This is a genomic window from Blastopirellula sp. SH421, assembly GCF_057808535.1.
This window is the reverse complement of record NZ_CM173712.1, coordinates 2651414-2766756: the sequence shown is the minus strand read 5'-3', so window position 1 is coordinate 2766756 and position 115343 is coordinate 2651414. Positions and strand designations below refer to the sequence as shown.

Annotated in this window: 68 protein-coding genes (2 of these 68 running past the window's edge); 44 read left to right on the top strand and 24 right to left on the bottom strand. The window is 55.3% G+C overall.

All coding sequences use genetic code 11. The annotated features are described in order from the left end of the window. Nucleotides 1–12 carry the start of a hypothetical protein gene (locus SH421x_RS11440; RefSeq protein ID WP_488855726.1) on the bottom strand. It extends 174 nt beyond the left edge of the window, so the window shows 12 of its 186 coding nt (coding positions 1–12); its start codon is at nucleotides 10–12; its stop codon lies beyond the left edge, outside the window. 210 nt (nucleotides 13–222) lie between these two features. Continuing rightward, the gene (locus tag SH421x_RS11435; protein ID WP_488855725.1) at nucleotides 223–450 is read right to left on the bottom strand and encodes a hypothetical protein; all 228 of its coding nucleotides are present in this window, start codon (nucleotides 448–450) and stop codon (nucleotides 223–225) included. Between the two features lie 263 nt (nucleotides 451–713). Here SH421x_RS11435 and SH421x_RS11430 point away from each other — a divergent pair, with 263 nt between their 5' ends. The 7 genes from SH421x_RS11430 (at nucleotide 714) to SH421x_RS11400 (ending at nucleotide 7600) form a co-directional block, all read left to right on the top strand. Next, nucleotides 714–1607 (top strand): methyltransferase domain-containing protein, encoded by an 894-nt coding sequence (locus SH421x_RS11430; protein WP_488855724.1) that lies wholly within the window; start codon nucleotides 714–716, stop codon nucleotides 1605–1607. 242 nt (nucleotides 1608–1849) lie between these two features. Continuing rightward, entirely contained in the window at nucleotides 1850–3337 is a 1488-nt protein-coding gene (locus tag SH421x_RS11425; protein WP_488855722.1) for a sensor histidine kinase, read from the top strand. 80 nt (nucleotides 3338–3417) lie between these two features. Beyond that, complete coding sequence (locus tag SH421x_RS11420; RefSeq protein ID WP_488855721.1) at nucleotides 3418–3852, top strand: response regulator; 435 nt, start codon at nucleotides 3418–3420, stop codon at nucleotides 3850–3852. A 23-nt stretch (nucleotides 3853–3875) separates the two neighbouring features. Then, nucleotides 3876–4202 (top strand): STAS domain-containing protein, encoded by a 327-nt coding sequence (locus SH421x_RS11415; protein ID WP_488855719.1) that lies wholly within the window; start codon nucleotides 3876–3878, stop codon nucleotides 4200–4202. 22 nt (nucleotides 4203–4224) lie between these two features. Further along, a complete protein-coding gene (locus tag SH421x_RS11410) occupies nucleotides 4225–5961 on the top strand; it encodes a GspE/PulE family protein (RefSeq protein WP_488855717.1) in 1737 nt (578 codons plus the stop codon). 52 nt (nucleotides 5962–6013) lie between these two features. Next, a complete protein-coding gene (locus SH421x_RS11405) occupies nucleotides 6014–7207 on the top strand; it encodes a type II secretion system F family protein (RefSeq protein ID WP_488855716.1) in 1194 nt (397 codons plus the stop codon). 192 nt (nucleotides 7208–7399) lie between these two features. Further along, nucleotides 7400–7600: a hypothetical protein gene (locus tag SH421x_RS11400; RefSeq protein ID WP_488855714.1), complete on the top strand. Its 201-nt coding sequence runs from the start codon at nucleotides 7400–7402 to the stop codon at nucleotides 7598–7600. A 23-nt stretch (nucleotides 7601–7623) separates the two neighbouring features. On the opposite strand, the gene SH421x_RS11395 is transcribed toward SH421x_RS11400, so the two are convergent. Further along, entirely contained in the window at nucleotides 7624–9387 is a 1764-nt protein-coding gene (locus tag SH421x_RS11395; RefSeq protein ID WP_488855713.1) for an ABC1 kinase family protein, read from the bottom strand. 140 nt (nucleotides 9388–9527) lie between these two features. Between SH421x_RS11395 and SH421x_RS11390 the strand changes: the two genes are divergently transcribed. The 5 genes from SH421x_RS11390 (at nucleotide 9528) to SH421x_RS11370 (ending at nucleotide 17585) form a co-directional block, all read left to right on the top strand. Next, nucleotides 9528–10805: an outer membrane protein assembly factor BamB family protein gene (locus SH421x_RS11390; RefSeq protein ID WP_488855712.1), complete on the top strand. Its 1278-nt coding sequence runs from the start codon at nucleotides 9528–9530 to the stop codon at nucleotides 10803–10805. 130 nt (nucleotides 10806–10935) lie between these two features. After that, nucleotides 10936–11865, top strand: a complete 930-nt coding sequence (locus SH421x_RS11385) for a hypothetical protein (protein WP_488855711.1) — start codon at nucleotides 10936–10938, stop codon at nucleotides 11863–11865. Between the two features lie 91 nt (nucleotides 11866–11956). Beyond that, nucleotides 11957–12460, top strand: coding sequence for a MarR family winged helix-turn-helix transcriptional regulator (locus tag SH421x_RS11380; protein ID WP_488855709.1), 504 nt, complete (start codon nucleotides 11957–11959; stop codon nucleotides 12458–12460). Beyond that, the gene (locus tag SH421x_RS11375) at nucleotides 12457–13737 is read left to right on the top strand and encodes an efflux RND transporter periplasmic adaptor subunit (RefSeq protein WP_488855708.1); all 1281 of its coding nucleotides are present in this window, start codon (nucleotides 12457–12459) and stop codon (nucleotides 13735–13737) included. The genes SH421x_RS11380 and SH421x_RS11375 overlap by 4 nt, the downstream gene beginning before the upstream one ends. Before the next feature lie 32 nt (nucleotides 13738–13769). Further along, the gene (locus SH421x_RS11370; protein WP_488855706.1) at nucleotides 13770–17585 is read left to right on the top strand and encodes an efflux RND transporter permease subunit; all 3816 of its coding nucleotides are present in this window, start codon (nucleotides 13770–13772) and stop codon (nucleotides 17583–17585) included. A 248-nt stretch (nucleotides 17586–17833) separates the two neighbouring features. Here SH421x_RS11370 and SH421x_RS11365 read toward each other — a convergent pair whose 3' ends face one another. Together SH421x_RS11365 and SH421x_RS11360 are read right to left on the bottom strand one after the other, a co-directional pair. Then, nucleotides 17834–18661, bottom strand: a complete 828-nt coding sequence (locus tag SH421x_RS11365) for a hypothetical protein (protein ID WP_488855705.1) — start codon at nucleotides 18659–18661, stop codon at nucleotides 17834–17836. A 369-nt stretch (nucleotides 18662–19030) separates the two neighbouring features. Beyond that, nucleotides 19031–19942 (bottom strand): metallophosphoesterase family protein, encoded by a 912-nt coding sequence (locus SH421x_RS11360; protein WP_488855703.1) that lies wholly within the window; start codon nucleotides 19940–19942, stop codon nucleotides 19031–19033. Nucleotides 19943–20681: 739 nt separating this feature from the next. Between SH421x_RS11360 and SH421x_RS11355 the strand changes: the two genes are divergently transcribed. From SH421x_RS11355 to SH421x_RS11340, 4 genes are all read left to right on the top strand, one after another. Next, nucleotides 20682–22205 carry a hypothetical protein gene (locus SH421x_RS11355; protein WP_488855701.1) on the top strand — a complete coding sequence of 508 codons (1524 nt, stop codon included), beginning with the start codon at nucleotides 20682–20684 and terminating at the stop codon, nucleotides 22203–22205. A 389-nt stretch (nucleotides 22206–22594) separates the two neighbouring features. Beyond that, the gene (locus SH421x_RS11350) at nucleotides 22595–27037 is read left to right on the top strand and encodes a GEVED domain-containing protein (protein ID WP_488855700.1); all 4443 of its coding nucleotides are present in this window, start codon (nucleotides 22595–22597) and stop codon (nucleotides 27035–27037) included. 81 nt (nucleotides 27038–27118) lie between these two features. After that, a complete protein-coding gene (locus SH421x_RS11345) occupies nucleotides 27119–27874 on the top strand; it encodes a class I SAM-dependent methyltransferase (RefSeq protein WP_488855699.1) in 756 nt (251 codons plus the stop codon). 395 nt (nucleotides 27875–28269) lie between these two features. Beyond that, nucleotides 28270–42348: a GEVED domain-containing protein gene (locus SH421x_RS11340; protein WP_488855698.1), complete on the top strand. Its 14079-nt coding sequence runs from the start codon at nucleotides 28270–28272 to the stop codon at nucleotides 42346–42348. 254 nt (nucleotides 42349–42602) lie between these two features. On the opposite strand, the gene SH421x_RS11335 is transcribed toward SH421x_RS11340, so the two are convergent. Both SH421x_RS11335 and SH421x_RS11330 read right to left on the bottom strand, forming a co-directional pair. Beyond that, nucleotides 42603–45293, bottom strand: coding sequence for a hypothetical protein (locus SH421x_RS11335; protein ID WP_488855696.1), 2691 nt, complete (start codon nucleotides 45291–45293; stop codon nucleotides 42603–42605). 58 nt (nucleotides 45294–45351) lie between these two features. Then, nucleotides 45352–47172 (bottom strand): dockerin type I domain-containing protein, encoded by a 1821-nt coding sequence (locus SH421x_RS11330; protein ID WP_488855694.1) that lies wholly within the window; start codon nucleotides 47170–47172, stop codon nucleotides 45352–45354. A gap of 564 nt (nucleotides 47173–47736) precedes the next feature. Between SH421x_RS11330 and SH421x_RS11325 the strand changes: the two genes are divergently transcribed. Continuing rightward, a complete protein-coding gene (locus tag SH421x_RS11325; protein WP_488855692.1) occupies nucleotides 47737–50115 on the top strand; it encodes an Ig-like domain-containing protein in 2379 nt (792 codons plus the stop codon). Between the two features lie 89 nt (nucleotides 50116–50204). Here SH421x_RS11325 and SH421x_RS11320 read toward each other — a convergent pair whose 3' ends face one another. After that, nucleotides 50205–51716, bottom strand: a complete 1512-nt coding sequence (locus SH421x_RS11320) for a BBP7 family outer membrane beta-barrel protein (RefSeq protein WP_488855691.1) — start codon at nucleotides 51714–51716, stop codon at nucleotides 50205–50207. 366 nt (nucleotides 51717–52082) lie between these two features. Here SH421x_RS11320 and SH421x_RS11315 point away from each other — a divergent pair, with 366 nt between their 5' ends. The 6 genes from SH421x_RS11315 to SH421x_RS11290 all read left to right on the top strand — a co-directional run bounded on the left by SH421x_RS11315 (nucleotide 52083) and on the right by SH421x_RS11290 (nucleotide 63966). Continuing rightward, on the top strand, nucleotides 52083–54047 hold the full coding sequence (locus SH421x_RS11315) for a preprotein translocase subunit SecA (protein WP_488855690.1): 1965 nt from the start codon (nucleotides 52083–52085) through the stop codon (nucleotides 54045–54047). A 313-nt stretch (nucleotides 54048–54360) separates the two neighbouring features. Beyond that, nucleotides 54361–56412, top strand: a complete 2052-nt coding sequence (locus SH421x_RS11310) for a GAF domain-containing protein (protein ID WP_488855689.1) — start codon at nucleotides 54361–54363, stop codon at nucleotides 56410–56412. A 77-nt stretch (nucleotides 56413–56489) separates the two neighbouring features. Next, on the top strand, nucleotides 56490–57449 hold the full coding sequence (locus tag SH421x_RS11305; protein ID WP_488855688.1) for an efflux RND transporter periplasmic adaptor subunit: 960 nt from the start codon (nucleotides 56490–56492) through the stop codon (nucleotides 57447–57449). 12 nt (nucleotides 57450–57461) lie between these two features. Beyond that, nucleotides 57462–59714 (top strand): hemolysin D, encoded by a 2253-nt coding sequence (locus tag SH421x_RS11300; RefSeq protein ID WP_488855686.1) that lies wholly within the window; start codon nucleotides 57462–57464, stop codon nucleotides 59712–59714. Nucleotides 59715–59883: 169 nt separating this feature from the next. Continuing rightward, entirely contained in the window at nucleotides 59884–60240 is a 357-nt protein-coding gene (locus SH421x_RS11295; protein WP_488855685.1) for a DUF3467 domain-containing protein, read from the top strand. A 297-nt stretch (nucleotides 60241–60537) separates the two neighbouring features. Beyond that, nucleotides 60538–63966: a peptidylprolyl isomerase gene (locus tag SH421x_RS11290; RefSeq protein ID WP_488855683.1), complete on the top strand. Its 3429-nt coding sequence runs from the start codon at nucleotides 60538–60540 to the stop codon at nucleotides 63964–63966. A gap of 30 nt (nucleotides 63967–63996) precedes the next feature. On the opposite strand, the gene SH421x_RS11285 is transcribed toward SH421x_RS11290, so the two are convergent. Both SH421x_RS11285 and SH421x_RS11280 read right to left on the bottom strand, forming a co-directional pair. Continuing rightward, nucleotides 63997–65442 carry a porin gene (locus tag SH421x_RS11285; RefSeq protein WP_488855682.1) on the bottom strand — a complete coding sequence of 482 codons (1446 nt, stop codon included), beginning with the start codon at nucleotides 65440–65442 and terminating at the stop codon, nucleotides 63997–63999. A gap of 179 nt (nucleotides 65443–65621) precedes the next feature. Further along, on the bottom strand, nucleotides 65622–67013 hold the full coding sequence (locus SH421x_RS11280) for a porin (RefSeq protein ID WP_488855681.1): 1392 nt from the start codon (nucleotides 67011–67013) through the stop codon (nucleotides 65622–65624). A 538-nt stretch (nucleotides 67014–67551) separates the two neighbouring features. On the opposite strand from SH421x_RS11280, the gene SH421x_RS11275 reads away from it, so the two are divergent. After that, the gene (locus SH421x_RS11275; RefSeq protein ID WP_488855680.1) at nucleotides 67552–76242 is read left to right on the top strand and encodes a beta strand repeat-containing protein; all 8691 of its coding nucleotides are present in this window, start codon (nucleotides 67552–67554) and stop codon (nucleotides 76240–76242) included. 88 nt (nucleotides 76243–76330) lie between these two features. Here SH421x_RS11275 and SH421x_RS11270 read toward each other — a convergent pair whose 3' ends face one another. Next, the gene (locus tag SH421x_RS11270) at nucleotides 76331–76999 is read right to left on the bottom strand and encodes a metallophosphoesterase family protein (RefSeq protein ID WP_488855679.1); all 669 of its coding nucleotides are present in this window, start codon (nucleotides 76997–76999) and stop codon (nucleotides 76331–76333) included. 226 nt (nucleotides 77000–77225) lie between these two features. On the opposite strand from SH421x_RS11270, the gene SH421x_RS11265 reads away from it, so the two are divergent. Next, nucleotides 77226–78335, top strand: coding sequence for a M24 family metallopeptidase (locus SH421x_RS11265; RefSeq protein ID WP_488855677.1), 1110 nt, complete (start codon nucleotides 77226–77228; stop codon nucleotides 78333–78335). A gap of 90 nt (nucleotides 78336–78425) precedes the next feature. Here the strand turns inward: SH421x_RS11265 and SH421x_RS11260 are convergent, their stop codons facing one another. Both SH421x_RS11260 and SH421x_RS11255 read right to left on the bottom strand, forming a co-directional pair. After that, nucleotides 78426–78980 (bottom strand): YqgE/AlgH family protein, encoded by a 555-nt coding sequence (locus tag SH421x_RS11260; protein ID WP_488855675.1) that lies wholly within the window; start codon nucleotides 78978–78980, stop codon nucleotides 78426–78428. Nucleotides 78981–79117: 137 nt separating this feature from the next. Further along, nucleotides 79118–80122, bottom strand: a complete 1005-nt coding sequence (locus SH421x_RS11255) for a ketoacyl-ACP synthase III (RefSeq protein WP_488855674.1) — start codon at nucleotides 80120–80122, stop codon at nucleotides 79118–79120. Between the two features lie 220 nt (nucleotides 80123–80342). Here SH421x_RS11255 and SH421x_RS11250 point away from each other — a divergent pair, with 220 nt between their 5' ends. The 12 genes from SH421x_RS11250 (at nucleotide 80343) to SH421x_RS11195 (ending at nucleotide 95596) form a co-directional block, all read left to right on the top strand. Next, nucleotides 80343–81137 carry a DUF1570 domain-containing protein gene (locus tag SH421x_RS11250; RefSeq protein WP_488855673.1) on the top strand — a complete coding sequence of 265 codons (795 nt, stop codon included), beginning with the start codon at nucleotides 80343–80345 and terminating at the stop codon, nucleotides 81135–81137. 278 nt (nucleotides 81138–81415) lie between these two features. Next, a complete protein-coding gene (locus tag SH421x_RS11245; protein WP_488855672.1) occupies nucleotides 81416–81970 on the top strand; it encodes a hypothetical protein in 555 nt (184 codons plus the stop codon). Between the two features lie 216 nt (nucleotides 81971–82186). Continuing rightward, on the top strand, nucleotides 82187–83842 hold the full coding sequence (locus tag SH421x_RS11240; RefSeq protein ID WP_488855671.1) for a serine/threonine protein kinase: 1656 nt from the start codon (nucleotides 82187–82189) through the stop codon (nucleotides 83840–83842). 186 nt (nucleotides 83843–84028) lie between these two features. After that, nucleotides 84029–84424: a GntR family transcriptional regulator gene (locus SH421x_RS11235; protein WP_488855669.1), complete on the top strand. Its 396-nt coding sequence runs from the start codon at nucleotides 84029–84031 to the stop codon at nucleotides 84422–84424. Next, on the top strand, nucleotides 84421–85341 hold the full coding sequence (locus tag SH421x_RS11230) for an ABC transporter ATP-binding protein (RefSeq protein WP_488855668.1): 921 nt from the start codon (nucleotides 84421–84423) through the stop codon (nucleotides 85339–85341). The genes SH421x_RS11235 and SH421x_RS11230 overlap by 4 nt, the downstream gene beginning before the upstream one ends. Next, complete coding sequence (locus SH421x_RS11225; RefSeq protein WP_488855667.1) at nucleotides 85338–87428, top strand: hypothetical protein; 2091 nt, start codon at nucleotides 85338–85340, stop codon at nucleotides 87426–87428. Before SH421x_RS11230 ends, SH421x_RS11225 begins: the two co-directional genes overlap by 4 nt. Before the next feature lie 261 nt (nucleotides 87429–87689). Continuing rightward, nucleotides 87690–89099 carry a 3-isopropylmalate dehydratase large subunit gene (gene leuC, locus SH421x_RS11220; protein ID WP_488855666.1) on the top strand — a complete coding sequence of 470 codons (1410 nt, stop codon included), beginning with the start codon at nucleotides 87690–87692 and terminating at the stop codon, nucleotides 89097–89099. A 50-nt stretch (nucleotides 89100–89149) separates the two neighbouring features. Then, nucleotides 89150–89743: a 3-isopropylmalate dehydratase small subunit gene (leuD, locus tag SH421x_RS11215; protein WP_488855665.1), complete on the top strand. Its 594-nt coding sequence runs from the start codon at nucleotides 89150–89152 to the stop codon at nucleotides 89741–89743. Nucleotides 89744–89916: 173 nt separating this feature from the next. Continuing rightward, nucleotides 89917–90912: a hypothetical protein gene (locus SH421x_RS11210; RefSeq protein ID WP_488855664.1), complete on the top strand. Its 996-nt coding sequence runs from the start codon at nucleotides 89917–89919 to the stop codon at nucleotides 90910–90912. Nucleotides 90913–91237: 325 nt separating this feature from the next. After that, the gene (locus SH421x_RS11205; protein ID WP_488855663.1) at nucleotides 91238–92932 is read left to right on the top strand and encodes a putative sensor domain DACNV-containing protein; all 1695 of its coding nucleotides are present in this window, start codon (nucleotides 91238–91240) and stop codon (nucleotides 92930–92932) included. Nucleotides 92933–93214: 282 nt separating this feature from the next. Next, the gene (locus SH421x_RS11200) at nucleotides 93215–93652 is read left to right on the top strand and encodes a nucleoside deaminase (RefSeq protein ID WP_488855662.1); all 438 of its coding nucleotides are present in this window, start codon (nucleotides 93215–93217) and stop codon (nucleotides 93650–93652) included. A gap of 435 nt (nucleotides 93653–94087) precedes the next feature. Next, a complete protein-coding gene (locus SH421x_RS11195; RefSeq protein ID WP_488855660.1) occupies nucleotides 94088–95596 on the top strand; it encodes a hypothetical protein in 1509 nt (502 codons plus the stop codon). Between the two features lie 128 nt (nucleotides 95597–95724). Here SH421x_RS11195 and bioB read toward each other — a convergent pair whose 3' ends face one another. After that, complete coding sequence (gene bioB / locus SH421x_RS11190) at nucleotides 95725–96768, bottom strand: biotin synthase BioB (protein WP_488855659.1); 1044 nt, start codon at nucleotides 96766–96768, stop codon at nucleotides 95725–95727. 238 nt (nucleotides 96769–97006) lie between these two features. On the opposite strand from bioB, the gene SH421x_RS11185 reads away from it, so the two are divergent. Then, the gene (locus tag SH421x_RS11185; protein ID WP_488855658.1) at nucleotides 97007–97846 is read left to right on the top strand and encodes a hypothetical protein; all 840 of its coding nucleotides are present in this window, start codon (nucleotides 97007–97009) and stop codon (nucleotides 97844–97846) included. A gap of 98 nt (nucleotides 97847–97944) precedes the next feature. Continuing rightward, complete coding sequence (locus SH421x_RS11180; protein ID WP_488855657.1) at nucleotides 97945–98508, top strand: PSP1 C-terminal domain-containing protein; 564 nt, start codon at nucleotides 97945–97947, stop codon at nucleotides 98506–98508. Nucleotides 98509–98647: 139 nt separating this feature from the next. Here SH421x_RS11180 and SH421x_RS11175 read toward each other — a convergent pair whose 3' ends face one another. Together SH421x_RS11175 and SH421x_RS11170 are read right to left on the bottom strand one after the other, a co-directional pair. Continuing rightward, a complete protein-coding gene (locus tag SH421x_RS11175) occupies nucleotides 98648–99169 on the bottom strand; it encodes a gamma carbonic anhydrase family protein (RefSeq protein WP_488855656.1) in 522 nt (173 codons plus the stop codon). 4 nt (nucleotides 99170–99173) lie between these two features. Further along, nucleotides 99174–99494 carry a tetratricopeptide repeat protein gene (locus tag SH421x_RS11170; RefSeq protein WP_488855655.1) on the bottom strand — a complete coding sequence of 107 codons (321 nt, stop codon included), beginning with the start codon at nucleotides 99492–99494 and terminating at the stop codon, nucleotides 99174–99176. 146 nt (nucleotides 99495–99640) lie between these two features. Here SH421x_RS11170 and SH421x_RS11165 point away from each other — a divergent pair, with 146 nt between their 5' ends. Continuing rightward, entirely contained in the window at nucleotides 99641–101929 is a 2289-nt protein-coding gene (locus tag SH421x_RS11165; RefSeq protein ID WP_488855654.1) for a COG1361 family protein, read from the top strand. A gap of 428 nt (nucleotides 101930–102357) precedes the next feature. Here SH421x_RS11165 and SH421x_RS11160 read toward each other — a convergent pair whose 3' ends face one another. Beyond that, complete coding sequence (locus SH421x_RS11160) at nucleotides 102358–103536, bottom strand: ribonuclease D (RefSeq protein ID WP_488855653.1); 1179 nt, start codon at nucleotides 103534–103536, stop codon at nucleotides 102358–102360. Nucleotides 103537–103656: 120 nt separating this feature from the next. Continuing rightward, nucleotides 103657–105219, bottom strand: a complete 1563-nt coding sequence (locus SH421x_RS11155; protein ID WP_488855652.1) for a sodium:proton antiporter — start codon at nucleotides 105217–105219, stop codon at nucleotides 103657–103659. Between the two features lie 458 nt (nucleotides 105220–105677). On the opposite strand from SH421x_RS11155, the gene SH421x_RS11150 reads away from it, so the two are divergent. From SH421x_RS11150 to SH421x_RS11135, 4 genes are all read left to right on the top strand, one after another. After that, nucleotides 105678–106112, top strand: a complete 435-nt coding sequence (locus SH421x_RS11150; protein ID WP_488855651.1) for a hypothetical protein — start codon at nucleotides 105678–105680, stop codon at nucleotides 106110–106112. After that, a complete protein-coding gene (locus SH421x_RS11145; protein WP_488855650.1) occupies nucleotides 106109–106834 on the top strand; it encodes a (5-formylfuran-3-yl)methyl phosphate synthase in 726 nt (241 codons plus the stop codon). The genes SH421x_RS11150 and SH421x_RS11145 overlap by 4 nt, the downstream gene beginning before the upstream one ends. Nucleotides 106835–107010: 176 nt before the next feature. Beyond that, on the top strand, nucleotides 107011–107229 hold the full coding sequence (locus tag SH421x_RS11140; protein WP_488855648.1) for a hypothetical protein: 219 nt from the start codon (nucleotides 107011–107013) through the stop codon (nucleotides 107227–107229). Nucleotides 107230–107307: 78 nt separating this feature from the next. Continuing rightward, nucleotides 107308–107640: a polyhydroxyalkanoic acid system family protein gene (locus tag SH421x_RS11135; RefSeq protein WP_488855647.1), complete on the top strand. Its 333-nt coding sequence runs from the start codon at nucleotides 107308–107310 to the stop codon at nucleotides 107638–107640. A gap of 109 nt (nucleotides 107641–107749) precedes the next feature. Here SH421x_RS11135 and SH421x_RS11130 read toward each other — a convergent pair whose 3' ends face one another. The 6 genes from SH421x_RS11130 to SH421x_RS11105 all read right to left on the bottom strand — a co-directional run. After that, nucleotides 107750–108271, bottom strand: a complete 522-nt coding sequence (locus tag SH421x_RS11130; protein ID WP_488855646.1) for a response regulator — start codon at nucleotides 108269–108271, stop codon at nucleotides 107750–107752. A gap of 32 nt (nucleotides 108272–108303) precedes the next feature. Next, nucleotides 108304–108774 carry a chemotaxis protein CheD gene (locus tag SH421x_RS11125; protein WP_488855645.1) on the bottom strand — a complete coding sequence of 157 codons (471 nt, stop codon included), beginning with the start codon at nucleotides 108772–108774 and terminating at the stop codon, nucleotides 108304–108306. Between the two features lie 47 nt (nucleotides 108775–108821). Next, the gene (locus SH421x_RS11120; protein WP_488855644.1) at nucleotides 108822–109436 is read right to left on the bottom strand and encodes a chemotaxis protein; all 615 of its coding nucleotides are present in this window, start codon (nucleotides 109434–109436) and stop codon (nucleotides 108822–108824) included. Nucleotides 109437–109445: 9 nt separating this feature from the next. Continuing rightward, nucleotides 109446–112448 carry a chemotaxis protein CheA gene (locus SH421x_RS11115; protein ID WP_488855642.1) on the bottom strand — a complete coding sequence of 1001 codons (3003 nt, stop codon included), beginning with the start codon at nucleotides 112446–112448 and terminating at the stop codon, nucleotides 109446–109448. Further along, nucleotides 112448–113326 carry a CheR family methyltransferase gene (locus SH421x_RS11110; RefSeq protein WP_488855641.1) on the bottom strand — a complete coding sequence of 293 codons (879 nt, stop codon included), beginning with the start codon at nucleotides 113324–113326 and terminating at the stop codon, nucleotides 112448–112450. The genes SH421x_RS11115 and SH421x_RS11110 overlap by 1 nt, the downstream gene beginning before the upstream one ends. Before the next feature lie 109 nt (nucleotides 113327–113435). Then, nucleotides 113436–115343 carry the 3' portion of a methyl-accepting chemotaxis protein gene (locus SH421x_RS11105; RefSeq protein ID WP_488855639.1) on the bottom strand. The gene runs 192 nt beyond the window's last position, so 1908 of the gene's 2100 nt are visible here — the last part of the coding sequence; its start codon lies off the right edge, out of view; it ends in the stop codon at nucleotides 113436–113438.

Below are 115343 nucleotides of genomic sequence, written 5' to 3'. Positions count from 1 at the left end.
TTCCTTCAGCATGAGCAATCCTGAACAGTAAGAAACCAATCGGGGCGAAACTATCCCGAAGTATCGGCGTGGCAATGCGTCGGATTGAGATTGCCTTCGATTGGATTTCCACGTTCTGCCAGATCGCGACGCGTCGCGAAATTTTTATCGGAGCGATCGGCACATCCAGCGCGTGTTGATAGCATGCGATGTTAAAACTGCATGGTTATTCGGTCGCAGCCGTCACCCAGCCGCAGACTTCGACGACTCGCCAGCAGCGCTAGAAGTCGGCAAGCCGGCGCTGGCAGATACGCCAGAGAGACGTTCGCCCAACCAGCAGTGCAGCCCCCAAAGACTGGTCGCCACCAAAGCCCAGGCCAACGGATAAACGATCAAACCGGGGCCCAGCGCGATCGAACCCAGTACGATCCAACCGGCGCCGATCAACAACAGCAAGCTTTTTAGCGGCATGACGAGAACCTCATTTCGCGTGATCAGCCTCTACGAGCCAACAGGGGATCCGCTCGCATCCTATCCCTTGTTATTTTATTCCACATGGCAGGAAAAATACGAGCCGATTTCCCGGAAATCAGGCTTTCTCTAATCGATGCCGCCTGAATCTCCCGTTTCACTCACCAAATCAACGACGATTCTCGCTTGCGTCGAATGCTGGCGCCTGTTACTTTCTCGCTCCGCGGACGCAGAATCCTTAGCCAGCAAGCCGAAGAAATCGAATGCCCAAAGCCGCTGAAGTTCTCGGACAATACATTCCACTGCACTACCACTTTGAAATGCTGCGCGACCGCTATCGGATGCAAAGCTTTCGTGAAGCGATCGAAGCGACGGTTCGCCCCGGTGACAAAGTCGTTGACCTGGGCGGTGGCACAGGCGTGCTCTCGTTCTTTGCAGCTCGAGCAGGCGCCGAGGTCTGGTACTGCGAGCGGAATCCCGAACTGGTCGATGCCGCCCATAGAATCGTGCGCGCCAACCATGTAGCGGACCAGGTTCATATCGTCCACGCAGATGCAGCCAAGTTCACCCCACCAGTTCCGGTTGACATCGTGATGTGCGAGATGCTGCACGTCGGTCTGTTGCGAGAAAAGCAGATCGAAGTCATCTCTGCGTTTCAAAGCAACTATCAACAAGCGCATGGACCGAAGCTCCCCCGCTTTATTCCAGAGGGGACCATGCTGGCTTGCCAGCCGGTGGAGCAAGATTTTGAGTTTGAAGGCTTCCTGGCGACTGGTCCGTTGTTTCAAACGCCAGCAGAGGACCATGCTGACACCAGCGTGCTGGCAGATGCGATCGTGCATCATATGGTGTGGTACGACAAACCGCTGCACGGCAAGATCGCGTGGAAAGGAAAGATTGCAATCACCCATGACGGTCAGTTAAATGCCGTCCGCTTCATCACCAAGAACGCGTTGACGGTACTGATTGAAGACCAGCGCGTCATCCCTTGGCACAACCAATTTTTGGTGATGCCCATCGAACAGCCGTTGCAAGTTTCTGCTGGCGACGTGATCGAGATCTCATTCCGATACGATGCCGGCGCCGAACTAGCACAGCTTGGCGACAGCCTAAAAGTAAGCCGCGCCGGCGAACAAAATCGGACTCAAGTCGCCTAACTGGCTTCTCTGCGGCATCTAGTCCTCTTGGCGCCAAACGCATAACCGGCATCTTCGGCGCCAGAAGCCTTGAAAAGGGCTCCTTCTCACAAGGTTCGATTGCGCCGATTGTTGGACAAATGCGTTCTCCGACCTAATTTTGCGTAGACGTCAATCCACGACTGGCAGATCGCAATGCGCTGCTGCCTACCGCTGGAATTGCGCTCCAGGCGCCAACTCGCATATAAAGCAGAGCCAACACAATGAGCAAGAAGTCGCAGATAACTACCGAACTATTAGCCGCGATCGCCTGCGCGCTGTTGTTCACGGTAGCGACCGTAACCTGTCTGATGACTGGAGACCTGGGGGTCGGCAGTCTGATCGCCTGCGGAGCTGCCGGATTGGCTGCAATCAGTTGCTTCGTGCTCTACAGAAGCGTTCAATCCGCCGAGGATCGTGCGATCCGTCAATTTCAACTGCTCGCTGGCGCTGATCTAGAACAACTCGAACAAGATGATTTCCAAGCCGCGTGTCCCCAGGCCCGCGATCTGCGGAAATGGCGGATGCCGCTGGAACAGTGCTACCTACGGATGAAAACGCTGGCCAATGATGCTCGGGAGCTACAACAATCGCGCGTCCGCAGCGAAGTCAAAGCACATCTGACCGGTTTGCGGCACGAACAGATGCGAGAAATCATCGACAATCTTTCTGAGCCGGTCATGATGACCAATCAATACGACGAAATCATTTTCGTGAATGAAGTAGCACGCGAATTATTCGGCATTCACGATTTGAGCGAAAAAACAACCGCGGCGGAAGCGATCGCATCGGAAGGGATCGTGCAGTTACTGCAAGAGACGCGGCTCCGCACGACTCCCACGCAACGCGTTAGCGAAGTCGAGATGCTTGACCCTTCCGGCGACAAGCATTGGTATCGCATCACCGTCAGTACGATCGCTCAGCATCTCGATAGCGAGATGGGCGCCGACGAGCCAAACTATGGCGCCGTCGCGGTTCTGCGGGACATTAGTGGTTACAAAGCGATTCAACGCCGCAATGCCGAGTTCGTCTCAGCCGTCAGCCACGAGATGAAAACTCCCTTGGCCGGCATCAAGGCCTACGTCGAACTGCTCGCCGATGGCGAAGCGGAAGACGAACAGACGCGTGACGAGTTTCTGCAAGTCATTAACAGTCAGGCCGATCGTTTGCAGCGTCTGATCGACAATCTGCTGAACTTGGCTCGCATCGAAGCCGGGGTCGTCAACGTCAACAAAAAGCCTCGCTCGCTCAACGAACTGCTCGAAGAAGCGTTCCGCATCGTTCAGCCAACCGCCGACCAAAAAAACATCACGCTCATTTCTGATCTTAGCCCCATGTACCTGGGCGTTCTGGTCGATCGCGACATGATCATGCAAGCGGCGATCAACTTGTTGTCAAACGCGCTCAAATACACTCCTGACAATGGCAAAGTGACGCTTCGTAGTCGGCTGCAAGATCGTGAAGTGGTGTTTGAAGTAGAAGACACTGGGGTCGGCTTGAGCCCGGAAGATTGCGATCGGGTTTTTGAGAAATTCTATCGCGTGAAAAAAGATCAAAAGATGGCCTCAGGCACCGGACTCGGTTTACCACTGGCCAAGCATATTGTCGAAGACGTCCACGGCGGTGAATTGAATGTCACCAGCGAACCTGGCGTCGGCTCGAAATTCCGAATTCGTCTCCCCACGGTCCAAGTAGCCGAAACCGTGAACTAACACATGCTTCGACTTGAAGGCAATCCAAGATGAACGCGCCCCAAAACTACCTCGATGCGTACCCTCAGATGATAAACAACATGAGTGAGCCAACCCTGCCGACAACAGCCGGCAAACGCATCTTGCTGGTCGATGACGAAATGCACATTCTTCGCGCCGCCGAATTCAAACTGAAGCGCAGCGGATACGAGATCGAATGCGTCGAAGATGGCGAACAAGCTTGGGAAGCGATCCAAGAGCAGATGCCAGACCTATTGATTACAGATTTCCACATGCCGCGACTCGACGGTCTCGGGCTTTGCCGTCGCGTACGTGAAACCGAATCAATGCGTCAACTGCCAATCATCATGCTGACCGCCAAGGGATTCGAGATGACGTCTGACGACAATCTCGAATCGCTCGACATCGCTGTGATCCTGGCCAAGCCGTTCAGTCCGCGCGGCCTAGTCAATTGCGTCGAAGCAGTCCTGACGACCGGTTCATTTGAACAGCCGCCGATCAGTTTCCTGCGTTAAACCATTCAACCCCACAGATTCCCATGAGCTTGCCGACCGAAATTTTTGGAGAAGTCGTCGTGGTCCATACGCCCGAAGAACTGGGCGAGGATCAGGCCGATGCGGTCGAAGCGTTCCTGCTGTCGCGTGAACGCAATCGAGTGATTGTCGATCTCGACGGGACCGAAACGCTTGATAGCGCCGGCTTGACTTGCCTGCTGACAGCTCAGCGACGTTTGCGTGAAGCGGGGGGCGAATTGAAAATTACCACAGCCAATCATGTCAATCGTAAGATTCTCGAGATCACGCGGTTAGACAAGCGATTGGAAGTATTTGAAAACATGATTGAAGCCGTCAAAAGCTTCGTCTAATCGTCCCTGGAATATCCTTGATATGAACTCGCCTATCACGAGCGCCCCGTTACGATTGGGTAACGTCCTCACCAAGCGAGGTTTCGTTACGATCGAGCAGTTGGAAGGTGCGCTCGACTACCAAAAGAACAAAGGCAAGAGCAAATTGCTCGGCGAGATTCTCGTCGAACTTGGCTATTGTTCTGAAGATCAGATCATCGAGTGTCTGGCGGTTGAGTACGGAATTCCATACGCCAAGCTTGAAGCGCGGTTGTACGATCCCAAGGTGATCGGCATTCTGCAGCGTGAGTACATCGAAAAGAATCTTGTGCTCCCGCTCTTTTTGATCGATGACGTTCTGACGATTGCGGTCACCGAGATTTCCAATCTCTTTTTGATCGACGAAATCCAAACGCTCACTAACAAGCAAGTGCAGATCGTCGCTTCGTCTCCGCGCGACGTTCGCCGCATGATCCAAAACTTGCCTGACTCGAAGGTGTTCGTTATCGACGACATCATCGAGGATACCGATCAGTCCGAAGTGACGCTGATCGAAGATGCAATTGAAGATATTGGGGATGTCGAAGAAATCGCCGGCCAATCGCCGGTGATCCGCCTGGTCAACTACATCATCTACAACGCCGTCAAAGAGGGCGCTAGCGATATTCATATCGAACCGGCGGAGCGTTGCATGCGTATTCGCTATCGTATTGATGGGAAGCTGCACAAATCGCTCGAAGTGCCGCAACATCTGCTGAATGCGGTCAACAGTCGTATCAAGATCATGGCCGGTCTCGATATTAGCGAACGCCGCCTGCCGCAGGATGGTCGCGTCCACGTGATGCTCGACTCACGCAAGATCGACTTGCGCGTCAGCACGTTCCCCGGCAATCGGGGCGAAAAAACTGTGATTCGCGTGTTGGATACCAAAAAAGTGACGCTGGTGCTCAAGCACCTTGGCTTCGCCGAGGATATTCTCGATCGGTTCATGGCCAATATCCATGCGCCCAACGGCATCGTCCTGGTCACCGGTCCAACCGGTAGCGGCAAGTCGACGACGCTTTACGCGGCGCTGAACGAGATCGCAACCATGGAAAACAATATTTGCACGGTTGAGGACCCGATCGAGTATCACATCCCCCTGATCAATCAATTCCAGGTGCAAGAGCGCGTCGGTTTGACCTTCTCCAAAGCGCTGCGGACTTTGCTGCGTCAAGATCCGGACGTCATCATGGTCGGTGAAGTTCGTGATGAGGAAACAGGGCGCACCGCAATTCAAGCGGCTCTTACGGGGCACTTGGTTTTTAGCACGCTCCATACCAACGATGCGGTCTCGGCCGTTACGCGATTGGTCAACATGGGCGTCGAGCCTTATCTGATTGGCGCGGCCCTCAACATGGTTTTGGCTCAGCGGCTTGTCCGCAGCATCTGCCCCAAGTGCAGCGAAGCTTATGAGCCGCCACGCAACTTGCGGAAAACGCTGGAGCGAATGGGGTATGAAATCCCTGTGTTCCGCAAAGGCATCGGCTGTCGCTACTGCCGTAACTCTGGCTATAGCGGTCGGCTCGGCGTGCACGAAATCTTGACAATCGACGACGAACTTCGCGATGCGATCGTCGCCGGCGTTCCGATCGGCGAATTGAGGCGAATTGCGATTCGCAGCAAAAATTTGATCACGATGCAGCACGATGGGTTCCGGAAAGTTCGTGAAGGAATCACCACGATTGAAGAAGTGCTGCATGCTACCGGCGATGTTTCCATGACTTCTGTGACCACCTGACGCCTATTTTCCCCCGCAGTCCCCAGCACGCCGCCGTCCCCAAGTTGACGCCATGTTAAGTTACGCCTACCAAGCTCGCGATTCGCTCGGACAAGTCCACGAAGGCGCCGTCGACGCCGGCTCGCCTGAAGAAGCTCAGATGATGCTGCAGCGTGATGGGATGCACATCTTGTCACTGGAGCAAGAAGCGGAAGCTGGCTCGCTTTTTCCGTCTCGAATCAGCAAGTCGGACATCATCTACTTCACCAACCAACTCGCGGTGATGGTGGATACCGGCATTAATCTGGCGACGGCAATTGAATCGGTCTCGTCCCAAGAGAAAAACGAAGCGCTCAAGACGCTGCTGGTCGACATTCGCCGCAGCGTCGAGTCTGGCGAAGATTTTTCGGCGGCGCTGGGACGTTATCCCAAGCATTTTAACAAGACCTATATCTCGCTGGTCAAAGCCAGCGAACAGACCGGCATGCTAGGTGAAATGCTCGAACGAATCGCCGCTTACATGCGCGGCGAGCTAGAGATTCGTAATAAAGTTCGCGCGGCTTTGGCCTACCCGGCCGTGATGGTGGTGCTAGCCACGTCGGTCACCGTTTTTCTGCTGACCTATGTGCTTCCCAAGTTCACTCCGTTGTTTGAACGCAAAGGAGCAAAGCTGCCGACGCCAACCATTATTATGATGGCTGCTTCCGACATCTTGCTCGACTATTGGTGGGCTTGGCTGACGGCGATCATTGCCGCCGGCGTTGGCTTTTACTTCTTCCGCCGAACCGAGCAAGGGCGCAAAACCATTGACGGCATCAAGATTAGCCTGCCGATCATCGGCCCACTGCTACGGAAAATCACGATTGCCCGTAGTCTTAGCACGTTGGGAACGCTGGTTCGTAGTGACGTGCCGGTGCTGATGTCGCTCGAACTGACAGCCGACATCAGTCAAAACTACTATTACGACAAGCTCTGGCGGAACGTGATCGACTCGGTAACCTCAGGGCACCAAATTCATGAAGTGCTCGCCAAAAGCAAGCTGATTCCGCCAACCGTCGTCCAGATGATCTCGGCCGGTGAAGAAACAGGGCGTCTCGAAGAAGTGCTGACCAAGATTAGTCGTCACTATGACCAAGAGGTCGACTTGTCGATCAAGACCGCCACCAGTCTGATCGAGCCGTTAATGATCACCGTCATGGGGGCCGTGGTGGGAGGTATCGCGATGGCGTTATTGTTACCCATCTTCTCGCTATCACGTAACGTCTAGCGCAGGCAGATGGCGCCGACTCGCTAGCAAAATCGACTCCAGCCGCTAGACATGGTTTGCGCAGGCGTCAAAGTTTCTCACAACCACGGCTTGATCTTGTTTCATGGCGCTTCCGCGCGTGCATTCCAACAACCGCACTGGCCGATCTTCGGTAGACAGCTTTGAGCCAACCACCGACGAGGAGCCATCCCTTTGCTAAAGTTACCGCTCGGCAACAATATCGTCGAAGAGATTAACGCTCGCCAAGACTATGTACTTGAAGAATTAGACGTGCTAAATCGCCGTCTCGAAGAATTGCTCGCCTCGCTCACCGCACGCCCAGCCGCAGAACCTGCCGTTGTGCCGATCCCGGTCGCAAGCCCGGTCGAAGAAGGCCGCCGACGCGCTGCTTAATTTGCGAGTAGCCCAAGAAATCACTACTCGGGTCGATCCAAATGTCCCGATTTGTTGATTGCCAATAGCAGCCTTAACGAGATACCAAAGCTGATAATGAGGCCGGAGATGCCCATCATCGAGATATCTCGCATGCCCATGTAGGATGTATCCTCCAAGATTTGCGCTGATGGAGACGTTGCCCCCTCTTTCGTTTCATCTAGGGGGCGAACAATCTGGGTCCGCTGATGAAAGAAGAGCGGCGGGACTTTCATGCTAAGCATCAGCGCCGAGCCCAAAAAGAGCGAACTTGCCACAATCCCGGTCACCAACCGATTGACGGTTGGCCCTAGCATCCGGTGATCTAGATGCACATCGAATCGCCCGGTCCGAACTTGCTCTAGCATCTCTGACATGCGGCGCGGCGCCACCTCGGCCAAGCGTTCCATCTCACGATAAAACCTGGTCCACTTCCGCCAGCGCCGCTGGGGTGAAAACCGCTTCATCATGATCCGACGGCGATGCTTTTGTAACAGTTCGACCAGATTAAACTCAGGATCCAGCAGTCTCCCAGTGCCGTCTAGCATCACCATCGTTTTCAACAGCATGGCGACCTGCGGCGGCAGCGCGATCTGGTAACTGCGGATGATCTTAAACATGTCATTGATCACTTCGCCAAAGTTCATTTTCTCGAGCGGACGATGCGCGTAGTCACCGATAAAGTCGGCGATTTCGCGACGCAAGCTGTTATCGTCCAACTCTTTCGGCAAAGTTCCCCAACGCATGATGACGCTGCTCAGCATATCGGCGTCGCCGCTGGTCAGCCCGACCAGCAAGTCTTCCATCTCTTCACGTAGACGATCATCGATCCTGCCGACCATGCCAAAATCAAGCAAACCGATGACATCGCCCGGCAGAACCAGAATGTTGCCGGGATGGGGATCGGCGTGATAAAAGCCATGGTCGAAGATCATCCGCACATAAAGTTCGGCGCCGCGACGAGCTACCTCGGAAAAATCAATTCCCATCTCCTGCAGCGCTTCACGCTTTGACAGCTTGACCCCTTCGACGTACTCCATGGTCAGCACTCGAGAGGTGCAATACTCTGAGTAGACGGCTGGAATCAGTACGGTTTCGTCGTCGCTAAACTGTACTGCAAACTGCAGCATGTTCCGTTCTTCGCGGCCATAGTCCAACTCGCGCCGTAAAGCGCGCTGAAACTCGGCCACCGTGGTGCTTGGTCGATAGGGAGCAAACTCTGGCAAGCGTTCGGCCAGCGATGCGAAACCGGCCATAATATCCAGATCTTCATTGACCTTCCGCTCGATGTCGGCGTGCTGCACTTTGACGACAACCGTCTTGCCGGTTAACAATTCGGCCAGATGGACCTGACCAATCGAAGCCGATGCGATCGGTTCGACATCAAACCGAGCGAAGATCGATTCGATCGGCTGGCAAAGTTCGGTCTCTAGCGTTTTTTTGACCGCATCAAAAGGATCAGCCGGAACGTCGGCTTGCAGCTTTTTTAGCTCGTCGGCAAGTTCTACGCCTACGATGTCGGGACGCGTGCTGAGAATCTGCCCCAGCTTGATGAAGGTCGGCCCCAAATCGGAAATCGCCATCCGAATCCGAGCTTCACGCGAGTACTTGGAAAGTAACTCGCCATCCTTTGCTTTGAGGATTCCCTTGGCGAAATCGAGATTCAATTGATGAATCCAATCAGCCAATCCATACCGGCTGAGCACCGTGAATATCTCGGTGCCGCGGTTCATGTTGCGGTAAAGCTGGGGGATACTGGACAATCGCATGCAATTTTCGCCTAGGAAAGTTCTCCACTATTCTAGCTTACTTCACCCCCAGAGCAGACCCTGCTTTGCTTGACCTGCCGCCCCAAATGCCGGAAACTAGACCCCCTTGGTCGTTTTTTCCGCCTACCGAGACCGAAATCATGCCTACTCTCAACCTATTCCACTCTCGGCTCACCGCCGCCTGTCTGACGATTCTGTTGACGCCCGCCCTGTTGCATGCTGAAAACTGGCCAGACTGGCGCGGTCCAAACAACGCCGGCATCAGTCACGAAAAAAACTTACCTACCCAATGGTCTACCGATCAAAACGTCGCATGGCGTGTTGATTTGCCGGGCGCGGCTGGCTCGACTCCTGTGATTTGGGGTGACCATATCTTCCTGACTTCGGTCGATGGAGACGAGCTGGTGCTGATCTGCCTAGACACTGCCGGCAAACAGCTCTGGAAAAAGTCGATCGGCAGCGGCAATCGGGTGGTCCGCGGAGACGAAGGTAATTCGGCTTCTCCTTCTCCGTTGACTGATGGCAAGCATGTGTGGTGCTTCTTTACGACGGGCGATCTGGCTTGCTTTGATTTTGACGGTAATGAAATCTGGAAAATCAACGTCCAAGAACGCTTCGGCAAGTTTGACATTCAGTTTGGCCTGACGTCGACGCCGGTGCTGCATGACGGCAAGCTTTACTTGCAACTGATCCATAGCGGCGGCGCAAAAGTTATCGCGCTCAACGCCGAAACCGGCGCCGAAGCCTGGCAAGTCAAACGAGTAAGCGACGCCTATGCCGAGTGCGAGCACTCTTACGCTTCGCCGATGATCTATGATGACGGACAACTGAAATTTCTGCTGACGCACGGCGCCGATTATTCGATCGCCTATGACCTAAAAAGCGGTAAAGAACTGTGGCGCGTCGGAGGTCTGCATCCAAAGGCCGGCTACGACGAGACGCTGCGTTTTGTCGCTTCGCCGTTGGCTGCGCCGGGGCTCATTGTGGTTCCCTCGGCCAAGCAAGGAATCTTGGTGGCGGTCAAGCCTGACTCGCAAGGCAATATCACCGATAAAGCCGACAGCTACCTCTGGAAGTTCGACACCACTCCGGATGTTCCCTCGCCGCTAGCAGTAGGCGACTATGTTTATCTCTGCCGCGAAAATGGGAATCTAATCTGTCTCGATCGCGAAACCGGCGAGCAACTGTATGAAGAACGAACCCATCGCGACCGACATCGCGCCTCGCCGGTTTTTGGCGACGACAAGATTTATCTCACCAGCCGTGACGGTCAAGTAACGGTCGTCAAACCGGGCCCGAAGTTTGAGATTTTGGCCGAGAACAAACTGGATGAAGAAATTTCGGCTTCGCCTGCGATCTCGGGCGGTCGGATTTATCTCCGCACTTTCAAAGCTCTGTGGGCGATAGGTCCCCAGTAGGCCGCGAAAAAACCACCGCAATCCGACTGGTTTGCTGAAATCTCAACGCTTCCTACGCCGATAGGTCGGCTAGAGTGCAGCTTGTTTTTTATCCATATCCGCTATCACTAGCGTCACTTGAGAAGTTGCTATGCCACGCATTTTGGTTTTATCTTTGGTTCTGAGCCTTGCTTGCTTTACCCAATTTGTCGCGGCCCAAGCGCCGGTGATCCCCGGGTCTGGCACGCGAATTTGGTACGACGATTTCGAGAATGAAGAATGGGAATACGTCCCTAACAATCCCAAAGCAAGTCACGAGCAAGACAATCAAACTCGCTTGCCGGGCGGAATGTCCAAAAACAAGATGTGGGGCGAAAGCTCAAAACGGGGCCACCCCGATCACATCGAACGCTTCCATACTCCGCAAGATGGCCTTCCTGACAGCGAAGGCTCATTGCTGATGATGACGCTCCAATCGAACGTGCCTGGTCGCCCTAATGGCAAATTGGGCCAAGACGATTTGATCTGCCGCATCCCAGGCTCTTATTCGGTCAGCCAATATCCCAGCTGCCTCGTCCGCGTCTATCTGCAACCGTTTGAAAAATGGGAGCAATACACGGCCGCCGCTTCGTTTGGCTTTCGCGCGACGGTGACTGGCAGTCGACGCAAAACCACCGGCGGCGGACTGTTCAGTTCGACCAAGAACGAACGCGAACAAAGCTGGCCCGGCATCTTTATTGAGCATCAGCTGACCAAGGATGGCCCCCGAGCATTCTGGGTCATTCGGGGATCGGAACGAGGCGATTATCGTGGCGCCGAGATCACCGAGACCGGCTGGTACACCATCGGGATGTCGTTTACGCCGGATGGCCGCTGCCACTACTACATCTCAGAGGGGGTGGATGATCTGACCGCGCAGGATCTGGTTGGCTCGCACAAGCCGTATAATTTCACGCTTGAATCGGTCCAGGGGATGTTTTTCAATATCTTCAACCATGATGACGGCAAAAGCTGGTCGACTCCTTGGATTATCGACGACCCGTCGTTCTACACCGGCCGGGGGGGTGGGCGAAGTCGCTAATAATCGGCAACTCTTCCCAGATTGCTCTTGCGATCCATCGTTGCTAGCGAATAATTATGTTAGCTAGGCTAACTAATTATTTGCGGTGAACATGGAACCTTTACATTACGATTTTCAAGCGAGCATCGGTTATTGGATCGGGCTCACCGCGCATACGATGAACCAAACGCTCGATGAGCGTTTGGCGCCGTTTGGTATTACTTTTCGTCAGTTCCAGGTCTTAGGCTGGTTAATTCACGATCGTGAAATGACCCAAGCCGATCTGGCCAAACGGTTGATGATCGAACCGCCAACGCTTGCCGGCATCTTGTGCCGGATGGAAGCGATGGGCTGGATCGTGCGGAAAACGGCCGCCAACGATCGCCGTCGCAAGCTGATCACGGTCTCTCCCGGCGCCGCGCCCGTCTGGCGTCAGGTAGTCGATTGCCTGATGGAGTCGCGACGAGAAGCGACCGCCGGCATGTCGCCAGAAGAGATCGCCCTCCTACAATCGCTGCTCAAGCGAGTTTTGAACAACCTATCCCCACCAGCGTCCAGCCCTATGCTCTTGTTGGACGCCGCTCTCACCCCCCAGCAACAGGAATCGCCACGATGAAACGTCCCATGTTCTTAGGCGCCATGCTGGCGATGGCGAGCGTCACCACGGCGCTAGCGCAACCAGCCGCTCCAGTCGTGATTCAATCGCTGGAAGAAGCGGAGGTCTCGTCGAGTCAGGCGTTTGTCGCCACCGTGATGCCGAGACGTGAAGCGACCATCGGCAGCGCCGTCGCCGGCCGAGTTTCAGAGTTTTACTTTGATGAAGGGGACGCCGTCAAAACGGGTGAACCCATCGCACAGATATTGACCGAAACGATCAATCTGCAAATCGCCGCCGCTCAAGCCGAACTAGAGCTTCGCCAAGCTGAATTGCAAGAGCTGAAAAACGGCAATCAAGAGGAAGAAATCGCCCAATCAAAAGCTGAAATGATGTCGGCCAAAGCGCGGATGAGTTATCTAGTCGCTCGGCGTAATCGAACGGCTGAACTGTACGAAACCCGCCGCGTTAGCTCGAAAGAAGAGTATGACGAAGCAGTCTCGGCCGCCGAAGCGGCAAGTGAAACGTTTAATGCATCCCAAGCGGCGTACGACTTGATGGTCAAAGGTCCGCGGATCGAAAAGATCGCTCAAGCCCAAGCCCGCGTACAAGTCCAAGAAGCAGTCGTCGGTGAGCTGCAAGACAAGCTGAAAAAGTATACGATTCGCTCCCGCTTCAACGGCTATATTAGTCTCAAGCATACCGACGTTGGATCCTGGGCAGAGCAGGGCGCCGACATGGTCGATGTCGTTGAATTGGACGAAGTGGATATCACTGCCTATGTCGCCGAGCACCATGTGCCGTTCGTCCAGCTAAACGCCGAAGTTCGAGTCGAAGTTTCTGCGATCCCTGATCGCATCTTCATCGGAACCGTCGTCGCAATTGTACCGCAAGCGGACCTTCGGACTCGTACTTTTCCGGTCAAAGTCCGCCTGACCAATGAGATTGAAAACGGCGTGCCGCTACTGAAAGCCGGCATGTTGGCCCGCGTTCAACTGCCGATCGGCGGAACCAAGCAAGCGCTGCTCTGTCCGAAAGATGCGTTGGTGCTGGGCGCCGGTAAAGCGGCCGTCTATATCACCGCCCCCGGTCCTAACAACACCACCATCGTGCAACTGGTCCCGGTTCAGTTGGGCGTCACTAGCGGCGACCGAATCGAAATCCTCGGACCGATTCCGCCTGACAGCCAAGTTGTCACGCGCGGCAACGAACGCCTGCGTCCGGGTCAGTCGATCAATGTACTTTCGCAAACGCAGTCTCCCGCCAATCCCTCCTCCGCCAGCGTCACTCCGCGTTAAAGCGCTCCCCCCGACTTGAAGGTTCTCTCCTCATGATTGACGCACTCCTCACCAATCCAGTCAAAGTCGCGGTCGGCGTTTTGTTGGTCTCGCTGTTTGGCGTAGTAGCACTGCTGCGAATGCCGATGCAGCTGACTCCCGAAGTCGAAACGCCTACGTTGACCGTCGAAACCACATGGACCGGCGCTAGCCCCCAAGAGGTCGAACAAGAGATTATCGTTGAGCAGGAAGAGCAGCTGAAAAGCGTCGAAGGCATCAGCAAGATGACCTCCGAGAGTGCGGACTCCAAAGGAACGATCACGCTCGAGTTCCTGATCGGCACCAACATGAGCGAAGCCTTGTTGCTGGTCAACAGCCGGCTCGCCCAGGTTCCCGAATACCCTGAGGACGCCGACCAGCCGGTCATCACCACCAGCAACGCGTCCGACAAGCCGATCGCTTGGTTCATGCTGAGCGCGCGCATGCCGACCGAGCAGCGCTACAAAAAGTTCCTGCAGGAACATCCCGATCAGGCGTCCGCACTAAAAGCAGCTCGTGAGACCGAGAATCCCGCCGTTTTGATGGTTCGCTTGCGCCGTCTTGTCGCCGAACACCCTGAATATGTCAAACTGCTTCCGCCGCCGATTTTTGACCAGCAGAAGCTAGACACGTTCGCCTACACACATCCTCAGCTTGCGCCCCAGTTGGCGAAAGCCCGCGAAGAAGCTGAGAATAACTCGGAGCTGCTATACAGCTTGCAACAGCTAGCCAAGGATCAGCCAGAATACATCGAGCTTTGTTCGCCAACAGAGTTCGACGTGATGAACTACCGCCGTTTCGCCGAGGATGAGATTGAAGCCCGCTTCGAGCGTGTCAGCGGCGTCTCGCAGTCCAACGTCAACGGCGGCTTGGAAGACGAACTGCAAGTGATCGTCGATCCAGAGTTGCTGGCCGCTCGGCAAATCACCATCGCCGATGTGCGCCGCGTCTTGCTGACGCAAAATCAAGACACTTCGGCCGGCGACTTCTGGGAAGGGAAACGCCGTTACGTCGTGCGTGCTCTCGGCCAGTTTAAATCGCCGGAGCAAGTCGAGTACCAACTGCTCGCCGTCCGAGATGGCGCTCCGGTCTTTATTCGCGACGTCGCCCGAGTTGAGTTGGGTCATAAAAAGCCCGATAGCGTCGTGCGTCGGTTCGGCGAATCAAGCATCGCGATCAACTGCATGCGCGAAACCGGCGCCAACGTGCTGGACGTCATGGACGGTCTGCAAGCGACCATGAACACGCTGAATGAAGGCATCCTGAAAGACAATAATCTGGAACTGACCCAGGTCTATGACGAGACCGACTACATCAAATCGTCGATCAAACTGGTGCAGGAGAATATCTTTGTCGGCGGTGCGTTGACGATGTGCGTGCTGATGTTGTTTTTGCATCTTAGCGCTCGCACACTGATTTTGATTCCGTTCGCGATGGCGTCGGCGATTGCTTCGGTCTATCTCAGCCCATGGTGGTTTGTCCTCTGCATGGCGATCTTAATCGGCTCAGGCTTTTGGTTCGCCCGCGGGGCGCTAGTCGTGGCGTTAGCAATTCCGATTAGTATCGTCGGCACCTTTTTGATCTTGGGCGCCCTCGGGCGATCGCTCAATGTGATCAGTCTCGCCGGGATGGCGTTCGCCGTCGGCATGTTGGTCGACAACGCAGTCGTCGTTCTCGAAAATATTTATACCTACTACTCCAAGGGGTACTCGCCGCTGGCGGCGGCCGCTCGGGGAACCTCCGAAGTCTGGGGCGCCGTGTTTGCTTCAACCGCAACCACCATCGCCGTGTTTCTGCCGGTCGTCTTTGTGCAGGAAGAAGCAGGCCAGTTGTTTGCCGATATCGCGCTGGCGATCAGTGCGGCGGTCGCGCTGTCGCTGGTCGTTTCGATCACCGTCATACCGGTCGCAGCGTCTCGACTCTTCAACAAAGAAGAAACCGATGAGGACGACAATCTTGATTCTCACAAATTGGGTCGAAGTCATTCTTTCCCGGAATCGATCGCTGCCGATGGGCACCGAATGGGGACCGTCGAACGTGTGATTTCTGGCGGTGGCCAAAGCATGGTCAACGGCATCGTCGCGATCAATCGCTGGTTCCAACTCGGCGTGCTTCGCCGGCTAGTTCTGATCACTGCGATCACCGCCGGAGCGATCTTGCTTTGTTGGGCGTTTTGGCCGAAGGTCGAATATTTGCCGAGCGGCAACCGCAACCTCGTCTTTGGCGTCTTGCTGCCGCCGCCAGGCTACAACCTGGATCAGTTGATGGATCTGGGCGAAGTGGTCGAAACTGACTTGAAGCCCTACTGGGACGTCAATCCATCGGATCCCGGCTTTAACCAAGGCGAATTCCCCGCGATTCGCGACTTCTTCTTTGTCGCACGAGGGCGCCAAGTCTTCATGGGCTTGCGATCCTACGACGAGCAACGCGTCGCCGACTTGATCCCGCTAATTCAAAAAGTAAGCGGCAAGTTGCCCGGAACCTTTGCTGTCGCTTCGCAGTCCAGCTTATTTGAGCGCGGACTAACGGGCGGGCGAAAAATTGAGATCGAAATCACTGGTCCCGAATTACCCAAACTGGTCAATCTAGGCGGAAACATTCTGCGGCAATCGGTCCAACTAATCCCTAATTCGCAGATTCGCCCGGTCCCGAGTCTCGACCTTTCCAGTCCCGAAGTCCATGTGACGCCGCGCTGGGTGCAAGCAGCCGACATCGGCCTTTCTAGCACCGACATGGGCTATGCGGTCAACGCGTTGGTCGATGGCGCCTATGCCGGTGACTACTTCCTGGATGGGAAGAAGATTGACGTCACCATCACCGGCGAAACCCGCTTCGCTGACGCGACGCAAAAGATCGAAGCCCTGCCGGTCGCGACTCCGCTTGGCTCAATCGTGCCGTTGGGAGCGATCGCCAATATCGAGATCAACAGCGGTCCCGAGCAGGTCAACCATCGCGAGCGTCTCCGGTCGATCATCATCGAAGTCACGCCGCCGCCGACAGTACCGCTGGAAGAAGCCATGGATCTCATCACTTCTGACATTATTAAACCTTTGGAAGCTAGCGGCGAGCTTGGCCAAGAATATCGCATCAACCTAGCCGGCACCGCCGATAAGTTGGGAAAAACCTGGACATCGCTCCGATTTAACCTCATGCTGGCGCTACTGATCACTTACTTGCTGATGGCGGCATTGTTTGAGTCTTGGCTTTATCCGTTTGTGATCATCTTCAGCGTTCCGCTAGGCGCCGCCGGTGGGATCTTGGGGCTGAGTCTGCTGAACCTGTTCGTGCTGCAATCGCTCGACGTATTGACGATGCTCGGCTTCGTGATCTTGATCGGCACCGTAGTGAACAACCCCATTTTGATCGTTCACCAAGCGCTCAACCACATGCGCGAAGATGGCATGTCGCTGGATGATGCGGTGTTGGAAAGCGTCGGTTCGCGTATTCGGCCGATTTTTATGACCACAACGACCACAGTGCTCGGCTTGATGCCGCTGGTGATGTTCCCCGGCTCAGGCAGCGAACTTTATCGCGGCCTCGGCAGCGTCGTCCTCGGCGGCTTGATCCTTTCGACCATCTTTACCCTGGTGCTAGTCCCCAGCCTGTTCAGCTTGACCGTCGAAATTTATGAATCGCTGGCCGGAAAAATCTGGGGCAAAAAAGCCAAACGCGAATCGCCACGCGCTGCGCCCGCCTTGTCGGCCACTTCCCACGAATCATTACCAGAGCCGGCCCATGAGTTTGCCCAAGCCGCAAACGGCTCAAACGGGAAAAACGGGACCCACAGCACCAGTAAAACCGAGTCCGAAAAGACCAAGCACGGCAGCTAGGTTACGGTCAGCCATCCCGAACGCAATCCAAAGCGAGCCGGGCGCTCAGACCAATCAGGTAGCGACTCCCTAGAACGCCAAGCACCAGTGCTTGGCGTTTCTGTTTGGGCCAATATCAGCCGCCCGGCGTTAGCCGCGGTTTCTTACGCGAACTGATTGGCTTGGAACAACCGGCGATAAAAACCGCCGGGGCGCCTGTGCACTTATCGCGTCTTCGCGAGAAGAGCATCGCGCGGCCCCTTCGCTGTCTAGGGGGCAAGCACTGTCGGTCCGCCAAAACCGAGACGCGGAATTTCATATTTACCGACGGGGACTACGCGTCGAAACACGTACATAACTGTCCTCGTTTGATCGGAGTAGGCAAATTTCTCATTGGTTGGCAGCCATTCGCCTTCACGAATAAATTGGGTTTGGAGCCCCTTCTTTTCGTTTACTAGCCCAAGATAAACGTAGCCAGGTTTAGTAACGTTGATCACGATCACTCCCTTCCCATCTCCAGCAACACGTGCAAACCGTTTTAGCGAAAAGTCTTTCGGAATGTTGATCCAAACGTACTTTCGATCGGAGAACGCCTTGCCGCCGCTTGAAAGCGCTTGAAATCCCTCTGCGCCAGAGATGATTTCGATTTCGGCAGCCGGCAATTCGGGATGAAACGCTTTCGATGATTTCAACTTCTCAATTTCTTCCAGAGCGGCACGAGCCTCTTCCAGCTTTTCGTCGCGCACCAACACTTTGATGGTACGTTCGTATGCGTTTTCCAAACCGAGCACCGCACGTTTTAGCGCACCAACATATCGATCCGTAGCAACCGTCGTAGGGAGGACACCAGTTTCTTTGAAAGCGGCCATCTCTTTCGACACGATAACGACAAGCGATAGATCCCCGCGGAGCACTGCTGTTTCCATTTTCGATTTCAACTGTTCTTGGAGCGTCTTCTTCGCACTCTCGGTTTCCGAAAGACAAGTTTTCCAAGCGGATTGAATCTCTGGATCCTTGAGCCTCGGCTCTTGAGCCAACGACTGACTCACTGCGAGAGTGGAGAGAAATACGATTAATGCAATCAATTGAAATGGCATTACTAATATCTTTCCGAAGTTGGCGGACGAAACTCGCCAGCAGCACATAATTGGTTCGAGTTGCGGAACCGATTACTTGGGCCCGTTATATTCCGACGCATCACGCATGGCAAGCAAAGCCCAAAAAGGTGAGCAAGAAGTGACGTAATCGGTGGGTTGAGCAAACGGCGATATCACCGGGGCTCCTCGGCCTTTTTATAGCAATATCAGCCGCAGGGCGTTAGCGCCGGATTCTTCAACGGTTGTTCCGCGCCAATGCGTTCGCTAAGAAACCGCGGCTAACGCCGTGCGGCTGATTTGATGGGTAGAAGTTCAAATCGTGCGGATCGCATCGGCGTTGAAATCGCCGATGCGAATACATCACCTGTCTTAAAAAGCGACGGCGAACTTCTGCAGATGATTCGGATGGTTCTTGTCGTGCGCTTGCAGCTCGAATTCGATCCCATCTTGATTGACCCGGGCCAGCGTCCAGCCGTTGGGTTGGGCCGGACTAAATACATAGGCGCAGGCCGGCAGGTTGATCAAGTTTAAGTCGCCATCTTTGGTATGCGACCAGACGTGCGAATGACCAAAGACGTACGCTTTGACCTGTTTTTTGGCGTGCAATAACTTCAGAAAATCGGCCGTATCGACGATGCCGCCCCAGACCTGTCCTTCGGGCGGAGCCACTGGCTGCAGCGTATGATGCGCCATCACGATCGCCGGCTTGTCGGCTCGCGCATCAAGTGCATCAGAAAGCCACTTTCGCTGGGCGGCGCCAAGTTCGCCGGTCACCACATTGGTCTTCATCAGCGAATCGAGCAAAAAGAAATTTGCGTAGGGAGTTTCTAAAATGCTGACATGTTTGGAATCTACCAGCGGTTGCTCAGGCTGTTGAGCTTCCAACGCAGCATAAAACGCGGGGATGTTGTCATGATTACCCATCGTCATGTGCAAGTCTTGGCCAGCGTCGAGCAGCGGCTGAAGGCAGTTGGCGAAGTTGGCGTAATCGGCCGGTAGCCCTTTCAGGTAGGCGCAGTCGCCGTTAAACAAAACCGCAGTCGGCTTGCTCGCTAGCTGATTGATCTCCTGGATCGCGTTCTGCAGGTTAGTCGTCATGTTGACTCCCCGCGCGGTGATCTCGGCATTTTCGGGAATGTGAGTATCCGACAACAGCGCCAACGTCAACGGCATAGCGGATGGCGCCGCGTAGCCAACTCGCAAAATCGACAGACTGGCCAGAGCAGCGGCCGACTGAGTTAAGAATTGACGACGAGTAGCGGCAGGCAGGTGAATCGGCATGGAAGAGTCCTGGTGAAGCGGGTGTGAGATCGGGAAGGGTGCGGCGAGTTGGGGTGGCGATGCAAGCTTTGCCACCACCCAGCGAAGCATCCCTTGATGATAGTTGATCGCTGGACCCGTTTCAGCCGTGGCTGCCAGAGTCTGGGTCCCAAGCTCATGGTTTGTCTGGCAATCGATCGAGCAGGCAGGAGAGAGCGGAATGTTAAAGCCGCGTTCTGACTCTGCTGTAAAGCTAGCAAGGTCGTCCTCTATGCGGCTCGATCCAGCATGTTCGCTGATTCAACACGCTGCACGCATTGAATCGGCTGGCGTCTCGGGCCGGTGCGCTGCAATGTTGTCCAAATGCTGACTTGATCGAATCACGTTGACGAACGTTTGTTCGCGAGATTGCGTAGTCGAGTTGTGGCCTTGTCGCGTTCTATTCTCTCAAAACAGGCCTCCCACCTGCTAGCAGTCAATTTAGGTAGTCCTGGGAAACCTTTCTGCCCAATCACGATGGCGCCAAATGTCCGGTCGCGCGAATTTGGCAAAAATGTACGGCTCGTCCTGAAAGTGCTGGTTAATGCGAGCGTTTCGTGTCGATGGGTGGTGGTGAAGGTATCGAAAATACGTCTCGCAGTCATCGTATCGATTGCCCGCACCCTTACGCGGTCAATCAGCGGAGCGCGTGGACCTGGCAGTTGGCCCACCTTCGTCTCCACAACGATAAGACAGCCTTTCGTCTGCGAAAGAGGAACCCATGAGAGCCCATAGTTTGTGGATCGTTTCCTTAATGGCGATGCTCGCAGCATCGGCGGATGCGGTCGCGCAGAAAGCCACTTATGCGACCGGCTCCGACCAGCAGCAGGATTCCGCAGGCCAATCCTCTGGCATCGCCTATTTGGCGAGTGGTCAGTGGCGTGAGCCGGTAATTGGTGACGCTCCGTCGCAAGCCCAGTCACGCGGATATGCCGCTCAGGGCCAATATCCGCAGCCTGGCCAATACCAACAACCAATGATGCCGCAACCCGGCATGGGACACCCAGGCATGATGCCGCAGCCCGGCATGGGGCATCCCGGTATGATGCCGCAGGGAGTTGCTCCGGCTGGTTACAATCAGTCGATGGGGGGCGCTCCGATGCAAGACCCCAACTTCCAACAAGCGTCTTATAGCAACGGCAGCTGTGCCGAATGCGGCGGACACGGCTGCGATAGCTGCCGTGGATCTGGCTGCGGATGCGGCGGCGCCGGCTGCACGGGTTGCAGCGGCTTGCTTGGCTGCGGGCAATACTGCGGATTTAGCCGCGGCATCGGCAATGCTTGGGACCTGTCCGAATACGGGGGCCGCTGCTCTCCTCGTTTCTTTGACGCCAGCGCCGAGTTCACGTACTTCAAGTATGAAGGAAACACGCCGAGCCGTGCGTTCGCTTCGCAAAACATCTTAGGGCCGACGGTTCTAGATAGTAATCAACTTGACTTTAGCCAACCCCAAGCCGGTGTTCGCTTTACGATGAACTGGCTTTGCTTCGCTGGTTCGACCATCGAAGTCAGCTATATGGGCATCGGCAACTGGGCCAGCTCGGCCAGCGCTATCGGGGCAGGGAACCTGTACTCGCCGCTGTCGGGCTTTGGTTCGAGCCCATTCGGTGGCTATGCCGAGTCGGATCAAGCCGATTTCGCGGGACTATCGATGTCGAACCGCTTTGACACGGTTGAAATCAACCTGAAGCGGGGCTGGACCGGAGCTGGCTGTTGGTTCCAAGGATCTTGGTGGGGCGGTTTCCGCTACTTCCGCTTGAGCGAAGACTCGAACTATGTCACCAGCGGGCCGAATGGTTCGATGAACTATGCGACCAACACCGACAACGACATGTACGGCGTCCAATTGGGCGGCGACTTGACCACGCGACTGACCACGCGGTTGAGTCTGAGCGGGTCTTTGGAATGCGGTATTTATGGCAACCGCGGCGTCCAAGAGACCACCATTTTGCTGAACAGTGCCGGCTCGTCAGCGACAGTGTACGAAACGGCCGCCGCCAATCGGGCGGCGATGGTCACCGAAGGGGGGGTGAGCGGCGTTTACAAAGTGACGCCTAACATGTCCCTCAAGATGGGCTACTCCGTCGTTTACGTCAACGGCGTCGCTCTGGCGATCGACAACTACAACTTTACGACTGGTCTGGGAGCGGCTCCGGCTGCTTTGGCCGGACGAGCTATCTCGGTCGACGACAACGGTTCGGCTCTGTATCACGGTCTCACCGGTGGTTTTGAGCTGGTCTGGTAGTTGCTAACTGCTGATATCAAAGAAGTTACGAACAGGCCGGCGAAATTCGCCGGCCTGTTTTTTTGCGTTTCTTGCCGCAAAAATTGAGGGGAACTCTTGCCAGGGGTCCGCCGTCTAATTCGCGTTGCAACCTCTCTCGTTGGTTAACTAATGACTAAATGTCTAGGTAATTCGTTGAGAGGGGCTTTGATCCGTTGTAATCGGAGCCTCCGGCAACTATTTTCGTTATAGCGGGCCCATTCCCCTCTTCAGACTTATCGTCGCCAGGAGATCGGGTCCAACCCTAATAACTCACTCGCTCCTCACCATCGCCAGACCCGACAGCCATTACACGCTCTTTTTTGCCGTTGCGTTCTACGCGGCAAATGCAGCGTTCGGAGATTTGCAACATGACACGGCCTGCTCGTAAACCCAAAAACCGTCGCCGATTTCGTGGTTCACAGACAAAACTTGAAGCGTTGGAAGCGCGGATGGTGATGGACGCAGCCGCGATCTTTGAAGCGGCCCAGATCAGCTTTATGGGGGATGATCTCGAAGGGAAAGACGGCGATTTTGGTAAAGCCGGCTTCGACCTGGCGATGCTTTACCAGAAATACATCTCCGGCGAAAATCAGATTACGGATCCGGATGGCGGCGTTGGAGAATTTGTTCCTGGCCCCGCCTATGACAGCTATGTGATCGCAGGTAACTCGATCCATTTGCGATTAATCGGGACTTCCCACGCGTCTCAAGACGTGGCTGATTTGCGTGCCAATTTAGAGCAATTGGGAATGCAGATCGTCGCATCGCAGGGAGTGTTGTTTACCGGCTGGGTGCCGCTCAACAAGCTTGAAGACCTCGTTAAACTGACCGATGTCGGCTCAGTTCGCGCCTCTCTCCAACCGATCACCTCGTCAGTCGGCGTCGCCGACAATCAGGGTGACGCAGGGATGGGTACCGACGACGGCCGTACCCAGTTCAATGTCGACGGGACTGGACAGATGATCGGCGTGCTTTCTGATTCCTATAACGCATTGGGCGGCGCAGCTGCCGATGTCGCCACGGGTGACTTACCCGGTGCGGGCAATCCACTTGGCAACTCCACACCGGTCCTAGTCCTGGCCGACCTTCCCGGCGCTTCCGATGAAGGCCGCGCGATGCTGCAGTTGGTGCATGACATCGCGCCGGGCGCTTCGTTAGCGTTTCATACGGCTGGCAACGATACGCTGGAATTCGCTAACGGAATTCGAGCATTAGCAGCTGCCGGGTCGACCGTCATCACCGACGATATCTCTTTTCTGTATGAACCGTTCTTCCTTGACGGCTTGGTCGCTCAAGCAGCCGAAGAAGCCGTCGCGAACAACATTGTCTACACATCTTCGGCGGCCAATCTTGCGCGACAGTCCTTCGAAGGGGACGTGGCCTCCAGCGGCAACGTCTTAGCCGCTGGCTCGATTGCTGTTGATACCACCTCGCCGTTTGCTCCGCCTCCGTTCATGGGGGGGACATCCATCGATTTTGATTCCGGCGCAGGTGTGGATGATCGCCAAGGGTTCGAGCTCGAGTCCGGCAGGACCATTCGATTAATTTTCCAGTGGGACGATCTGTTCGCTTGGGATTCAAACGACGCGGTTAGTGCGTCGACCGATGTTGACCTCTACCTGCTCAATGCGGCAGGGCAAATTGTCGCTGGCAGCGCTTATGACAATATCGGCTCCGACCCCTTTGAGTACATTGGTTATCAAAATCTGACTGGCGCGACCCAATCTCTGGAATTGATGGCAGTCGTCAGAAGCGGTCCGATCCCGACCTTTATGAAGTACATCAACTTCCAAAACGGCGGCGGGGAGACGATGGTGAACTTAGAATACGCTACGTTTAGCAGCACCGCCGTCGGCCACCACAACACCGAAAACACACTGTCAGTCGGCGCCGCTTGGTATCTCGACACTCCGGCCTTCGGCACCAATCCGACCGTGCTTGAGGACTTTTCGTCCTATGGCGGTTCGCGGATCCTATTTGACGCCGGCGGGAATCGACTTTCGGCGCCCGAATTCCGTGAGACCGTTGGACTTGTCGCCGTCGACGGTGTCGATACGACATTCTTTGGCGGATCCGATCCGGACGGCACCGGCTTCCCCAACTTCTTTGGCACATCGGCCGCCGCCCCCAATGCAGCAGCTCTCGCGGCGTTGATTCGACAAGTGAATCCCGAATTAATATCGACGCAAGTCCAACAGATTATGAAGGACACCGCGATCGACATGGATGACCCGGTCACCCCCAACTTTGATACTGGATTTGACTTCGCTACCGGCTACGGACTGGTCGACGCTGTGGCCGCTATGCAGTTGGCGGCCAGCACCGTTGGCCAGAATCCCGGCGGTGGCGATGGTGGCGGAGGAGAAGAAACGCCTCCTTCCTGCGGCGTCTACTTTGGTCCGGACGCTGTCGAAGTGCAGGGGGCATTGGGCGCCAATCTGTTTGTCACTGGGCATTCGCTGCTGGACAACGGCATTGCCAACGGTCAGCTGGGATACGACTACGAAGTTCTCGACTTCCTCCGCGGTCAAGGGACCTTTCAGGAAATCGCCGCGGCGAATTACAGCATCGCCGTGATCGGCAATGATAATGCTGATTGGGGATTCTCGACCGGAACCCAGTTTGCTGCTGGCTATGAATCCACCACGTTCTATGACATCGACAACATCACATCCGCGATGTGGACCGGCATTCTTGCACACGACGGTTTGATCATCCTGTCGGATATCACCGCCGTCGCGACTGGCGGCTTGACCACCGTGCAGTTGGCCACGCTTGCTGCCGCCAAGTCTCAAATCGCGGATGCCGTCAATGGGCGCGGGCTCGACATTTGGGCTAGTTCTGGCAGTGATGCGACGAACTACTATGACTTCTTGCCGACAGGTGCAGTCGACGTTTCGCCGCTAACCGCCGCGGCGACTCTCTTTACACCGACCGTCGAGGGTCAGGCGCTGGGCATTAGCAGCGATATGACCAACGCCGGCCCGGCCAACTCGCAATTCACGTCGTTCAATGAAAACCTCTTCGTCATCGAAAATCGCACCTCTGACGAACACATTTCGCTAGTTGCGTCCAACATTGCGTTCATCGACGATGGGCTTGTGGCCGCCAGCACGACCTCTGAAGCCTTCTCGCATGGCGTGGTCGGCTACAAGTTTAATGATCTGAACTTAGACGGAGCTCGTCAGTCTGACGAAGCAGGCTTGGCCGGTTTCATCTTCTTCATTGACGAAAATGGGGATGGACAGATCGGGCTTTGTGAACCGTCAGCGGTTACTGACGCATCCGGTAAGTTCACGCTCTATCCGAGCAAAAGCGGCACTTTCAACATTCAGCAAGTGATTCGACCCGGTTATATCAATACCGATGACATCCAACGCGTGATCACGGTAAACGGCACAAGCATTCACCTGAATGCGTCGCTGGATTCTGGGGCCATCGCGGCGGTTGATTATGGCGATCCCGGCAATCCTGGCGCCTCGCACCCTGTGATCGATGGCATGCATCTGGGTGATTCGCCGTTTATCGATGACGGCGTCGTCTTTGGCTCTGGCTTGCGAATCGGCACCAACGTGGTCACGATCGATGCTTCGTCGGTCTTATCGCCAGGCACCCTGCAGGCCTGGATGGACTTCAATAAGGACGGCGATTTCAACGACCCCGGCGAGCAGATCTTCAAAAATCTGACGCTGCTGGATGGGAGACACAACTATACGTTTGTGATTCCGAATAGCGTGGTTGACGACTCGTCTTTGCCAGAAGCCTATCGGATTCCGATTGATGTTCGCTTCCGTGTGGACTACACGCAGAACCTAGGCCCGACGGGTAACGCATTCGCCGGCGAAGTAGAAGACTATCAAGTCAATATCTCGCAAGGTGCTGATAGCGGAATCTTCCTAAGGGACGACGCATTCACTTATCTGGAAGATACGGCTGACCAGATTTACAATGTTTTGGCGAATGACAAGAGCTTCTTCGGTCGCGCTCTGACGATTACCGGTTTCAGCGACGCAACGCCAGCGTCGGTACTGGCCGCACTGTCGATCGTCGACAACAAGATCGTCTTTGACGCCACCGGAGTTATCGGTCTGACGGAAGATATCACCTTTACTTATGAAGTGACGGATTCGGTCGGATTTGTCGAAACTGCCGAGGTCACCTTGGCGGTTGGCACTGTCGCTACAACGACTGCCAGTTCTTCTTTCACGAACACCTCCGTAAAAGGCGACGTCAACAATGATGGCTGGGTCACCGCGCACGACCTGGTGATGATCATGAATCTCCTTGAAAGAGATGGCGCAAGAGCTCTTCCGCAACTAGGCTCCCCCGTCGCTGGTTTCAATAAATACATTGACACGAACGGCGACAACTACTTCAACCTCCTCGACGTGGCCACAACGCTGGAACGTCTGCTGTGGAGAACTCAAGCCATTTCGGAAGGCGAATCGATCGACGCCGCCTTTGTCGACGACCAACCACTGCTCGAATCAGCTCCGCTGGCAACAGCGCCGGTTGCTTTGGGACTGGCTTCGTCGACCAATTCGCTGACGCCATCAACCGACGTCAGTGGTTACCTTGCCGGCGTTTTAGAAAAGCAACAGCAACCGGTTAATCTGCTGGACGAAGAATCAGAGGAGCTCGCCAGCGAAATCGAAGCCGGCAAATACCTAGACGACGATAACACCTACCAATACCAATTAATCGACTCGATCAGCCATTCCATCTTCCTGGCCGAGGATATGGAATCGACGATTGAGGAAATCGCGATTGACGTTGACGCCGCCTGGGAAGAAGATCTGATCAGCAGCTAACACGTCTTACGGCGATCAATCCACCTACGGCGGAGCAGCTTTGTCTCTCCGCCGTTTTTATTTGTCTTGGAAGGAATTTTGGTGAACGAAGAATCACTCGACAAATTGCGAAAACGCAATCTTGATTCGGCGGGCGATTGGAAACGCTACGCTTCGCATCGCCGGCATTCGACGAGACTGATCCTAGAGGCCGCACCTCCCAAGCCGAAACGACTTTGCCTGTTGGGAGCCGGAAACTGCAATGATGTCGAAATGGGACTTCTGGCCAAGACCTTTAGCGAAATCCACTTGGTCGATCTCGACAAAAGCGCGGTCGAACAAGGCCTGAAGCGACAATTCAGCGGGCTGCAAGGAAAAATCATGATCCATGCGCCAATCGACCTGGACGCCAAAGAGACGATTTCCCAGCTTTCCACCCTGGGTAATTTCGATGTCGTCGCTTCGATTTGCGTCCTTTCACAACTTATCGACGCCATCCCTCACCAGGAGATGAGCAAAGAAGAAGCTCTGCTGAAGATTCAACAAATCCGCAAGCATCACTTTGAACTTCTAGCCCAGCTGGCCGGATTCCAGGGGAGCATTGCCATCGCCAACGAAGCGGTTTCCAGCGACTCGGCGCCGAAGGTCGCCAGCGTAGACGACCACTTGCTGGGCCCTCTTTTGGTGGAGCTGGCAATCCAACAACAACTGTTTATGGGTTTGAACCCGGCGGTGATTGCTGGGGAACTCCAAAACCTGGCGCCGACGCATCAATTGACGACCACCCCTCCCTGGAAGTGGGACTTTGGCCCCCGCAGCTACGCGGTTTGTGGGCACTCGCTGCGGCGTCCAGCCTAATTCGGTTCTGATCTGGCGAACAGAGTTGCCAAAATTCACCGGTTAGAGCGAAATTACCGGAACTTCCCATCTGGGGCCTACGTCCAAACGTCGAACCAAGAATCGATATTTACCCCTTTGGTGAGATCGAATTGCCCTTGAGATCGTTAAAACCGACACCAATGGCATAACTTGGCACTGCGAAAACAAGCAAGATAGGCAATCTGCAAAAGATTCGCGTATTTGGTGCGTAACGCAGTTTTGGCGTAATTATAATCCGGCTTAACCCCCGCAATGTTGTATTCGTGCAACCTGCTCAGGGCGGCTAGAAACCCAAAAAAGCAATCCAAGTCCTACGCGGCTCTCCCCCCCGGAGAGAATACCGCACCCTTCCAGTGAGGATAGAGGTCGTCTAAATGACCATTCGCTACACACGTCGACGTACAGCCGCAGAACGCAAAGCAGCTTTGAGAAACCAATTGCGAAGCAAGCGTAAGGGGGCTGACCGATCGCTGAATCATGAGCAGTTGGAATCGCGCCAATTGATGGCGGGGGACGTTTTCCAACTGATCGGCATTCAAAGCAATGACGGCGATCTGCTGGACAACAACGAAGTTCTCAACAGCGCACCGCAGAATCTAACGCTGCGGTTTGACGAGAATCACGCGGTAGACCCCGCGACGCTCGCTGAGGGGATTCGCATCTATCGCGCTGGCGCCAATAACGTGCTGGAGGGCGGTGCTGGCGACGACGTAAATATTTTGGGGAACGGCGCCGATTTCGGGGGATTCATCGGCATCGGCGACAGCCCAAATGAGGTGGTGATCCGCTTCGGCGAAGCGCTGCCGGACGACCAATATCGGATTGAGATCACCAGCGACTTGCTGGGTACGCAAATCAATGACCCGTTGATTTCGACGCCTGTTGTCCCCTTTTCTTCGACCTTTGAATTAAATCTGGGCGCCCAGATTTTGTCGATCGTCCCGCAGCCGGTCACGCGCAACGCCGCTGGCGACCTCGAAATTGCCCGGGATCAGATCTACATCTACATGAATGATGACGATCTCGATCCGGTGCTGGCGACAGACCCAGGCTACTACCAGCTTCTCTTCCAACGTACCGATAGCAACAGTCCAAGCGTCCAGAACGGCGAAGTCGCCTTTTTCCCCACACAAGTCGAATATGATGCCGCTCTCGATCGGATCATTCTGACGTTCTCCGACGACCTCGACGTTCTGGCCAGCACTCTGGCAGGCTTTGACGCCACGAAACCGACCGTCTACCGGCTGCAAATCGGCAGCAAAGAGATCACGTCCAAAGAATGGACCGATACGCCGGGCGTTGATGCGATTGATTCGACCGGCGGAAACGACGCTGGGGATACGTTCGATTCGGCGACCGACCTGGTAGGCCCCAATAACGAGAGCCTGCTGGATGGAAATCACCAATTTGAAGTGACCCGCGCCGCGCATGTTGACGCCAACGGCGACGACACGGCGGATGTCGTCAATCAAATCTTCACGATCGATGATGGCGCCGGACTTGTTCTGACATTCCAACTAACCAACGGCGCTACCACCACCGATCCGTCTTTCAAAGCGATCAATATCTCGGCGCTGATTTCGAACACCAGCAGCACGCGCGCTCAGTTGGCCCAAGCAATCGCCACGGCGATTCAGAACGAGTTCACCACCGCCGGCGGAACGGTGATCGCCAACCTGGCCGATCCTACCATTAGCGCGACACGCTTTGCGCTTTCAGGTCTCAACGGTCGACCGACGATGTTGGTCAGTGACACGACGATCGGCTTGATCGTCGATCGCTCGCAAACGATCGTCATTCACGGCGAAATCATCAACACCACGCCGTATGGACTCGATCTGCCGGGCGCCAGCGACGAACCGGGGCATCGCGAAGATTACGCCGAACAGCAGGATCATCTGCTGGCAGGCGCCGATAATCATGCCGGTATTCCCGAAATTCGCTACACCTTCCCGGCCCAGTATGGGATCAATCCAGCGGATGGCACTCCGCTCTTCAATCAGATTACCGAAGCGCAAAAGCAGCGAACTCGCGAGATAATGGCGCTCTACAGCTACTACGCTGGCGTCACCTTTGTCGAAGTTCCCTACTACGAACCGTCCAGCCCCTTCTATCAACCGTACGACCTCCGCGTCGTGACCGGCGACTTGCGCGCGGTTGATCCCACCGTTCCGACTGGTATCGGCGGCGTCGCCGGTATCGCCGGCGGAGACCTGGTGGTGATGGATATCTTTGATCACCAGAACGCCGGCGACGATGAATATGGCGCCGCTTGGCAAAGCACGGCGATCCATGAAATCGGCCATTTCCTCGGCCTAGGACACGCGTACGAGCTCCCGCCGGTGACCACGCAAAGCGGCGGAAGCAACAACTTTGGTTTGGGCGCAGAGAATATCTTCCCGGGCGATCATGACATCGTCCACCTGCAACATCTCTACAATCCCGAATCGAAAGACATCGATCTTTACAAGCTAGAGATCACCGAGACAGGGCGTCTGACGGCCGAAATTTTGGCTGAGCGGCTGACAAATCCCAGCAGCCTCGACGCGCTGATCACGATCTATCAAGAGAACGGGGACGGCACGCGAACGGTCATCGCACGCAACGATGATTATTACAGCGAAGACTCCTTTGTTGATCTCTTGCTAGAGCAGGGGACCTACTACATCGGCGTCAGCGCCAGCGGCAACAACGCCTATGACCCGTCGATCGCCGATTCTGGTTTTGGGGGCAAGACTCAGGGCGAGTACGACCTGCAAATCCGCTTCCGCCCCGACTCGACCAACGCAATCCGTGACACCGGAGCCATCCTGGAGTCGGGCACTTCGATTCAAATCCGAAACGCCGCCGAGGATTTTGGTACTCCTGCCCAACTAGCGCAATCGGGTCAGCATGTGATCACGATTGTGGATGCGAACGGAGAGTCGGTAAAGTTTGAGCTCGACTTTGTTACCACGTTGGGCGTACCGCCTACGGTCCAGGGAACCAATACTGCGGTCCAAGTCCTCAACACCGCACTGGCCAGCGACATTGTCGCCGCGCTGGTGGCCGCGATCAACGCAAATCCCGATATCACCGTCATTGCGACCAACGTCGGCAATCGGATCGATCTGGTCAATGTGGCCGCCAACACGCCGGTCGATTTCTCTCCGCTGATTGAATTGAATGACACGATGCGGATCTCAGGCGGCGCCTCCGGTGGCGTTGCCCTAGACGGCGATTTGGATGGAGCAATCGGCGGGAACTACAACTTCTGGTTCCGTGCCGAAGCTTTGCTAGAACCCGGCACTCCGGCGGTCCTGCCGCCGGGCTCTCCGCCGCCTCCTCCGCGCGTTATTTTTGTCGATAAGACCTCGACCCGCGGCGGCCAAAATATGCCGGCCCTGGATGGTTCGATAGAACGTCCCTTCAACAACATTCAAGCCGCTCTCAATTACGCGGATCAGCGCGGCGCTGGCGACGTGATTCGAATTGTTGGCGCTCTCGATCCCGATGTCGCCCTAGAGGACCAACTCGCTTACCTCATCGGTTATGACACGACGCAGCAACAACCTTTGGAAGATGGCCAGCAGCTGATCATCCCCAAAGATGTCACGGTGATGATCGACGAAGGCGCTATTTTGAAATTTGGCGCCGGCGGCGCCATCGTGGTCGGCAGTACGTCGATCAACGAAGATCGCAGCTTCGCCTCGTTGCAGGTTCTCGGCGTCCCCGAACGCTTCGACGCCTACTCCAATAGCTCCGAAGCGATCATTCAAGACACCGAACGCGCTGGCCGCCGCGTGATTTTCACTTCGTACAACGAAGATGGCGTCGGCTCGAAGAGCAATACCCAGTTTACCCCGACAGGCGGCGACTGGGGCGGCGTCTTCTTTAACAACGAAGTCGACCGAGAGCAAAACGCCGGCAATTGGCAAGATAACGGCATCTTCCTCAACTCGATTGTCGGCGGCGACTTCCGCTATGGCGGCGGTATCGCTTCGGTCAACGGCGAAGACTTTACGCTGGCGCCCGTCTACATGGAAGAGGCGCGTCCGGCTCTTTACTTCAACCAAGTCGCCGCCAGCGCCAGCGCTGCCTTCTCGGCCGACCCCAATAGCTTCGAAAAGACCAACTTCCAAGTTTACAATTCGACGACCGGCAGCTATCGCACCGGCCAGTTCAACGGGGCGACGCCTGACTACACGCGGTCTGGCCCGGCGATCTTCGGCAATGATTTTGTCACCAGCAAAATCAGTACCGACACTTTGGGTGTCGAAACGCTAGAGGATTACGCGACCAACTCGCTTAACGGCATCTTGGTCCGGATCGCCACTCCGGCAGGTAATGAAACCGAAAAGCTGACCGTTACCGCCAACTTTGACGATACCGACATCGTCCACGTGCTGCTCGAAAACTTGATTATCGAAGGGACTCCCGGCGGCTTGCTGGTAGATCCTTTTGGTACGCTAACGGCTCGTCTCGACGCTGGTCTGGTGATCGATCCCAGGATCGTCATCAAGTCCAATGGCTCGCGCATCGAAATCGAAATGGGCGCCTCGTTGATCGCAGAAGCTTCGAGCGGCAACGAGATTATCTTCACCTCGCTGCATGACGATCGCTACGGCTTTGGCGGTACGTTTGACACCAACGCCAACGGTACGGCAACCACCCCAGCCCCCGGCGATTGGAGCGGCATTTACTTCGGGCAAACGTCGACCGGCAGCTTGGATAGTGTGATCTTGGCTTACGCCGGTGGTAATTCGCGCATTGACGGCGGTCTCGCCTTCTTCAATCCGATCGAAATCCATCAAGCGAATGTTCGCGTGGCGAGCAGCGTCTTTGAAAACAACGCCGATGGGATGGGGGTCAACGACACCGGTTCGACCCGTTCAGGCTATAGCGCCAACGCCACCGGAACGATCTTTGTCGCTGGGGCGCAACCGGTAATCGTCAGCAACAATTTCCGCAACAACGAAGCCGCCGCGATCAACATCAACGTCAATTCGCTCAACTCCAGTCAGATTGTTGACTGGGGTCGTTCGACTGGCTTTGTCGACATCACCCCCGGCGTGGGCGACAACCAAGGCGCCTTGATTCGCTTCAACCTGCTGACCAACAACGGCGTGAACGGCATGATCGTTCGCGGCGGCGTACTGACCACGCAAAGCGTCTGGGACGACACCGATATCGTCCACGTGCTGTTTAGCGAAGTGGTCATCCCTGACTTGCACACCTACGGCGGACTGCGGATCGAAAGCTCGACCAAAGAAAGCCTGGTCGTCAAATTGTTCGGCGATAGCGCGGGGATCACCGCCTCGGGGACTCCGCTCGATATCGATGACCGCATCGGCGGCATGTTGCATGTGATTGGCCAACCTGGTTTCCCGGTGGTGTTCACTTCGTACTACGACGACACGGTCGGCGCCGGTTTTGACCAAAACGGCAAAGCGGCGGTGGATACTGACAACGCCAGCGGAACCTCGGCCACGGCAGGCGACTGGCGCAGCTTGCTGATCGACGAGCACGCCAACGACCGCAATGTAGAAGTGATCGTCGAATCGGAAAGCAACAATGCCGTTTCGGTCGGCACCAACGGCACGCCGCAATCGGCCCAAGCGTTGGGCATTCTGGCTCCGGATGAATATGCCGGCGATGATAACCGCCGACTCGGCTTCGAGATCCAAGGCTATCTCAGCTCGTCCAGCGATGTTGACGTTTATTCGTTCCAAGCGACCCCCGGCACCGAAGTCTGGCTCGATCTCGATCGCACGACTCATGCTTTGGACGCGATCATCGAACTGATTGACGACAACGGCAATGTCATCGCACGTTCGACCGACAACACAACACTGTTCGGCAATAACGACGCTGCCAATCAATTGAACCAGATGCCGAAGTCAGGCACCTACGACCAGGATCGCTGGACGACCAATCCGCGCGACGCCGGGATGCGAATTGTTTTGCCGGGCAACCCGACCACTTCGGTTCGCAACTATCATGTCCGAATTCGCAGCAACAGCGAAGATATTGGTACAACGCAAAACTCAAGCGGCAGCTATCTTGTCAATCAAGATCAACTGACCGGCGGTCTCACCTCAGGCATCTATCAACTGCAAGTTCGCCTGCGTGAAATCGACGAATTTGGGGGATCGACCATCAAGCAAGCCGACGTCCGCTATGCCACCAACGGCATCGAAGTGCTGGGGCAACCGGCTCACTCGCCGCTGTTGGGCGAATCGGCCGAAGATGGCGTCGACAACAACAATTCGCAAGGCAATGCTCATAACGTTGGCAACGTCCTGACGACTGATCGCGACGCGATTAGCATCGCGGGCAACATCGCAACAGCGGGTGACGTTGACTGGTTCGAGTTCGAGCTGACGCGCGAGTATCTGCAAACGATTCCCGGTCAAACTGCAGATGCCTTGTTCGCGAGTTTGATTCTCGACATTGACTACATGGGCGGCGCCCGCGGTAACTCGTCGATCGCTGTCTACGATGCGAATGGTCAGTTGGTGCTGGTCAGTACAGATTCGAGCGTCGGTGACGATCAAACCCAGACGCAGTTTGTCGTTAACTCGACGTACGATCCAGAGTACACGCAGCTGGCGGATCAGACTCGCGGCTCACTCAGCACCAACGATCCCTACATCGGCACGATCAATATCCCGCAAGGGACCTACTATGTCGCGGTTTCGTCGACCGCACAGATTGCGAACCAACTCTCGCAGTTCTACGCCGAGAATCCGGTCAACACGCTGGTTCGCTTGGAGCCGGTCGATTCGATCAATCGAATTGTGGAAGAGCATATCAACGCCAACAGCACCAGTTCGACTGCTGGAACGCCTGATATCGCAGTCTTCCTCAAGGGAGCCGAGCAGACAAAAGACTACTCTCTGAACGACATGGTGATGTTTGTCTCTGCCGATGTCGGCAACGAACAAACGCAGATCTGGGCGATCAATCCCTTCACCGGCGCCGTCGTCGCGTACTTGGGTCAGTTCGGCTATGACGTTCGCGACATCGGCATGCGTCCGGACGGCAGCTTGTACGCCTACTCGGTTGATAACTTTGGATTCCCTTCTCCCACGCAGGCGAATAACGGCAACTTCCTGCAAATCAATACCGGAAACGGGGCCGCCACGTTCATTCGTGATGACGGATTGCAGACGTACGGGGTCAATGCGAACGGCGCTCCGGTTGTCGACCACGTTGTCAACAATGCCGCACTGGGTTGGGGCGTAAACTTCAATGCTCTGGCCTATGGCTACCTGAGCGGCCTAGGAAGCGACGCGGACGACATTATCGGGTTCGCAGTGGGTGATCGCGGCGGTCCCTCAAACGTCCTGGGAACAGAACTGACCAATATTCTGTATCGCGTCGACGCTTCGGACGTCGACGGCAACGGCGCCCCTTTGGGCGCCGTGATTGACGCGAACAATACCCCCAACGATGGCGCAAACGACACCACCAACGGCGGTCGCGCCAACAATGTTGGCGGCACCGACGCTCGTGCTGTAGGCGTCATCGACACCAGCTTTGACGGGATCAGCGCCGGGGCTTCGACGATCATTACGAACCCTGCCTCGATGTTCAACTCTGACGGTACGGCCGTCCTCAGCAACTACAAGGATGGTCAAATCTTTATCATCGATGGAGACGGCGACCCCTTAACGCTGGGGGATCGAATCACGGTCGAGCTGAACATGGGTGACGACTTGTCGTTCACCCCGCTCAATCGCGTCTTCTCGAACTCGGTGGTCGGCGGCACAACCGTCATCTCACGAACCGGCGGGACCAACATTGCGGAAGGTCTCACCTTCACTGTCGGCGGCGACACCTATCAGACAGTTTACGATCAGTATCTTGACTTCGGCCTCGTTGGCACCAACAGCTTAGCTGTCGGCGATGAAGGTTCCGTACTTGAGATCGAAGATGTGAACGGCGTAAAGCTGTTCCTTTATCTCGAAGATATTGATGACGGCAATACGAACGACGGCACCGCCAACGCCACGTTCAACAATGTCGGCCCCAACGATATTCAGGTCGCTATTCAGTATCGGCCCGGAATCACGACGCGCGATCAATTGATCAACTCGATACTGAAAGCGATCGCCGACAATACGTCATCCAACAATCCTAACTCTTCGTTTATCGGTTCGGCCTATCGAACGGGGAATAACATCGCGATTAGCGGTGACTCTGCGATCTCGATCACTGCGGTTGGAACCGCCACGAACGCCGGCAGCTTTGGCGGTGTCCTAGTAAACGAGCAGAACGCGACTCCCGGCAACATTGCTGTCGTCATCGATCCGGCCGCTACCGAGACCGAACTGGCCGCTGCGGTCGCAACCGCGATCAACAGCACGCCAACCACTACCGCCAGCCAATTTGGCAACCGCGTTACCGTGATTGGAACGCCGTCCAATTATGCCGGCTTGGGGGCGCTTGTAACGGTCACTGCCAACGTAACTACCGGCGCAGGCAATGTCTTGGTCAATCTCGGCGCTGGAATGACCTCGGTGGAAGTCGCTGACGCGATCGCCGCCGCCGTCGATGCGCAGCCAGGCTTCACCGCCGACGGCACGACAGCCCCAGGACGAATCACCTTCCAGTACAACAACGTTGACGCTACGGTAACCGATCCCAATACAGTTCCGTTGTTCCAAGTAGGCGGCGTCGGCTCGAACGGGTCGGTCACCGGTCTAGCGATCATGCAGGGGAACCTCTTCGCCGTGGATGACAACGGTGGTGTCTTCCGCGTCTATAATGCCGGCGGCAGCAATCCGGCGAATCTGCTGAGTGACTACCTCGGTACGATCAACGATGACCAGGGAAATCCGGTCGAATTCGTCAGTCTCGAAGTCGGTCCGCGTAACTTGGAAGGGCTGTCCACTTACGCCAACGTTCTGTTTGGCATGTCTGCTGATGGGGTGCTGTACGCGATCACGATCCAACTTGATCAATTCGGAAATGAAGAAGCGGTTTTGGCGCCAATCTTTGTCGGCGGCCGCTCGTTTATCGGCTCCGCGATCAGCCAAATCCCTAACGCCAGCGGGATCAACGGCATCGCGATGGGTACGCTCAGTCGCAACCTGTGGCACACGACCAACACCCGCGAAAACGACGCAGGTCACGGCATCGCCGTACCGGTCACCGGTTGGCGTGATCCCGAAGAAGGGGGCGCCAGCTTCTACTTTGGGAACGAGCAAGATACCTTCGGCCAAAACAACCCGTACGGTAATGCGACCAACGGCAATTACGACTTCCCGCAGGGCGCTCACGGCACGCTGATCACCGAAGACTTTAGCTTACACGGCTATGACGCTTCCGATCTGCCGGTGTTGTACTTCAACTACTTCTCCGACACCGACAACATCAACGGCGACTTGGCGCGAGATACGTTCCGCGTCTTCATCGCAGGGGATGACGGTAATTGGCAACAACTGTCGACCAACAACAACTACATTGCCGGTGGTGGTCAAAATGACGAATTCGATCTCATCGACAAAGAGACCGGCGAAGTCCGTCAAGTCTCGACAGCCGAGACGGTAAGCGGCGCCACGACGTCAGTTCAACCGACTTATGACACCCAACAGTGGCGTCAAGTCCGTATCGATCTGTCGAAGTTCGCCGGCCAAGACAATCTCAAGCTTCGTTTTGACTTCGCCACCGGCGGCCAGGTCAATATCGGCGGCGTCGCCATCAATGAGAATGGTCAGCAATTTGCTGCCGATACGTCCGAAGTCCGTGCCCTCGACTCCCACAAGCATGTCGACGGCGAAATCTTCTCGGTCACCGATCCGTACACCGGAACCATCTTTTACTACGAAGTCAACAAGGGACAAACCTTTACGATCGGCTCGGCTGCTCAGTTCAACGACGGCGACCGGTTCACTTTGACCACCGCGGATGGACTGACGAGCTACACGTTCGAGTACGATAAGAACAGCAATGGCGTCACCGCTGGAAATGAGCCGATTTCGATCGTCTTGACCGATACGCCGGAGACGATTGCAAACAAGATCCGCAATGCAGTGAAAACTGCGTTTGGAAATAGCGTTCGCGTTTTCCTCGACGGAAATCAATTGACGATTCGCGACATTGAAGATGTTGTTGACGCAGATCGCATCTCGGTAGGCGTCGGCGCCTCCGCTCGCACCGTGATCAATACCGACGGTACGGTCCAAGGGATGGCGATCGAGGGCTACGAATCGGTCAAAGGGGTCACGCCAACGCTTGCCAATATTGACACCGGCGCCATCGTTACCGGCGGAGAGATTCTCAACACGATCGACTTACACGATTCGATCTATGTCACCGAGAACACGGCTCTCAATGTAGAACAGCGGATCAGTGACGAAACGATCGCCAGAATCATGCGACTTCGCATGCAGGAAGTGATGGCCGTCAATACGGTCAATCCTCTAACGCGCAGCTTCAACTACATCGTGATTCCGGTTCATGATGAATTCCTGTACCTGGCTGGCGGCTACAGCGTCGCTCGCTTCGCCTATGCCGACACCCTGACGGGCGACATTGTCCAAACCAACATCGGCTTGGATGCAAAATTGCAAGGGGATACGTTCGGCGTAATGCAGGACAATCCGAACTCGGTGAACACCAACAACGGTTTGCCGAACGTCTTTGATACTCGGTTGAACCCGCTCGAAAATCGCTCACGAGAGGGCGGCTTTGACAACGCCAACCAGGGCATCTTTATCGATGACTTGATCATTGGTTTCGCCGAGCGGGGCGAAATGGTGACCGGCGCCACCGCTGGTGGAACCGGCTTCGCCAACAACCCGAACGCCTTCGAACTGGATGTCTTTAGCGGCCAGTACCAACTGGAACTGCGAGAAGGGACCGAGTACGTCTTTGCTGGCGGTACGCTCATCAGCGAGCGAATCGCGACGCAAGTCTGGGACACGAACGACCGTTTGGCGGAAGCCCACACGATCTTCGCCCCCGCCGGCAAGGACATTCAAAACAATACTCGCGTCGAAATCAGCGACGGCACCGATACGATCGTCTTCCGCTTCTGGGACCTGGATCAGGCAACCGCGGCGCCGACGATGTTTAACGACTTGACGGCCGGCGTTTATACGGTTGGTTTTCGCTCGACGATGACCGAAGCCGATGTCGCGCGGGCGTTGAGTGCTGCGATCAATGATACGGTCGGCCAACGCGGCCGGAATCTGATCGAATCGACCCGCACGTTTGGCGTGATTGCTCGCGTCAACTCGGCGATCGCTTCGGTGACGACGCGAGGTCAAATCGACCTCTCGCCGAAGAGTCCTTACTCGGACGAAGTCATTGTCGGTCTGCTAGGCACGACCAACTTGGGCGCGCTGATCTTCAGCGAGGGCAACAATGACCTGATCACGAACACGACCAACACGAAGCTCGACGGCGTAAATATCCCGGGCTACATGGAATTTCATGCTCGCGGACAGCTCGGGGACAACTCGTTGGCCGTGGACGGCGCCGACCCAACCCAGAACGCGGACATCGACATGTACCGCTTAGAGCTTGGGCTGGGAAGCACGGTTCAGGTAGACGTCGAAGCTTTGTCAAAGGGCTCGCCGCTAGGAACCCTGATCCGTCTGTTCTATGTCGATGGGTTGGGCAATTCGACCGAAGTCGGCAGTGCCGTCGCCGGTGCGACCGACCCGACGCTCAGCTATACCGTGACCGATCCTTTGATGACCGGTCGCTATGTTGTCGCGATCAGCCATGCCGCCAACAACGCCTACGATGAGACGAAGGCGGCCGATGATCCTACCAACATGCGTGTCTACTCTGCTGTGAAGGGTTCGTATGGCTTGACCATCAGCGTTGACGATGGATCGGTCAATCCGTTCGAGTTTGTCACCTACACCGATGACGGCGACCGGAACAACTTCCGCGATCAAGGGCAGATCATCATCAGCTCGAACCGGGTTTCCAACTCGTCCGAGTGGGGCATCTTGGTCGACGCGTCGCCGCGCGGTTCCGCTGCGGACGGTGGTGACAACTCACCGCATCAAGGAGCTCCCCGCGTCACTCGCGAGCTCAACACGGCTCGTCTCGCTACCGGCGTGACGATCGTCAACAATATTATCTACGACAACGGAACGGGCGCCATTCGCTTTAGCGGCGATCAGGCGGATAGTTCGACAACACAGGGCGCCGTCCCCGTGGGTCGAATCCTCAATAATACGTTGTATGGCGGGGGCAGCGGCATCGGCATCCAAATTGACGATCAAGCCGGCCCTTCCATTGTTAACAATATTATCGCGAACTTCGCCACCGGCATTAGCGTCGAGGCCGACGGCGTTTCGCCCGGTCAGACCCGTATTTCGCGAACACTGTTCCAGGGGAACGGCGTCAACAGCAATGCCGGCACAGGTCAGTCGCCGATTCTGTTGGCCGCCAATGCTCCGTTGTTTGTGAATGCGGCGGAAGGCAACTTCTACCTAGCCGCAGGCTCACAAGCAATCGATGCGGCGTTTGACTCGATTCCGGATCGTACTGAATTTAATAGTCTGAACAGCCCGCTGGGTATCGCCACTTCGCCGGTGATCGCTCCTGCTCGCGATCAGTCAGGGCAGTTGCGATATGACGACCCAACCGTCGCGTCGAGCGGCGGGACAGGAAGCAGCGGCTTTAAAGACATTGGCGCCCTGGACCGTGCCGACACGCGTGGCCCCAGCGGCGTCTTGATTGATCCGCAAGACAATGACGCAGCCAACCTGGACCTGGATCAGACGCAGGATGTGGTTCAGTTGCTTAACGGCCCGCTGACCAACATCTCGCTGCAATTGTTTGACTCCAGCGGTCTGAGCAGTCAGCCGCAAGGATCGGGCATCGACGATTCATCCGTCACCAGCGATACGTTTATCTTCGAAAAGCTTCGTGACGATGGGACGGTGACACAGCTGGAAGAAGGGGTCGACTTCCGCTTTGACTACGACGCAACCAACAACGTGATTCGGCTGACCCCGATTTCTGGCGTCTTTGAAGAAGGGGTCACCTACAAGATCTCGCTCCGCAATCGGTTTACCCCCGATGAGATCACCGGCGATCCTGTCGGCGTCGATGACCCGAACCTAATCCGTGACAACGCCGGGAACTCGATCGAACCGAACAAGTTTATCGGTAACGAAACCAGCTTCTTCGTTCGCGTGGGAGGCTTGCTCGACTTCGGCGACGCTCCGGACAGCATCGGCGGAACTGGTTACGGAACGCTGGTCGAAAATGACGGAGCTCGCCATGGTATTCGTGAGAACTTCTACCTGGGCTCGAGTATCGACTCGGAGCTGAACGGTAAACCTGGAGACGGCGCCCTTGGCGACAACTTCGACGATGGCATCACCTTCGACGATACAAGTAACTTCAGCACCGGCCTGCTGCTAAGCGGCATTGGGACAAACAGCTACTTCTATGTCAAAGCGACGGTTCCGTTGAACGAAACCAACTATGGCTTCTTGCAAGCTTGGTTGGACTACAACGGCAACGGCGTCTTCGACTCGAATGAAATGGTGGTGAACCAGGCGCTCTCGAAGGACGCCGTCAGCGGCGCCAACTTCGGCGATGGCCAAAAAATTACCATCAACTCGATTCCTGACGATGCGATCGAGGGGCAAACGTACATGCGTTTCCGCTACAGCAGCACCGGCGGGCTTAATGCGACCGGACTGGCGGAAGATGGCGAAGTCGAAGATTACGAAGTAACCATTTCGGCCGGGATTCCGAATCCTTGGCACAATGCGGCTTTCCCGCAGGCTGTTACGCCGGCCGATAACGTCGTCACCGCTCACGATATGGCGGCGATTCTCAACGAACTAAGTAACCCCCGATACACGGATCCCAACACCGGCCAATTTTTGCCGCAATATGATCCGACTTTCGTAGACCCCAACGGCATCATCCCGACCTACACGGGGCCGGCGCCGAACTACTTGGACGTCAATAACGACTTGGCGGTCACAGAGCTGGACCTGGGAATCGTCTTGCAGTATCTGCAGACGAATCAGAATCAGGTAAATCCAGAACTGGTCGAGGACGCGATGCTTTCGTCCTCCGAGGTGTTTGTCAATCCTGCGGTCGAGAATACGCCGCTGGTCGATTCGTCAACCAGTTCCGTCGAAATTGCGTCAAATGACTTGCCGTCCTTTACGACAACGTCCACTCCGGTGACCAGTTCGTCCTCGACGATCTCGTCTAACCCGGTCAGCCTGCCAACGATTGACCTGTATGGTCTGAGCATCCAGAAATCAGGGTTCAGCCTCGAAAATCAGGCGACCCCGAAAGCGACCTCGTACGATCAAGTCGATGAGTCGTTCAGCGAGGACGTGCTGCTGGATGATTCCATTGACGCCGTACTGCAATCGGTCGCCAACGACGTCAACAGCGCCTGGCGGTTTGACTCGGAAGAATCCGATGACATGGATGACCTGATCGCGTTGATTAGCCAGGAACAAGAATAGTCCCTGGCTGTTCACAATCAGCCTCTCGCTTTCAAGGCCTCCCTTCGCAGGGAGGCCTTTTTTGTTGGCTACTCGCTTTCAACCAACTTGAAATTCTGCGGCGGATACGATTGGCGAAGCAATGACTGCGCAGCGAGGCCTGCAATGCTACGCAGGGTAGAAGCCGGAAAGCCCTATGACGCTACAGCCTCAAAGAGAGCAGGGAAGGGGGAGGGATCGAGAGACTTCAGATCTCTGACAAGCGCCTAGCTAAACTACCCGAGCAAGTCCCAGACGCCAAAATAGAGATCAAGCTCGTCCATCGGATCTGCTTCCTCCTCGTTGGCCAACGCCAAGTAGATGTCGTCGGCGGCTCCCGCAAGAATGCGATCATCCTTGGCCACCGCATGGGACGAATTGCTGGAGGTCATTGAAGGACGGACTACCGCTTCTCCCTCGAGAGCGATCTCCGAATGATTCGCTTGCAATGGGGAGCCCAGACTCCCCAGCCCCCAATCATCATCCTCAGATAGGGAATCGGTCGAACCAGCTTGCGTTGGAGTTTCTATCAGCGACTCGGAATCATCGCCAGCGAAAGAATTGGTGACTGATTCCGCAAGCTTCTCGTTTTCCTCCACCTCGCTTCCCGACTGCGTGACCGCTACTCCTTCTTCGTCGATCGCGTATTTCGCACGCAAAATCGTTTCGAGAACCCTACCCAGATCAAGCGGGTTAAAGTAGCCATCTCCATCGACGTCCAAAAATGGAGCAGCAATGGGGCGATCGACGAAAAACTGGAAATCGAACGTATAGGTGGGGTTGGTAAGTTCGTCAAGCGCCAGGTTAAGGTCGATCTCATCGATCTGGCCATCGTCATTGACGTCTGCTTGAAGGTAGGGATTTCGCCAGTTCAACGGCTCGGATTTGACCGCGAAGCGAAAACCGGACAGCGGCTGCATCGCGAACGTCGCATCGGTAGAGCCGGTGACCAAGTAGTTCTGCCCGCTTCCCGCAGGCGGCGTAATTTTCAATTGATAATCGCCGGCAACGTCGATGGGCAACGCAAAGGCGCCAAACTGGTCCGTTTGGACCGTCGCGGGCTGACCGGCACTAAAATTATCGAGCCGAACGCTGGTCGCAAGCTGACCGGCGACCAAGATGTAGGAAATCTGCGGCGCGTTGCGCTCAACGCTCATCGTTTCGGCTTGGCCCGAGGCTAATTCAGCGGTCGTATACCGTCCGATCAGATTACCTAAGACGTCATACGCTTCAAGACGGCCGATGCTGCCAAAGCCGGCGCCGATCGCATCTAGCGAGACCCGGCTTACAGGCAAATCGAAGTCGACACGTAACTGTTGCTGTTGGCTCCACTCCGAGAAGTGACCGGTCGACCCGTTGGACGAACGATAGTAGCCAAAGACGCGCGAGCCGGTGGTTGCAGTGCTGTTTGTTAGCGAAAAGACATTATTAAAGACGCCGATATTCTCGCCAAACGCGGTAAAGGATGCACCTGGAACGAGATCGTCAATGTTGTCGCCGGCGCCAAAGTTATCGGGCTCAACGACAATTTGCGTCACCACCGGCATGTTCTGAGAATCCACCAACTGCACAGACCAGCCGGCAAGTCCGGTTTCGCCCCAGTCAAAGACGCCGTTGCGGTTTTGATCCTCAAATAAGAATCCGGTTGCTCCAATCTCACTGGTCGCGGCGATCTCCGTTGTCACCGCGCTGAAGAGATTCGAAGCAATCGCGCCGGTTGCGTCGACCGCACGAATTTCAATTGCATGCAGCGCCGAATCGGGCAACGCAATCCGGATATCGATGTTCGCGACGTATTCATCGTACGTCTGAGCCGTTTGCCAGGCGCCGCCATCAATGCGGTACTGCACGGCGGCGACTGTATTGATAGTGATATCGTTCTGCAAAAACTGGTTAAACGATTGCTGAACGCCTGCCGGATTTAGGTTGGGCAACACGCCGACGGACGCTTGCCCGACAAAATGAAACTCCAGCTCCGCTGCGTCCACGGCGCCGCTTCCCTTTAAGGAAAGGGGTTGATCGAGGACGTCAAAGATGCCGTCGCCATCCGAATCCTTCCAGCCAATCGACTCAAACAGCGCCTGCGAACTGGTGTGATTCGCGTAGGCGTTTTGCATTCGCTGGCCAGACAACATCAAGCTGTCGACCATCAGGCTCGGGTTGGGATTGTTGTTGACCGCGTTGGTATTTTGCGTATCGTAGTAGCCGCGATGATCGTAGTAGCCTTTAGAGCCTGCATATTCGTCCATCGCCCAAAACTGGTGAGCCGTCTCATGGGCGATCGAAATAGCGCCGCGACTATTAGGAATCGCGACAAATGCGCCGCCGGCGATCGAGAACCCGCCGGCGATGCTGCCCGGATTTTGCCAATATCCATCACTGTCGCTAGAAGAATCGGCGACAAAGATTGTGAAGGCCCAGTTGGTTCCTGCGGCGACGCGTTGCGAATCATTGAACAACCGAATGTCTTTGACAATGTCGCCGGTCCGCTGTGCGCCAACACCATCCAGAAAGTCGCCGGTCCACTTGTCGAAGTCGGTAGCCGGTCGACTGATCGGCTCGTACTTTGTCTGAAACGGGGTATCGGCGTACTGATAGTTGATGTGAAAGTCGAGCTCATGCACGCTGTTCTGCAGCGCGAGCGTATCAACCCACCACTGCATCGCTTCTTCGATTTTTGCCTTGTTCTCGGCGATCTCGGTGGGCGTCCAGTTCTCGGAATTCGCGTCAATAAAGCCGTTTGACTCGAGAAAGACGACGGTGACCGTAACGTCTCCCAACATGAATTCGCCGGTGTCGGTCGGGGCGGCGCCCAGCGGGACGCCAGAGAAATTAAGCCGCGATTCCAACGATTCCAAACGCAGACTCACTGCCGATCGCATGCCGCGGCGTCTGCGACCGTTTCGATTGCGGCGTGGCGAGGTCATAGGTTGCGTTCAGCCGACAAAGGCAAAAAACCAGAGAAGTACGGCATCGTACCCGCGATTACATCGTCAAATGCAAATCGGCGGAATCCAGATCAGCGAATAACTCATCGACCGATTCAGAATCGGTCGACAAATCTTCCGTCGGCGCGTTTTCGACCGCGTTGATGATCAACATCGTTTGCAAGTCGCTGTCGTTGGTCACAAAGTCGGTCGCGGCAAATTCCTCGGACGGCGCTTCTTCCTCCGATTGCACCGCAGAAGATCGGTTGGTTGTGCTGGTGCTCGTCTCGGTAAGCACCAAGGGATAATACGTCGGCGCCCAAACCGAACTGGAAGCCGGTGCGTTAGCTGGTTCACTTACCGGGGCAGTCGCTGACGTCGATACCAACTCACCTTCCAGCAACATGCCATCGTGAACCGACTCGCCTTCGATGAACCCCATCAATGCCGGAGCACTCTCAAACGGAAAGCCGGTGTAGTACTTACGCGGTGAAAGCTGCGTGACGCCGATGCCGATATTTTTAATCAGCATCGATACGTCAGTCAGATCAATGACGCCGTTTTGCGTGAAATCAAGTCCGTACAACTGATTGGCCGGCGTGACCGTTGTGCCGATCTTGCGAATCACTTGAGTCAGATCCACCAACGTAATCGAGTTATCGTCGTCCATGTCATAAGGAACGGCCCAAAGATTCGTCTCGGTATTCGATCCGAGCGACACGCCGGTTACGCCCGTTGAACCGCTGTACTGAACAGTTGCTCCTCCGGCCGTCACCACAAAGTCGGTGATATCGGGTTGGGCGTAGCCGCTAGAAGTATCGTACGCCACACCGCTTCCCAGCTTGGTGTCAGGACCAAAGTAGATCCGTCCCACCAACGCGGGAGTATTGTTGTCGCCTATACCGCTCAACGCGGTGCTAAACGTCGCCGACACCTGACTGGTGTTGCTGCTGAAGCTCGTATTGGTAGCGGCGAATTTCAGCGTCGTATCTTGTCCAGCGCCGATTACCTCGATCGCGTTGTGAAAGTTGTTCGTAAAATCGATCGATACCGTGACCGATTTTAAAGCGGCGCCCTGGGGAGCGGTCGCGTAAATCTCGACGTAAAATCGATCCCATTCGTCCAGCCAAGCGGCGTTCTGCGGCAACGTGCTGACTTCGCCCGAACTATTGACTGCCGTCGGCGTTTTTACGATTCGCAGGTCAATATCTACCGGCGCCCCCGCTTCGACCACATTCAAGGTGATCTCGGCGCCGGTATAATCAACTTCGTCCGGGTTCAGCGGCGTGGGGCCACTAAATTGCAACGCGTTTAAATAATTGTTGTTCCAGGATCGGATTGTGTCGTTGTCCGTTAACCCCTCGTTGTCAAGCGTATTCACGGCGCTGAAGGTGAATTGCCCGATCTTATTTTCGGCAATCATCGGGATTGTCATCCATAGCCGATTATTGCCGTTGATTACCAAGTTCTGGGAAACCGCATATCCGCCTAGCTCTTCAATCCGCCCATCCGTCGATTTGATCTCGCTGTATTGAAGATTCACGATCGTAGGTGAACCCGGCCCAGCGGTGGGACCGGCGAGACTGTCAAAGTTAAAAGCACTGCCGTTATAAATCAGGTCTACATAGGCGGAAAATACGCCGTAAGGCGTATTCGAGTAGACATCGCCGCTCGCATGGTTGTCCGGTTCGCCCTCTGCATTCGGGCGAAGGTCCTTGACCCAAACCTGCATGTTGAATGCTTGCCCCGCAGCCACCGACGTGATCTGGTTCCCGGCAAGATCGGTCGCTTGCAGCGTTACCGCCATATAGGCGGCAAGCACTTCACGAGCTTCTAACGTCTCGAATCGAGGACGTAATCGACGCAAGCTATTTGACATAAGCGAATCTCGCGAGGAGCGAAGGTGCGTAGCGAAAAAAGATCAGCACGGAAATCTAAATGATGCCGAAAGGCGATGGTCTCACAATAATCGCGGTCCACAGGACCAACAACACAAAAACTGCCGCTAATCCACTCTCTGTGACGCTTAAAGCGACTGTGACGATTATACTAGCACATCCGGCATCATTGGGTGAAAATCTGATGCGCTTAATGGGCGCAAAGTTCCTCTTTAGCTGCGCTGGCTGGTCAGATTCTATTGATTTCACAAAAAAAACCTTCAGATCGGGAACTCTGCATCCGGGGATCGCGACAAAAAGCATCGAATCGCCGAACTGCTCAAGATATTCCGACTAGGAGATACTTAGCGGCTAAAGCGATTCGAGGAATTTGATTGCGAAGCCCGGATAGCATAACTATCCTGGGGCAAAAGACGCCCCAGTCTCACTAGATATCCCCGATTAACCACATCCAGAACCGTTGGCTGGCCATGAAAAAGCGAAATAAATCTGCCTCCAAACGTCGTCACTCCCTTCGTCGCTCCTCGCGGACGATCGGAGCCAAGATGGAAGCACTCGAACCCCGAGCAATGCTCGCGGCCGATCTGAACGTCTGGCATAATCCCAGCATGGGGCTCGACGTCAATGACGATCAGCTTGTCGATATGGTTGACGTGGATGTCATGCTCACACAGCTAAAATCCAGTAACCGCTCTTTCGCCGAAACCTTTCAAACCGCCAGCGGTTTGGAGGCAGAACAAGTTTTGTACTTAGACGTCAACAATGACGGCGAATTCAACCCGCTGGATCTGAACGTCCTCCTCACCTCGCTGCTCGAAGCGGAAGCGGCTGATAAGAGCTATTCGGCTGCGTTTGATTTCGCGATCTTCCAAAACAACGTATTGGTTGGGCAAACGAACACCAGCTTCGACGGCAACCAAGACCCGGTCTCTATGCCGGTATCGGTCACGGTAGATCAATCGGTCTTCACGCTGGTCGTCTACATTCGCAACTCATCGGCTGACACAATGGGCATGCTTGCTTCGCCAGAGATCCAAAACGCCTACGTTGATATTGGATTCGATCCTAGCTTTGTATCCCCCAACACTCCCGGCGAGCTCGGAGACGCCTTTGAACAGACCATCAGTCCGACGGTTGGTCCTCCTGGTCTCATCCAGAATGCCGGCGGAATAAGCTTTATCACAGAAGGCTCTGGCACCTTGAACGGGGGGAGCTGGGAACAACGTCAGGTGCTGTACAGCATCGACTTTACGCCAACGCAAACCGGCTCGTTTATGCTTGAAAGCTTCTTCGCTGAACGGATCATCAACGGCGATGACATGGATCCCTCAAATGACATCAACGATGCGGCGATCCTCTATGACAACTTGTATTCACAAGACGAACGGGAGGTCCCGCTAGATGTCGTGAATATCGCGTTTCCGAAACTCAACATCACGATCAACCCGGTCCCCGGCGCCAACAATGACGTCGTGGGCGCTTCGGCCGATTTGATCGAAGAAATTGAGGCCAACGATCCGCATGTTGTCGATATCGGCGGCGTCAAATATCTGGTGATCGACGCCAAAGCGAACGATACCGATGCCGTGACTGGCGATCCACTGGTGATGGGCGGCGGAGCTACCCTCAGTTCGACCGTGACTGCGGTGACATCGCTCACGAACGATCCCGATCTCGAAAGCCGCGTCATGCTGGGGACCGCCCCGATTGCTGGCCTGCCGTCACTGTCGAACGAATATTATCTCTATCGCTTGCCGACCGACCTGTCAGGGCCGGAAGAATTTGAGTACACGCTCACCCAAGGTGCTAATACCACCACTGCGAAGGTGACGATCAATATCTCGCCCACAGTGGTTGCCGTTGATGATGGCGAGGCGCTAGATCCCTTCGCTACGGTTACGCCCGGCCAAACGGTGACTTTGGACGTTTTGGCCAACGACTACATCGTCGGCGATGACCTGGTCATTCCGACCGCAGAAATCACCATCGTTGCAGTAGCCGGCACAGCCGCCACCGAAGGTCGTGTTCAAATCGCAGCGGACGGAAAATCGCTTATCTATACCGGTGGATCAACTCTTGGTATTGAAACGTTCACCTATACCATTAACTACATCGATGAAAACCTAGCCGTCCACGAAGATACGGCGACCGTCTCCATTCGAGTGCCGATCGACAGCCTGATCTCAGGCGGTTTTTACTTTGACGCCAACTACGATGGCGTCTGGAACGACAACGCCTCGAACACCGCCAGCCCAGAGCAGTTCATCGGCGGCCTTCAAGTCAGTCTTTACCAGGGCGCCACGCTAATTGGGACGACATTCAGTTCTGAAGCGGACGGATCGTTCAATTTCGCAGGCGTTGACGCCGGAAATTACACGGTCAAGATTGCGGCTCCCAAATTCGTCTACAAGTACGGCACCGGTATGGCAGGTGGGCTTCCGGCCAACGTGTCGGTGGATGCCAGTGGTGCGATCACGATTAGCAACATCGTCATTGACTCAGGCACCCTCAAGCCCTCGGCTTTCGGCCTCGGCTTTGTTGGTCGCACGCCCCAGTATCGCGGCGTCAACGATTCGATCTCCCACGTAGGCGAAACGTCTATTCTGTTCGCCGTCTCCAAGCAGCCGAACAATCAAGGCAAGCTCGAATGGTACTCGCCTGACCAAGGGTGGAGCCCACTCGTGTCAGTCGAAGGATTCTTGTTTAACACTGCTTCCAAGACGGGTCAGGCGATCTTGACGATCGATCAAGATAATGACGAGTTGACTGCTCCTGTGATCGCACCGATTACCTTCTCGCTGAACGATCCGAACTTCCTGCTGATCGCTGACACCAGCGATGCAGTGATCTTCCGATTGATCGGTGATCTCGAAACGATCATTGATCGCTTATCGAATGTCGACATCGCCTTCTCGCAGATTTAGTCCTCAGCCAGAATCGCAATCGACGTACAAGAAACAAACAAAGCTGGCCCTCACGGGCCAGCTTTTTGCTTGTCTAGATCCACTGCAGTTTAGTAGTGGAAGTCGATACCAAACGTGGCGCCCAACGCCCAGTAGTCGTCGCTGTCAAACGAATACACGGGTGATCCGCCGTTCGGGTTGAGCGAACCAGTCACGCCGCTTTGGGCCAGAGCGACATCGCTGACATAGATGTAAGTACAGCCGACTTTCAGGTCGATGTTCCCGTTTAAAGCGTAGATGCAGTTGGCGTTCACTTCTGGGATATAGCAGAATACGTCTCGTTGATAGTCACCAATATTCGAGGTACGAGCGTAATAACCTTCGCCGTTGGTCGTGGACGGTCCACCAAAGGGATCGGTGATCGTTTGGCTGCCGCTAATCGCCATCCGCTGATGCATACCACCAACGCTTAGTTTGGTTAGAGCACGCCAGGTAAATGGACCATCTTGGAAGTCAAAGATAAAACCAAACTGACCGCCGTTGAACTCATTCTTGGCTAAGAAGTTGTCCGAAGTGGTGACCTGCGAATTCAACGGAAAGGCGCCACCCCCGTTTCTTGCCGTAAACATCGTATTCATCGCCAAGGCGTCGTCGATCCGAGCAAAGCTATAGCCGGTGATAAAATCGACGCGATTCGCGTGACTTGTAATGATGTGCTTCGTCAAAAAGAAGTCGCCGGTATAAAAATTGTTCGTCTTCCGGATATTTACCGTCGTATCGTCGGCCGCATTGGTGCCTGCCCCCGGCAACGCTACGACAAAAGAGCCGTTGGCATTGGTGTTGGTGTTGAAGAACGGATAGGCGAGCGTCGAGAATTGATCCGACGTCGTGCTGGTCCCCAAAACTTCGCGTCCCAGCGCCAGGAAGTTACCGCCGATTGACCAATTTTGATAGTTGTCTAGCCACAAACCTGTGGTGAGTCGCACGCCGGTTAATGCGCCTCCTTTTTCGCTACCGCCGAACAGCGTTTGCGTTGTCGGAGCACCGATGACCCCCTCATCCGCCGGAGCACTGGTCGTCAACAACGGCGGTAAATTTGAGGATTTTCGCCACATGACCAGCAAGTCGGCCGAGCCGTAAACGCGTGGCGGAAGATCGCCACCGTTGCACGACGCGTCCTGACAAGTTTCGGCATACGGCGAGCCTTCTAGCACGCTTTGGTCGTAAGCCGACTGGGGACCGTAGTCGCCGTAATCGGCTTGCGGCATTTGCTGCATGCTGGGGTCGGCATATTCAATCGGAGCACCTTCTTGGTATCCGACCGGTGCGGCTGCATAGCCGGGCGCAGGTCCCATCGGACCATACGGCATCGCAAAACCGCCACCCATATTGGAGTAGCCGCTTGGTGGTCCATACGCCGGAGCCGCTTGTGGCGGATAGCCCGGTGCGTACGGCGATTGCGCGCCGACTTGCGTCGAGAATAGCGCGACGGCGGATAAGGCCGTCGAGAGAATCAACATTTTGGGCTTCATGATCTTTGCTCGCACGCTACGACTGCCAAACGTTTTCATGCCATGCGCCGGGGCGATGCGGAGTAAGCCGCAAGCATGAGGCGAATTCAAGGTGGTTTCGGTGCTTCGCAGCGGTTAACTGCGTCGCCAGCTTCTCTTGTCCGCCGCAGGGCGAACCGCTTCCACTCACCGAGCGTAGTGCGGTTGTTCTGGACGTATTAGTGATGTCGGCGAAACTACCTGTAGCGATTAAGCAAAAGCACCCGGCGGTCGTCATAAACCGAATTATCGATCTGTTGCGCAGGGTCAAATGCCAAGCCGGGGAAACTGCGCAAATTTTGACGCCAAATCCGGCGCCGTATCGATCTTGCCTATTTTAACGACGGCAATCCCCAGGTTTCCGTCGACCCAGCGGTGGGAACCTTCGCAGTCGGAAGTCATACTAAGTAGCTGCGAACACCCCTTCCCGAAGAGCCTATGTCGACGCAAATCGCCGAATCACGCACTTTCTCAGCCGATCCGATCTCTCAAGCCTACAGTTGGGTCACGGGACGCGGTCTGGGACGCTTTGTAGCTGAGCTCCCCAAGATCGAGCGCTTTGAGCAACAGTTCAAACCCAAATCGGACCGCGAACTCCGCAAGTACAGCCTGGGCCTGCGCCATCGCGCCAAGAGTGGCGAAACGCTAGCACGACTTTTGCCAGAAGCCTTTGCACTGGTGCGTGAAGCGGGACGACGCACGATTCAAATGCGCCACTACGATGTGCAGTTGATCGGCGGCATGATCATGTTCAACGGTGCGATCGCCGAGATGGAGACCGGCGAAGGCAAGACGCTGACGGCGACGCTCCCGATGTATTTGTATGCACTTCCCGGCAACGGGGCTCATCTGGCCACGGTCAATGACTATCTGGCCAAACGTGACGCCGAGATCATGGCGCCGCTGTACGAGATGCTGGGGATGTCAATCGGCGTGGTCGAGGGGCAAATGACGTCGGATGTTCGCCGCAAAGCCTATGCCTGCGATATCACTTACGGCACCTCCAAAGAATTTGGGTTCGACTTTCTCCGCGATCGCTTGCTGATTCGCCAAACTCGCGAACAAGGGCTCGGCGTACTCGGCAACCTGATGTCCAAAGACGAAGAACAAAACGAACAGCCTGTCCAACGCGGCGCTTATTACTGCCTGGTCGATGAAGCGGACAGCGTATTGATTGACGATGCCCGGACGCCGCTGATTATTAGCTCGATCCCCGGAGAAGCCGAGGAACGGGCGGTCGCCTGCTATCGCTGGGCGGCCGAAATGGCGGAAGAATTCGCCGAAGATGACGAATACGAATACGATCACGACCGGAAGTCGGTCGAATTGACGATCGAAGGACGCCTGCTGGTTCGTCGACTGACGAAACCGCCGGAACTCGATCCGGTCGGCTTGGTCGATCTCTATGACTACATCGAGCGCGCGATCAAGGTTGCTCGCGACTTCCACTTCAATCAGCATTACGTCATCAATGATGGCGAAATTGTAATCGTCGACGAATCCACCGGACGCTTGGCCGAAGGGCGAAAATGGAGCGGCGGCATCCATCAAGCAATCGAAGCGAAAGAAAAAATCGAAGTCACCGTCGCCACCGGACAAGCGGCGCGGATCACTGTTCAGGACATGTTTATTCGCTATCCGCATCTGGGTGGAATGACCGGCACCGCGTCCACTTCGGCGGCTGAATTCAAGAAGATCTACAAGATCAACGTCATCCGCTGTCCTACCAACCGCAAGGTCCAGCGCCAGATCTGGTCTGATCGCGTGTTTGGCACCGAAGAGGCTAAGTGGGCAGCGATCATCCAAGAAATTCGCGAAATTCATGAGATTGGTCGCCCGATCTTGATCGGCACGCGCACCATCGAAAAAAGTGAGCATTTGGCCAAGCTCTTAGAGGCCGAAGGGATCGCTCACGAAGTCCTCAACGCGCGGCATGTGGCGATCGAAGCCGAGCTCGTCGGTCGCGCTGGCGGAGTCGGCAAAGTGACCGTCGCCACCAATATGGCCGGCCGCGGCACCGACATTAAATTGTCGCAAGAGGTCAAAGATCTCGGTGGGCTGCATGTCATCTGCACCGAATTGCATGACTCGGCCCGCATTGATCGGCAGCTAGTAGGTCGATGCGGACGTCAGGGGGATCCCGGAAGTGTCCGGCAATACATGTCGCTTGACGACGATTGTCTGCGAATTGGATACGGTCCGATCCGCGCGAAGAAGCTCACAAAGATCGGTGAAAACGCCAACGGTGAGCTGAATAGTTACGCATCCCTGTTTCGAAAAGCGCAGCGGAGGATCGAACGGAAGCACTTCGGCGATCGCAAGGTACTGCTTTACCACGAAAAGATGCGAAAGAAAATGCACCGTGAAATGGGCCAGGATCCTTACCTAGACTCCCCAGACTAACGTTACAGTCCTTAATTTCCTCCCCATCGGAACGAAAACCGGCGTTAAAACGTCTCATTTGTTTGGACGATTGCGTTCCCAGCTTCGTATTTAAGTTCAATTGCGGCTTCTCGTTACGTTCGCAACGATCCGCAAAATCAGATTGATGCGTGAGATCAACGACGATTACCCCAAGATCTGAATTGGATTTGAAATACGTCGATTTCGGTTTTCGCTCGCCGTTGGTAAGGTGGGTAGTAAGATTCTGATGTTGGAGCCCCCAAGCCGGGTTCCCAATCCCCCTCACATAATCTCGATGAATCAACAATCTGCTATGTCCTCCGAATCGTCCTCGGTTAATCCAGAGTCACTCGAAAGCACGAAGCGTCAGATCCGAAGTCTGATTCAAGAGATCGCTGCGCTTTCGAAACAAAACGTCCCCCCGGAAGACTACTTCCGCGAGATGTTGCCGAAAGTTGTTTCGGCGCTGGCCGCTATCGGCGGCGCCGTCTGGATCTACGATGAGAAGCGCCGTCCGCGGTTGATCTATCAGGTCAATCTAACGCGCAGTCTTGTGGATCCAGAAGACGCGGATGGCATTCGCCACCTGCGATTGATCGAGGAAATGTTCAAAGGGGCGCCGGGCCAACTGATGGCTCCTCAGTCGGGTTCGATTGAAGAAGGCGCTTCCGGCAATCCGACCAACTCGCTGTTGGTGATCGCTCCGATCAAAAACGAAGATCAAGAAGTCGAAGGGGTCATCGAAATCTTCCAGCGGCCTGACTCGCAACCGGCAAGTCAGCGCGGCTATCTTCGCTTTCTTGAACAAATGTGCGGGCTAACGACCGAATGGTTCAAGACCCGCCAGTTGAAAGACTACTCGGACCGCCAATCGCTGTGGGCGAAGATCGAGCAGTTTTCTCGCGCCGTTCACGAGAACCTGGACCTCCGCCAAACGGCTTACACAATCGCCAACGAAGGGCGCCGCCTGATTGGCTGTGACCGCGTCAGCGTCGCGTTGCGTCGCGGACGTCGCTGGAAAGTGGAAGCGGTCAGCGGCCAAGATGTCTTCGACGCGCGTTCCAATCAAATTGTCTTGCTGGGTGCGTTGACCAAAACGGTCATGGATACCGGCGAAGCCTTTTGGTTTAACGGTCAAACCGAGGATCTGTCGCCGCAATTAGAATCGGCCGTTCACGACTATGTCGATGAATCGCACACCAAGACGATTGCGATCATTCCACTGCGTCGTCCTGAGCATGCGACCGACGCCTCAGAGAAAATCGAAGGCGAAGAAGAACGTGACTTCCGGGGAGAAATCCTAGGTGCTTTGATCGTCGAACAAATTGAAGATAGCTCCAATCAGGCCGAATTCCGTAAAGGAGTCGAGCTGATCTCAGAGCATAGCTGTCGAGCGTTGGCGAACGCGATCGATTACAACAATATCCCGCTGACCCCGCTCTGGCGTTTACTCGCCAAATCGCGACTGCTGGTCGAAGCTCGCAATCTACCGAAAACAGTCGGCGTCGTCGTCGCCGTGATTGCCGCCACGCTGGCGTTGTGCCTGATTCAGGTTCCCTTTCGACTCTCTGGGCCGGCGACGCTGACTCCGGTCGAGAAGCGAGACATTTTCGTCCGCGAAGAAGGGGAAGTGATCGACGTTCCGGTGAACCATGGTCAATTTATTGAAGCAGGCCAACTTGTCGCCAAGCTGCGTAATCGCGATCTCGACATGCAGTACGAACGCTTGCTAGGCGAACAGTCCAAAGCAGAGCAGTCGCTACGCGGCCTAATCCATCGCCGCAACTTCGCCAAAGATGACGACGAAAAGCGTCAACTAGCAATCGACTTGTCCCTCTCTGAAATGGAAATTTCCAAGCTCACCGATCAATTAGCGCTGCTTGCTCAAAAACAGGAGTTCTTGGAGGTTCGCAGTCCGATCGCCGGCGAAATCGTCAGCTGGGATGTTCGTGACTCGCTGATGCAACGTCCGGTCTCGCCGGGACAAATCTTGATGACGGTCGTCGACCCGAAACAAGAATGGATCCTGGAAGTCAAAATGCCGGAGAAGCGCATGCAACATATCGTCAGCGCCCAACAAGAGTTGGGCGACGATCTGGAAGTGACCTACATCATGGCCAGCAACCCGGGACAGCAACTCGAAGGGAAGTTGATTGAAATTCAGCGACTCGCCCAATCAGATCCCGATGAAGGACAAATCGTCCGCATCAAAGTTGCGATTGACAAAGAGAAACTCTTGGCCGCCATGCCGCAGCTTCGTACCGGCGCCACCGCTACCGCCAAAATCAATTGCGGTACGGCCTCGCTGGGATACACCTGGCTGCACGAGGTGTGGGAGTTTGTTCAGTCTCGCGTGCTGTTCTAATGAACCGCATCGCTTGACCCGCTTCCGACCTGGCCTTCCTCCTCCTCAAGACAGCCGATCCCTAGGAACACGATTCAATGACGCTCGCTATCCTTTTACTCGCCGCAGCGGTCGGACAAACGCCGGCCTCTTCCGCCAGCCCTGGTGACGTCGTCGTCGACCATTGTCTGGTTTCGCTTCTGGATCAGGTTAATGTTCCGGCGCAAGAAACCGGCATGCTGGTCACGATTCCGGCTTATCGAGGCCGCATCGTCAACGATGGCGACTTGCTGGCGCAGATTGATGATCGTACCGCCGCCAAGCAAGCCGAGATCGCCAAGTTCCGTCACGATAAAGCGACGACCGAAGCAGCCAATGACATCGACGTTCGCTATGCAACCAAAGCCGCCGAAGTCGCTCTGAAAGAACATGAAGTCTTTGAGGCAAGCAACAAAGAAAGTCGCGGCACCATCAGCAAGATGCAGCTCGATAAAGCCTGGCTCGCCTACCAGCGTGCGGTGCTTCAAATTGAACAGGCTGCGATGAACCAAAAAATCAGCGGACTGGCCGCGTCAGAAAGTCGTGCCGAAATGGAAGGGGCGCAGATGGTCATGGATCGCTGCCGCACCGAGTCTCCAATCAACGGCGTCGTTGTGCAGGTCTATCATCAAGAAGGAGAGTGGGTTCGTCCCGGCGATCCTTTGATGCGGATCATCGGTCTACAATGGCTGAAAGTCGAAGGAACGCTAGACGCGGACGTACACGATCCAGAGCAATTGATTCACCGCCCTGTCACCGTTTCGGTTCGCACCGCATCAGGCCTGCAGCAGTTCTCTGGCTTTGTCAACTTTATCAGCCCCGAGATTGACGCTACTGGCGCGTTCGACATCTCGGCTGTGGTCGAAAACAAAGTGGGAGCCACAGGCTTTTGGGCCCTCTCGCCAGGCGACATCGCCGGAATCACGGTGCACGCTGAACGCCAGCAAGTTTCAGAGCGTGAACTAGAGCGATTTCACAGCCGGAACGAGAAAACGCCTGCCGCACTGACCGGAAACTAAACGAGTAAAACGTTGGCCACGCTAACTGACAGTCTGATCGCTAGCAGCTCACGTTCGCTCGGGCTGCGCGCTCGTCCTGACCTTACCGCTCGGCGGCATTATTATCAGGGGCGCGCTTACTGGGTTGTGAAAGAACCGCTGGGGCTCAATTACTTTCGTTTTCAGGAAGAAGAGTACGCCATCCTGATGATGTTGGATGGGCATACCTCGCTAGAAACGATCAAAGAGAAATTTGAAAAAGAGTACGCGCCGCAAAAAATTGGCTTCCGCGATCTTCAGCAGTTTATTGGTACGCTGCATCGCAGCGGGCTGATTATCGCCGAATCGCGAGAGCAAGGGCGTCAGCTCAAGAAACGCCGCGACGATCGCAAGTGGAATGAACTGGTCCAATCCGCGTCAAACATTCTCTCGATTCGTTTTAAGGGAATCGATCCAGAATGGCTGCTGAACGCCCTGATGCCGTACACGCGTTGGCTCTTTACGATGCCGGCGATGATTTTTGTACTGTCGTACGCACTTTCGGCGTTGCTGCTAGTGCTGGTTCAGTACGATACCTTCCGTAGTCGATTGCCTGAATTCCAAGAGTTCTTTGGCCCTGAATGGTCCAACTGGCTGATGCTGGGCAGCGTATTGGCCGTTACTAAGATTTGTCACGAGTTTGGCCACGGGCTGTCATGCAAACGCTTTGGTGGCGAATGCCACGAGATGGGCGTGATGTTCCTGGTGCTGACTCCTTGCTTGTATTGCAATGTTTCTGACTCGTGGATGCTTCCCAACAAATGGCATCGCGCCGCAATTGGCGCAGCGGGGATGTATGTTGAGATCTTTCTCGCTTCCACAGCGACGTTCATCTGGTGGTTCAGCGAACCCGGTCTGCTCAATCACTTGTGCCTGCAGGTGATGTTCGTCAGCTCGATCAGCACGATTATCTTTAACGGCAACCCGCTGCTTCGGTACGACGGATATTACATTCTGTCGGACATCATGGAAGTGCCGAACATGCGTCAGAAGGCAAGCACAATCCTGCAACGTACTATGTCGCAGTGGTGCTTGGGTATCGAACAGCCGGAAGATCCATTTTTGCCGCAACGCAATCGCTTAGCGTTCGGCTTGTACACGATCGCATCCAACGTTTATCGCTGGTTTGTGATGTTTTCGATTCTGTATTTTCTCAATCAAGTCTTCGAGCCGATGGGCTTGAAGGTTATCGGTCAATCGATCGCCATCATGGGTTTGTGGGGGCTGGTCGTCATGCCCCTTTGGAAGTTCGGCAAGTTCATGTACGTGCCGGGGAGAATGTCGCAAGTGAAACGTAAAAACGTGCTCGCGACGGTCGCCGTGGCCGTCGGCGTTGTCGCCGCAATCGCACTGATTCCATTGCCGCAATGGGTGAATTGTCCAGTCGAAGTGCGACCAGAAAATTCAGAGGTCGCCTACGTCGTAGTGCCCGGCGTGCTGGAAGAAATGCTCGTCCAGCCTGGGCAGCGCGTTGAAAAGGGCGCTCAACTCGCGCGAGTCGTTAACTACGACTTGCTGATGCAGATTGCGGAATTGGAAGAAGAAGAAAAACGCCTGACAAAACTGCGTGACAGCTTGCAACATTTGCGATTAGGAGACACCGCAGGCGGATCGTTCGAGCAGCGTTACATGGAAGTCCGCCAGCAGTTGGAATCGGCGTCCGAACAATTAAAGAAGAAGCGCGCCGAACAACAATTGATCAACGTCCCGGCGCCAACCAGCGGCTTTATTTTCCCGTCTCCGGACCGACGTGACCCGCAAGCCGGATCAGGCCAGCTCCCTTCCTGGACCGGCTCGCCGTTTGAGGAGAAAAACCAAGGCGCCTATGTCACGACAAGTGACGCACTCTGCCAAATCGGCCAGTCCGATCAAATGGAAGCCGTTATTTACGTCGACCAAGACTTCGTAGAATTGGTCCGTCCGGATCAAAAGGTCTATATCAAACTGGATGCGTTTCCTGGAAAGACATTTGAAACCCAGCTCGCCGAGATCGGCGACAAGCAGGTAGAATTTGTTCCCAACAGCTTGACCGTCCAGCAAGGAGGAGAACTCGCGGCCGAAACCGATCCGCTCTCAGGACGTGCTCGACCGCAAAACGCGACATTCCCAGCGCAAGCTCCGCTCGTCGATGCCGAAGCAATGACGGCGGTAGGGCTGCGAGGCCGCGCCAAAATCTTCGTTGACTGGGAACCACTCGGCGTTCGCTTCTGGCGATTCGTCAATCGCACGTTCCATTTCAAACTGTAGCCGCCGCTATCGCTTGTAACGCTACTAGCGATTATGGCGACCTCGAATTCCAAAAGTCGTTGCTGATCCGTCAATTTGGCGATCTGATCCCCCAGCGGCCTGACTAAGCTAATCGTTAACTGTTTCACCTCCGCTCAATTTCGCAATGCCCATAAGGAGTCGAATCTCAATGGCCGACGCCCCTGAAAAAGAAGAATTGACCACGCCCGAAGCTGCTAAAGCCGCTGCTCCAGCTCGTCAGCAGGTCGAGTTAGACGAAAGCGCGCTGATTGCGTCCTACGCCAACTTCTGTCGCGTTACCGGAACGCCAGAAGAATTGATCATCGACTTCGCGTTAAACACGCAGCCGGTCGGAGTTCAGCAAGGCGCGATCAAGGTCAGTCAACGAATCATTTTGAATTACTACACGGCCAAGCGGATGCTGGCCGCACTTCAGGTTTCGGTCCAGCGTCATGAAGCGGCGTTTGGCAATCTGGAAATCGACTTCCAGAAGCGGATGCTGCCGTCGGTTCGTCAGCAAGGCTAAATCCACATCCGCGGCAAGCAAATTCGCGTCTCGCCCAATTTGGCGAAGCGCGCTTGTCGTTCGGCGTTCCTGCAGCGACAGCCTCCCCTGGCTGTCGCTTTTTTTGTGCAAATAACTCCCTCCAGTAGGCAAATTGCCCTGTTTCTTGCCAGCGGAACTTCTTGCCAGCATTATTCGTCCAATAGAATGGAGGGAACCGTTCATCTAGTTTTGACAGTATTCCAATTCCATGTAATCTGGAACGTATCTTGACTCGCCCTTGGGTTGTACTGCCTTAATCCCGAAGAGTTTCCCGCCGTGCTACTGCCTGAAATCACTGTCGCTGTTGTCGTCTGCCTTGTCGCTCTTTGTGCGTTGGCGATGATCTCTGCGTACCGCTCGCAAGTCCGAATCCAACCGCTTTTGGCCAAAGCCGGAACGCGTCGTACTCATGCACAACGGCAGATCGAAACACTTGAGGTCCGCGAAGTGTTTGACGCTTCGGGAGTCGAACTGGAAGGGGAAAGCCTATTTATCGGCGGGCAGATCTATCAAAACGTCGACATGATCGCATTGGCCAAAGCGATCACCGCAACCGGAGCCAAGTTTTACGGCGCCGAATGGTGCCCTCATTGCACCGAACAAAAGAATATCTTTGGCGAAGGGGGAAGCTATCTGCCGTTTATCGAAGTTACCAACCCCAACCGTACGCTGAATGCGCTCGGCACGTCACTTGGCATTCAAGCGTTGCCAACATGGGTATTCGCCAATGGGACGCGGGTCGAGGGAACGCTTTCGATCGCCCAGTTGGTTCAGTATACCGGCGTCTCCATTCCGACCTCAACCACGCCGTATCTTGCCGAAATCGCCCCAATCACGCTGAACGCTGGCGAACCTCTCTTTCTCACGCTGGATGGCTATTCGCCCACTGGTCAGCCGTTGACCTATACGGTGACCAGCAGCACCGGCACTGTCTTGTCGGAAGTTCGCCAAGAGACGCGCAGCCTGAGGATCACCGTTAAAAACTTTGGCGTGATGGAATTCCAGCTGATGGAAGACTACGCCAATCTAGCGACCGATCAAATCATTGCCCTGGCGCAAGCCGGCATCTATGACGGCTTGAAGTTCCACCGCATCATCGCCGATTTTGTGATTCAAGGGGGTGATCCGCTGGGAACAGGCATGGGCGATCCTTCGATTCCCAAATTCAATGATCAGTACGATTTTGACCTCCGCTACAACCGCAGCGGCGTTCTGGGAATGGCCAAGTCGTATGACGATACCAACTCGTCCCAGTTTTTCATTACCGATAGTGCGCAACGGTCTTTGCTCGATTTCCAATACACGATCTTCGGCTATCTGACCGAAGGAGACGCGGTACGCGAAGCAATCAGTCATGTCCCCACTACGACTAGCGACTATCCGCTCTCGGACGTCATCATCGAGAAGGTAGAAGTCTTCCAAGACTATGAAAACGCCTTGGTCAAACTCAACACTTTTATTCCCGGCATCACCGGCTCGGACACGCTGACGATTACAGCAACCGACGCGAGCGGGCGTTCATTTAGCCGCCAGGTTTCGGTCGCCTATTTTCCTTATCCAGAAAACAAGCTGTCGTACTTAGGCGAAATCCCGAATCTGGTCGTGAATCCAGGCAGCGTACTGACCTACCAACTGGTCGGATACGACGCGAACGGCAATGCGATGAATTTCATGGACAAAGCCAAACTGGATACACTGGGGGTAGCCTACCAATCCTTCAACCAGAATGGCTTGATCTACTCCGTTGATCGATCGACTGGCGTTGTCACGATTCAAGCTCCTTCCAGCTTCCGTGGCCAAGGCCAGATTATGGTCGCCGTCTCTGATTCCCAGACCAGCGTCTCCTCCAGATATGACTTTCAAATCATTACCATCTCGGCTTCCGCTGCACCAATCTTGGTGAGCGATACCTTTGATACGATCGCCGGTTCAGTCAACACCTTCTCTCCGCTGGCGAACGACGTCGCTTCGGCCCCAGCGTTTGACCTAAGCACCTTCGAGATTATGTCGGCTCCGGCCGACATCCAACTGAGCATTCAAAACGGCGTCATTCATTACGTAGCGCCAGTTGGCTACTCCGGCTCCTTTACGCTGCAGTATCAAGTCGACAACATCTATGGCGGCGTTGGACTGGCGGCGGCGATGACGATTAATGTGTCGCCCACCACAGCGGTTGTGGCCGGTGCTGACTCATTCCAAGTCGATATCGATAGCGTCGCGATTCTGGATGTGCTGAACAACGATCGAATCAACCAATATTTGTCCAGCAACCAAGGCCTGACAATCGAAGCGGTAGGTCAGTCCTCTGTCGCTGGCTCAGTCATCGCCATTCAAGATGGCAAAATCCGATATATTCCCGCTCCCGGTTTTACGGGGCTAGAGACATTTACCTATACCGTCAGCAATGGGGTCTCGACCACGATCGGCACCGTTTCGGTATCGGTTGTCGATATCCAGGACTTCGGCATTACGGTCTCGCGTGAAAAGACAGAGGACGGCGCCGTCGCCTTACCAACAAGCGAAGCTTACCTCAACGAATGGGACTCTTTCTGGGTCGAAGTCTGGGTCAACAGCGATCGCATTTCGACGCAAGGAGTCAGCGCCGCAACGCTCGACATGCAATTTGTGCCGGGCCTTTTTGAACCGTCTGAGATTGAGCCCGGAACTGGTTTTCAACTAAACAGCACGCCGGTCATTAATAGCACGACCGGCCAGATCACGGGACTCAGCGCTGTATCGACGCTCGCGGGGCTCGGATCAGGCGAGCGCGTCTTGTTGGCCCGTATTCGCTTTCAGCCAGTTGCTGACGGCGGTTTAGCGGTCGACAGCGTAGGGCTTGCGTTCGACAGTTTCTTTTCGGTAAGCAACACTCAAATCCAAGCGGCTGATACCGAAATGCTGGATGCTACGGTCACGTCGTTGCCCACAACCAAAATTTTACCGGTCATCTACGACATAAACGACGACGGCAAAGTTGATCTGGCGGACGTCTACCTATTCCGCGACATCTATGTTGGGAACAATCCAAACAATTCGCAGCTTGCGGACTTTGACAACAATGGAGTCGTCACCACCTACGATCTCTCGTTGCTGGTCCGAGAACTAGGGGAAACGCGAGCCAGTGTCGCCGCTGACAACGGAGATTCAATCGCCTATGACTTTAACTATCTAACAGGGACCATTTCGCATTCCCCGTTGGAAGTTGACGTCAACTCGCCGGTCGACGATTCGACAGAACTGACGCCCCAGGCTGCTCAGCCAGTAATTGATGCGGCCAGCCAAATGATCTCGGCTGCTTACAGCCAACTGGGCGTCGCATTTAGCCTGGCGCCAACCTCTTTCCAGATCGTTGACTTGCCTGGATCTCAGATCAGCTACCGCAACAATGGCATTCTCTATCTCGATAGCAATGCCGCTGGACGTGGGTGGTTTGTCGATTCGACGCCCACCGAGAACGAAGAATTCAACTCAACCGGCGTCAACGCTTGGCAAGCGCTGGCGAGCGGCGACGCTGATGGCAAAGTCGATCTGCTGTCAGTAGTTCTGCACGAACTGATTGGGCAAGGCGACGAAAGCGAAAACGGGCTGTTTGCCGATACGCTGGCAGTTGGCCAGCGATTTCTGTTCGCCCCTGAAGATCTGCCGATTTTCCAGCTGCTTGATCCCGCCGTCGTGGATCAAGCGTTAGCAGATCAGAACGCCTAGGCAGCTACTTAGCCTAAGGACCATGGCTTTTTAGAAAACCATGATCACGTCAAAGCCCAGCGTAAACTGATTCTGCGAGGTGCCGTCTGCAAAGGCGCCGCTGATCCCTGGCGCCTTCAGATCGGACCAATCCCAACGCAGTTCAGGCCGTACGATCAACCAATCATTCGGGTGATAGTTGGCGCCGACCGTTAGGTCATAGTACGATCCGCCGGTTGTGATGTTGTCATTGGGCAATGCGAAGACGCGAGCATTATCGCGATCATCAAACCATTCAAACCGCAACCCTAAGTCAACGCAGGGATTGACTTCGTAGTACAGGTAGTTGGCGATCCCATACCAAGAGGCGCTGTCGAGCGTGCTACTGGTCGTCACTCGAACGTTGTCTTCCGTCCCATAATTGACATCCATGACATAAGTCCAACGGCAGGACAAACGCTGCTGCAGTACAAGGTCCAACACGGTCCGATTGTTATCGGCGTTGACATCCTCTGGGCCTGACATCACGCCAAACCGCAGTTTGGTCGCTTCGTCCGGCGAGGTCCAACTGAAGCCGCCCATGAAGCCGGTGCTGCCGTTGTCTTGCTCCCAAGTGTTCCACCCGCGAGTTACCCCCGCCGACCAAGTCATGCAACACGAGCTATCCCAACTAGCGAGAACGCCGGTAGTCGTGAACGGCTCGCCATACTGCATGATATAGCTGTGCGAGTAGAAGAAGTTCTCTGGAGCCTTCACCGACTCGTAGCCCAAGATCGTATAAAAGTGCCCCATCTTCACGCGCACGCCGCCAGCAATCGGAGCCTGAACTTCGACATAGGCTTGCGGCATCGCCAAGCCATAGAGCCCCGCATTGCCAGCGTTACGCGGTCCTGTGCCGCTATTCCATTTCTGGCTGCCGTCTGAGTAGGTCTCGAGACCGTTTGCCTGCACAAAGTAATAGTCGGTGCCGTACAGCAGATCGACCTTGCCTCCGATGTCCCAACAACCGCTCGCCGGATCGATCGCTCGGCCCATCGAGACATAAAGCTGATTCATCATGTATTCATTGGCTTGGTCGTTGAAGATCAACGGACCATTTTGGCCGACAGGACCATTAGAACTGCTCGCGTTGGGGTTGCCAGTAAACCCTTGCTCAAGCCAGCCGTTGACAAAGAACCGATCAAAGCAAGGCTGCGGACCGCAAGTGTCGCAACCACCACATGCATCCCCGCAGGTGGCCTGATAGGCGTCCACCTCGTAGCCCTCGGTCGCAATCCCCTCGGTTGCAATTCCTTGTGTCGCCACCACCTCTGGAGCGCCCATTTCTGGTTCGACAAATGCGGCTGCGGCCGGTGAGACGACCATTGCAGCTGGAGAACCTGAGCTACCGCGCGAAGGTTGGTAAACTCGACCCGGAGTAAATAGCGACTGCTGTCCGAAAGCGATGTGCGGCGCACATGCAAACAGGAGAGCAGCGCAAAGCAGGTAACGCGACATAGTGAATCGCCTGAAGTCCGTAGGAAAGACTGTCGTCCAGGCAAAGTCTAAATTCGCGCGTAGACTTTGCCGCCACAGTCAACCTATCGGCCCTTCAGCTAAAGTCGCTCCAGTCGATTCTAACGGTTGAAGCGATTTCGCAGGCGATCAAGCGATAGCAACGCCAGCACTCAGTTGTCTTAGAACTTGAAAATCACGTCAAACGACGCCGTCCACATTTGCTTGTCTTGGAAGTCGTTGTAGGGGCCTTGGGCGCCTAGCAAATCGACGTTCGACGAGTCATAGCGGAGCTCAGGTCGAAATCGCACAAAATCGTACGGCCGCCAGTTGGCGCCTAGCGTGACTTCGTAGTAGTTGCCGCCGTTCGAGAATGCTTCGATCGGCACCGCAATCACCCGAGCGTTGTCTTCATCGCGGAACCATTCAAGCCGCACGCCCACGTCCAGCGTGTCGGAGCACTTCCGGTACAGATACTGATTGACGCCGTACCAAAAGGCGGTATCAGAATTGAAGTTCGCGTCCAGCTTACCGTTCTCTTCCAACCCAAAGTCGCTCTGAAAGACGTAGTTCCAACGCTCGCTCAGCTTGCGAGTGTAAACCAACGATTGCAGGTAACGGTTGTTGAGGCCGTTGATATCTTCTTTTCCGTTGATGATCGAAAAAGCCAACGAGGACTCGTCCGTCGCATACCGAAAGCCCAGCAAGGCCGACAACTGTCCGTTGGGATTGTCAAAGTTATCCCAACCGTTGGTTACCCCGCCGTAGAGCGTCAAATTATCGCCTGCGGTGTAACTCGCCAGGGCGCCAGTATGCGTAAACGGCTCGCCATACTGCATGGTGTAAGCATGCGAGTAAAAGAAGTTTTCCGGCGCCATCACCGACTCGTAGCCGATGATCGTGTAAAAGTGACCGAACTTCACTTTCAAACCGTTGCCGATCGGTGCATACAGTTCGGCGTACATCTGCGGCATCGCCAAGCCGTACAAGGCCGCAGTTCCGGCAGCTCTTGGACCGTCGCCGTTCCAATGCTGTGTGCCGTCTTGACGAGTTTCTAGACCTCGCGCCTGGGTGAAGAAGTAGTCCGACCCATAAAGCAGGTCGACACGTCCTCCCAAGTCCCAGCAGCAACCATCCTCGTTCACATTCTTGCCCATCGCCAGATAAAGCTGGTTCATCTGGTATTCGTCGGCACGATCATTGAACGTCATCGGAGTATTAAAGTTGCTCGCCGGGTGGTCAAAGTTGGCGGTGTACCCCTGCGAGATCCAAGCGTCGTGGAACCAGCCGTTTTCGGCACTGAACCAACCGCACCCGCCGCCACAATTATCTTGGCAGCAGCCCAAGTCATAATCGCAGCATGGATCTCCCATGACCGATTGATGAGTCGAGTCCGTATAGGAATCGGTCAAAGTAATTGGCTGTACTTCAACATCGTCGAAGGTAACTGGCGTCACCTCGACCGAGGGGGTCAAGACTACGGGCTCTACCTCGGTCTCTTGCGCATAACACGCACTCCCGACTGTTAAAGCACCGGCTAGAATAAAAAATCGCCAAATTGGGTAGTGCGGCATCCTGCACTCCTTTGTCCAAAAACTCCCTCCCCACGTGTGGTCCCCACACGGCGCCTTGGTTGTGATTGGCTATCTCACAACGTGACGTTACCGCGCAAATCGGCACGGCAGGCAGTTGTTTATTCGGTACATCTCTTCCTCAAAGTTTGATCGAAATGCTTGGCGCCAAAGGGATTGTCGCGACAGCAGCCCTACAGAATCGCTAATCGGAATATCTTTACAGCCATAACATTAGCGATCTTTGATGCGTACTTCCCGCATTCAACTCACGACTAGCGCATCCCCTATAAGCAGCAAAGCAAGCAGGAAAAGTGGGTGATCTGGGGAAACAAGATCAAGAAGATGCCAGCATTCTCGTTGAAATCATCAAAGCGTCTGATTTAAATGGAACTCCGTGGAACGATACCCCCTCTCTAACCCAGGATTTTTTCCCGACGGTTAGATTCGTTCCAACTCCTTTGCTTCCCTCGTTCTTCCATTCTCTCCTTAACCCCCAATTCTCTTAATTCCCCCTGAAGTTGGGTGGTCGGTGTATAGCATGAAAAACACAGTTTGGACTCGTGAAAATAATCGCAAGCTTCGCAAAAACGGACGAGATCGTCGTCGCATGGGACAGCGTAAGCTGGCCAGTGAGCAGCTAGAGCTGCGTGAACTGCTTGCATTGACGACCCTCGACATCGTGGAAGATCTCACGATCACGGCAGGAACGCCCCGTGACATCACGCTCGACCATCTTTCGGGCCCCTCGTCTGTCGTGGTCGGTCTGAAGATTAAGGGAACCGGCGGCAACTTTGATCCAGGCGTGCCGTTGATCCATGTGAAGGACAATCCTTCGCAGACCATTCCGCTGATCAGCTCGGTCGCCAATGTGAACGGCACCACCGATAGCTTGGTCTTCTTTGAGATGGGAACCGCAACGCTCACCATCGAAATCGGCGGCTCCGGCGGCGGCGAGTTCCAAGCCGAGATTTTCCTCTTCGGCGACTCCGATGGGGACGGAGCAATCACCCAAACGGAATACATGAAGGCCAGCGCCGCTCAAATGCAAGCAGCTGGCACCGGCAACGCGAACACCGCGATGTACTACAAGTCGGTCTGGGGAATCGACTTCAACCAATCGCAGTATGATTATGAATATGACCTAGATCAGAACGGCAAAGTGGAAGCACACGAGCTGAGCTGGGTGCAAAAGAATCAAGCTTCCAGCGGCGTTCAGCTGGATCTGATCGGCGATATCGATCCGCCGGCCATCACCATTGGCTTGGTCAATGATTCGACGGCTGTCGGCTATCCCGGCGGTGCGACCGACGGCGTCACCAACGTGATCCCCGCTACTTCGACCGAAGCTGCGATCCGCGGAACCGTCACCGACTTTAGCAACATCACCTCGGTCGTCATTAGCGGCGCTGGCGGTTCTGTCGAAGTCTTTAATCAAACGATCGCCGAATCGGACATCTCGGATGTTCGCAACATCACTTTCGGTCTGAGCCTTGACGATCTAGAAGCGCTGGTTGGCGCTGCGAGCGTTACCGATGGCGGCGCCTACACGCTGATGGTCAATGCGACCGATGACCTGGGCAACACCCACAGCTCGCCGATCAATTTCACCTTCAAGTTTGACACCACGGATCCAGCTTCGCCGATCCCTGACCTGGTCAACACCAGCGATAGCGGCGCTTCGGATTCTGACAATCTGACAAACAAAGCTTCCTTGAGCTTTGACGTTTCGACAGAAGCTGGTTCGCTGGTCGAATTGTTTGTGGACGGCACATCGGTCGGCACGCTGGTCGACTCCACCAATGCAGGCAAGGTCACCTTCTCGCTCGCCAACGCGTTTACGACGGCCGGCAAGTACGAAATCACCGCCAAGTCCTACGATGCAGCCGGCAATGAGAGCCTGCTGAGCAGCGTCTTGGAAGTCACCGTTGACAACACGACAATCGCGCCGGCCATTACGTTGACCAACAAGTCGACCGAGCCGGGCGCAGCGGCCACGCGGACCGAAGAAGACAATGCGGACTTATCGATCACCATCGAAGCTGGCGCCAGCGTCACAATCGGTGGCAAATCGGCGACCGACACCGATTTGGATGGCATTGTCACCATTAGCGATATTGCGTTGACTCCCGGCAAGAATGCCTTTACCGCCACCGTCACTGACTTGGCCGGTAACACCAATTCGACGCCGATCACCATCGTCAGCAACAACACCCCGGTGATTGACGGTACCAGCCTAGACGGCGTCAGCCTGTCAGAGACGACCACCGTCAACACCAACATTAGCGTCGTACTCACCCAGAAGATCGCCCTCGAGGCGAGCAGCGTCGACACCGGCGAAAGCCTCTCGTACTCTGCATCCAACGTCCGAGCCCTCGATATTCTCGGCAATCCGGTCACGTTGACCAACGTTGTCGTGGTCGTCCAAAATTCACCCACCGGGGCCACGGTCACGGTTTCGGATCCGGATGGCGAACTGGACTACGAGCTTGGCATCCGTACACTGACGTTCGATGTTCAAGTAACAGACAACCTGGGTAACGGGTTTGGCGGCGCCGGTCTGACTTCGGCGGTGCAAAACTTTGAGGTTGCGATCAATGACCTGAACGAACAGCCCACCCTTTCGCCGTCGACCATTAGCGGGACGATTGACGAAGACAGTGCAGCATCAACGCCTGTCGTTCTGGCGGGCACGCTGCTCGCAGCCGATCCCGACAATGCAGACGGCTTGAATCTACAAACGCTAACTTACTCGTTTGATACCGGCGGCAATCCTAGCGACCTATTCGTGATCGACGGCGCCACCGGCGAAATCACGCTCAAGACTAGCGATACGCTCGATTACGAAGTCACGAAATCGTATGACCTGAAAGTGATCGTTTCGGACGGCACGCTCACCAGCGCCCCGATCACTGTTACCGTCAACGTCACGGACGTCAACGAAGCCCCGGTCATTATCACCTCGCCAACGGCGGGAACGATCGCGGAAAACTCGGCCCCCGGCACACTGGTCACGCTAAGCGGCGATGCGTTTGCCAGCACCGACCCCGACAATGCCGATGGCGAAGGTCTCGAACAGACCCTCTCCTATCAATTCTCGGCCGGCGGCGACGGTGGAGGCCTGTTCACCATCGACGCAGCAACCGGCGCGATCTCGCTGGCGGCCGGCAAAGCGGTTGACTTTGAATCGCTGCCCAATACCTTCGACCTGAAGGTTGTCGTCTCGGACGGCATCACGGTCAGCAATGAAGTGACCGTCACGATCTCTGTCACCGACGTCAATGAAGCTCCGGTCATTAGCACGGCGCCGACTGACGGTTCAATTGACGAAAACGTCGCGCCTGGCACAACAGTCGCGCTGACCGGCGGCGTTTATACGATCAGCGATCCAGACAATGCTGACAATGTCCCGGCAGATCTGGACTACCAGACGCTCACCTACCAATTTGCCGCTGGCGGTGATGCTGGTGGGCTGTTTACGATCGATCCGGCTGATGGCTCGATCTCGCTGGCTGCTGGCAAATCGCTGAACTTTGAGCAAATGCCGAATGAGTTCGACCTGAAGGTTGTGGTGACCGACGGAACTCTCAACAGCAACGAAGTCACCATCCACGTTACCGTCAACGACATCAACGAACCGCCGGTTGTCACCACAACCAGCTACACCATCTCTGAAGTCAACTTGGAGGCGAATGACCCATTCACCGGCAAGTCGATTCTGTTTACCGATCCTGAAGGGAACGGCACCGTTTCGTTCTCGAAATTGAGCGGCGACGCTGAGTTCGATGTCTCTGCCACCGGCCAAATCCTCTTCAACAGCGCCAGTGCTCCGGTCATCGGCGAATACACCATCACGGTACAACTGTTCGATGGTGTAAACACCGTCGACCAACTGATCACCATCACGATCAGCGCGAATCTGGCGCCTGAGGTTGTTCCTGGCGATCCGTTGACGATCCCCGAAAATTCGCCCGCAGGCGCCTCCGCCGGATTTGTGGAGTTCACCGATCCCGACGTAGCCCTGATGGACGTCGTCGCCTCGGCCGTTATCACCGGTATTTCTGTCGGCTCGACGACCGATTTTGAGCTGATCGACCTCGGCGATGGCAAGTACGAAGTAAAGGTCGTTAATCCTGCCGCGCTCGACTTTGAGACCAGCCCGCTCATCACCCTGACGATCGAAGTCTTTGACAACAACGGCGTCTCGGCAGAATATGACTTTGACATTACTGTCACCGACGTGAACGACGCTCCTGTCTTCACCGCGCCAGGCACGAACCCGAGCGTCGATGAATTCGTAGCGGCATTTCCGCCAACCGCAGGCTCCCCAGAGACCGGTGATGTGGTCCTGGATCTGACCACGGTCTACTCCGATCAAGACCTGGACGGTTTGACGTTCACCATTGAAAACAATGCGTTGTTTGAACTCGACGGCACAGGCACCAAGGTAGTGCTGAAGAACGCCGCGTTGCTCAACGCGGATGCACCCGGCGGCGTCACCTCCTTCCAGATCAACGTAACGGCCAGCGATGGCACGGCAGCAGCGGTCGGTGGGATCATCACCATTGACATTACGCCGCAAAACGAATTGCCGCTGGCATACGACGACACCTTCACCACACCGCTAACCGCAGTTGCTGGCGTGGTCGACCTGGGCGTCTTGAGCGTCATTTATGACGATCTCAATAACATGATCGGGGCTACTCTACCGAACGGTCAGGATCTCTTCTCGGTCCTCAACTTAGGGGACGATCCAGAAGGGGACGTGATCACTTTCACGCAAATCGGCTCGAACGGCACGTTCCAATTGAATGCCGATGGTTCGATTGAGTTATTGCAAGTCGTGACGGAGCCTTCCGGCAATGAGGACGACTACGTCATCTCGTTCTCCTACTCTGATGACAACGCCAACTCGTTGTCGTCCACCGCGATTGGCGCGACTGAATTGCGTTTCACTCTGCGGGTCCAGAAAAACATTCCGCCGGTGATTACTCCGACGGCGACAACCGCCACGATTGACGAGAATAGTGCGAACGACACTCCGCTTCCCGGAATCACGCTCACACTAAGCGACGCCGATGTTGGAGATACGATCCTGACTCCGACCATCACCGGCACGTTCGCAAACGATGCGTTCAAACTGGTTCAAACGTCGACCAACGTCTATACGATCCAAGTCAAAGACGCCAGCCTGATCAACTTTGAATCGATCCGTGCGACCTACGCCGACGGCATCGTTCCGATCACGATCAACGTCAGCGACGATCGCGGCGGCGTTGCGACTCCGGTTGTCATCAATGTCACCATTGCCGACATCAATGAGACGCCGGTAATGGACGAGACCGACTATGCGTTGACAGTGGCCGAAAACTCGACGGCTGGGACCGCGGTAGGAACCGTCTCGGCGACCGACCCGGATGCGGCGGATGACGCCATTGCAGGCGCCGCCAATCCCAGTTTCTCAACTCTCACTTATACCCTTAGTGGTACCGGATCGGAAAACTTCGAGATTGACTCTAGCGGCAACATCACCGTTGCGGCTGGCGCCGTGCTCAACTTTGAAGCGACCAGCCAATACGCACTGAAAGTACATGCGTCCGATGGCGTAGGACTGATCAGCACCGAATCAGACCTCATTATTGACCTGACCAACGTCAACGAAGCCCCGATCGCAACCGGTCAAAACGCGACGATCATCATCGACGAATCGAAGTTTGACGGTACCGACACGCACTACAAAGGGGACATCGATCTTGCCGGCAACACCACAACGGCAGCTGACGACGGATTTACCCTTGAATTCTCTGTTTCGGAACTAGTCGACAACAACGGCAACCCGATCTTCACCGATGCGGATTCGATGGACAACCTGTCGCTGGTGATCGATTCAGCGACGCTCAGCGAATCGGCTTTCTCGATAAAGATTGATGACAACGGCACCGTCGGCGACTTGAGCGATGACAAAGTTGTCGCCAAGTTCTACCACTACCAACCCGGCAAGAGCCGTGCAGACTCGTCGATCACGGTAAGAGCGATTGACTCAGGCACCTTGGCGTCGGTTGGCTCCTCGACGATCACTTTTGAATACGCGGTAAAGAACATCGTCGATGTTCAGATCCGAGCAGTTCAATCGAAGTCGGCCAATGATGGCACCGATGGCAGCATTGGTTTCAACCAACTGCCAGAGTCCAACGCTGGCTTGCTAGTGAACTCGCCCGATCTAGATAATGATTTCTTCTATGAAGTCTGGGTCTCTTACAACTACACCGAAGACGACGCCGCTCCGGGCCGCGTCTTCTTTGAAGGCTTCAGCTTCATTAACTTGAACCTGACCTTCGACAGCAATATCGTCGTTCCGACCGCTGCACCGACCGTGCTGGGGGGCATTCTGACGACCAACGGCAGCATTGCAACGCCTGGCGCCATTGTCGGCATGCTGGGGGTTTATACCGACATCGGCGGCGGCGGTAATGGAAATGCTCCTCCGACCGGCAACGGCAAAAACTCGTTCCAAAACGTCGAGTCAGGCGACTACATTCGCTTTGCATCGATCCCGTTCTCGTTGGCGAACAACGTATCGTTCGATGGCACGGTCGATGACCTGATTCAGATCGATTTCGATGATGATTTCAGCGAAGACGACAACAACAAGGGAACGACAAAGTTCTTCCTCGACGCCGATGGATATGATGGCGACGGGGTGACTCCGACACGCCCAGGCGTTGACCTGTTAGACAGCGATAGGATTGTCGAAGATCAGTTCACCGTAGCGGTTAACCAAACGGAAGTTGTCAGCGATTTCCTGGTGTTTAATCTTGCGAGCTCTCCGATCTCGCTGGATTTGGCCGATAGCAAAATTGGTACGGGAGCCTTAACCGCTCAAACCGGTGGCGCAACGGCGAATCTAAGCGGCAATCTCTACATCCAGGTACTCAGCGCGAATGGCACGGACGCTCAATTCCGAATTGTCGGCGCCGACCTCAGTGTCTCGAGCCAGGGATCGTACCTGCCGGGATCGAGTCCTACGGTCGCAACGCCAGGCAATTTTGGTCTCGCATCCGGCACGCTCAACATGGCCCTACGAGGCATGTCGATGCAACTATCGACACCCACGGTGATCGATGTATCTGGCGATATCTACAACGCCGTCGGGACTTTTGATCCGTCAAACGTTGACTTCATCCTCGACAACGGTACGATCGCGACGGCAACGCCGAACGGCTTCGGCGGCTTTAGCTCGACAAGTGACAACTTGGCAGGCAATGTTGTCAGCAGTGTCGGGGCCGAGTCTGGTACGATCACCGCTACCAACGGCGGCAATGACAGCGATTTCACGAACGATCAGATCTCGATCTCGTTCAACCTAGATCGCTTGTTGACCAATCAAGCAATTGCAAACCTAGGCGGTACGGTCGTTCAACTGTTCGCCAACAGCACGATTACGGCCAGCTACGGCGGCGGCGCTCCTTTGATGGGCACCGTCTACGCTAACGGTGGACAGCCCTTGGAAGAGGGAAGCGGAGTCTTCGCCTCGGTGGTCAAATCCCCCACCGCGATTGACGGCTCGGGCCAGATCTCCACACTGCCGGTCAATGAGACTTGGTTGAGCGAATGGGATGGATTCTGGGTCGAAGTCTGGGCCAATACGGCGGACGCTGCCGGGATCATGGGCGGCACGGTCGACCTGAAGTACAACACCGACCTCTTCACCGCCACCAAGATCCAGTACGCCTCGCAATTTGCTCAAAACCATACCGGTTTGATCAACGATCTGACGGGTAGCGTAACCAATCTCGGCAGCAGCACCAGCCTGGAAGGCCTTGGCAAAGACGGCTTCGTCTTGCTGGGTCGCGTCAAGTTTGAATCGCTGAGCCAAGACGGATTGACCATTGAAGAAGGCCTGCAGTTTGGCCCGCAAGATCTGGGTCTGGAAATCGTCAGCGGACAATTGAATCTTGCTGACACCGGCCTGATTCGTGCTTCGACCGGCGCCGATCCGCAAGTGGACGTCTGGGCCGTTCCTTACGACCTGGACGACGATGGCTCGATCACGCTAGTCGACCTGACCAGCTTGGTACGTCGCCTCGGCAGCAGCTCGATCGCCGCCAACGATGCGTTGACAGCTGCAACCGACTTCGACAATGACGGCAACACGTCGATGACCGACTTGTCGCAGCTCATTCGTAACCTGGGGATCAACAAATCGACCTCCAGCAGTTTGCAGTATCCTGCATCGTTCACGCAACTTTGGATCGGTTCTGGCCTAGTCACCGATGGCCCGGATACGATCGCATCGATCTTTGATGCGGCGAATAACGCTTGGGCCGAAGCCCTGGGCTTGGACAAGCCGTTGGACGTTCGCTTGGAAGTCACGAACTTTGGCGGAGCTCAGTTGGGCGAAGCCAAACTGGTTGGCCTCAACAGCGAAGGCTTGCCGGTTCGCGGCATCCTAACCATCGACAACGACGGCGCCGGCTTCGGCTGGTCAACCGATCTAGAAAATGGTCCCAGCACTGGCCAGTACGACTTGTACACCGTAATGCTGCACGAACTGGGTCACTTGTACGGCTTCATGCCGCAGTACTCGGCGTTTGCCGAACATGTGACCGATTTCGAGGGAACGACCATCTTTGTCGGTGACATGTATGCGGTAGAACTCGATTCACGTGGTGAGCATCTGGATGCCGACCTCTACACGGATGACATCATGAGCCCTTACTTGGCTCCTGGCGTTCGCAAAGAGATTTCGGCTCTCGATGTGCAAATGATTTTGACTGCTTACTCTTCGGCTGACTCGACAACGACGATCGCCAACTACGGCGCCGCGTTGACCGAACAATCGGCCCAGGGGCAAGCCAATTTTGTCAGCTCGGTTGCGGAAACCACCACGGATGACACCAACGTGATCCAGTCGGCCACCAGCTTTGTGCTGGGTGATTCGGTCGCCAACCTGGCCGACGTCAGCGGTCGCACCGGTGTCCCGGTCATCATGACCGAGACCACGCGTCGTTCGCTGGAGCAAAGCGGCATCGCCTTCAAGACGCTGTCCAGCTACGCGGCCGTCGAGAACAACAACGTCTCGGAAGTCATGTCCGACTTGGATACCTCGTTCGACGATTCAACGCTGATCGAATCGACCATTTCCGACATCGATTCGACCACTAGCGAATCGCATGACGGTGACTCGGTCGATGACCTGTTCGCAGAATGGGATGAAATCGAAATGGCCTAATCGCCGCTCGAACCTCGTAACCATCAAAAAAAAGGCCGTCCTGCTAGGATGGCCTTTTTTATTGCGCCGGCGTCGGTCGTTCAGCAGGTTATCGCAGCCAGCTTGTTGACGGCGAATTTCCTTCTCGATCGACCTGATAATATTTCAGCGAATTGCACTCGATCGCGGTCAGCTTTCCCCCGCCGACGCAAAACGTATCGACTGCAATCACATGCTGATAGTCCCCGGGGACGCCATCTTTTTGCGGCGTGTGCCCAACAAAAGCAAGCTTGCCGTTTTCGTGCAGGGGAGGGGGCTCTGGTCGGAGATGCTCCCAGTAAAGCAGCAGCGGCGGCTGATCGGCCAGCGGCAAATCATACTGATAGTTCGCATGAACGAAAAAGAACTTTTCGGTCTCGTAATAGGGGAGAGTCCCCTGCAAAAAGTCCCAGTGGCGCTGCGGCGTCTTGGTGAGACTACCGCCGTAGCTTTCCAAGGTTTCGGCGCCGCCGCATTCGCGCCAAAAGTGCAACTGCTCATTACTCGTGCGGGAATTCAACATCATGACTTCATGATTTCCACGCAAAACAATCATCGGCAGCCGCTCGCTCCAATCCAGCAGCAAGTCAATCACTCCGGCCGAATCAGGACCACGATCGACGTAATCGCCCAGCATGACAATCTGATCCGCAGGCTGCGGTGCAATCAACTCGAACAGCCCTGCTAGCGAGTCGCGACATCCGTGTACGTCTCCGATTGCAAATATACGTGAAGTCATTGCCTGCACTAATGAAGGTTGAAAACATAGTTCACTACTATTCTACGTGATACAGGTCAAAATGGGACGCGAGAATCGTCGGGACCCCTCTCTGTCGCAGAATCGACCAAAAACGACATGGTCTCCCCACTTTTCGCCTGAGCAGGTTTCCATTAGTTTGGCCTACTGGCGCGTTTAGCAGCCGCCGCGGACCGGCGAACTAGTTCACGAATGGATGGGAGAGGTAATGAGCGATTTGGACCTGAATCTCGACGCAAGCCGAGCACGTCAAAAACGACTTTGGAACGCACTGGCCGGAGCTGAGCTCGACGCGATCATCGTCACGCAAATCGAACACATCCAATACCTGATTGGCCCGAAATTCGCCTGGGTGCATCAGCCGGCCGCAATCTTGTTCGCTGATGGAACCGCGACGCTGATCGCTCCGAACGAAGCGCCAGACGCAGCTGCGGCCGACGAGATCTTGACCTACGAGGCCCAATGGCTTTGCACGCTGCGCAATGACCAGCGTCAGGCCTGCAGCGATGTGCTGTTGCAATACCTGAAGTCGCGCGGCAAGCTGGCGAAGATCGGCGTCGAATACTCTACCTTCTCGCTCCACCTGTCGCAGCAGCTTGATGCGACGCTGGTCGATGTCGAGCCAACCTTGTATCAGCTGCGTCGCAAAAAAGATCCAGATGAACTGGCTCGGTTGAAAAAGGCGATCACCGGGACCGCGCGAATGTACGAAGTGGCCCGCGATATGATTCGTCCCGGCGTGAGTGAGTTGAATGTCTTCAATGCACTGCAAGCCGCGGCCGTCAAAGAATATGGCGAAATGTTGACTGGCACCGGCAACGACTATGCCTGCGGAGCGAAAGGGGGCCCGCCCCGTGATCGCCTGACGCAAGCTGGCGAGCTTTATATCCTGGACCTGGGGCCTGCTTTCCGCGGCTACTTTGCTGACAACTGTCGCACGATCGCCGTCGATGGCAAGCCGACCGACGAGCAGCAACAAACGTGGGAGATCGTCATGCAGACGTTTGATCACGTCAAGCAGACCGTTCGCCCCGGCAAAAGTTGCAAAGAACTGTTCAACGAAGTGGTCGGCATTTTGAGCGCCGCGCCAATCGGCGTCTTCGATCATCATCTAGGACATGGCATCGGTCTCTTCCCGCATGAAGCGCCCCACCTAAACTCGTCTTGGGACGACATCTTCGCCGAGGGTGACGTCTTCACCGTCGAGCCGGGGATCTATCACGAGCAGCTGCGTTTTGGGATGCGACTTGAAAATGACTATCTCGTCACCGCCGACGGAGTCGAGCTACTCTCCGACTTCCCGATTGGGCTGACTTAAAGTCGGGCAGAAGAGGGCATACTAAATTGATCCATATGCAAAGCGCGGCAGGCAGGGCCTGCCCTCCTTTGCGGGTACGAATAAGATCCGTCAATTCATGGTCGGATCGGTCGGCATGCCCTTCAGGTGCAGCGTTGACCGCATAATGTCGGCGCCGATCTTGCCGGTTACGTCCTTCCACAACCGCTCTACGTCGGTCGTAAAAAGAAGCCCGGGCTCTGCCGGCAGCAGCAGCCAACCGCCGGCATCCAATTCTGCTTCAAGTTGCTGCTCGCCCCAGCCTGAATAGCCGATGAAGATCCGCTTGGGCTCGATGTTTTCTCGAACCAGGGTTTCGATCTGGTCTTTATCGCTAGAGAAATAGACCCCCGGCATAATCTCAATCTCGTTGCAGGCGGCATGCGAATGGATCGCCATCAACGGTCCTTGCACCGGCCCGCCCAAGAAGACCAGATTTTGATCGTCGATCTCTTCGCCGGCAACCTCTTGCCACATTGCGGCCATGGTAAGCTCGGTAGGTCGGGTCAAAACCAATCCCAAGGCCCCATCGTCGTCGTGTTGCACCATCAGCACGACGGTTCGCAAGAAGTTCGGGTCGGGCAAATGAGGTGACGCGATCAGCAATTGACCTTGAAGCGACTGCATAGTACCAAACCCTCTGCGGCGGAGCGAATCGGCGGATAAGGAGCGTCGTCCCTCTATTTTGGTTCCGATTGCAGTCCAAGACTAGTACGAACAGATTTTGTCCAGCACCCTACCGATTGATTACCGTCGATCAACGTCTACGATCCGGTCGGATCGCGCCAAATGACGCCGCCCCAAGACCAACCTACGCCAAAACCGACCATCACATGCTTGCGCCGCGCCGCTAGACGCTTTTGCTTTCGTAAGTCATGGATCAAAATCGGCAACGTCGCCGAAACCGTATTGCCGTAGTTGTGCAATTCGATCGGCATCCGTTGTTCGTCCAGGCCCATCCGCTCTTGCAGTTGCTCAAGCATTTTTCTGGTCGCCTGGTGAAATAGATAAAGATCAAGTTGGTCGCGATCCATCTGCGCGGCGGCCAAAATGTTTTCGACCAATTGCGGAACTGCGCCGACCGTAAAGCTGATCAGACTCGGCCCATCCATATACAGTTGGCTGCTCCAGCGCTTGCGATGACGCGGTCGAATCGCAGCGTCCGCAGGGCGAGCCCCTCCTTCGCCGACGATCAGCGTATCGGCGCCGCTGCCGTCCGTACCAAACTGAAAACCATACAGCTCTTGCCGATCGCTTGCTTGAATCAGCGTCGCGGCGGCGCCATCCCCAAAAATCGTTCGAATACTGCGATCATCCGAGGCAATATATTTCGAGTAAGTTTCGGCCGTTATCAACAGCACGCGACGCGCAACTCCTGAACGGATCAAACCATCGGCCAGCGCCAGCCCGTAGATATACCCAGAGCAGCCCAGATTGAAATCGAGCGCGCCGCAGCGCGTTGGCAGACCAAGCCGATCCTGGACCAAGCAAGCAGTGGTTGGCAGTGGATAATCAGGCGTTTGCGTGCAAAACAGCAGAAAGTCAATCGATTGCGGATCAACTTGATGCTCTTCAAACAGGCGCAATGCCGCTTTCACACCCAAGTCTGAGGCGCACTCGCCTTCGGCGGCGACATGCCGTTGTTCAATCCCCGTTTTCGAGGCGATCAACTTCATGTCCCACTGAGGGAATTCCGCCTGCAGTTCTTCGTTCGTTTCGATCCGTTCCGGCAAATGGATAGCGATCGGTCCGATCGACGCGTACTTCACAAAGCGTCCTTTGCTTTTTTACCCAAGCGGACGATGTCGCCGCGTGAAGGGTATTATTTTCCGTTACTCGTTTGCCTACCAGAGCTTAACGAATCTGGGGAAGGAGGGAAGACCGGATTAGCAGGGAACCCGTTCGACCTTGACTTTACAGCACCGTTTTTTCTACCCTTTGCTCGCTTCATGGATACTCCCTCGCAGATCAAATTCGGATAGCTGGGTCATGCCTTCCCCGCGAATTACCCGGCGACTTTTCCTTTCGGCCGCAGTCGCAGCCGCGAGCTCGCCTTGGCCTGCCTGGGCAGATACCCCAGAATGGCCAGACGAGCAACGGATTCCGCCGTTTGTCATCCATGCCGATTTCAGGATCAACACCATCCCCCTACTCAAAGGGGAAATAGCGAGCCTTCAAAAAGATCTCGCCACTTTGCTCACACTCCCCGAGCAGACAACAGACATTCATCTTTATCTCTTTGGCTCGGTATCCTCCTATCGTGACTATGTGACGCGTTATTTCCCCGGCGTTCCGCAGCGCAGGGCCCTGTTTATCCAGGCCAACGAGGTGCCGATGGTCTTTGCACATCGTTCTCCTCATTTACTAACCGACCTGCGGCACGAGTGCTGTCATGCACTGGTTCATCAAGCGCATACCAATCTTCCCCTTTGGCTGGATGAAGGAATTGCCGAATACTTTGAGCCCCCGCAAGGCAATCGCCGCAACCGGGGCGACTATCTGCCACAAGTGATCCAAGAAGCGAAAATGGGGGAAATCGCTTCTCTAGCCACCTTAGAGCGTCTGCGCAGTGTGAACGAAATGGGAGATCGCCAGTACCGCCACTGCTGGGCTTGGCTTCACTTTCTGCGACATGGACCAGATGCCTCGCAACAAGCACTTTCCCAGTATCTCTCAATTCAGCGTCAACATCCTCAGGCGCCGGTCTCGTATTATCTTCGCGGCCAGTTCGCGGATCCCGAAGCCGAGTGCCGACGCTACTTTCTCTCGCTCGGCGTTTCGTAGCTGGCGGACGATACGCAATCGCTTGGACGAAGCAGTCAGGTAGATTCCGACTATGACGTCTTCGCGAGAAGAGCGTCGCACCAAGATCAAAAGCACGTATCCTTCCGCAGCTGCGCATTCTTGCAATTCTTCGCAGACCTCCAAAGCACTGCCAAACCGAACTTTCTAGATTTCCTCATTCGCGGCTCCGGCGGCGGTCGAAGGTTAAGTCCACACGGCGTATCTAGTTTGGATGAACGCTGTGTGCCGTAAGTAGACCGATTTCATCTGGCGTCGTTTTGAAGGGACTCAAATTGACCGCCGTTCGTTACCTGCGTTATCTCTATCAGGCTCACCTTTCTTCGCCCCGTCACGAGCGTGAGATTTATCACACGCTTCGCCAAGCGGCGCCGATCACACGGATCGTTCAGATCGGTGTTGGTAACGGCGAACTGGCGCAAAAGGTGATTCACTTCACCCAGCAATATGCGGGCGATGCTCAGATTGAGTACACCGGCATCGACATGTTCGAAGCACGGGAACAAAAAGATGGACTGCCGCTTAAACAAGCGCATAAATGTCTAGTCGCAACCGGCGCAAAAATTAAGCTAACGCCAGGAACGGCGTCGATGGCGCTGCCTCGTTTGGCGAACAGCTTGCCCAATACGCAGTTGCTGCTAATCGCCGCTGACCAGGACCCCCAGGACGTCAATGCAGCCCTCAGCTGGCTGCCGCGGATGCTAACGGCAGACAGCGTCATCTTCTGGGAGCGTCTAGGGAAAGATGGCCTCCATCTAGAAAAGCTCGGCATGGCTGACATCTCGGCGCCTGCAACGGCGCGTCGGGCTGCCTAATTGGCCAGATATAAATTCGCGAACGAATCTTATTGAGCTGCGTCGGGTATAAGTAGGGGAACGCCAGCGCCGAAGCTTGGTCTGGCGTTTCCCCCTATCGACGTGAATAATAGGCAAACGCCAGGAGGCAAGATTCGCCTTCCCTCGTCGAAATGCTTACGATAGGGGAAGTTGAAAACGGACTCCGTTCGACGATTGCGAGCTCCAAACGAGTATATGCGCGGCACCTACGAATCAAGCGAACTGCCATCTGAAATTGACGAGACAGTCGTTGCGCCATCGGATTCGACTGATGCGTCTCGTTCTCTTTCCCCCAATGTCGCTTTGGTGGAAGGGTCGAGTCCCCACTTTTCGGCAATCACTCAATCGCTGTTACGTCTGCGTCTACGCGTTGCGGCTTTTGCTTTGGCGGGCGCCTACGGCGTATTTCTCCTGTTCCACCTTTGGAAGTTCTTTTTTAACAACACCGGGGATGACAGTCCTGCGCTGCTCATCTTTCATATTGCGTTAGTGCTGCTCCTAGCCGCCACCGGTTGGCATTTGTGCCCGAAGTGCGATCGCCGAAAACCGCTACTGCGTGTTCAAGAGGTGCTCGTCTTTGGTCTATCGGCGATTTTCACGTTCTGGATACAGCTTGCGTCGCTGGGACATTGCAGCATCACCAATCCTGTGTTCCAAAGCCCGGCGCCGTTGTGGTTGCTGTTGATCTTTACTTACGCATTGTTCATCCCCAACAAATGGCCCCGCGCGGCGCTGGTGATCGGCGCGATGGCGCTTGCGCCGTTTTTGCTGATAGGAATTGGCTGGATAATCTTTCCCAATTCCCATTTGGCGATTTCCAGCAATTGGGACATGGTCGGTAAGACCATGCTGGTGATGCTGGTCTGTAGTTGCGTCGCGATCTTCGGCGTGCACACGATCAATCAACTGCGATCCGAAGCGTTTCGCGCCAAGCAGTTGGGCCAATACCATCTTCGCAAGCTGATCGGCTCTGGCGGCATGGGCGAAGTTTATCTCGCTGAACATACGCTGATGAAGCGCCCCTGTGCAATCAAGTTGATTCGCCCTGAAAAAGGCGCCGACATTCGCGTGTTGGCCCGATTCGAGCGAGAAGTTCGACTCTCGTCCAAACTCTCGCACTGGAACAATATCGACATCTATGACTATGGCCGCACCGAAGACGGCACCTTTTATTACGTCATGGAATTTCTGCCCGGGCTCTCGGTAGCCGATCTGGTCAAGCAATATGGTCCGTTGTCGGCCGAACGGCTGATTTATCTGATGCTGCAAACATGCGAGGCCCTGTCAGAGGCTCACACCAAGGGACTGGTCCATCGCGATATCAAACCAGCCAACGTTTTCGCCGCGCAACGGGGTGGTCGTTATGATGTGGCGAAGCTGCTCGATTTCGGTTTGGCCAAGCCGATTGAAACCAGCGAAGACGACGCTCAATTGACGCAAGAAGGCTCGATCACTGGTTCGCCATTATTTATGTCGCCGGAGCAAGCCTCTGGCGAACAAGAACCCGATGCCCGCGGCGACATCTATTCGCTTGGCGCTTTGATGTACTTCATGCTGACCGGTCAACCGCCGTTCAACTACGATCGACCGATCAAAGTAATCATCGCCCACGCGCACGAAACCCCGGTTCCACCGTCGCAACTGAACCCCGCCATTCCGCCCGATCTCGAAACGATCGTTCTGCGCTGCTTAGAAAAACTTCCAGAGGATCGCTATCAAACGGCGATCGAACTGTCGGATGCGCTCGATCGCTGCGAAGCGTCAGGCCTGTGGTCGAAACATGCCGCCGCTGATTGGTGGATGGCTGACGAGCGCCGCATGCCGGTCAGAGAAGAAGAAGTCTTCGCTTAGAGCGGATTAAAGACTCGCTCTAAACTTATTCCTCCAAATTCGGCTTTCTTCCGTCCTACGCGCAGCATCTCTGCGATGCTGGTTTCCAACACCGCCTGTTGGAGACACTCAGTAATAATCAGAAAACTGGTTGACATCTGCTGCGCATCAAGTGTATCACTATAGCAATACACCAAGGCGCATCTTATGTCGATCGAACCCTCACAATTTGTCGTTCACCCATCCTCTGGGGTGCCGATCTACCGGCAGATCATCGATCAGGTCGAAGCGATGATTGTCGGCGCGCGTTTGAGAGAAGGGGAGATGCTTCCCAGTGTACGTGACATGGCGAGTGCATTAGGCGTTAACCCCATGACCATTTCCAAAGCCTACGCCCGGCTGGAAAGCGACAACATTGTCGAACGCGTGCGAGGTAAAGGAATGCTGGTTCGCCAACGTTCCGCCCCCGGCAGCAAGACGCAGCGGCTCGAAGAACTTCGACCGAGTATGCAAGCCGCCGTTGTCCGCAGTCGACAATTGGGCTTGACCGACGATCAGATTCTGGACCTTGTTCGCAAAATTCTTCGGGAGATTCCCCAGTGAGCATTCCTATTCTACAAACCGAGCAGCTGACCAAAAGTTTTGGGCAAGAGGAAGTCTTACGCGGCATCGATCTGACCATCGAACCGGGACAAGTTGTCGGGCTAGTCGGCACCAACGCCGCAGGAAAAACAACGCTGATCAAATGCTTACTAGGCCTACTACGAACCACCAGCGGCAACTGCCGTTTGCTGGGTGAAGACTCGTGGGACTTGAGCGCCGCAGCCAAAGCCCGGATCGGATATGTCTCGCAAGATTTCGAGATGCTCCCGTGGATGACGGTGCAGGGGATGTGCGATTACACCGGCGCGTTCTATGAACGCTGGCAGCCTGACCATGTCGAGCGTTTGCGAGACGAATGGCAACTGCCGCGCGACAAACGGGTAGGCGCGTTGTCCGTCGGTCAGAGACAAAAGCTGGCAGTCATCCTGGCCATGGGGCATCAGCCAGAGCTATTGATGCTAGACGAGCCGGTAGCCAGTCTTGACCCGTTCGCGCGGCGACAGTTTTTGCAATCGCTCGTGCAATTTATTGAGTCAGAACAAAACACGATTCTCTTCTCAACCCACATCACCTCGGACCTGGAGCGAATTGCGTCGCATGTGGCGATCCTACGCAAGGGGAAGCTAGCCTGGTTCGGCCCTCTCGACACGCTGAAAGAGGGTTGCAAACGACTGCGGATCAACGCGCGTCAAACGTTGCCCGCAAACTTTCACATCCCCGGCGCAATCCGCTGCGAGTTGCACGGCGCGCATGCGTTGGTCTCGGTCGCCCAGATGGATGAAGAACTCCGCGATTCGATCGCCCAACGTTGGCAAGCCGACGTCCAGGTCGAAGATCTCAATCTGGAAGAGATCTTTCTGGAGTGGACCGGCAGCCCACGGGAAGACTCCTCCGCGTCAGCCAAGGTGTCAGTATGAACGCCCAACTATATCAGGTGCTGCGCACCTATGCGTGTCGACCGGTGCTGCTATTGATAGGTGGGATCGCGCTGCTGTTGGCAGTAGGGTTCTTTTTTGTGGGGCTTTACGCGAATACCGGTAGCGCTTCGATCGCCCCTGGATTTCCCTTCTCGCGAAGCAATGCCGCCGTTACCGCGGAGCATTGGGAAGAAAATCTGAATGGCCGAAGGCCGACTGAAATCGACCGGCTCTATGTCAGCGATCCGTTTGGCGCACCGCCTGTAGATCTGACTCCCTTTGATCATGTATCCACCATTCAGCTCACCAGTCCAGACTTAAACGCCGTTAGAATCGAGCAGCTTGCGTCGCTCAGCCAATTGCACAACTTGGCGATCCAAGCTCCCAGCCTTCCAGCGGGAACTTGGACTGCCCTCGGATCAAAATTGCAGATATTGGAATTGCCTGCGAGACTGTTGGTCGAGCACCCGCAAGATGTTTCGCAGCTTACGCAACTACAAATCCTCCGCATCGACCGCTCGGGACTGACACAGGAAACGATGTCCGTGGTCGCGCAAATCCCGAACCTGAAATACTTGGTGCTTAGCTTGCAGGTAGTCGATTACCAAGCGCCGAAAGACGCTGCTCCCACGCCTCCCTTAGTCTGGGACCCAACGCAACTTACCCCGCTGCAAAATCATCCTCACCTGCAGGCGATCTTCGTCGATTTTCCCTTTCCAGCCGATCGCACAACGCCGGCTTTGCCCAACGTAAAGCTCTATGCCGCATCCGAACGCTACTCCAAGCAATTTTTGTTGCAATTCTCGCTCTTCTTTACCTCGGCCGTGTCGGTGCTTGTCGCATTACAAGCCTGGGCGCACTTTACAACTCAGCACAGCGCCGTAATCCCAGGCTATCATCGGCCCCATCTACAAGCGGCGTTGCTTGTGTTGCTGGGAGGAAGCGTTGTGGCTGCGCTTTTGCTGTGGAATGCTAGTTTCGCATTGTTACCGGCGCTGGCAATCTCCCTGACGATCCCTGCGCTGATGATGGCAATCCTCACAGGATCCCTATCCCGTTGGCCGTCGATTCGCACCGCTTCCACTTGGCTGGCGCTGCTGGCCGGAGCATTATTTTGGTTGCCGATGCTCGTCTCTTGGTGGTCTCCCACCATGGCAGGCGAATTTATCTGGTTTGCTCAAGGAGTAACTTGGTGGTGGGCGTTGGGTCTGCTGACGATCGAAGCGATATTGCTCGCAGTCAGCCTTTCCTATCTGCCGCGAATCGTTCAACAGGTTTACGAACAATCTTCGCTCCCCCCCGGCTTCTCACCCTGGGATCCGCAACAACAGCGACGCACCACTTACGGCTCCAAGCAGTGGTGGCAAACCCTCTGGGATCGTGGCCAGCAATTCCCCAAGCTGGCCGGCAGCCCCGTATGGCGCCAAGCGCAGCTCTGGCAAGCGGGCAACGCCTACCGCCCTCAATTCGCGATGCCGGTGATGGGAGTCGGATTTCTGATGACGATCATTTGGATACCGAAGCTGTTGGGCGCGAGTCAAATTCATTCGGCCATGCTGAACTGGTGCTTGTTTCAACTGGGGGTGATCACCTTGATTCTGCCGGTTAACGTCTGGTATAGCCGTTGCCGCAGTCTACAGGTCGAGTCATTACGGCCTATCGGCAAACAGGATCTGGTGCGACAACTCTTTGTCGCGCTGGCGCTCGATCAGGCATGGGCGATCATTCCCGCGCTGCTCTGGATCGGATACTTCCAGTTTCTTCCGCAACAGACAGAAAACAGCGTCACGATTGCCACGATGCTCCCGTTAACGATAGTAACGCTGGCGTGGGGCTACGCGATCAGCACGGCGATCTTTGCCACGCGTCGCAGGTGGGTCCTGATCGGATATTTTCTGGCGATGATCGCCGTTCCGGCCGGGCTAGGCTTCGGCGGCGCTGCTTTGCTCTCTTTACTCAACCTGCCGATGTCCCAACAGATGTTGCTGCTATTTATCGCCACGCTGGCGGTCTTGGCGATAGCGGCCGGAATTGTCCGCAAGACTTACTCTAGCGCTTTAAATCGCGAATGGGGCTGGGTAAGTTAACCCCAAACAGCTCTCCCCCTAACAGACGGAGGCGGGTTCCCGTGACCGGTGAACCTCGTTCGCCAGAATATCCTCTTCCCAGCATCCGCTGGGCGACTCGCCAATCGGCGAAATCTCGGCTATCCTAAATAGCTTGCAGACAGCTTCTTTCCGTCATCGGGAGAGCTCGTCTCTGGCAACCCTATCCACCCTGTTGATCGCGGCGGACCCCAACGTCTGCGGCGAAGCGCCCTGCTAGGCGACACTATCGGAGTTAACTGTATGAGCGGAACGCCCCGAAACATGTTCCAGAAAATCTGGGACAACCACTTGGTTCTGCAAGAAGAGGGCCAACAGGCGATTCTCTATATCGACCTGCAATTGGTTCACGAAGTCACCAGCGCTCAAGCGTTTGAAGGACTCCGCATCGCCGGTCGCAAGCTCCGTCGTCCCGAACGCCACGTCGCGACGCCGGACCATAATATCCCGACGACCGATCGTTCGCTGCCGATCGCCGATCCGATCTCCAAACAACAGATTGACACCCTCCGCAACAATTGCGTTGAGTTCGGCGTTCGACTCTACGACCTGAACAACAGCAAGCAGGGGATCGTCCACGTGATCGGTCCTGAACTGGGGATGACGCAGCCCGGCATGACGATCGTTTGCGGCGATAGCCATACCGCGACGCATGGCGCTTTTGGCGCGTTGGCGTTTGGCATCGGCACCAGCGAAGTCGAACACGTCATGGCGACGCAAACTTTGCTGCAAGCCAAACCGAAGACGATGGAACTGCGGGTCAACGGCACGCTCGCCCCCGGCGTCACCGCCAAAGACTTGATCCTGTACCTAATCGGCAAGCTGACAACCGCCGGCGGCACCGGCTATGTGTTGGAATACACGGGCGAAGCGATTCGCGCGTTGTCGATGGAAGAACGGATGACCGTCTGCAACATGTCGATCGAAGCCGGAGCCCGAGCTGGGATGATCGCTCCGGACGAAACGACGTTTGAATATGTCCGCGGTCGTGAGTTCGCTCCGAAAGATTTTGACGCCGCCGTCGAAAAGTGGAAGCAACTTCCCTCGGACCCAGGCGCCAAGTACGACGAAGTGTTGATCTTTGACGCCAAAGACATCGCGCCGCAAATCACCTGGGGAACCAACCCCGGTCAGGTCGCGCCGGTGATCTCCAAAGTTCCGTCTCCCACCGATTACAGCGATGCGACCGAGCAAAAGTCGACGCAAGCTGCGCTCGACTATATGGGTCTGGTCGCCGGTCAACCGCTAACCGATGTCAAAATTGACCGCGTCTTCATCGGTTCGTGCACCAACGCTCGTATCGAAGATTTGCGCGCCGCCGCCAAAGTGGTCAAAGGGCACAAAGTCGCTAGCGGCGTTTCGGCGATGGTCGTCCCCGGCAGCGGCCAGGTCAAAGACCAAGCCGAAGCCGAAGGGCTCGACGAGATTTTTCGCGCAGCCGGTTTTGAATGGCGCGAAGCGGGTTGCAGCATGTGCCTGGCGATGAACCCTGACAAACTAGCGCCGGGCGAGCGTTGCGCTTCGACCAGCAACCGCAACTTTGAAGGTCGACAAGGGAAGGGGGGACGCACGCATCTTGTCTCACCGGCCATGGCCGCCGCCGCAGGCGTCACCGGTCACTTTGTCGACATTCGCGATTGGACCTACCAATAGGCGATCGCTTCTCAAAACACTTCACGCCTTTGCGAGCTGAATAAAAAATCATGAAAGAATTTACCACCCATACCGGCGTCGTCGCGACGATGGACCGAGCCAATGTTGATACCGATCAGATCATTCCCAAGCAGTTTCTGAAACGGATCGAGCGCACCGGCTTTGGCCAGTTTCTGTTTTTCGACTGGCGCTTCAATGACGACGGCACGCCCAATCGCGAATTCGAGCTGAATCAGCCGGGCCTCGCTTCGGCCTCAATCCTGGTTGCGCGACGTAATTTTGGCAGCGGCTCAAGCCGCGAACATGCCGTCTGGTCGCTTGACGACTACGGTTTTCGCGCGGTGCTCGCGCCCAGCTTCGCTGATATTTTTTACAGCAACAGCTTTAAAAACGGCTTGCTGCCGGTCCGTTTGACCGAAGCTCAAATTGAAGAGATTTTTCAAAAAGCCAGCGCGTCTGGTCCCGGCTATCAGCTGACGATCAATCTCGACGCACAAACGGTCACCGATGATGACGGCATCTTGTTCACCTTTGAAATCGACGAAGCCCGCAAGCATAAAATGCTGCACGGCCTGGACGATATCGCGTTGACGCTGCAAAACGAAGACAAGATCACCGCCTACGAAACGGCTCATGGTCTATAAGCGACCTGCTAGCAAGCCGATCTGGGACGCGAACAGCGTCCCTTTTTTATGCGCCAACCTGAATCCTAAAATTCAAACAAAAACTCGCTGCGGTTGCGGCGAGTCGCACCAGCGGAGCATAATTAGATAAGACGCGAACCAACTGACTTTCAACCTTCGCTGGATTGACATCGATGCGTAAATATCTGCTGCCGCTCGCTTGTTATCTTTCCGTCGTAACACTTGTCTGGGCCGATGTGAAAACCGAAGTCGTGATCGGCGACCTCGCCAACCCGACCGGCGTCGCAGTCCACGACAAATCAGGCGACGTCTATGTCGCCGAAAGCGCCGCCGGTCGTATCATCCGGATCGAGGAGGGAAAAGCCGTCGATGTGGTAACCGGCTTCTCGCTCGACAAGTACGGCATGGATCCAACGTACGACATCGGCCCGCTCGGTCTGGCGTTCCTTGATGATAATCACATCGTCGTCAGCGGCGGTGGAAATCCTGATGGTGAAGACTTTGTTGGGATCTACGAGTTCGGTCAAAAGTCGACCGCTGACAAACCGGTGCAAAAGCTAGGTCCGTTGGCCGCTGAAGGCGATGTTAAAGCCGAAGGCAATTTTTACGGCGTCGCCGTGGTCAAGCTGGACAACGTCGATTGGATCGTCACCACCGCCAATGGAGATGATGAACAAGGTTGGCTCGCCGCCGCCGAAAAAGACAAATCCAACTTCAAACCGCTCACGCGTTACATCGCCACCAAACCGGCGACCAAAGTGGATGCTCCCGCCGCGATCACAATCAGCCCGCGACTAGAAGCGGTCGTCGGGCAGATGGGCGAAATCGCAACGCCTGGGGATAGCCTGCTCACCTTTTACGACGTCAAACAAAAGTCACTGCTGATGTCGCTGCCGACCGGTCTCAGCGATATCGTCGGGCTCGCCTACAGCCCCAAGACGGGTCGTCTGTACGCGGTTGACTTTAGCTGGCACGATCCCGCGCAAGGTGGCCTATTCCGCATCGACGCCGTCCGCGTCGACGGCAAGCAAACGGCCAAAGCGATCAAGATTGTCGACCTGACCAAACCAACCGCGCTTGCGTTCGCCAAAGACGGGACTCTGTACATCACCGAATTCGGCGAAGGAGAGCAGGGGGGGAGCGTGCTGAAGATCGCACCCGGCTTGTAAGTCAGGAATGACGACGCGCTCTTTGTAGCTCGCCCGAAAATCGCCGTTTGACAGCACACTAGCCCGCAGCGCCAGTTTTGAGGTTGCGCTAATTGAGGATAAAGCAAGAATGGAACGCGGATACCACGGATGAAGAACGGAAAAACACGGTAAGAATAAAGTCAATAACGCTCACACTAGCCCGCAGCGCCAGCGAGGGAATCCGCTTGGCGATTCCCAACTGGTTGGAAGTAGCCAGACCGATTCCCTCGCTGGCGCTGCAGGCTAGTATTCGAGTGGTTCAAAATTGCGCAATCATGAATTCAATCAGGGACAAGGGAGGTTCATGTTCGCCGGATTGACCAAGGATGGCCGGGTTGTGATGTTTTCGCACAACCAAGCCGATATTCGCGAGCATCTGGAGTGCTTCCAGGTGCAATACGGCTTTGAGCCGCTCGCCGGCATTGATTATGTCCGCAGCGATAACAAGCTGGTGCCAGACATGGATCGCATGAAGCGGCATGACCTGGAAGAGCATCAAAAGTACGCGCTCGAAACTAATCCGGCCTGGGTCTCTGGCGTGGATCTTCCCGACCCCCACTTGGAAGAAGTGTCGGCGGCGCCGCCGCTGATCTATCCAGACACGTTTGCTGACTTGGTGTTCGAACAATCTCGCAAACTGCCGACGGCGCCATCGCAGGAGCTTGTGCGCCATTCGGTCAGCTCGCTCTACTTCGCCAGCTTAGAAAAAGAAGAGCAGATCTCCTACACGCTGCGCATCGAACTGATTCAGCGCAGCGTGTTCGAGCAAGCCGACATGGAGCAGAATGTCAGCTTCTTTCGGCTCAAACGCCCGCTGCCGCTGACTCCGGCCAACTTAATCAAACTCGGTCCGGCGATTGACCCTGGCCAAACTTCGATCCTTGCGCAAGAACACAATGGACATTTCGAGATCTGGGGCATGGTCGCACGTGGGCGATCGCTGCACAACTCGATGATGGGCGAAGCTTCGCAGTGGTCGGCCGTGGGGCCGCATCCCGTCCTATTACGTTCGCGTGCGCCAGGGCACTTGATCGCCGAAGTGCTGGACTATCGCGTGGGCGAATACAAGTCAGGCGCCGTCGTCACCGATTATTTGCCGATCTTTCGTGATGATGGTCCTGTCCGCCGGTTCCTGGATAGCAAAAAGCTGGGGGCGGCGCCTGGCCGCTTGTCGATCCTGCCGATCATCCAGCGAATTGTCCGCCGGGCCGTGGATATTGGGCACGGCGGCATCCTGGTGATTGCCGATATCGCCGAGTACGCGCGGCTCAGTGAGAGCGATAGCGACCTATTCGAATCGAAGTACGACATCGCGCTGAGCGACTCGATTTCGATCTATCGCAGCAGCGAGCAAAACAGTCGCCGTTGGGCTCGTGTGAAAGCAGCCCTCAATCAACAACAAAATCCACTCAATCCTCCCCATCTCGATCTTGCCGGCGCGGGTCTCATTCAACGCACCATCTCGCCCGAAGAGGTTTTCAAAAGCAAAATCGGCAAGCTCTCGAACGGGCGATTTCTTTCTCGCCTGGCATCACATTGGGCGGCGGCTGACGAAATGGCGGCCCGCAATCGCCGCACCGGCAACACGCAAGGCTTCAACGTCTGGAAAGAAATGCTCCAGTCGTCTGAACGCGCCGTCCGCGATGCCGAGTACGCGATCGGCAGTCTGGCGAGTCCCGATGGAGCGCTATTGTTGGGGACCGATCTTAGCGTCCTCGGCTTTGGCGTGATGATCCGAAACGTCGGCAAAGTGGCCGAAATCTACAAGGCCCGTGACGTCGCCGCAAGTCGCATCGAACATTTTGATCTAACCAGCTTCGGCACGCGGCACCAATCCGCCGCCTGGCTCGCCAGCCGCATGCAAAACGGCATCGTCTTTGTGATCTCCGAAGACGAAACCATCACGGCGCTAATGCGCTGGCGTGACAAAACCATCGCCTGGCGCCCCGTGACGATTGATAACATTAGTGATGGAAAGTGGTTAGAAGAAACGGCCTAAAGGAAAATACCGTTTGACGGAACGCCAGCCTGAGGCGCGCGTTTTGAAGTATTGAAGTTGCGTTATCTGCTCGCAAGAAAAAGAACACGGCAGGGACACGGATGAAGCGCGGAAAAGCACGGTAAGAATCAAAGCCGAAAGTCGCAACACTAGCCCGCAGCGCCAGCGAGGGAATACGCTTGGCAATGCCTACACTGTTTGAAGTGGCCAAACGCTTTCCCTCGCTGGCGCTGCGGACTAGTCCAATTGGTTCGAAAGGGCGCACCCTCGAAAGGAAACTCGATGGACAAATTTCTCCAACTCGCAATCGCCGAAGCTCGCCAAGGTCTCGCTGAAGGAGGCATCCCGATCGGATCCGTCCTGGTGGTCGATGGTCAGGTTCGCGGCCAAGGGCATAACCGCCGCGTCCAAAAAGGAAGCGCCATCCTGCATGCCGAGATGGATTGCTTAGAAGCGGCTGGGCGCCTGACGGCCAAAGACTACCAGCGGGCGGTCCTCTACTCGACCCTCTCTCCCTGCGACATGTGCAGCGGCACAGCGCTGTTATACAAAATCCCCAAGATCGTGATCGGCGAAAACCAAACCTTCCAAGGGCCAGAAGCCTATGTCCGCAGCCGCGGCGTTCAGCTAGAGATTTTGAATAACGCCGAGTGTATAGAATTGATGCGCGAGTTTATCGCCAAGTCTCCGGAACTTTGGAACGAGGATATTGGGGTTTAGTTTTTCGTTTCAAGACATAAGCGGCCAGCAGCTCACAGCCTAGTGAGCACGTTTTAAATTAGCGATATTTCGAACCAACTGCACACTAGCCCGCAGCGCCAGCGAGGGAATCCGCTTAGCGCTTCCAACGCGGAACGAAGTAGCCAGACGGATTCCCTCGCTGGCGCTGCGGGCTAGTGTGAACGTTTTTGACTATCTTCTTACCCGGTTTTTCTCTTCTTCATCCGTGACTTGCCTGCGTTCCATTCTTCTTTTGCACAAGCAACCTAGTGGACCAGAAAACGAAAGCAGCTCCATAATTTGACTTCGTCCCGCAACTGGGATAATCTCGCATTACTGATTCCTCGTGCAATCATTCCTGGCGACCCCGCCCATTCCTTCGCCATGCAGGATCGACTCTCCCCCAAACTCGACTGTTGACCGGAGACTGACGCTATGTTGGCAAGATTTTCGTTCTGCTTGGTGCTCTGCTCATTCAGCTTGACCAGCGTTGCGGTTGCGGCCGAAACTGCGCAGCTCTCTGCCGGAACCGCCAAGGTCGATGTGACCGACTATAGCGCTGGGCCGGTCAATGATCCGCTGTATGTCAAAGTGGTCGCGATCAAGCAGGACGCGCTGACCACCGTGCTGATCTCGGTCGACGCGGTCGCGATCGGAGAGATCGGGCGAATCCCCAACGCCTATCTCCCCACGATGCGCAAACGTTTAGAAACAGAGCTTGGGATTCCGCCTACTCACGTTTTGGTGAATGCAAGTCACTGCCACGGCGTGATTCTGCCTGACATCACCGATCACACCGTCCAAGCGGTGAAGCAGGCGATCAGCCAGCTGACGCCTGTCAAAATTGGGGCCGGCGCCGGCAGCGAAAATCGGATCATGGAGAATCGCCGTCTGAAGCTGAAAAACGGCAAAGAAGTCGACGTGCGCCACGCCTACGCGCTGCCGCCGGATGAAGAAGTCGCCAGTGTCGGCGGGACCGATCCCGAGATCGGCGTGTTGCGACTCGATCGTGAAAACGGCGAAACCTTGGCGGTGATTTACAACTTTGCCTGTCATCCGATCCAAGGGGTTCCCAGCGGAGCCAACACCGCCGACATCATCGGCTACGCATCCAAAGTGATCGAAGAAAATCTGAGCGAAGGCACGCTGGCCCTGTTTCTGCAGGGCTGCGCCGGCGATATCAACCCGGCCTACTACAAAGATGTCGATCACCCACGTAGCGCCGAGCCTCTCGGCATTCTCTTGGGGCTAAGCACGCTTAAAGCCGTGCGACAGATCGAGTGTACAACCGACAATCGCTTGGCGATGCTAAATCAAACGCTGACGCTGCCGCGCGGCGACTTGGCTGACAAGATCGCCGAACTCGATGCCGAAGAGCGCCTGCTGCTGCGGAACCTGCAGGGGACCACGCTCAACTTCAAGACGTTCATGGCGTTGATGATCAAGCACAAACTATCGCCGGAGTTCCCCTCCTACTATTCGCATCGGTATTTGTATGACGAAGCGCAACAGCAGAGCGACCTGCGCACCCTGGACGCGCAAAATCGCAGAGCGGTCGAAGCTTATCTACAAAATGTCATGACGATGGAAAAACTATCCCGCCTGCAAGCCAATCGGGCGCTGCTGCGCAAACATCAGACCAACATGGTCGACTCCGGCAAGCGAACCATCGATGTTGAAGTGGCCGCGCTGCGGATCGGCAACTTTGTGTTGCTGACCTTTCCTGGTGAACTAACCAGCCCGGTCGGCATGAACATCAAAGCAAGCTCGCCGCACGATCTAACTTTCGTCGCCGGGTACACCAACGGCTACATTTATTACTGCCCCACCGTCGAACAAATGCAAAACCGCGGGGGCGCCCAAGAAGATAGCGATTGCCTGCTGGCGCCCGAGTGGCAAGAGAAATTTGAAACGACGGCGGCCGAGATGCTGAAGCAGCTGTAGCGGGAAAATGACGAATGCCGAAATCAGAATGCCGAATGAACTAGTCATTCGGACATTCGGTCATTGATTCGACATTCGGGCTTCGTCATTCGACTGGAAGCCGCATTCCCTCGTTCACCAGGTCGTAATTACGACGCTGGCTGCTGGCCCACGACCGCTTCATCACACTTGGTAACCTCAAATCCAAGGTCTTCCAGCATGCGATAGTCGTCTTCGGCTTGTTGGCCGGCGGTCGTTAGGTAGTCGCCTAGGAAGATCGAGTTGGCGGCGTATAGGCCGAGCGGTTGCAGACTGCGGAGATGGATCTCGCGTCCGCCGGCGATGCGTAGTTCGCTGGTTGGATTGGCGAAGCGGTACATTGCGAGGATTTTCAAGCAGCGGCGCGGCGTCAGGTCGCGGCCTTGCTCGTGCAGCGGAGTTCCTTCGATCGGGTTCAGAAAGTTGACCGGGATCGATTCGACATTCAAATCACGCAGTTCGTTCGCCATTTTTACGACGTCGAGATCGGTTTCGCCCATGCCGACGATCCCGCCGCTGCAAAGTTCAATCCCGGCGCTACGAACGGCCGAGAGAGTTTCGATTCGATCTTCGTAGGTGTGGGTCGAGCAGATTTTGTCGTAGTAATCTTTGCTGGTGTTGACATTATGATTGACGCGATCCACGCCGCACGCCTTCAGTCGATCGGCCTGGGCTTGCGACAGCAAACCAAGACAGGCGCAGATCTTCAGGTCATATTTGGCTTTGATCTCGGGGATGATCGTCTCGACCGCGGTCATTTCGCGTTCGTTGGGACCGCGGGCCGAGATCACGATGCAGTAGGTCTTCACACCGCGCTCGGCGGCGATCTGGGCTCCTTGCATCAGCTTGTCACGGCTGAGGAAGTTGTACTTGGGGATCTCGGCGTCAGAGACCTTGGACTGCGAGCAGTAGCCGCAGTCTTCGGGGCAAAGTCCACTTTTGGCGTTCATCAGCTGATACAGCTGAACCGTTTTGCCAAAGTAACGTTTGCGGATCGTGAAGGCGGCGGACATCAGGTCCAGCAGTTCATCGTCGCTGCTGCGCAAGATCGCCAAGCCATCGGCTTCGCTCAAGCGGGCGCCCGCCAAAACGTCAAGGGCCAGCTTCATCCAGCGGTTTTCGGCAGTCAGGGTCGTCTCTTCAACAATCGCCATCGATCAATCTCTTCGCGCAAAGATACGTTGCAGAATCGCCCCGTATTGTAAAACGAAGCGGGAGAAGAAGGTAGGTCGGCGGAGGCCTCTGACGCTATTTCTCTAAGTCTCACCAGATTTTGGCAGCGGCATTTTATTTTGCGAGATCCTGAAGTCTTTCCCATTTTGTTGCCGAAAATCAGAGTACGCCCCCGCTTGGGGGCAAAATTGCCGCGTGTTTTTTGGGGGGAAGCTAGCGATGATTATCGATGCGACTGCCGGAACCAGCGGGGCGATCGCCTCGAAACCGCTAGAGCCCAACGATCACCTGCGATCCGTTTTTAGCGAAATATTGCAAGAAACAGGTCGATCTGGCTACGCATCGGCCGACGAATATGCCTCGGAGCAAACGTTGGAAGAAGATGTTCGTGAGAGCTGGACCAACTGGTTTGGGCCCGCCAAAGCGGCCAGCTACGCCGCCGATTATGATCCGGCTCAGTTAAAGCAGGACTACGGCGATCTGCTGGTCCGCTCGCTAAACGAAGGGGGTTACAACGATCCGCAGGCCTTTTTGCAGAGCCTCTCTAAGGAGGAGCTGACCACGATCCAGCATGTGCAGCGGCTAGCCGATCCGATCCAGGTCGACAGCTTGAACGAAGAGGGCGCGCTGAATCTGTTGATCCCGCCGCCGGCGCAGGTGGATCTCAACTTCGATGGGCTGACGCAAAGCGGCAAGGGGCTGGGGATTCGTTTTCCCGACAGTCGAACTCCCAAAAATGTCGCTGACGCGTGGGAAGAAGCGACCGCCGAGCTATCGCCGCAAGAGAAGATGCACTTTGAATTGCAGATGAAGCTGCCGGTCTTATTTGCGAATCTGATCGTCGATGACCAAGGCGCTTTCGTCCGCCAGCGTGAGCCCGGCGACGTCGATTGGGTCAATCCGCTGGCTCGCGGCGACTACTCTTATTTGGACTTCACGCAGCAGCAGCTCGACTATCTGGAAGAGTATCGATACCAGATGTCTCCGCAGCAGTATGAAAGCGGAACGCAGTTTTGGTCAAGCTTTCAGCAGTCCCTACAAGAGCAAGGCTCGCTTTAAATGGCCAGGGAATGACGCTCCCAATCAGGGCGCCGCTTGGCGAACGCCGCCAAACAAGGCAAAATTGGGGATAGATACCCCCAACCGCAAGGACCTGCATGATCTCGACGATTCACCGCACTCACTTAGTCCGCGTCGGCGCTGTCGGCCAGATTGGCCGCTTCGTCTCGGTCGATGCGGTCGCCTATCGTCGCGGAATGCGCGTTGTGTGTCGCACTTCACGCGGCTTGGAAGTGGGTGAAATCCTCAGCCCGACCACCGACGCCGGCGAAGAAACCGATGGCTCGATCTTGCGCGGCATGACGCAGCAAGACGAAATGTTGCTGCAGCGACTGGAGAAAAACAAGCAAGCAGCGATGTCGGCCTGCACGACGCAACTAGCCGAGCGCAATCTGAACGCGACTCTGATCGACGTCGAACAACTCTTCGATGGCCAATCGCTCTTCTTCTACTTTCTTGGCGAAGTCACCGCAGAGGTCGAACAACTGACTGAAGGCTTGGCCGAAACGTACGACGCCAAAGTGCGGATTCGCGAATTCGCCAAACTACTGGACGAAGGCTGCGGCCCCGGCTGCGGCACGGACGAAGGCCCCGGTTGCGGCAGCAGTTGCTCAACCTGCTCGCTGGTCGGCGGCTGCGGCGTAAAGAAGTCGAAGGGCTAGGGGGGTAGCATCGCGCGAGGGTTTGCGGCCTTTGGTTGAATGACGAATGACTAAATCCTAAAGTCTAATGAAGAGTGAGAGACATCTCTTTTCTTACGTCATTAGACATTAGGATTTAGTCATTCGTCATTTCCCCCCTTTATCCCTCGTACGCTTCCAGATACTCTTGCGAAGCCAATCGATAGTGTTCGGCGGCGTGGTGAATGCGGGCCAGATCGGCTTCCGTCGTCTGGCGGACCACTTTACCTGGGACGCCCATCACTACGCTGCGCGGCGGGATCACGCAGTTCTCGGTGATCAAAGCGCCAGCGGCGATCAGTGAGCCAGCGCCGATCTTGGCGCCATTTAAGAGAATCGCGCCCATCCCGATCAGCACGTCCTCTTCCACGATCGCTCCATGCACGATCGCACGATGACCGACCGAGACGCGATCACCCAGCAGGCAAGGCGAGCCAGGATCGGCATGCAAGACCGCCCCGTCTTGGATGTTGCAAGCAGTGCCGATGCGGATCTGCTCGGTATCGCCGCGGACAACCGCCGAGTAGAGCACGATCGATTCGCACCCTATGGTGACGTCTCCCACCACGGTCGCGGTGGGTGCGATCCAAGCGGTAGCGGCGATTTGGTGAGCACGATGCTCGATCTGTAGCCGCTTTTCCATCGGGCTATTCTCCCATCTGGCCAAGCGTCATTAGCAGTTCCGACATTTCGCCAGCAGCATGCGAGTTCCCTTGTTGCTGAGCGGCTTCGATGCCGTTTCGCAGCCAAGTTCGTGATTCGTTGATACGTCCCGCTTCGGCTAGCATCTGACCAGCCATAAAAAAGGCAGGCACATAGGGGGGACTCTGTTGGATCAATTGGTCAAAGCGGGCTAGCGCATCGGCATGGGCGCCTTCTTTGCGAAATTCCATCGCTAGGCCGTAAAGCAGGAACGAGTCATTGGGTTCATCTGCTAGCAATGCTTCGATCTGTTCGCGTCTCGACATATTTTCTACTTTCTCCCGACGGACGTTACATCCGTCAAAGTCTCGCTAATTTTCGCTATCGGAAAAATGCATTAAACCGTTCGCAACGTTGCGACCGATACCACGAGTGAGACCACCGATTTCAATCCCCCAGTTGGGTTTCAGCAATGCTCCGAAAAGCCATACTTCTCACGGTCAGCTTCAGCGTCCTCGCGGCCGTTTGCGTCTACTATCTTACCAGCGAAGAAGCCGCTGCGAATGATAGCAGAGCGGCGGAGCCAGGCCGAATTGCAGACCATTTGCCGGGCGCCGTGCATGCAATCGCCCTGGATGACGGGCATTCGCATGGTGCGATTCGCTTGGCCGGAGCAGAAGAAGAGCTCACGCCGCTGCAAAAATTCCAGCCTGAAGGAGCGTTGCCGATTCGACGCCCTGTTGAAATGTCGGTTACCGATCAATCGGCGCCTACCGCACAATTAACCGCTGCTGAAGAGGACGAAAAGCCGTCGAGTCGACGCCGTGAGACGGCCGCTCCGGGTGGAGCCTCCAGCGCTGCGGGTCTACCATCGGCTTTGCGAGCCGCTTTGTCGGCTATGGAAGAGGGCGACACTCCTGCTGCGACCGCCAAACCGCCGGGCGAATCTGCGTCGCCTGCCGCTAGCGTGCCGCAACCCTCCTCGCGACGCTTCAATCCGGCCGCTAGCGAACCGGCCGCATCGGTCACATCGGACGGAAACAGCTTGTTGCCTGAGTCGCCGGCATCGCCGGCGCCGATCTCGCGTTGGAACTCAGGCGCTGCCGAAGTCGCTCAACCAGCTCCTCTGCAGCAAGAGCCGGCCCTGACCGATTCAAACCCAATGCGAATCAACAGCGGCAGCCCCGAGCAAGCCGCGATGACTGCTGGTCCGACGGATGGCTCACTGCTGATGGTCGCCTCACCGACGGTGGCCGTCCAAACCACCGGTCCAAAGTCGATGGTCGTCGGTAAACCGGGACTATTTCAGGTGGTCGCCAAGAACCTGGGCAAGGTCGATGCTCGCGAACTTACGATCAAGATCCAAACGCCGCATGGCGTCGAACTGGTCAACCAGCGTGCCGCCATGGGAACCGCCCAGGCGAACACCATGGGTGGCGCGTCTAACTTTATCGTTTGGCAGATTCCCGTCTTGCCGGCCGGTTCTGAAGGGACGCTGCAACTAGAGTTGGCGACTCGTAACAATCGCGGCTTTGACCTGGGCGTTGACGTCGCGTTCTCGGCGGCCAGTGCTTCGACCACGGTCAACGTGCTAGAACCGCAATTGAACATGGCGATTCAAGGCCCCAGCGAAGTGCTGTTTGGCGAAACCCAAATTTATAGCATTGTGATCACCAACCCAGGCAGCGGCGTCGCCGAAAACGTAGGCATCACGCTGATGCCGCTCAAAGCGGGACAAGACCCGACCACGTTCGACCAGATCGGCAACATTCCGCCGGGCGGAAAGAAAGTGATCGAAGTTGAGTTCGCCGCTCGCCAAGCGGGAGAGCTGAGCATTTCGGCAGCAGCATTCGCCGACGGTGGACTTCGCTCTGAAGCATCCGAAGCAGTCCTAGTGCGTCGTGCGAACCTGCAAATGGTCGCCAGTGGCCCACCGGTTAAATATGCCGCGACCTCGGCCAGCTATGTCTTCAACATCACCAACAACGGCAACGCTCAGGCGGCCGGAGTGACCGCCGAAGCGACCTTGCCGACCGGCGCCAAGTTTGAATCCTGCTCAGACGGCGGCAAGTATGACGCCGTGGGCAACAAGGTGGTCTGGACGCTGGGCGCACTTGAAGCACAAGCCGCTCGTCCGTTGACGTTGGACTGCACGTTGATGGTGGGAGGCAATAACTCGATCATCGCCAATTGCAAATCCTCAGACGGCTTGCTGGCGTCGCAAAACATCACGACTTTGGTCGAATCAGTCGCCGATCTGAAACTGTACGTCAACGATCCCAAGGGTCCGGCGCCGGTGGGAGAAGAAGTGACCTATGAGTTCCGTCTCGACAACCGCGGCACCAAAGCGGCCGAAGGAATCGAGGTGACCGTTCAGTTCTCGCAAGGAATCGAACCGACGCGGGTCTCCGGTGGTCAGGCGACCATTGACGCCGGCCAGGTGATCTTCAGCCCGATCCAGTCGCTCGGTCCAGAGAAGAACCTGGTTCTGAAAGTCTCTGCCAAAGCACTGACTGCCGGCAGCCATAGCTTCCGCGCTGAGGTTCGCTGTCGAGAACCGGTCACGAAACTTGCCAGCGAAGAAACGACTCGGTTCTATGGCGAAGGGGTCTTGTCGAAAGCGGCGCCACAACAATCGACCCCGCTCAACACTCCATTGAGCACACCGTCGAATACGCCGCTCAAAACTCCGTTGATGGAAGCTCAACGTCCGGCCCAGCCAACTCCGCTGTCGCCAACGCCGTACAGCCGCTTTCGCTAAGTGAAAGCGAGAAAGCGATGTAAGAGGCAACAGCCCGTCGAGAAATCAACGGGCTGTTTTTGTAGAGTTCGCGGTGGATTTTCTTCGTAGCCCGCTGCGCAAGCGAGGGAAATGCGGTTGGCGACTTCCTGCGACGTTAGAATTGCCGAGCGATTTCCCCTCGCTTGCGCATTTTGAAGTTGCGCTATTCGACCCCAAAAAAATGGAACGCGGTAAAGCCACGAAGAAAGAACGGAAAAACGCGGTAGGAACTAAGTCGAAAACGTTCACACTAGCCCGCAGCGCCAGCGAGGGAATCCGCTTGGCGATGCCAACTCGGTCTGAACTAGCGACCGGATTCCCTCGCTGGCGCTGGCGGGCTAGTGTCCTAGCGGTTCGAAATAGCGCAACCTCAAAACTTGCGCAGCGGGCTACGAAGCAGCTACCGCTTAGCCGTGACGTGGATCAAACACGAGCGGCTCGACCGCTCGTGGATCTCCGACGCGGACCACCAGCGATCCGTCGAGCAATTTCTCGATCGTCTTGCCGATCACTTCGGCTCGCCAGCCTTGGGCTAGAGACGGTGTTTCAGGAGCGCCATCCATGTGATAGGCGATCAAATCACGGACATCTTGCACGGTGCAGGCCAGACTGGGGGCGACCTTCGCTTCACGACAAATGCTGCCCAATGCGGCGGTCAAAAATTGCCCAAGCACGCCATACTGTTTGCCTTGGTTCCAGCTTGGTTGCGACGAGGGACAATCGTTTTCGTCCAAGTCGAGCGCCACTTGAATCGCTTCGGCAAGCTCTTCAAAGTAGCGATTGAGGTCGCTACGCTGCATGCCGCGGATCGCTTTAATCTGCTTCAAGTTCGACGATTTGCGTTTGGCCAACTCCGCGATCAAGTCATCGCGCAAGATTCGGCGAGCCGGGATATTGGAAGCCGAAGCCCGTTTGTCACGCCACTTCCATAACTCGCGGACGACTGCCAGCGAGCGGCGACTGAGACTGCCGGTGCCAGAGACGTTTCGCCAGCGTGCGCGTTGCGTCGATTCGATCAGCGCTTCCTGCCAAGAGATCATCTCCTCTTGGAGCCAGCTGGTGCGATCGAGTTTGTCCAACTCTTTTTCTAACTCGCGAGCGGCAGGCCCCAAATAAGCGACGTCGTTCAGCGCGTATTCGATCTGCCGCGAGCTGAGCGGGCGAACGCGCCAATCGGTGCGTGTTTCTCCCTTTGGGAGCTTTTCGTCAAGCAACCGTAGGATCAAATTGCCGAACGAAGCGGGATACTCCATCCCAATCAAGCCGCCAGCAATCTGCGTATCAAACAGATTGGCAGGCGCTTTGCCAGTCGCACGATAGCAAAACAGGAATTCTTCGCGGCCTGAGTGGACAACCGAGACATGATCGCCGCCGGCTATCAAATCCCAAAATACGTTCATATCGTCTATCCGTTTTGGATCGACGATCGCCAAAATGTCTCCGGCCGCGATCTGCACCAAACATAAGTCGGGCAAATAGACATCTTCTGAGACGAACTCGGTGTCGAAATAGATGTGCGACTGCGAACGTAGGCGGTCGCAAAGAGCGGCAAGCTGAGCTTGGGATTCGACGTATTCGTAATTCACGGCTGCATCTATATGGCGCTAGAGCGAAAGTCGGGACTTTGCTCCAGCGTACTAAGTCAAGAGCCGGACGACTAGCGGCGAAAGGAGCGTGTCTCCCTTCGCCTGGCTGACTATTCCCGCTTAAAGCAGGAAGATTAGCGACATCACGACCATTACCGGCAGCAGGATGGGCAAACTGTAAAACAGCACATATCCAAAAAAGCTGGGCATTCGGACGCCGGATTCTTCGGCAATCGCACGAACCATAAAGTTCGGACCATTGCCGATGTAGGTCATTGCTCCCATGAAGACGGCGCCCAAGCTGATCGCCATCAGCTTGTGTGCAGCCCCGGCAGCTTCGACTCCTTCGCCCGAGTGCAATAATTCAACCAGTTGCCCGCCAAACTGAGCGTCGGCTGTCCTGAAGAAGACTAGGTAAGTCGGAGCATTGTCTAACACCGCCGACAAACTGCCGGTAATCCAGAAAAACCTTTGCGGAGTGTCGATCCCCAGGTTAGGACCATGCAGATTGAGGATTTCCAGCGCCGGCTGCATACAGATGAAGATGCCGACAAATAACGCGGCGACTTCAACGATCGCATGGTAGTTGAACTTATTCTCGGTACGAACCGCCTTGGATCCCAACCACAAGCTAGCGGCGACCAAGGCCAACTGCACAACTTCTCGCAGGTAAATATACGGATGCCAATCGGTGCCGGGGAACGGCTTTTGCGGGTCTAGCAGCGCGACCGACAAGATCACGCCGACCAGCAGCAACGCATTCGGCATCAGCCCGCGAATCCGCAGTGGAGTGATCTCGGTTTCGTCGCGAACGACGTCCGATTTCTTTTCGCGTCGGTAAAAATAGAACTTATCGAGCAGGTAAAACATCGTGATCAAGGTCGCATTGACCATCAACCACGGCATCCACAAAGCATACATCGTCCACAGGAAATCAACCCCTTCTAGGTAACCTAAAAACAAGGGTGGATCGCCGATCGGTAACAAACATCCACCGCAATTGCAGACGACAAAGATGAAAAACACGACAGTATGTTGGACGTATTTGCGTTCTTTGTTGGTTTCGATCAGGGGGCGAATCAGCAACATCGCTGCGCCGGTGGTGCCGATAAAGCTGGCCAACAATCCGCCGACAATCAGAAACTTCGCATTCATCGACGGATGCGCCTGCATGTCCCCTTCGATTCGGATCCCGCCCGAAATGACGTAGAGCGAAAAGAGAAGCACGATAAACGGGATGTATTCTTTCAAGATCGCATGATCAAGCCGGGACAACGCAGCGCCAAATCCCGGTTCGACATACAGCACCAAGTAATAAACCAACGTGATGCCGGCTAAAATCATCGCGACCAGAAAACGATTGGTGTTGCTTTCCCACCAATGAGCCGTCAACCCAATCAGTGGAAATACGGCGATTGCGCCAAGCAGCAGGATGAATGGTGCGATCGCTAAAACGTGCGGCTCCGGATGTGCGTGACTATGATCGTCCGCAGCATGCTCACCTTCAGCATGCGCGACTTCCGCGTGTTCTTCGTCGGCATGGGATGCTTCGGCGGCGACATGCGCGATCTGCGGTTGCGTCCAGCCGGCCATTGTCGCCAATGTAAATGCGACAAGAATGGCGCCGATGGCAAGTAAAACGGGTCGATCCGAACCGCCTTCAGGGTGGGAATCGTGGGACATAACCGTTCCAGAGAAAGCTGATTCGCTATGGTCAGAATTGTTGGTTGCTTTAGGCATGGCTCTACTTCCGAAGGGCTCGGACATGCATGTCAAAGCGATTGACTTGCATGGTTTGCGGTGGGAAGTGTCAGCCATTTCCCCCAGTTTGGAGCAAAACAGGTGAACACTAATTGAGGCAAACGTAGGTCACTGGCAACGAGAGACAAACTACCACGGAGCCAATATATCGCCAAGGCCGGATTAACAAGCATTAATTTATTGGAGAATCGTCGTATCCCTTCTATGATAGGCCGTTTGCGCTAGAGCAAAGTCGCGACAATCGGGCGCATCGCCACTTTCCTGCCATCATGAATAGTCCCATTCCTCCGCATCTCTGGCTTGCCTCCAATCAACGCCCGGCCCTGGTCGCGGCCTTGTTTTCCGCTATTTTCTTCGTTTCTGGGGGATTATTCTCGCTGGTGCGCGGTCCTATTGGCGCAGGAATCGCCCTGGGATTGCTGGCTGCAGCAATCGTTTCCATGGGAATCGCCTACCGCTGGCGGCAACCTCCGCGAATCCGCTACGAGCGGGCGCACCTTGTCCTGCGGTTTCCCGGGGTGGATGCGTTTCGCGTCCCGTTGGAAGTGATCGAATGCTTTTTTATTGGCGCCGCCAAATACGAGCGACCAGGATCAAGCCCGCGAGTGTCGGTTGCCGTAGTCATTCGCTTGGCCGAGCGGGCCCATCCGTGGAAACAACGTGACGTGCCTCCTGAATACGGAGAGTGGCGCGATGGATACGTGGTGCTAGATGGTACTTGGAGCGAACCGATCAACTCAGCCAAGGTGTTGCAGCTCAATCGGTGGCTTGTCGCCGCACAAAAATCACCGCCCCCCTCGGGAAGCTTGAAATGACCCAGTTATTGGTCTCTGTACGCAGCGCTGAAGAAGCCGATCTGGCGCTGTCTGGCGGTGTCGATTGGATCGACATCAAAGAACCGAGCAAGGGTTCGCTGGGCGCGGCGGAGCCCGAAGTATGGCGAAAGATCATTCAAACTGTCGAACAGCGCGTTCCGGTCAGCATTGCGCTGGGCGAAATCAGCGACGATGCCGCCGCGTGGAGCCCTGATTTATTTCGGGGGGCGAGCATGGTGAAGTATGGTCTCGCCAAGCTGGCCGACTGTACCGATTGGATGTCCATCGCTTCGTCTGCTTATGATCGCGTGCCGCTTTCTTGCTCTCGCGTTGCGGTTTACTATGCCGATGAAGAACGAGCGAGATGCCCGCCGCTTACCGATGTGGTACACTGGAGCAAGCGGATCTCGGCCTCCGCGATTTTGATCGATACTTATGTTAAAGATGGCCGAACGCTCTTCGATTTTTTGTCGATCGACCAACTTGCCGCTGCGACGCAACAGATTCGCGCCGCCGGAGCAATCGCCGCTTGCGGAGGTTCCCTTTCCCTTCCGCATTTAGCCGACGCAATGGGCGCCGGCGCTGATGTAGTAGCGATTCGCGGCGCGGTGTGCCGCGGCATACGCACCAGCACCATTGATCAACAGCTTGTTTATCAATGGAAAACGAAGATGGATCGCTTGGATAACGAATCGAACATCTCGCCAACTGACGAGACCTAGTTACGTTTTGCTTGACTTTTCATTTTCGCCGTTTGATACTGTTCCTTTCGATTCGGCGGCAAGGCGGGCCGCGCTGGATCGTTGGCGTTTTTGCGAGATAGCGTGTCAACATTGACGCGTCGCGCGGCAGGCGCCGACTCCTGTCCAGTTAATTTCCTTTCGAAGGAGACTCTATCGTGCCAAGCTCCGTACTTGAAGCGATTAAGATGGGTATTTGGGATTATGAACCCACCGACATGAAATCGAGTTCGTTCGATTCAACCAACGCCCTACCTGGCACTTCCGAAAAGTTAGACATTCTGGCTGCTCGTCTTGAAAAAGGGCTCCCCTTGTGGCATCCGAGTGATCGTCGTACCTTCGACGATACAGAAGCAACCCATTTTTTTTCGTTCTAACGTCGGTATTGGCGTTAGTCGAGTGGGATCATCTCGGAACAATTCTTCAGCGTCGCCGGGTCGACGAGGAGTCATTCAATGGCAGGATTTCACGTCGAAGTGCCCCATTCGCTTGGTCAAGAACCGGCCGTCGAAAAGGTCCAGTATGTCCTTGAGAAAATGCGAGCCCGCTTTGAAGGCCAAGTAAAGGACATGCAGCAGACCTGGGAAGGAAACATCATGGTCTTTTCCTTCCGCACCATGGGAGTCGACATCAAAGGAACGATGGACGTGCTTGAAGAAGCGGTCATCGTGAAAGGGAGTCTCCCCTTTGCCGCGATGCTGTTTAAAGGGCGGATCGAAAAATCGATTCGCGAAGAACTTGAAAAGATCGTCAACCGTCCCCCGAAAACGCCCAAAGCGTCAGAATAGGGCGATTCGCAGCAAGCCGAATTCTACTCGCAGCGATCTCGTTTACGCTGTCGGATAAAGCACGAAACTCCACTTGGCAAGCAGTTTCGTTAATGACGCAGTGCGTTATTTATCCGACGTTTGAGCTTAAACATTCGTCATTTGCTTGCGGACTTTTGACGTTGTTCCAATGCTCCACAACGTGACGCACATCGCGGCATTCGCTGCATTTGCAGGGTGCGACAATCGGACAGGGGAGCCCCTGTTCTTTTTCGCAGCGCAACAGGAATGCTTGAACGGCCGGCATGATGTCGCTTTGCTCGCTGCAACGGCTTGACGGCTTGATGATAAAGTCGGTCGCTCCTTTGCGCAACGCATCTTTCAACACGCTGGTTTGATCGATGGCGCTGACCATCAAAATGCGAGCGTCAGGAAACTCGGCCCGAATGTTTTCTAAAGCGTAGATGCCGTCGTACTCGGGCATCACGATGTCTAACGTCATCGCATCAGGACGATAGTTGCGAAACGCTTCCAACGCCGCATGGCCGTTGTCCGCTTCGCCGACAACTTCCCATCCCGCCGCAATTGCCGTCTCTTTGATCATTTCACGAATGATCATCGCGTCGTCTGTAACTAATAATCGCTTCGACATATTATCAATCCTAAGATCGGTAAACCGCTACTTTAGATGACGGTAGTGTGAACGCCCATGATGATGACTTCTAGCAGTGAAGTTTGCGGTGAGAAATGAACTTTTCGTCCTTTTTCGCCACCGACATCCTCGGCGAGAAGTGGAATTCGCTTTTCTCTTAACTGTCGACGAACTTCCTCTGCATTGCGTTCGCCGATATTGATTTGACTGGCTCCAAACATGCAAGCGCCGCCGGTGATTTTGGCTCGCAATTGCTGCAAACTTGCTCCTTCGACGCGCAACTGTTGCAACATCGAGGGAATCGCCGTATCGGCAAATCGTCCAGGCAAGCCAGGTCGTCCGCCGGAAGTCGGCAAGACGACATGTGCGAATGCCCCGATCCGACGAGACGGATCATAGATGACGACGCCGATGCACGATCCTAAAATCGAAGTCAGCACCTCATCGTTGCGGGCGACCAGGATTTGGCCGAGCCCTACATTATGTTGTGTTATGGTGACCATGCATTTTGTCGATTCTGCCCAAACTGCTTACGCAGGAAGATGGATACCTAAGCGTCGATGTGTAATGCGTCTTCCATCATTCGACGCATTTGATTGTTGGGAACAAAAAACACGTTCCAATTCAATTCTTGGTCGCCGCGACTAAAGCGGGTTCGACAAATCATGACTTGATCGTCGAGTTCCGCTTGCTCCATCAACGCCTGTTCTAACACGCTGGCGCCGTAGTCTTGCAAAAAATAGGGAGGCGAAGGAACCAGCTCGACTGACATAAGTCGCGTCAAAGCATTCAAGTAAGCGCAGCCGAGAATATTGCCAGTCTCGCACAACGCCGAACGCTCTAGGGCAGACCACTGGCCGGATCCTGGCTGTTTCTTACTAAGCAGCGTCGCGGCCAGTTCGCGTCCATTCTCTTCGTCGAAACAGAGGATCATCGATCCGCCGATTTCGCCGTTGAGCGTCAAGACGACCATGGTCAATAATTCCAGGCCGAAATCATATTCGACAGAGACCTCTTCCAGCGAAATTTCACGCACTTCGTCCAGCGACATGGTGATCAGGCCGTTGGTCCAGCGACACATCGCCGCGGAAGCTTCATGCGTAGCGGCCCCTAAGAGCTGCTTCAATACCTCGAGATGCACATTACCCATGTGATGATCTGACATCTGCCCCCCTTATTTCGTGCTGACCAGCGAACTACGGCGCTGCGACGCCGCGTCGATCATGGCTGAAGGATCCAAAATCAACGCCACGCGACCATCACCTCGAATGCAGGCGCCGGAAAGGCCTACCACATTCTCGTAGTTTTCGGCCATTGACTTCACAACGATATCTTCTTCTCCGAGCAAGTCGTCGACGGCGAGACCTAATTCTCGACCTTCCTGACTGATTACGACGATGGTTGCACCGGTTGCGTCAATCGTATCGGTTGCGGATGGTCCTGTGCCGTCAAACAGCTCTTCCAGGCGAACCACCGAGACGACTCGCCCCCGAATCGTAGCGGTCAATACGCCTTGTACGGTGCCAAATTCTGCACGCGGCACGCGGACTATTTCATTAATCGATTCAATCGGCAAAGCGAATGTTTCACCGTTGATCCGCGTCATCAGACTCGGCAAGATCGCCATCGTCAGCGGCAGTTTAATCGTGAATGTGGCTCCTTTGCCCGGCGTACTGTCGACTTCGACAACGCCGTTGACGTTCTCAATCTTGGAGCGGACGATATCCATCCCCATTCCACGTCCCGAGATCTCCGTAACTTTCTCTGCGGTGCTAAAGCCGGGCTCCCAGATCAATTGAAAGATCTGCTGATTGCTCATTTTTTCGGCATCCGCCGGATCGATAATTCCTTTATCAATCGCTTTGCGGAGGATCAACGTCGGGTCTAACCCTTTGCCGTCGTCGGTTACCTGAATGATGATGCTATTGCCACGATGCAACGCGTTTAGTTTGATCGTGCCTTGCGGCGATTTCCCATGAGCCACGCGGACCTCTGGCGACTCGATTCCATGATCGGCCGAGTTTCGCACCATATGGATCAACGGATCACCCAGCTCATCAATCATTCGCTTATCGAGCTCCGTTTTTTCACCGGAGATATCAAGCCTAATATCTTTACCGTTGGTGCGTGATACGTCGCGGACAACGCGTTTAAATCGTCCAAACAACGGACCAATCGGAACCATCCGGGTGTCCATCACGCACTTTTGAATGCCTGCCGATACGCGTTCTAATTGATGAACTGCTTCGTGAAGTTCATTCGATCGATTTCGGATCGCTTGGTAGCGAGCCGTTTCGCGAGAGATCGATTCAAGATCGGCATGCAGCATTCGGATATGAGATTTGACCGCATTCCACTCTGCTTGCCCCTTGCTCGAGAATTCGTCGATATTGTCGACCATTTGCAACAACTTGCTGCTTACGCCGCAAGCTTTGTTCATTTTGTGCTGGGCTGTTTTGTGAGGCAAAGCCTGTCGTAAGCCGTCGGTTAATTGCTCGAATCGAGCTCGATTGATCACCAGCTGGCCTGCTAAATTCATCAATTGATCAAGGCGCTCGATATCCACACGCAGCGTCTCTGCCGGTTTGGCGGATGCTTCACCTACTTTTTGTCGCGCCGCAACGTCTGTCGCTGGCTTGGCCGCCGGCATGGCCGCCGGAGTTGGGACGATAGGTTTTGCAGCCGTCGTCATCACCGGCGCGGCGGTTGGCTTTGGCGAATCAAGCTTGGATGCCGCTTTCTCCGCAAGTTGCGCGACAGTTTTCTCAACAGCCGGCTCAACCATCGGCTCGAGCGTAGTTGTTGTCGCAATGGGAGCGGCAGGAAATCCGTTCGGCTTCGCAGATTCATCTTTGGTGATGATCTTCGCCGATACGACGCCAGAAACGTCGACGAGCGAATAGAGCGATTCGACCGATTCGTCAGACGAAACGCAGATCTTCAACTGGCTGACAGACTCCAAGTGATCCAGCTCTTCATAGCTTGGAACGCTACGATGGATATCGCCGACGCGGCTTAGTTTTTCTAGCAGCAACTGCGCCTTCAGCGTCGAGAGCGGCAACTTTTGATCGAAGGTCAGATCGATCGTAAGTGCGTCCTCGTCGTCCTCTGGCTGCGTTGCCGCAGTTGACGGCGACACAATGACGCTGCTGGGCATTGGAAGGGGAGGATGAACCGGAGGCGCTTCAAAATGGGGGGGCGCGTGATCTCGACCTCTCCAGGCCAACAGCAGATCGATTGTCAGGTTTTCAAAGTTGTCCGTTCTCTCGGATCCATCCTTGAGCTGTTGGACATAAATCCGCAGCCCATCGATGCACGGCAGCAGCGCATCGGCTAGTTCTCCGGAAACGACTTCTCCGTTCTCGCGGATTTCCTGCAGGATATCTTCCATCACATGGGCGAGTCGGGCCGGACGATTGAGGCCAATCGAAGCGGCCGACCCTTTGATCCGGTGCGAGGTCACCAGCAATGTTTTTGTCACCGCTTCTGCAACTTCGCTGTCGATCGAAACAAGAATATCGCTCAGTTCATCCACCGCCATCTCGGTTTCGTCGATGAAGATCGAAACGTATTTCGCGGGAACTTCGGTTTCGTCCGTAACCCCGATGAACATCGCGGTAACTTCTGCCCGCACTGCTGCAGCGGCTAGTTCGAACAGTTCGGCGGAAGTGGGCTCACTGACGACTTCCTCCGCCGCCAAAAAGGCTTCTGCATCGGCTTGCGAGGTTTGTTCACGAGCACAACCTGCCTGATTGAGGACCGCTTTGATCTGTTCGATCATCTCTTCGCAGGGGACATCGTCCGAAGCATTGTCACGCAATTCGTTCAACATTGCGGCCAGCAGATCGACCGATTTAAAGACGATCTCGACGACATGTGAGGTGACTTTCAATTCGTCTTTGCGCGCGGCGTCAAAAATGTTCTCCACATTATGCGTCAAGCAATTAATGCTCGGCAGACCCAGCATCGCCGACAAACCTTTGACGCTGTGAGCGGAACGAAACATGTCGTTCACTAGCTCTGCATCCAAAATGGCGGAGTTATCTTCGGCAGCTTGCTTCGCCCATTCGTCCAGCTCAAGCAAGTTGTCATTCAGACGATCAATCAGCTGCGACGACTCATCAAGAAAGTCGCTCAGCAAATTATCAAAAAACTCGTCACGGCCATTGTTGGTCATTAGGAACCAGCCTTTCCGCCAACTGGACTGGCCGATTTCTGGTATTGATACAACCAGGGACGAATACGTTCATAGCCGTTGAGCAGATCGCTAACTCCTTCGGCGGCTCCCAGCACCAGCAGCGAGCCAGGCTGCATGACGCGGCGGATGTTTTCTAGCACGCGTCGCTTCGATTCGGTATTGAAATAAATCAACACGTTCTTCAATATCACGATGTCAAAGGCGCGTTCTTTTAGCGGATCCAACAAGTTATGTTGGCGGAACGACATCATCTTCTTCAGTTGCGGTTTCGGCGTCCAAATTTTTTCGCCGTTGACCTCATCAAATAATTTTTTCTTCATCGCAACAGGCGTCAGTCGCATCGCTCGTTCGTTGAAGAGCGCGGCGTTCGCTTCACGTACCGCACCTACGCCGATGTCGGTACCGATAATTTTGACGTCCCAGTTACCGTGGGCGGCGAAAGCCTCGGCGGCGCAACATGCGACGGTGCAAGCTTCGTCACCGGTACTGCACGCAGCCGACCAAACGCGCAGACTTTTGGTTCGTTTTCCCAAACGTGCATCTGCAACAAGTCCCGGCAGATATTCATTCCGAAACCAATTCCAGTTACTGTCATCGCGAAACAGATAGGTCTCGTGCGTTGTCACCTCTTGGAGGAAGTGATCCCACTCCTCATCGGTAACCGGCAGGGAAACCAACTTGTTGTAATACGCTTCAAACGACTCAATTCCGGTGACTTTCAACCGGCGTCGAACTCGGTTCGAGAGCAGTTGTTTTTTTTGCAGCGAGATTTCCACTCCTGCAACATCGTAGATCAATTTGGCATACCGCTTCAATTCAGAATCGGTCACCAATTCATAGCCAGCTTTAGTGGTCATAGTCACGTTGCTTTCATCGTCGCCCCAGACGCCGCCCGTGCGACGCCTTCGCTTACTCGCTGCTCCTCTCTACACGTTTGAGAGGAGCGTCGCAAACCACAGGCAACCCTTACTCCGTTCGGAACCGGGAAACCAAATGTCGCAACGTCTCGGCCTGTGCGCCCAACTCTTCGCTGCTCGACGCCATTTCTTCCGAAGCGGCGGCGTTCTGCTCGGTCACCTGCGATATCGATTGAATCGCATTAGCGACTTCGTTGGCGTTTTGAGCCTGTTCTACGGTAGCAGTTGCAATCTCGGCGATCTTCGCGGCGGTCGCACCGACCCCGTGAATGATCCGCTCAAGCGATGCGCCGGTCTGTTCACTTTGCTTGGCGCCATCTTGAACGCGTTGCGTCGACTCTTTGATGAGCGACGATATCTCTTTGGCCGCTTCGCTTGAACGTTCCGCCAATTTGCGGACTTCGTCTGCGACCACGGCGAATCCCAGACCATGTTCGCCCGCACGAGCCGCTTCAATCGCGGCGTTCAAAGCCAGCAGATTCGTTTGGCTGGCGATTTCTGAAATCACCTGGATGATTTCGCTGATCTGCTCTGAAGAGTTCTTGATCAGCTCCATCGCTTCCACCGACTTCTGCACCGCTTGGCCACCTTCTTCCGCCATCCGACTGGTGTCAACAGCGACTTGGTTTGCTTCGCTTGCGTTTTCTCTGACCGCTTCGATAGAGCGAGTCAGCTCTTCAATGGACGCGCTCATCTCTTCTACTGACGCACTTTGCGTCTGGGCGCCGTGAGCCATCTGTTGCGAGTTTTCCGCAATCAATGCCGCCCCTTCGGCAAACTGGCAGCCGCTCTCGATAACTCGACCGATCACGTCACGAAGATCGATAACCATTTTCTTCAAGCCGCCCGCCAAGGTGCCGATCGCGTCGTCACCTTCGACGGTCACGTCTCGGGTCAAATCTCCCTGAGCGGCGGCTTCCACCACACTCAGCAGACTCTCAACCTTCGACTTCAGAATTTCTCGCTCTTCTCCGTCGCGCAATTTGCGGTCTTGCTCCGCCTTCTCGGCATGGATGCGATCCGTGATCAATTCCCAAGAGACCATCGGACCGATGTATTCCCCTTGGTTATCAAAGATGGCGACTGCTTCTAGAGAGAACCATTGTCCGCGGATCTCAAACTTCGTCTTGAGCGGCAGATTTTTCGGATCGGCCAGCAGTTGACGCTGCTTGCTGGGGTTGGCGTGGAATATATCGTAGGAAGATCCAACAATCTTCTCGACTGGAATCGGCAGCACCGACGCGATGGAACGCAAGGTTCGTTCTAAGGCCGGATTGATATAAGTAATCAAGCCGTTGCGATCGGCAAGCATAAGGTTGATCGGCGCATTTTCAATAATCGCCGTCTTCTCGGCCGCCGCTTTTTCCATCCTTAGTTTTTCGGTCACAACACTCCAGGTCACCATGGCGCCGGAGTACTTTCCATCGACGTCAAAGGTCGGGCTAACCAACAGGTCAAGTTTTTCACCGCCAACTTCGATGATTGCATTCCGCGGCAGATTACCTGCGTCTTTCAGGATGTTGCGTTGGTAAGACGGATCTTTATGAAAGATATCGATCTTTTGACCGACTAAGTCAGCCACTTTGCACGGCAAGAACTTCTCAAGCGTCTTCAGCGTGCGAATGCTGGCCGGGTTGAGATAAGTAATCTCAAAGTCGCGGTTGGCCAACATGATATTGATCGGCGCGTTTTCGACCATCGAGGTCATTTCAGCTGCCGATTGCGTTAGTTTCCGCTTTTCGGTGATGACTTCCCAAGTCACCATCGGACCCAGGTATTCGCCGGCCGAATCAAACGTCGCACTGACCAGCAAATCGACGAATTGGTCGCCCGCTTGAATGGTGGTGCGATGCGGCAAATTTTTCGGGTCGGCCAACAAACGTCGCTGTTGCGCCGGGTTTTCATAGAAGATATCAATCGACTGACCAACAATTTGCTCAGGAGCAATCGGCAGAAA

What these genes read in the sequence shown, in the direction of transcription:
- SH421x_RS11435 (WP_488855725.1), bottom strand. Translation starts at nt 450, where the DNA reads ATGCCGCTAAAAAGCTTGCTGTTGTTGATCGGCGCCGGTTGGATCGTA.
- SH421x_RS11430 (WP_488855724.1), top strand. Translation starts at nt 714, where the DNA reads ATGCCCAAAGCCGCTGAAGTTCTCGGACAATACATTCCACTGCACTAC.
- SH421x_RS11425 (WP_488855722.1), top strand. Translation starts at nt 1,850, where the DNA reads ATGAGCAAGAAGTCGCAGATAACTACCGAACTATTAGCCGCGATCGCC.
- SH421x_RS11420 (WP_488855721.1), top strand. Translation starts at nt 3,418, where the DNA reads ATGAGTGAGCCAACCCTGCCGACAACAGCCGGCAAACGCATCTTGCTG.
- SH421x_RS11415 (WP_488855719.1), top strand. Translation starts at nt 3,876, where the DNA reads ATGAGCTTGCCGACCGAAATTTTTGGAGAAGTCGTCGTGGTCCATACG.
- SH421x_RS11410 (WP_488855717.1), top strand. Translation starts at nt 4,225, where the DNA reads ATGAACTCGCCTATCACGAGCGCCCCGTTACGATTGGGTAACGTCCTC.
- SH421x_RS11405 (WP_488855716.1), top strand. Translation starts at nt 6,014, where the DNA reads ATGTTAAGTTACGCCTACCAAGCTCGCGATTCGCTCGGACAAGTCCAC.
- SH421x_RS11395 (WP_488855713.1), bottom strand. Translation starts at nt 9,387, where the DNA reads ATGCGATTGTCCAGTATCCCCCAGCTTTACCGCAACATGAACCGCGGC.
- SH421x_RS11390 (WP_488855712.1), top strand. Translation starts at nt 9,528, where the DNA reads ATGCCTACTCTCAACCTATTCCACTCTCGGCTCACCGCCGCCTGTCTG.
- SH421x_RS11385 (WP_488855711.1), top strand. Translation starts at nt 10,936, where the DNA reads ATGCCACGCATTTTGGTTTTATCTTTGGTTCTGAGCCTTGCTTGCTTT.
- SH421x_RS11380 (WP_488855709.1), top strand. Translation starts at nt 11,957, where the DNA reads ATGGAACCTTTACATTACGATTTTCAAGCGAGCATCGGTTATTGGATC.
- SH421x_RS11375 (WP_488855708.1), top strand. Translation starts at nt 12,457, where the DNA reads ATGAAACGTCCCATGTTCTTAGGCGCCATGCTGGCGATGGCGAGCGTC.
- SH421x_RS11370 (WP_488855706.1), top strand. Translation starts at nt 13,770, where the DNA reads ATGATTGACGCACTCCTCACCAATCCAGTCAAAGTCGCGGTCGGCGTT.
- SH421x_RS11365 (WP_488855705.1), bottom strand. Translation starts at nt 18,661, where the DNA reads ATGCCATTTCAATTGATTGCATTAATCGTATTTCTCTCCACTCTCGCA.
- SH421x_RS11360 (WP_488855703.1), bottom strand. Translation starts at nt 19,942, where the DNA reads ATGCCGATTCACCTGCCTGCCGCTACTCGTCGTCAATTCTTAACTCAG.
- SH421x_RS11355 (WP_488855701.1), top strand. Translation starts at nt 20,682, where the DNA reads ATGAGAGCCCATAGTTTGTGGATCGTTTCCTTAATGGCGATGCTCGCA.
- SH421x_RS11350 (WP_488855700.1), top strand. Translation starts at nt 22,595, where the DNA reads ATGACACGGCCTGCTCGTAAACCCAAAAACCGTCGCCGATTTCGTGGT.
- SH421x_RS11340 (WP_488855698.1), top strand. Translation starts at nt 28,270, where the DNA reads ATGACCATTCGCTACACACGTCGACGTACAGCCGCAGAACGCAAAGCA.
- SH421x_RS11335 (WP_488855696.1), bottom strand. Translation starts at nt 45,293, where the DNA reads ATGACCTCGCCACGCCGCAATCGAAACGGTCGCAGACGCCGCGGCATG.
- SH421x_RS11330 (WP_488855694.1), bottom strand. Translation starts at nt 47,172, where the DNA reads ATGTCAAATAGCTTGCGTCGATTACGTCCTCGATTCGAGACGTTAGAA.
- SH421x_RS11325 (WP_488855692.1), top strand. Translation starts at nt 47,737, where the DNA reads ATGGAAGCACTCGAACCCCGAGCAATGCTCGCGGCCGATCTGAACGTC.
- SH421x_RS11315 (WP_488855690.1), top strand. Translation starts at nt 52,083, where the DNA reads ATGTCGACGCAAATCGCCGAATCACGCACTTTCTCAGCCGATCCGATC.
- SH421x_RS11310 (WP_488855689.1), top strand. Translation starts at nt 54,361, where the DNA reads ATGTCCTCCGAATCGTCCTCGGTTAATCCAGAGTCACTCGAAAGCACG.
- SH421x_RS11305 (WP_488855688.1), top strand. Translation starts at nt 56,490, where the DNA reads ATGACGCTCGCTATCCTTTTACTCGCCGCAGCGGTCGGACAAACGCCG.
- SH421x_RS11295 (WP_488855685.1), top strand. Translation starts at nt 59,884, where the DNA reads ATGGCCGACGCCCCTGAAAAAGAAGAATTGACCACGCCCGAAGCTGCT.
- SH421x_RS11285 (WP_488855682.1), bottom strand. Translation starts at nt 65,442, where the DNA reads ATGTCGCGTTACCTGCTTTGCGCTGCTCTCCTGTTTGCATGTGCGCCG.
- SH421x_RS11280 (WP_488855681.1), bottom strand. Translation starts at nt 67,013, where the DNA reads ATGCCGCACTACCCAATTTGGCGATTTTTTATTCTAGCCGGTGCTTTA.
- SH421x_RS11275 (WP_488855680.1), top strand. Translation starts at nt 67,552, where the DNA reads ATGAAAAACACAGTTTGGACTCGTGAAAATAATCGCAAGCTTCGCAAA.
- SH421x_RS11270 (WP_488855679.1), bottom strand. Translation starts at nt 76,999, where the DNA reads ATGACTTCACGTATATTTGCAATCGGAGACGTACACGGATGTCGCGAC.
- SH421x_RS11265 (WP_488855677.1), top strand. Translation starts at nt 77,226, where the DNA reads ATGAGCGATTTGGACCTGAATCTCGACGCAAGCCGAGCACGTCAAAAA.
- SH421x_RS11260 (WP_488855675.1), bottom strand. Translation starts at nt 78,980, where the DNA reads ATGCAGTCGCTTCAAGGTCAATTGCTGATCGCGTCACCTCATTTGCCC.
- SH421x_RS11250 (WP_488855673.1), top strand. Translation starts at nt 80,343, where the DNA reads ATGCCTTCCCCGCGAATTACCCGGCGACTTTTCCTTTCGGCCGCAGTC.
- SH421x_RS11240 (WP_488855671.1), top strand. Translation starts at nt 82,187, where the DNA reads ATGCGCGGCACCTACGAATCAAGCGAACTGCCATCTGAAATTGACGAG.
- SH421x_RS11235 (WP_488855669.1), top strand. Translation starts at nt 84,029, where the DNA reads ATGTCGATCGAACCCTCACAATTTGTCGTTCACCCATCCTCTGGGGTG.
- SH421x_RS11225 (WP_488855667.1), top strand. Translation starts at nt 85,338, where the DNA reads ATGAACGCCCAACTATATCAGGTGCTGCGCACCTATGCGTGTCGACCG.
- leuC (WP_488855666.1), top strand. Translation starts at nt 87,690, where the DNA reads ATGAGCGGAACGCCCCGAAACATGTTCCAGAAAATCTGGGACAACCAC.
- leuD (WP_488855665.1), top strand. Translation starts at nt 89,150, where the DNA reads ATGAAAGAATTTACCACCCATACCGGCGTCGTCGCGACGATGGACCGA.
- SH421x_RS11210 (WP_488855664.1), top strand. Translation starts at nt 89,917, where the DNA reads ATGCGTAAATATCTGCTGCCGCTCGCTTGTTATCTTTCCGTCGTAACA.
- SH421x_RS11205 (WP_488855663.1), top strand. Translation starts at nt 91,238, where the DNA reads ATGTTCGCCGGATTGACCAAGGATGGCCGGGTTGTGATGTTTTCGCAC.
- SH421x_RS11200 (WP_488855662.1), top strand. Translation starts at nt 93,215, where the DNA reads ATGGACAAATTTCTCCAACTCGCAATCGCCGAAGCTCGCCAAGGTCTC.
- SH421x_RS11195 (WP_488855660.1), top strand. Translation starts at nt 94,088, where the DNA reads ATGTTGGCAAGATTTTCGTTCTGCTTGGTGCTCTGCTCATTCAGCTTG.
- bioB (WP_488855659.1), bottom strand. Translation starts at nt 96,768, where the DNA reads ATGGCGATTGTTGAAGAGACGACCCTGACTGCCGAAAACCGCTGGATG.
- SH421x_RS11185 (WP_488855658.1), top strand. Translation starts at nt 97,007, where the DNA reads ATGATTATCGATGCGACTGCCGGAACCAGCGGGGCGATCGCCTCGAAA.
- SH421x_RS11180 (WP_488855657.1), top strand. Translation starts at nt 97,945, where the DNA reads ATGATCTCGACGATTCACCGCACTCACTTAGTCCGCGTCGGCGCTGTC.
- SH421x_RS11175 (WP_488855656.1), bottom strand. Translation starts at nt 99,169, where the DNA reads ATGGAAAAGCGGCTACAGATCGAGCATCGTGCTCACCAAATCGCCGCT.
- SH421x_RS11170 (WP_488855655.1), bottom strand. Translation starts at nt 99,494, where the DNA reads ATGTCGAGACGCGAACAGATCGAAGCATTGCTAGCAGATGAACCCAAT.
- SH421x_RS11165 (WP_488855654.1), top strand. Translation starts at nt 99,641, where the DNA reads ATGCTCCGAAAAGCCATACTTCTCACGGTCAGCTTCAGCGTCCTCGCG.
- SH421x_RS11155 (WP_488855652.1), bottom strand. Translation starts at nt 105,219, where the DNA reads ATGTCCCACGATTCCCACCCTGAAGGCGGTTCGGATCGACCCGTTTTA.
- SH421x_RS11145 (WP_488855650.1), top strand. Translation starts at nt 106,109, where the DNA reads ATGACCCAGTTATTGGTCTCTGTACGCAGCGCTGAAGAAGCCGATCTG.
- SH421x_RS11135 (WP_488855647.1), top strand. Translation starts at nt 107,308, where the DNA reads ATGGCAGGATTTCACGTCGAAGTGCCCCATTCGCTTGGTCAAGAACCG.
- SH421x_RS11130 (WP_488855646.1), bottom strand. Translation starts at nt 108,271, where the DNA reads ATGTCGAAGCGATTATTAGTTACAGACGACGCGATGATCATTCGTGAA.
- SH421x_RS11125 (WP_488855645.1), bottom strand. Translation starts at nt 108,774, where the DNA reads ATGGTCACCATAACACAACATAATGTAGGGCTCGGCCAAATCCTGGTC.
- SH421x_RS11120 (WP_488855644.1), bottom strand. Translation starts at nt 109,436, where the DNA reads ATGTCAGATCATCACATGGGTAATGTGCATCTCGAGGTATTGAAGCAG.
- SH421x_RS11115 (WP_488855642.1), bottom strand. Translation starts at nt 112,448, where the DNA reads ATGACCAACAATGGCCGTGACGAGTTTTTTGATAATTTGCTGAGCGAC.
- SH421x_RS11110 (WP_488855641.1), bottom strand. Translation starts at nt 113,326, where the DNA reads ATGACCACTAAAGCTGGCTATGAATTGGTGACCGATTCTGAATTGAAG.